We start from the raw sequence: 111,355 nt of genomic DNA, 5'->3' as shown, positions 1-111,355 counted from the left end.
TGGGCACCGGGCGACCTGGGACCACCTGTGCCGGAGGCACCGGTTCGGGCCCGAGGACCGGGACCCCGATCCGGCGCGGCTGGTGGCCGCGCTCGACGAGCTGGAGGAGGCGCGGGCCGTCTGGCTCGCCTACGAGGAGCAGTTCGCCGAGCGCCGCAGGCGCGAGAAGCACGACGGGCTGCGGCGGCCCGGCTGGATCGACGACTGGCACCGGCGCACCTGGGGCGGCAACGGGGTCGCCCGGTGCGACGACCCGTCGCTGCATCCGGGGCTGCCGCTGGCCGAGGCGCTGCGCCGGCTGATCGCGTCGCTGGAGGCGGGGCCCGGGGAGCAGTGCCCGGTGTGCGCGGGTGACGGGATCGTCTGGCGGCCCGATCTGTCGAACGAGCCGTGGTACGGGCCGGTGTGCACGGGCTGCGGTGTGGTGGTGCCGCAGGCGGTGCTGACGCCGGAGGCGCTGGCGGCGGCCAAGCGCGGCCGGCACAAGGTGCTCGCCTCGGTGGCGTGAGCGGTCGGTGGCGTGAGCGGTCGGTGGCGTGAGCGGGAGCCGCTCGTCCGGGAGGGCCGCCATGGGCCCGTTGTCAGTGGCGGGTGCCACCATCGGGACATGATCCAGGTCTGCCTGAACGGGTCGCGGGGCGCCGGCGACGGTGCGTCCGTGCCGCTGTCGCCCGGTGCCATGGCCGAGTCGGCCGCCCGCGCGGTCGCCGCCGGAGCGGCCGAGGTGCACGTCCACCCCAAGACGCCCTGCGGGAGCGACACCTTGTCCCCGCGCGTGGTGGCGGCGGTGCTGGAGGCGATACGCGGCGCGGTGGACGTCCCGGTCGGGGTGACCACCGGCGCGTGGGCCGAGCCGGACCCCCGGCGGCGGGTGGAGCGGGTGCGCGCCTGGACGGTGCTGCCCGATCTCGCCTCGGTGAACTGGCACGAGCCGGGCGCCGAGGAGGTCGCATCCGCACTGCTGGAGCGCGGTGTGGGCGTCGAGGCCGGGGTGTGGTCGGGGACGGACGGGGCGCGGCGGTTCCTGGCGTCGCCCCTGGCGCCCCGGGTGACGCGGGTGCTGGCCGAGGTGACGGACCGCGATCCGGTGACGGCGCCGGAGACGGCCCGCGCCCTGCTGGCCGCGCTGGACGCGGGCGGGGGCGCCGTGGGCGTACCGGTGCTGCTGCACGGCGAGGAGGAGGGCGCCTGGCCGGTGCTGCGGCTGGCGGTGCGGCGGGGGATGGCCACCCGGGTGGGTCTGGAGGACACGCTGCTGCTGCCCGGCGGGCGCCCGGCGCGGTCCAACGCGGCGCTGGTCGCGGCGGCGTGCGCCCTGCGGGACGCTAGCAGGCCGTAAATCGGGTGGGCCACCGGTTTCGGCGGGGGCGACAGTGGGCGGCGACGAGCACCGCACCACGAGGAGAGAGCCCATGTCGACGCTGCGGGTCACCGCCGAGCCGCTGACCGTCCACCCCCATCCGAACGCCGACGCGCTGGAGCTGGCCCAAGTGGGCCTGTATCGCGCGGTGGTGGCCAAGGGGGCTTACCGCACCGGTGACTTCGCGGTGTACATACCCGAGCAGGCGGTGCTGCCGGCCGCGCTGGTGGAGGAGCTGGGGCTGACCGGGCGGCTCGCCGGGAAGGCGTCGGACCGGGTCAAGGCGGTGCGGCTGCGCGGGGAGCTGTCGCAGGGCATCGTGTGCCGGCCGCGCGCGCTGGCGGACGTGGACCTGGCGAGGGCGGCGGCCGAGGGCACCGACTTCGCGGAGGCGCTGGGCATCACCAAGTGGGTGCCGCCGGTGCCGACGACGATGAGCGGCGACGTGGAGCCGGCGCCCGACCTGCTGCCGTGGGTCGACATCGAGAACGTGCGGCGCTACCCGGACCTGTTCGCTCCGGGCGAGCCGGTGGTGCTGACGGAGAAGCTGCACGGCACGGCCTGCCTGATGACGTATGTCGCCGGGGAGGGGCGGGTGCTGGTCTCCTCGAAGGGCTTCGGCTCCAAGGGCCTGGCCCTGGCGGAGGACCCGCGCAATGTGTACTGGCGGGCGGCCCGGGCGTACGACCTGCCCGGGGTCGCGGCCCGGCTGGCCGCCGCGCTGGGCGCGACCCGGGTGGGGCTCTTCGGCGAGGTGTACGGCGCGGGGGTGCAGGACCTGGGCTACGGGGCGAACGCCCGTGGCGGGGAGATCGGCTACGCGCTGTTCGACGTGGCGGCGGAGACCGGCGGGCGGGTGCGCTGGCTGGACCCGGCGGAGGTGCTGGGCGACGCCCTGCCGCTGGCGCCCCGGCTGTACACCGGCCCGTACGACATCACGACCGTGCTGGAGCTGGCCACCGGCCGGGAGACGGTCTCCGGCAAGGAGCTGCACCTGCGGGAGGGGGTGGTGATCCGGCCGGTGACCGAGCGGTACAGCCCCGTGGTGGGCGGCCGGGCGATCGCCAAGGCGGTCAGCCCCGCGTACCTGACCCGGAAGGGCGGCACGGAATTCGAGTGAGCTTTCTTGAGTCGCCTCTTGTCAACTTGGGCCGGTTGGGGTTATAAGAAATACGCGAACGTCAGCACCATCCTTTGAACAGAGGAGGAGGACCGATGATGCTGATGCGGACCGACGCCTTCCGTGAGTTCGACCGGCTCACCGAGCGCCTGCTGGGCACCGGGGCGCACCCGGCAACCATGCCGATGGACGCCTACCGCGAGGGGGACGTCTTCGTCGTACGGCTCGACCTTCCGGGCGTCAGCCCCGAGAGCATCGACCTCGACGTCGAGCGCAATGTCCTGACCGTCCGGGCCGAGCGCCGGACGGACCCGGAGGGCGACGCCGAGATGGTGATCGCCGAGCGGCCGGCCGGCACCTTCAGCCGCCAGCTGTTCCTGGGCGAGACGCTGGACACCGAGCGCATCGACGCCTCGTACGACCTGGGGGTCCTGACCCTGCGGATCCCGGTCGCCGAGCAGGCCAAGCCCCGCAAGATCGCCATCAGCGGCGGCGGCGAGCGCCGGCAGATCAGCGGCTGACCGGCCCCGCCGCGACGCCACCGGCGCGGGCGGGCCGTCCGCCGGCCCGCCCCGCCCCCCGCCCCCCGGCCGCCGGGCCCGGCTCCGGCCCCGCCCGGCGGTCGCCCCCCGCCCATCGATCGACGCCCGGGGAGAACGATGCGCATGCAATGGGACGCGTTCCTCGACGCGGTGCGGGAGCGCGGCGAGTACCCCTCCCGGCGGGAGGCCGACCGGGCCGCCCGTGTGGTCCTCGCCCTGCTGGGCGCGCACCTCGTGGGCACCGAGCGCGCCGAGCTGGCCGCCCGTCTGCCGGAGACCTGCGCCCTGGTCCTGCTGAACCCGCTGCCCGCCGCCGAACCACTGGGGCCCGAGCGGTTCGTGCGGGCCACGGCCGCCTGGATCGAGGGCGCGACGGAGGAGACCGCCACCTGGGACGTCGGCGCGGTCCTCAGCGTGGCGGCCGACCTGGCGGACGAGGACCTGATGCGCCGGATCCTGCTGCAACTGCCGCCGGGGTACGACCTGCTGTTCGGCCGCCCCGGCCTCGCCGAACCGGAGGCATAGGCACCGGACCCCCGAGGGGCCCGGGGCAGACGAGGAGCCCGGGGCCGACGAGGACCCCGGGCCACGGGACTACGACGAGCCCCGGCGCTCCGGGATCAGCCGGGAGCCGGCCATCCGCTCGCCGGCCGCGTCGTCGGGGTTGGACAGCACACAGGTCCGCAGGGACAGGCAGCCGCACCCGATGCAGTCGGTGAGGTGGTCCCGCAGCCGGGCGAGCCGCTCTATCCGCTCGTCCAGCTCGGAGCGCCACGCCTCCGACAGCCGCGCCCAGTCCTCCCGGGTGGGCGTGCGCTCCTCGGGGAGTTCCGCGAGGGCCTCCCGGATGGTGGCGAGCGGGATGCCCACGCGCTGGGCGGCGCGGACGAAGGCGACCCGGCGCAGGGTGTCCCTGGTGTAGCGCCGCTGGTTGCCGCTGGTGCGGCGGGCGCTGATCAGGCCCTTGGACTCGTAGAAGTGCAGGGCCGAGACGGCCGCTCCGCTGCGCGCGGAGAGCTGGCCGACGGTGAGCTCGTGGATCTTCTCCGGAATCTGTGGCACCCCGCGAACCCTACTGGCCCCCGGCCGTGGTCCGTTGACAGGACCACTTCCGCACCAGCATGCTGAGCAAGCGCTTAGACATCGAGAGTCAGGGAGCCGGGCCATGGCAGAACCGAGGATCTACACGTCCGCCGACGAACTGCGCGGCGCGGTCGGCGAGCAACTGGGGCACAGCGACTGGCTGGAGATCGACCAGGAGCGGATCGACCGGTTCGCCGAGGCGACCGGCGACCACCAGTGGATCCATGTGGACCCGGAGCGCGCCGCCGCCGGCCCGTTCGGGACGACCATCGCGCACGGCTATCTGACCCTGTCCCTGCTGCCGCTGTTCGTGCCGCAGATCATGCGGGTCGAGGGCGTGCGGATGGGCGTCAACTACGGGACGAACAAGGTCCGCTTCCCCGCCCCCGTACCGGTCGGGTCCCGGCTGCGCGCCACCGCCGTCCTCGCGGACGTGCAGGAGGCGGGCGGCGGGGTGCAGGTGACGGCCGCGGTGACCGTGGAGCGCGAGGGCGGCGCCAAGCCGGTGTGCGTCGCCGAGTCGGTGTCCCGCTACTACTTCTGAGCCCCGCCGGGCTCCGCGGCACCCACCATCCGCAGGACGAGGTCGGCGTAGAGCGCGCCGACCTCGTCGGGCGTACGGCGCCCGGCCGTGTTGAACCAGCGGGCCACGTCGATGCAGAGCGAGAGCACCGCGAGCGTGGTCCCGGCCACGTCGGGGACGTCGAACTCCCCCGCCGCGACGCCGTCGTTGATGATGCGGCGCACCGCCGCGTCGCTCTCGCGGCGCAGCTCGAAGATCTCCTCGCGGTGCTCCTCGCCCAGCGAGTCCAGTTCGTACTGCACCACGCGCGCGGTGGTGCGCCGCCCGGCGTGCCAGCGGACGAAGGAGCGCACGGCGCAGGCGAGGCGCTCGGCGGCGGTCCCGGGGCCGTCGGCGGCGGCCTGGAGGATCTCCAGCGCCTTCACATGGCCGATGCGGCTGATCCGGTGGAGCAGCTCTTCCTTGGTCTTGTAGTGGATGTAGAGCGCGGCCGGGCTCATCCCGGCCCGGCCCGCGATGTCACGGGTGGTGGTGGCGTGGTAGCCGCGCTCGGCGAAGGCGTCGACGGCCGCGACGAGCAGGCGCCTGGCCGCGTCGGGCGTCACCTCGTCCCACGGCGTGTCCTCGCCGCCGGCCGTGTCCTCCGCCGTGCTCATCGCTCGCCCCTTCCGGTGTCCCGGGGGCCTTCCGCGGCCCCGGGCCCTTCGCCGTGTCCCTGCGCCCCGGGACCGTGCCGGTTCCGGGGCGAACACCATACCCCGACAGTGAGCAAGCGCTTAGAGCTTCTGGAAGGGGTCGTGCTCGGCGAGCAGCTTCTCCAGCCGGGCCTGGTCGACCCGGCTGACGATCTGCCCGGCCTCCTGCCGGTCGCGGACGACCTTGGCCAGGGTGAAGGCGGAGGTGGTCAGGTAGAGCACGGCGATGCCCAGGAAGGCCCGTACCCAGGCGTCGGCGTCCAGGTTCACGATGCCGACGGCGACGGCGCCCAGTGCGACGGCGAAGGAGGCGACGGCCTGGCCGTAGTAGGCGGCGGTGTTCTGCTGCTTGACCGGTGTGTCACTCATGGCCACAGGATCGGCGGGCGCGGCCCCGGCGGCCTCCGCCGGCGTACTCAGGCCGGTACTCAGAAGGCGGAGACGCCCGTGAGTGCCCGGCCGATGATCAGCTTCTGGATCTGGCTGGTGCCCTCGTAGAGGGTCATCACGCGCGCGTCGCGCAGCAGCTTGCCGGCCGGGTACTCGTCGATGTAGCCGTATCCGCCGAAGACCTGGAGCGCGTTCCCGGCGCAGCGGACGGCGGCCTCGGAGGCGAACAGCTTGGCTTGGGAGGCGGCCGTGGCGAAGTCCTGGCCCCGGTCGACGAGGTCGGCGACCCGCCAGGTGAGCAGCCGCGCCGCGTCGACGTCCACGGCGATGTCGCTGATGAGTTCCTGGACGAGCTGGTACGAGGCGATGGGCCGGCCGAACTGCTCGCGCTCGGCCGCGTAGCCCACGGCCGCGTCCAGGGCGGCCCGTGCGATGCCGACGCACCCGGCGGCCACCGACATCCGCCCCTTGGCGAGCGCGGACATGGCGACGGAGAAGCCCTTGCCCTCGGGGCCGAGCAGGGCGGACGCCGGGACGCGGACGTCCTCCAGCACCAGCTCCGCGGTGGCCTGGCCGCGCAGTCCGAGCTTGCCGTGGATGGGGCGGCGGGCCAGGCCGGGGCTGTCGGCGGGGACGAGGAAGGCGGAGACGCCCCGGTGGCCGGGGGTGTCGTTGGTACGGGCGAAGAGCAGCACCACATCGGCCCAGGTGCCGTTGGTGATGAACATCTTGGTGCCGCTGATCCGGTAGTCGCCGCCGTCGCGGACGGCCCGGGTGGTGAGGTTCCCGGCGTCGGAGCCGGTGCCCGGTTCGGTGAGGCCGAAGCAGCCGATGGCCTCGCCGGAGGTCAGCCGGGGCAGCCAGTGCCGTTTCTGCTCCTCGTCGCCCCAGGCGGCGACGGTCTTGGCGACCAGGCCCAGCGAGACGGACACGATGCCGCGCACGGACGAGTCGCCCCGCCCCAGCTCCTCGGTCACCAGGCAGTAGGCCAGGTGGTCGCCGCCGGAGCCGCCGTACTCCTCGGGGACGGTGAGGCCGAGGAAGCCCAGCGCGCCCAGCTTCCGCACGATCGACATGTCGACGCTCTCGGCCCGGTCCCAGTCGGCGGCGTACGGGGCGACCTCGCGCCGGACGAAGTCCTCGGCGAGCCGGCGGACGGCCGTCTGCTCCTCGCTCAGCTCCAGGTTCACCGTGGCCACCCCACTTTAACTATCACTGCTAGTTTCTGGTCCCGGGCCTACTATGTGCCGCATGGCCCGACCGCGCAAGCCCCTGCTCAGCCGAGACCGCATCGTCGCCGCGGCCGGCGCGCTGGTGGACGCGGAGGGCCTGGAGGCCGTCTCGACCCGGCGGCTCGCCGCCGAACTGGGCGTGAGCGGGCCCTCGCTGTACAACCACTTCCGCACCAAGGACGAGATCCTGGAGGCGGTCGCCGACGCGGTGAGCGCCCAGGTCGACCTGTCGATGTTCGCCGAGGACGACGGGCGCGACTGGCGCACGGCGCTGCACGACTGGGCGCTGTCCTACCGGGCGGCCCTCACCGACCACCCGCACATCGTGCCGGTCCTGGCGCGCGGCCCCGGCCGCCGGCCGGCCGGGCTGCGGGTGGCCGACGCGGTCTTCGGCGCGATGGTGCGCGCCGGCTGGCCCCCGGCGCACGCCACCCACATCGGCGCGCTGATGCGGTACTTCGTCACCGGCTCGGCGCTCGGCTCCTTCGCCGGCGGCTTCGTGGCCGACGAGGCGGCGTACGACCCGGCCGACTACCCCCACCTCGGGCAGGCGCACCTGCTGGCGGAGCACCGGGAGCGGGTCGACGAGGGCGCCTTCGAGACCGGCCTGCGGGCGCTGCTCGACGGCCTCGCGGTGCGGTACGAGGCCGTGGCGCGCCGCCCCTCCCCCGGCCCGGCCGCCCCCGCGGGCTCCTAGAACACCACCAGCGCCCGGCCGCCCCGGCCCGCGAGCATGGCGTCGAACGCCGCCGGGATGCCCTCCAGGGAGATGCGCTCGGTGACCAGGGCGCCCGGGTCGAGGCGTCCGGCCCGGATGTGGGCGGCGAGCACCGGCAGGTCGGCGGCCGGGTCGCAGTTGCCGTACACGCAGCCGGAGAGCGTACGGCCCCAGTGGAAGATCTCCAGGGCGTTGAACGTCACCTGCTGGTCCTTGCCGCCGATCCCGACGACCGTGGTGCGCCCGCCGCGCCGGGTGGAGTCCCAGGCGGTACGGATGGAGGCGGCGCGGCCCGCGCACTCGACGGCCACGTCGGCACCGTGCCCACCGGTGAGGGCGCGGACCTCCTTGGCGGTGGTGGCGGAGGCGACGACGTACTCGGTGGCCCCGGCGCCGCGGGCCAGCTCCTCCTTCCCGGGGGACACGTCCACCGCCACGACGGTGCCCGCGCCCGCGAGGCGGGCGGCCTGGAGGGTGGCGAGGCCCACCCCGCCCACGCCCACCACGACGACCGACTCGCCCTCCCGCACCCGCGCGGAGTGGTGGATCGCCCCGTACCCGGTGAGCACCGCGCACCCGAGCAGCGCCGCGTCGGTGAGCGGCACCCCGTCCGGCACGGGCAGGACGCAGCCGGCGGCGACGACGGTCTCCTCGGCGAACGCGGCGACGTTCAGGCCCGGGTGCAGCTCGGTGCCGTCCTCGGTGACGGCGTACACGTTCCCGGCACCGGTGAGGGCGTGGGCGCACAGCCACACCTCGCCGAGGCGGCAGTGGTGGCAGGTGCCGCAGGACGGCGCCCAGTTGAGGACGACGCCGTCCCCGGGGGCGACATGGGTGACGCCCTCGCCCACGGCGAGCACCGTGCCGGCGCCCTCGTGGCCGAGGACGGCCGGGACGGGCACCCTCATGGTGCCGTTGGACAGCGACAGGTCGGAGTGGCAGACCCCGGCGGCGGCGAGGCGGACCCTCACCTGGCCGGGGCCGGGCTCCGGGAGCTCGATGCCGGTGATCTCCAGCGGGGCACCTATGGCGGGCAGGACGGCGGCGCGGACCACGATCGTTGTCTCCCGGGTCTCAGGGTGGGAAGGGGGTCAGAACTGGAGGGACTTGGTCTGGAGGTACTCGGCGAGGCCGTGCGCGCCCAGCTCGCGCCCGACGCCCGACTGCTTGTACCCGCCGAAGGGGGCGAGCGGGTTGAACCGGCCGCCGTTGATGTCGACCTGTCCGGTGTCCATCCGGCGCGCGAAGGCGACGGCGGTCTCGTCGTCGGCCGCCCACACCGCGCCCGCCAGGCCGTAGACGGTGCCGTTGGCGATCCGCAGGGCGTCGTCCTCGTCCTCGTACGCCAGGATGGACACGACCGGGCCGAAGATCTCCTCCTGGGCGACGGTCATGGCGGGGGTCACGTCGGCGAGGACGGTGGGGCTGACGTAGTAGCCGGTGTCCAGGGGCGCTTCGGGGCCGCCGGCGGCGATCCGGGCGCCCTCGGCGACGCCCTGCTCGATGTAGCCGCGCACCCGGTCGCGCTGGGCGGCGTTCACCAGCGGGCCGATGCGGTCGCCGGGCACGTACTTGGCGGCGGCCCGCGCGGCGAGCGCGACGGCCTCGTCGTACTGGTCGCGGTGGACGAGCATCCGGGTCCAGGCGCTGCACGTCTGGCCGGAGTTGGACATCACGTTGGCGACGCCGACGGCGACCGCCTTGCCGAGGTCGGCGCCCGGCAGGATGACGTTGGCGGACTTGCCGCCCAGCTCCAGCGCGACGCGCTTGACCGCCCCGCCGGCGAGGGCGCCGATCCGCCGGCCGACGGCGGTGGAGCCGGTGAAGGAGACCATGTCGACCCCGGGGTGCTCGGCGAGGGCCTGCCCGGCGACCGGGCCGAGGCCCGTCACCAGGTTGAACACCCCGGCGGGCAGCCCCGCTTCGTGCGCGGCCTCCGCGAAGTGCCGGGCGGTCAGCGGGGTGTCCTCGGCCGGCTTGAGGACCACGGTGCACCCGGCGGCCAGGGCGGGGGCCACCTTGGCGACGATCTGGTGCAGCGGGTAGTTCCAGGGGGTGATCGCGCCGACGACGCCGACCGGTTCGAGGAGCACGGTGGAGTTGCCGGCCTTCTCCTCGAAGGCGTACGTGGCGGCCAGTTCGGCGTACGAGCCGGCGACGGCCACCGGCAGGCCGGCGTGCACGGCCAGCGCCGTCTGCGGCGGGGCTCCCAGCTCGGCGGTGACGGTGGCGGCGATCTCCTCCGTGCGGGCCGCGAGGGCGTCGCGCAGGGCGGCGAGCCGGGCGGCCCGCCCGGCGGGCGGGGTGGCGGCCCAGCCGGGGAGGGCCGCGCGGGCGGCCCGGACGGCGGCGTCGACGTCCTCGGCGGTGCCGGCCGGGACGTGCGCGATCACCTGCTCGTCCGCCGGGTTCACCACCGCGATGGTGTCGGTGCCGGCGGCGGGCCGCCAGGCGCCGTCGATGTACATCCCGTCGTGGGCCTTCATCCGCTTCTCCTCCGGGCCGTGGGCCGTGCGTCTGACTGCCACCCAAACTAGCGGTGGTAGTTTTTGGGCGCCAGGGGCTGCGCGACCGACCCCATCACATCAGAGACCGCCCGGGGCGTGTCCGCCGAGGCGGGCCGCCGGCCCGGCACCGGCGGCCCGCCCGGGGGCGTCACACCGCCCGGTGGGTGATCCGGCCGGCCGAGACGGTCAGCCGGACCGGGGCGTCGGCGACCTCGTCGGCCGGCGCGTCCACCGGGTCGACGGCGAACGCCGTGAGGTCCGCCCGCAGGCCCGGCGCGATCCGCCCCGCCACCGCCTGCTCGCCCGCCGCGACCGCCGCATGGGTGGTGCACCCCTCCAGGGCCATCAGCCCGGTCAGGCCCCGCCCGGCCGCCGCCGCGCCGCGCGGGACCCGGGCGGTGGCCAGCACCTGCCGGGCGTCGTAGTGGGCGATCGGCCAGTCGGAGCCCAGCGCCAGATACGCCCCGGCGTCCCGCAGATCGCGGCAGCGCCAGGCCCGTGCCGCCCGCTCCCCGCCCAGCCGCCGGGACCACTCGTCGGTGCCGTCGGCACGGGTGTACGCGGTGTGCGGCGGCTGCATGGAGGCGATGACGCCCAGGTCGGCGAAGCGGGCGAGCTGCTCGGCGGGCACCGTCTCGATGTGCTCGATCCGGTGCGCGAGCCGGCCGCTCTCCCCCAGCGACTCCACGGTGTCCAGGACGTGCCGCACCGCCGCGTCGCCGATGGCGTGGGTGGCGGTGCGCACCCCGGCGGCGTGCAGCCGGCGCACGGCGGTGCTGTACGCGGCGGGGTCCGGCCAGAACGCCTCCGTGCCCGTGCCGTGGCAGTCGGCGTGCTCCAGCCAGGCGGTGCCGCCCTCGACGGTGCCGTCCATGAAGAACTTCACGCCCCCGACGAGCCAGTCGCGGCCGTGCGTCCCCTGGAGGGCGATCAGTTCGTCCAGCGCGGCGTCGTCGGCGCCCGGCATGCACCAGGGGGCGAGCCGCAGCCGCAGCGGGAGGTGGCCCGTCTCCTCCACGGCCGCCAGCAGCGCGGGGACGTCCCCGCCGCCGAGGTCCATCACATGGGCGCCGGTGAGCCCGGTGGCGGCCATCGCGGACAGCAGGGCGACGAGCCGGTCGCGCCGCTCCTCGTACGGGGGCCCCGGCAGCACGGAGGAGACCAGGTCCATCGCCGCGTGCTCGATCAGGTGGCCGGTGGGCCGCCCGGCGGGGTCGCAGACCACCTCGGAGCGCTGGGCGAAGGCGCGCGGCCCGTCGATCCCGGCGGCCCGCAGCGCGGCGCCGTTCACCAGGGCGGAGTGGCCGTCGTACAGCCGGATGAAGACCGGGACGTCCGGTACGGCGTCCTCGATGAGCGCCCGGTCGACGGGCCGGCCGCCGAAGGCGTTGTGGTCGAGGCCGTGCGCGACGATCCAGCCGCCGGTGCGCCCGGCGCCCCGCAGCGCGGCCCGGAGGCCGTCGGTGTCGGTGACGGCGGAGAGGTCGAGCCCGGTCGCCATGTCCAGCCCCCAGACGGGGTGGCTGTGGGAGTCGGTGAGCCCGGGGGTGAGGGCGGCCCCGGCGAGGTCGACCGTCTCGGTGCCGGGGCCGGTCCAGTCGCGGGCGTCGGAGGCGTCGCCGACGGCCTCGATCAGGCCGCCGCGCACGGCGACGGCGGTGGCGTGCGGCCGGGCGGCGTCGAGGGTGCGGACCTTGGCACCGGTGAGGACGAGGTCGGCGGTGGTCACGGGCGTACTCCTTGGGGGGTTCGGTCGGCGGGTTCCTCGGCGAAGCGGGCGTACACCTCGGGCCGGGTGCGGCGCAGCCGGTGCGCCAGCAGCAGGCCGAGGAGGAACACCCCGGGCACGAGGGCGACGAGCACGGTGTTGACGGTGGCCGGCGCGCCGGTGAAGGCGTCGATCCGGGTCATGACGAGTCCGATGGCGGCGGCGAGGAGCACCGCCGCCGTCACCGGGGCGACGAGGGTGCGCAGCACGCCCTCGCCGTGCGGGACGCGGCGGAAGTAGCAGGGGATGGCGATCGCGGCGAGCAGCTGGAGCACCATCAGGCCGATCCCGCCGGGGGTGTTCACCCACAGCAGCAGCTGGGTGTACGGGTCGGCCCCGGCGAGCGCGAAGGCGCCGACGACCACCAGCCCGAGGGCGGTCTGGGCGGCCCCGGCCCGGTGCGGTGAGCCGTGCCGGGGGTGGACCCTGGCGAGGGAGGCGGGCAGGACGCCCTCCTCGGCGAGGGCGAGGCAGTAGCGGTTGATGGCGTTGTGGAAGGCGAGCAGCGAGGCGAGGACGCTGGTGACGATGAGGATGTGCATCAGGTCGGCGGCCCAGGCGCCGACGTAGGTGGTGATGGCGGCGAAGAACAGGCCGCCGGGGTCCTCGCTCGCCGCCCGGACGACCCGCTCGTCGCCGTACGCCTGGATCACGGCCCAGACGGTGAACGCGTAGAACAGGCCGAGGAAGCAGACGGCGGCGTAGGTGGCGCGGGGGACGGTCCGCTCGGGGTCGCGGGCCTCGCGGCGGTAGATGACGGTGGACTCGAAGCCGGTGAAGGCGATGAAGGCGAAGGCGAGGACGACGGAGGTGCCGGGGACGAGGACGTTGGCGGGGGCGAAGGAGGCGAGGGACAGTCCGTCGGCGCCGCCCTCGATCAGCACCCCGCCGGCGAGGAGGACGAGGATGCCGGTCTCGGCGACCAGCAGGACGCCCAGGACCTTGGCGCCGAAGTCGATGGAGCGGTGGCCGCCGTACCAGATCAGGAGCAGGCCGGCGAGGGCGATCGGCAGCCAGGGGATCTCGGTGCCCCACAGGGCGAGCGCGGTGTCGGCCCCGGCGCTGCCGAGGAGTCCGTACACCCCGATCTCCATGCCGTTGTAGCCGACGACGGCGAGGAGCGCCGCGCCGATGCCGGCGGGCTTGCCCAGGCCGCGCGCGATGTACGCGTAGAAGGCGCCGCCGCTGCGGATGTGACGGCTCATGGTGGTGAAACCGACGGCGAAGATGGTGAGCGTGACACCGGCGATGAGGTACGCGACGGGCGCGCCGATGCCGCCCTGGACGATGCCGATGGGGGCGACGCCCGCCATGACGGTGAGCGGGGCGGCGGCGGAGACGACGAAGAAGGCGATGTCGGCGGTGCCGAGGGTGCCGGTGCGCAAAGCGGGCGGGGCGGGTGGCCGCCCGGCCGTGGGCTCGGGCGCCTGGGAGGTCACGGGCATGGGTGTGGGCGGGCCCTTCTGCGTGCGGGGAGCGGGAGACGGGCGGGGCGGACGGGCACCCGGAACGAGGCCGAGAGGCTCCCGGAACGGGAAACCTAAAGGCTTTCGGTTTCGGCAATGTAGCCTCCCGGAGGGCATCCGGGAAGACCTCACGACAGGAGCCGGCACCATGGGACGGCCGCGTACACCCCTGCTGGACCGCGCGCGTATCACCACGACGGCGCTGCGACTGGTCGACGAGCAGGGCGAGTTCAGCGTGCCGCAGGTGGCACGGCGGCTCGGGGTGCAGACCGGTTCGGTGTACCACCACGTGGACGGCCGGGACGGCATCGTGGAGCTGATGCGGGAGCGGATCTGCGAGGCGATCGACTCGGGCACCCTCGACGGGGGGCCCTGGGACGCGGCGATGACCGCCTGGGCCCGCTCCTACCGCGCCGCGTTCGCCGCCCATCCGCGCGTCATCCCGCTGCTGATGACGTCACCGGTGCGGGCGCCGAAGGTGCTGGAGCAGTACGAACGGGCGGTGGGCCTGATGCTGGACGCCGGCTTCGCGGTGGCGGACGTGATGCCGGTGATCACCGGGCTGGAGAACCTGGTGCTGGGCTCGGCCCTGGACCTGGCCGCGCCCGAGACGATGTGGGAGCTGCCCGACGAGCCCGGTGCCACCCCGCACCTGGCCCGCGCCCTCACGGCGGTGGGCCCGGGCCGCGCGGACGCGGCCTTCGAGCTGGCGCTCACGGCCCTGATCGCCCACTGCCGGACGCTGCTGGACCCCGAGGACGGCGGCCCCACGGGCCTCCGGCATACCGGCCGGCCGGGGGCGGGGACATGAGCGGGAACCTGCCCGACGACGTGGCCGACGTGCTGGGGCTGGTCCTCGACGGGGACGACCCGGTTCGCGCCGCTCTGCGCGGGCACGTCCCGTACCTCCGCGTGACGTCCCGCTGCACCTGTGGCTGCGGCTCGGCCTACTTCGCCCTCGACACCGGCGAGGTCGACCGCGCCCCGACCGGCCCCGGCGCGGTCGTGGCCGCCGACGCGCTGCTGTACACCGAGGCCGGCGACTGCCCCGGCGAGGTTCTGGTCGTCGCGCGCGACGGCTGCCTGGCGTGGCTGGAGGTCTGTTCCTGGAGCGACGACATCGAGGTGACGCTGACCGCCGCACGGAGGTGGCTCCGGCCTTCCCCGTAGGCACGGACGGCACGGGCGCTCAGGGCGCCTCCGGGGCGGCGGGCGGTCGGGGGCCGTTCCGTCAGACCGTGCCGAAGAGGATGCCCGCGCCGAGTACCACCAGGGAGGTGAGCGCCGCCCATTTGACGGTGAAGCGGGTGTGGTCGCCGAACTCGACCTTGGCCATGCCGACCAGGACGTACACGGCGGGCACCAGGGGGCTGGACATGTGCAGGGCCTGGCCGGCCAGGGAGGCGCGGGCGATCTCCAGCGGGGAGACGCCGTGCGCGGCGCCGGCCTCGGCGAGGACGGGCAGGACACCGAAGTAGAAGCCGTCGTTGGACATGAAGTACGTCAGCGGCAGGCTCAGCAGGCCGGTGACGAGCGCCATGTGCGGGCCCATCGCGTCGGGGACGGCGCCGACGAGCCAGTCGGCCATGTGCTGGACCATGCCGGTGCCGGTGAGGACACCGGTGAAGACGGCGGCGGCGAAGACCATGCCGGAGACGTTGAGGACATTGTCGGCGTGGGCCGCGATCCGGGCCTTCTGGTCGGGCATGTGGGGGAAGTTGACGGTGAGGGCGAGGGCGGCGCCGATGAGGAAGAGCACCGGGATGGGCAGCACTTCCATGATCATCGAGGCGAGGAGGGCCACGGTGAGGGCCGCGTTGAACCAGTAGAGCCGGGGCCGGAGGGTGGGGCGGTGCGGGTCGAGCCCCTGGAAGCCGCCCGTGGCGGCCGGGGCGTCCTCCCCGCCGGTGCCGGCGCCGCCCGTGGCGGCCGGGCGGTCCGTACCGCCGCCCGCCGTGGCGAGGACCGTCTCGGTGCGGGGCTCCAGCGCCTCGTCCAGGGTGAGGTAGCCGATCCGCTTCCGCTCGCGCCGGCCCAGCAGGTACGCGAGGACGAGGACGAAGAGCAGGCCGGCGCCCAGCGCCGGGATCATCGGCACGAAGATGTCACCGGCGTCCACCTTGAGCGCGGTGGCCGCGCGGGCGGTGGGGCCGCCCCAGGGGAGCGTGTTCATCACGCCGTTGGCGGTGGCGGCGACCCCGGTCATCACGACCAGGCTCATCCCGAGGCGCTTGTAGAGCGGGTACATCGCCGAGACGGTGATCATGAAGGTGGTCGAGCCGTCGCCGTCCAGCGAGACGATCGCGGCGAGGACCGCCGTACCGACCACGACCCGCACCGGATCGGCCTTGCAGAAGCGCAGGATCCCCCGGACGATCGGGTCGAACAGGCCCACGTCGATCATCACGCCGAAGTAGACGATGGCGAACATCAGCATCGCGGCGGTGGGCGCGAGGTTGCCGACGCCCTCCAGGACGTAGTCGCCGAGCCGCGCGCCCTGCCCCACCAGGACGCAGAAGAGCGCGGGGACGAGGACGAGCGCCGCGATCGGCGACATCTTCCTCATCATGATCAGGACCAGGAAGGTCGCGATCATGACGAAGCCGAGGACGGTCAGCATGGAGGACACCTCACGTTCACCCTTGAACTCCACCGGGGGCGGCGGCCCGGACGACGTTAGGTGCCCCGTTCGGCGCCCAGCAAGATGCCGGCCCGTGAGCAATACGAGCAAAACCCCAGCTCAGAGGCGGTCAGGCGGAGGGCTCCGGACCGAGGGCGGTCACCTCGACCGGGAAGCCGTTGAGGACGGCCGTGCCCGACAGCGGGTCGAGCCGGGTGCCGTCGAGGAGCTGGTTGACGTTGACGCCCGGCCGGGCGGAGGCGACCGCCGTGCGCGTACCGGGCCGGTCGTGGCCCCAGCCGTGCGGGAGGCTCACCACGCCCTCGCGGACGGCGTCCGTCACCTCGACGGGCGCCCGCAGCTCACCGCCCTCGGCCGCGACCCGGGCGGTGGCACCGTCGGCGAGGCCCAGCCGGGCGGCGTCGGCCGGGTGGACCTGGAGGGTGCAGGTGTTGGTGCCGCCGCGCAGGGCGGGGAGGTTGTGCATCCAGCTGTTGTTGGACCGGAGGTGACGGCGGCCGACGAGGAGCAGCCGGCCGGCGGGCGCGTCGAGCGCGGCGCGCAGCCGGGGCAGGTCGCCGGCGATCGGTCCGGGCAGCAGCTCGATCCTGCCGCCGGGGGTCTTCAGCACCTGCGGTAGGCGCGGTTCCAGCGGGCCGAGGTCGATGCCGTGGGGGTGCTCCAGGAGCCGGTCGAGGGTGAGGCCGTACGGCCCGAGGCGGAGCATCAGGTCCAGCCGGCGCTCGGCGCCGTCCCGGCCGGTGAGGCTCTTCGCGTACGTCTCGGGGTCCTGGCCGTACGCCGGTGAGTGCGGCTGCGCGGCGGCCTTGGCCAGGGCGTGCCGGACGGCGAGGTCGTCGACGGCGGACGGGTCGGCGCCGGGCGTGCCGGAGGCGGCGAGGATCAGCCGGGCGTGGATCTCGCACTCGTCCATCCGGCCCGGCTCCAGGGGGACCGGCGCGCGGGTGTAGCGGACCTGGTTGCGGACGGCGAAGGCGTTGAACGCGAAGTCGAAGTGGGCGCTCTGGGCGGGCGGGGGCGGGGGCAGGACCACGTCGGCGTGGCGGGTGGTCTCGTTGAGGTAGGGGTCGACGCTCACCATGAGGTCGAGCCCGCCGAGCGCGCGGTCGAGGCGGTCGCCGTCGGGGGCGGAGAGGACCGGGTTGGCGGCGATGGTGATCAGCGCGCGGACGCGGCCCTCGCCGGGGGTGTCGATCTCCTCCGCCAGGGCGGCCAGGGGCAGTTCGCCCTTGGTCTCGGGGTGGCCGGAGACCCGGCTGGTCCAGCGGCCGAGCGCGAAGCCCCGGCCGGGGCCCGCCGGGCGGGGCGCGGGCGCGGTGGCGGCGAGCGGGAACAGGGCGCCGCCGGGCCGGTCGAGGTTGCCGGTCAGGACGTTGAGGACGTCGACCAGCCAGTTGGTGACGGTGCCGTGGGCGACCGTGCTGCCGCCGACGCGCCCGTAGACGGCCGCGGTGGGCGCGGCGGCCAGCTCGCGGGCGAGCGCACGCACGGTGGCGGCGTCCACGTCGCAGGGGCCGGCCACCGCCTCCGGGGTGAACTCCCGCAGCGCGTCCCGTACGTCGGCGACCCCGGCGACCTGTCCGGTGAGCGCCCCGAGGTCGGTGAGGTCCTCGGCGTACAGCACGTGGACGAGGGCGGCGAGCAGCAGCGCGTCGGTGCCGGGGCGGACGGCGACGTGCCGGTCGGCGAGGCGCGCGGTGCGGGTGCGGCGCGGGTCGACCACGGTGAGGGTGCCGCCGCGTGCGCGCAGCGCCCGGAGGCGGCCGGGAAAGTCGGGGGCGGTGCACAGACTGCCGTTGGAGTCCAGCGGGTTGGCGCCGACGATCAGCAGGTGGGCGGTCCGGTCGAGGTCGGGGACCGGGATGGCGAACGGGTCGCCGAAGAGCAGCCCGCTGGAGACGTGCTTGGGCATCTGGTCGACGGTGGACGCGGTGAACAGGCTCCGGGTGCGCAGGGCGCCGAGGAGCAGCGGCGGGTAGAGGGCGCCGGCCATGGTGTGGACGTTGGGGTTGCCGAGGACCACCCCGACGGCGTCGGCGCCGTGCCGGGCGGCGAGCGGCGGCAGGGCGGCGGCGATCCGGCCGAACGCCTCGTCCCAGCCGGCCTCCCGGAGGGTGCCGCCCTCCCGGACCAGCGGGACGCGGAGCCGGTCGGGGTCGGCGTCCAGCTCCCCGAAGGAGGCGCCCTTGGGGCAGATGAATCCGTGGCTGAAGACGTCGTCGCGGTCGCCCCGCGCCCCGGTGACACGGGTGCCGTCGAGGGTGAGGCGCAGCCCGCAGGTGGCTTCGCAGAGCGGGCAGATGCGCAGAGCGGTGGGCATGGCGGCCTCCCGGTGTGGCGGTCCCGGGCGACGATACCGACCGGTACGCATGTCGGCCATGGGCCGGACACGACGGGCCGTACGGGGGCGCCCGGCCGGGGAACCCGGCGGCCGGCGGGCGCGTCCAAGGCCCACCCCGTTGACGTGGGCGCGCTGGAATCCTACGGTCTTCCATAGGATTTCATGGGCGGCAGGTCGAGCGAACGGCAGGAGCGGGCGATGACGAGCGACGGCACCGGACAGGCGCACGAGCGGGCGGGACAGCGGGAGCGCGAGCAGGCGCGCGAGCGGGCGAACAAGACCGCCGAGGCGCTGGCGTACCAGACCTGCTTCGGCAACGAGCACAGCTCGGAGGCCGTGCCCGGGGCCCTGCCGCTCGGCCGCAACTCCCCGCAGCGCGCCCCGCTCGGGCTGTACGCCGAGCAGCTCAGCGGCTCCGCGTTCACCGAGCCGCGCGCCCTCAACCGCCGGTCGTGGCTCTACCGCGTCCGCCCCTCGGCCGCGCACCCGCCCTTCGTCCGCACGGACAACGGCGCCCTGCGCTCCGCGCCGTTCACCGAGACCGTGCCCGACCCCAACCGGCTGCGCTGGGACCCGCTGCCGGAGCCGGCGCCCGGCACCGACTGGCTGGCCGGTCTGTGGACGCTCGGCGGCAACGGCGACACCACCCAGCGCACCGGCATGGCCGTGCACCTCTACCACGCGAACACCGCCATGGACCGGGTGTTCAGCGACGCGGACGGCGAGCTGCTGATCGTCCCCGAGCGGGGCGGGCTGCTGCTCCGCACCGAGCTGGGCCTGCTGGCCGCCCGCCCCGGCGAGGTGGCGCTGATCCCGCGCGGGATCCGCTTCCGCGTGGAGCTGCTGGACGAGACGGCACGCGGGTACGTGTGCGAGAACTACGGCCGCCCCTTCGAGCTGCCCGAGCTCGGCCCGATCGGCGCCAACGGGCTGGCCAACCCCCGGGACTTCCGGGCGCCGGTCGCGGCGTACGAGGACGTGGAGGGCGAGGTGGAGGTGGTCAGCAAGTTCTGCGGGAACCTGTGGACCGCGACGTACGACCACTCCCCGCTCGACGTGGTCGCCTGGCACGGCACGCATGTGCCGTACGTCTACGACCTGCGGACCTTCAACGTGATGGGGACGATCTCCTACGACCACCCCGACCCGTCCATTTTCACGGTGCTCACCTCGCCGTCGGACACCCCGGGGCTCGCGGGCGTCGACTTCGTGGTGTTCGCGCCGCGCTGGCTGGTCGGCGAGGACACCTTCCGCCCGCCGTACTTCCACCGCAATGTGATGAGCGAGTACATGGGCCTGATCGAGGGCGCCTACGACGCCAAGACGGCCGGCGAGGGGGGCTTCGTCCCCGGCGGCGGCTCGCTGCACAACATGATGTCGGCGCACGGCCCCGACCGGGAGACCTTCGACCGGGCGAGCGCGGCGGAGCTGCGGCCCCAGCGCATCGACGACGGCCTGGCCTTCATGTTCGAGACCCGCTGGCCGCTCACGGCCACCGCCGGGGCGGCCGGGGCCGGGCATCTGCAGCGCGGGTACGACGACGTGTGGCAGGGTCTTGAGCGCCACTTCCGGCCGTAGTACGGAGCACTCGTGACCGCCTTCGCCCCCGACTCGCTGGTCCTGAACCGCAAGCTCCCGCTGTGGTACCAGGTCTCGCAGTCCCTGCGCGCCTCCATACTCGGGCGCTCGCCGGACGCCTCGCTGCGCTTGCCCACCGAGGAGCAGCTCGCCGCGCACTACGGCGTCAGCGTGCTGACGATGCGCCAGGCGCTCAAGGAGCTGGAGGCGGAGGGGCTGATCAGCCGGCACCGGCGGCGCGGCACCTTCATCGAGCCGGGCGCCCGCCGCAGCGCCCCGCGCCGGCTGCTGGGGTCGATCGACGCGATCGTGGCCCAGCAGTCCGGCGAGCGGACCACCATCCTCGGCCACGGCGAGGACAAGGTCCCCGGCGACCTCACCGAGCACTTCCCGGGGCTGGACGAGGTGGTGGTGTACCGGCGGCTGCGCCGCGACGGGGAGAGCGGCGAACCCACCAACTGGGCGGAGAACGCGGTCCGTCCGGAGGTGGCCGCCCGGATCGACCTGGCCGACCTGGAACGGTGGCCGATGACCAAGGTGCTGCGGGACGCGGTCGGGGTGCGCATCAGCCGGATCACCGACACCGTGGAGGCCCGGCTCGCCGACCCCGAGACCGCCGAACTGCTCCAGGTCCCGCTGCTCTCGCCGATCCTGCACTACACGGGCGTGACCTACGACGAGGACGGCCGGGTGGTGGACGTGGCACGCATCCGCTACCGGGGCGACCGGTTCTCCTTCACGGTCACCGTGGAGGCCGACTGAGCCCCGCCCGCCCGGCGGCGGGGCGGGGGCACAAGGCCCTACCATGCGGGCCGTGACCGACGACGCACCGCTCCTCGACGACCTGATGCCCTGGTCCGTGGCGCCGCTGCGCACCGGGCGCGACTGGGTGATCGCCCCCGACGCCCGCACCCTGCGGGCCCGCTGGGACGCGCTGGTACGGGCACGGGACGAGGAGCGGGAGGCCCTGTTCCGCCCGACCCGGGCGCGCACCACGGCCAGCGCGGTCGCCGCCCTGCCCGGGCAGCGGACCGGCACCGCCCGGCTGGCACGGGACCCCGGGCCCTGCCCCGAGCCGGTGCGCCTCGCGCACGGGCCGTTCGACGAGCAGTGGCTGCTGCCCGACCACCGGCTGCTGGACGCGGCCCGCCCCGAGCTGTGGCGGGTGGCGGACGGGCGGCAGTGGTTCGCGGTCGAGCAGGGGTACGTCCCCCGGGAGCCGGGCCCCGCGCTGCTGGTGACGGCGGTCCTGCCGGACGGCCGCTCACCGGCGGGCCGGCCGGGCCGGATCCGCCCGCTGTACCGGCGCCCCGGCGGCCGGGAGCCGAACGTGGCGCCGGGGCTCCTGCCGCTGCTGGCGGAGCGGTACGGCACCGGGGTCGCCCCCGAGGACCTGCTGGCCTGGGCGGTGGCCGCCGCCCGCCCCTCCCCCGCCGGGTGCGCCGTCCCGCTGCCCGCCGACCCGGACCTCTGGGCGGCCGGTGTGGCGCTGGGCCACCGTATGGCGGACGTGCAGCTGCGCGGCGCCCGGAGCGGCCGGCGCCCCCGGCTGCCCGGCGGGCGGCGCCCCTATGTGCGTGCGGCGCTCCCGGAGCGCCCGGACCGCCTGGCGTACGACGCGGACGAGGAGGCGCTGCTGGTGGGCGACGGCGGCCGGATCGCGCCCGTGCCGGCGGAGGCGTGGGAGTACCGGGTGGGCGGGGTGCGGATGCTGGAGCTGTGGTTCGGGCGCCGTACCGCCCCGGCCGCGCCCGGCACGCTGGAGGCCATCCGGCCCGGCCGGTGGCCGCAGGAGTGGACGTCCGAGCTGCTGGAGCTGATCACCGTGCTGGCGCTCCAGGCCGGGCTGGAGGCGGAGCGGCCCGACCTGTCCGGCGCGGAGCGGCTCACCCGCGCCGCTCTGCGGGCGGCCGGGGTGCTGCCCGCCCCGGCCGCGGCGCGGCGGCCCGCCTCGGTCCTGGACCGGTCGGAGGAGGGCCCCGAGGGCCAGCTCGCCCTGCTCTGAGCGCCCCGGGGCCCGGCGAGCGGCGGCGCCCGGGGGGTGACAGGAGCGGGGCGCAGGGGGTAGGCACGGCGGCATGAGCACTCAGCCGCTTCCCCTCCCCCTCGACGGCATCACCGTCGTCGCCGTCGAGCAGGCCGTCTCGGCGCCGTTCGCCACCCGGCAGCTCGCCGACCTGGGCGCCCGGGTCGTCAAGGTCGAGCGCCCGGACGGCGGGGACTTCGCCCGGGGGTACGACACCGCGGCCGGCGGTCTGGCCTCGCACTTCGTCTGGTGCAACCGGGGCAAGGAGTCGGTGGCCGTGGACCTGAAGGACCCGCGCGGCCTCGCGCTGGTGCGCCGGCTGGTGGCGGGGGCGGACGTGTTCGTGCAGAACCTGGCGCAGGGGGCGGCGGCCCGGCTGGGCCTGGACGCCCGGACCCTGTGCGCGGAGCACCCCCGGCTGGTCGCGGTGGACATCTCCGGGTACGGGGAGGGCGGCCCGTACGCGCACAAGCGGGCCTACGACATGCTGGTGCAGTGCGAGGCCGGGCTGGTGTCCGTGACCGGCACCCCGGAGCAGCCGGTCAAGGCGGGCATCCCGGCGGCCGACACGGCGGCGGCCATGTACGCCTTCTCGGGGGTGCTGGCCGCCCTGCTGCGGCGGACGGCGACCGGGCTCGGCGGGCCGGTGGAGATCTCCATGCTGGAGTCGCTCGCCGAGTGGATGGGGCACCCGCTGCACCACGGGATGCACGGGGGCGAGGCACCGGCGCGCACCGGGGTCGCGCACGCCGTCATCGCGCCGTACGACGCCTATCCGACGGCCGACGGCGGCCAGGTGATGCTGTCCGTGCAGAACGACCGCGAGTGGCGGCGGCTGGCCGGAGAGGTGCTGGGCCGCCCGGAGCTGGCCGCAGACCCGGCGTTCGCCACCAACACCGCGCGGGTGGCGCACCGGGCGGAGACGGACGCGGTGGTGGCGGGGGCGCTGGCCGCGCTGGACACCGGGGAGGCGGTGCGGCGGCTGGAGGCGGCGGGCATCGCGTGCGCCCGGCTGAACACGGTCGCGGACGTGGCGGCGCATCCGCAGCTGGCGGCACGGGACAGGTGGCGGCGGGTGGAGACCCCGGTGGGGCCGCTGCGGGCCCTGGTGCCCCCGATCGGGCTGCCGGGCGGGCCGCCGGCGCGGATGGGCGCGGTGCCGGCGCTGGGCGCGCACACGGACGCGGTGCTGCGGGAGCTGGGGGTCGCGGAGGAGGAGCGCGCCGCCCTGCGCCGGGACGGGGTGGTGGCCTGAGGGCCGGGGGGCGCGGGCGGAGGGGTGGACGAGCCGTGGGCGGACGGGTGCGTGTGACGCGGCCCACGGCCCATCAGGACCGGTGGAGACGTTCGGTCAGGCGTGGCTGCCGAAGAGCGAGCGGCGCAGGCGGCGCAGCGGGGCGAAGAGCCTGACGCGCGCGCCCTTGCTGGTGCCGGCGTGCCGGACGTCCCTGGTGGTCAACTCCCGCATCAGCAGAGTCGCTTCCACGGTCTCGCGCTGCGGGACGGCCGGACCGCCCAGCACCGCGAGGTGGCGGTCGAGGCGCGTACTGGTCGCGCTGCTCCCGCATGTGATGGCAGGCACTCGGGGCCTGCTGCGCACCGTTATCTGTTCCATGTCACTCCCCACCCGTACGAGGGCACCCGGCCGCTGCACATTAACCCTATCGTCCCCGCATCACACGCGTGTATCCCGCTGGAGCGATTCACCACACATGTACGAAGGTTGACGATTACGCTCCGAAGTCAGGTGGCTGCAGAGCGAGTTGGCCGCGCTCCGCGCGGCCGGTGCCGGTCCTGGCCATCGGCCGGAACCCGAAGAACCGTACCGCGCAAGGTTGCTGGCGGTTCGTCAGGGGTGGCCGGACACCACCGGCCGGGCGCTCGCGGGTGCTCCGAGGCCCGGCCGGGGCGGTCCGGACCGTCACTCAGAGTGCCGACCGGAAGGCCGGAAGGTAGCCACCGGAGTGTCCGGCGGCCGTGGGGTGGTAGGACTCACCGATGTTGAGCCAGTTGACGCTGTGCAACCAGGAGGCTCCCGAGCAGATCTCGTGCCCCGTGAAGGCGGGGGTGACGTCGGCGAAGGTGTAGCCGTGGTCGGCCGCGCGCTTGGCGGTCGCCGCGTTGAGGTGGTCGGCGCCGCTGTTGATGGCCCGGCGCTCGTTCTCGGTCAGACCGGCGAGGCAGCTGCCGCCGATCTTGTAGAAGCGGGGGTAGCCGAGGACGACGACGCGCGCGGAGGGGGCCTTGGCGCGGACAGCGTTGTACACGGAGTCGAGCCGGCCGGGCAGGGTGGTGTCGACGAAGCGCTTCGCCTCGTTGACGCGGGAGACGCAGGTGGCCTCCGACTGGAGGACGCAGGTGGTCATCACGTCGGCGAATCCGGCGTCGTTGCCGCCGACGGTGAGGGAGACGAGGTCGGTGGCGGCGGAGAGCGGACCGAGCTGACCGGATGTCACATCGGCGGTGCGGGCGCCGGAGCAGGCGGTGAACGCGAAGGACGCGGGGGAATTCGCGGCGGCCCAGAGAGCGGGGAAGGCGCGGGGGGTGCGCTTGCAGTTTCCGCTGGAGCTGTCGTAGCTGCCGGCGCCGACTCCGGAGGAGTACGAATCGCCGAGGGCGACGTAGTCGACGGCGGCTGCCGACGTGTCCGCCTGCGCCGCCGTTCCCCCGGTGAGGGTGAGGGCTGCGCCGAGAAGGAGTGAGGTGGTGAATGCCGCGGCTCGGGACAGTTTCATGGAACCTCCCTTTAGCAGGATTTCTGCCTAAAAATTTCGTAGCAGGATGCAGTGTCCATGCCAATAGGCGCCGCATGGCGTAGGGATGACATCCAGCGGAAATGGACGGACCGTCAAGGACGAAATCCCCGATTTCAGGGACAAGTCGCAAACCAAACACCGGAGTTGCGCCACCCGCCCCCCACCCTCCGCCCCCCGGCCGCGGGCGTGTCCCGGCCGCCGCCCGCCCCCGGCCGGGCGCCGCCGCGACGCGCCGCCGTGTGCTCCGTACGGGTGTCACCGGCCCGCCCCGTCACCCACCCCGCCGGGGCGACGCCGACGGGCCGTCACCCGCGGTCCCGGTGCGGGCCGTACACGCGCTTCAGCGCCGTACACGCGCGTAAACACCGTGCACCGGCGGCGGGTGTGGCGGATCATGGGGCGCATGTCCGCCAACCCGCATGAGGCCCTGCCGATCCGGCTCACCGTCGACGACAGCGACTCACCCGCCGACGTCGTCGACGCGCTGTTCCTCGGACGCTTCGCCACGGGCGAGCAGCCGTACGCGCACAGCTCGTCCCTCGACCGCGTCCGGTCCGGCGCGACCCTGCTGCCGCCCGGCGCCGCCGTGCTGCGCTCCGCGCGGGACGACGACCGCAGCGCCACCCTGGCCGAGGGCGAGGGCTGGACGCTGCTGGTGTCCCGCTGGAACCGGGGCGCCGACGTCACCGTCACGGCGGTCGACGAGGAGCTGGCGCGGAAGGTGCTGCACCAGGCGACGGACGGCGCCGAGGACGAGCCCGAGCCGCAGCCGGACAACGTGACCATGGGCTTCTGGTACGTGTCGCCGCGCCGCGGCCCGTACCGCACGACCCGCCGCATCGCCGCCGGGACGTGGGAGGAGGTCCGGCCCAACTACACCGCGCCGGTGGCCCTGGCGATGGACCGGCTGATGAAGGTCACGCCCGACGACATCGCGGGCCGGCTGCTCCTGCTGCACGGCCCGCCCGGCACCGGCAAGACCTCGGCGCTGCGCACCCTCGCGCGGGCGTGGCGCGACTGGTGCCAGGTCGACTGCGTGCTGGACCCGGAGCGGCTCTTCAACGACGTCGGCTATCTGATGGACATCGCGATCGGCGAGGACGAGGCCACCGGCAAGGGCCGGTGGCGGCTGCTGCTCCTGGAGGACTGCGACGAGCTGATCCGCGGCGAGGCCCGGCACACCGCCGGCCAGGCCCTGTCCCGGCTGCTGAACCTGACGGACGGTCTGCTCGGGCAGGGGCGCAACGTCCTGGTAGGCGTCACCACCAACGAGGACCTGGAGCGCCTGCACCCGGCCGTGGTCCGCCCCGGCCGCTGCCTGGCCCGGATCGAGGTCGGTCCGATGACCCGGCCGGAGGCGGTGGCGTGGCTCGGCACCGAGGAGGGCGTCGGCCGGGACGGCTCGACACTGGCGGAGCTGTACGCGCTGCGGCGCGGCACCGGCCCGGCGGCCGTCCCGGACCAGACCCGGGGCCCGGACGCGGGGCTCTACCTCTAGAGCCTGTACGCCCAAGGACCATCCGGTTCAGTCCCCGTACGCGGCGCGCAGCGCGTCCGTCACGGCGGCGCCGGCGTCCGCGCGGCTCAGCCCGAGCCGGCGGGCCTCGGCGGCGTACGCAGCGGCGGCCGCGGCGGCCTGGCGGGCGGCGGCGTCCCCGGCGGCGGCGACGAACGTGCCGGCCCGGCCGCGGGTCTCGACCACCCCGTCCGCCTCCAGCACCCGGTAGGCCTTGGCGACCGTGTTGGCGGCGAGGCCCAGCTCCTCCGCCAGGCCCCGCACGGTCGGCAGCTTGTGGCCGACGGGCAGGTGCCCGGAGCGGGCCTGCTCGGAGATCTGGGCGCGCAGCTGCTCGTACGGGGCGGTGGCGGAGTCCGCGTCGAGGGAGATCTTCAGGGTCACGGGCCGATTGTCCCCCACCGCCACGATATTCGGAGGCGGCCGGGGCCGGGCCGCGCGTAGCGTGCGGCCCCATGACTGTGATCGTGCGGGACTTCCGTCCCGAGGACGCCGAGGCCGTGAGCAGGTCCCGGCAGGCGTGCGTACCGTTCCAGGTGGCGACGCCGCGTTCGGTGCTCTTCGACGTCGAGAACGTCAACCCGGCCGCGAAGTTCCGCCTGCTGGTCGCCGAGAGGGACGGTGAGGTCGTCGGGACGGCCTACGCCGGCATCGCCTACGACAGCAGCGAGCCCGGCCAGTCCTACGCCACCCCGCAGGTCCACCCCGATCACCGGGGACACGGCGTGGGCGGCCTGCTGCTGCGGACCGCCGAGGAGCACCTGGCGGCCGAGGGCGCGACCTCGCTGTACGCCTATGTGAGGGACGAGCCGGGCAGCCTGGGGTTCGCGGGAAAGCGGGGCTACCGGCCCACCCGGTCCTCGCACTTCCAGCGCCTCGACCTGGCGCGCACGGACCTGCCCGAGCTGCCCGGGACGCTCCCGCCCGGCGTCGCACTGCGTACCGCCGCCGACTACGAGGCGGACCCGCGCCCGATGTTCGTCGCCGACGCGGAGGCGACGGCCGACGAACCGAGCGACATCGCCACGGACTTCGACGACTACGAGGACTGGGTCCGCCACACCTGGAACAACCCCCTGCTGGACCGCGGCCTCTCGACGGTCGTGACCGTCGACGGTGAGGTGGCGGCCTACACCGCCGCGTTCACGGACGGCGGGACGCGGTACGTGTCGGGCATGACCGGCACCCTGCGTGCTTACCGGGGGCGGGGCCTGGCGAAGCTGGCCAAGACCGACTCGCTGCGCCGGGCCCGCGCGGCGGGCTGCACCGAGGCGTTCACCAACAACGACGGTGCGAACGGCCCGATGCTGGCGATCAACCAGTGGTTCGGGTACGAGGTCTGCGCGACGGAGGTCCGGCATGTCCGCACGCTCGGTTGAGGTGCGTCTCGTCAAGGCCGGGCGGACGAAGATCGCGTACCCGGCGGACGTCGTGGCCGACGACGGCGTCCGGCTGACGGTCACCGCGCCGTGGGCGGCGGACGGGGTGCGGGACTTCGGGTTCGTCCGCTTCGAGCCGGGCGACGTGTTCACCGAGCACTTCTGGCGCGACCGGTGGTACGCGGTGAAGGAGGTGCGGGGCCCGGGCGGCGCGCTGAAGGGGTGGTACTGCGACGTCACCCGGCCGGCGCGGGTGGAGGGGGACACGGTCGTCGTGGAGGACCTGGACCTCGACCTGTGGGTGCCGGCGGACGGCGCCGAGATCCTGCGGCTGGACGAGGACGAGTTCGCGGCGAGCGGCCTGGCGGAGCGGGACCCGGCCGCCGCGGCGGCGGCACAGGAGGCCCTGGACGCGCTGGAGGCCCTGGCCCGTGCCGGGAGGCTGCCCGGCACGGACACCGGGCCGGTCACCGGCGCGCGGCGCGGCGGCGGGTGAGCGGCCGCCGCAGCAGCGGCCACGCCAGCAGGAGGGCGATCACCGCGTACACGGTCACCGAGAACGGGGTGTTCACCAGCCCGGTGACGCTCCCGTCGCTGATCTGGAGCGCCCGGCGCAGCTGCTGTTCGGCCGCCGGGCCGAGGATGACCCCGATGACGGCGGGCAGCACGGGCAGGCCGTAGCGGCGCATCCCGAAGCCGAGCAGGCCGACCACCAGCAGGACGACCAGGTCGACGGCCTCGCCGCCGACCGCGTACGCGCCGGTGGCGGCGAAGAACAGGATCCCGGCGTAGAGGTACGGGCGCGGGATGCGCAGCAGCCGGGCCCACACCGGTGCGAGCGGCAGGTTGAGCGCGAGCAGCAGCACCATGCCGACGAACAGGGAGGCGATCAGCCCCCACACCAGGGCGGGTTCCCGCTCGAACAGCAGCGGGCCGGGCTGGATGCCGTACTGCTGGAACGCGGCGAGCATCACGGCGGCGACCGCGGTGGTGGGCAGCCCGAGCGTCAGCATCGACACCAGGGTGCCGGCCGCCGAGGCGGACGCGGCGGACTCGGGGCCCGCCACGCCCTCGATGGCGCCGCGGCCGAACTCGTCCTTGTGCCGGGAGAGCCGCTTCTCGGTGACGTACGACAGGAAAGTGGGAATCTCGGCGCCGCCGGCCGGGACGGCGCCGAACGGGAAGCCGATGAGCGGGCCGCGCAGCCAGGGCTTCCACGTCCGCCGCAGGTCGTCCCGGCCGAGCCAGGGGCGGCCGGCGGGAATGGCCTCGCCGCCGCCGCGCCGCAGGTGGGCGGCGACCCAGAGGGCCTCGCCGATGGCGAAGAGACCGACGGCGACGATGACGACGTCGATGCCGTCGGCGAGCTGGAGCGAGCCGAAGGTGAGCCGCTGCTGCCCGGTCGTCCCGTCGAGTCCGACGAGGCCGAGGGTGAGGCCGATGAGCAGCGAGGCGATGCCCCGGAGCCGGGAGGAGCCGAGGACGGAGGTGACGGCGATGAACGCCAGCACCATGAGGGCGAGGTAGTCGGGCGCGCCGATGCCGACGGCGAGCGAGGCGACGGTGGGGGCGAGGGCGACGAGCAGGACGGTGCCGATGAGGCCGCCGGCGAAGTGCCCGCCGGCCGCGGCGGCGAGGGCCTGGGCGCCGCGGCCGGCTCTGGCCATCGGGTTGCCCTCGATGGCGGCGACGACGGCGGCGCTCTCGCCGGGGGTGTTGAGCAGGATGGAGGTGGTGGAGCCGCCGAACATGGCGCCGTAGTAGATGCCGGCGAACATGATGAAGGCGCCGGTGGGTTCGAGGCCGTACGTCACGGGCAGCAGCAGCGCCACCGCCATCGCGGGGCCGATGCCGGGCAGGACGCCGATGGCGGTGCCGAGGAGGACGCCCACGGCGGCCCACATCAGGTTCACCGGGGTCAGGGCGGTGCCGAAGCCGTCGATCAGGGAGTTCAGCGAATCCATCAGAGCACTCCCATCAGCGGGCCGCCGGGCAGCGGGACCCCGAGCAGGCGGTCGAGGACGGTGTAGGTCACCAGGGAGAGGACGGCGGCGATCAGCGGGTCGCGGCCGGGGCGGCGGCTGCCGAGCGCGTACGCGGAGCCCCAGAAGATCAGTGCGCCGGCGGCCGGGAACCCGGCCGGTTCGATGAGCGCGGCGCCGCCGAGGAACACCCCGGCGAGCAGCAGGACGGTGCGCCGGTCGGCGGGTTCGGACAGGTCGACGTCCTCGCCGCCCTCGGCCTCGCCCCGGCCGCCGCGCAGGACGTCGGCGGCGAGGAGGGCGGCGACCACGACCAGGGCGGTGCCGACCAGGAGCGGGACGGTGGCGGGCCCGACGGGGCCGCGCTGTGCGGAGGCGGTGTCCATGGTCGCCGCGTCGGTGAGGACGAGCGCGCCGAGGACGGCGAGCAGCAGGCAGACGCCGAGTTCGGAGTGGTCGCGCAGCCAGGCACGGCGGCCTCCCCCGGTGCCGGGGGTGGGGGCGGGGGCGGGCTCGGTCACAGTCCCAGCTCCTTCAGGACGGAGTCGACACGGGTGTCCTGCTGGTCGAGGAAGGCGCCGAACGCGTCGCCGGCGAGGAACGCGTCGGTCCAGCCGTTCTTCCGCAGCGACTCGCGCCACTGCGGGGAGGCGTGCAGCCGGGTGACCAGGCCGGTGAGCCGGTCGCGTTCGGCGGCGGTGAGGCCGGGCGGGGCGACGATGCCGCGCCAGTTGGTGAAGTCGGTGGCGAGGCCGGACTCACGCAGGGTGGGGGCGTCGAGGCCGGGGACGCGCTGCGGGCCGGTGACGGCGAGGACGCGCAGCTCGCCCGCCTCGATCTGGTCGAGGTACTCGCCGACGCCGGAGACCCCGAAGGCGACCTTGCCGCCGAGGAGCGAGGCGAGGAGTTCGCCGCCGCCGTCGAAGGCCACGTAGTTGACGGTCTTCGGGGCGATCCCGGCGGCCCGGGCCATCAGCATGGGCGCCAGGTGGTCGGGCCCGCCGGGGGACGAGCCGCCGCCGACGGGCAGCCCGGCGGGGTTCTTCCGCCAGGCGGTGAGCAGGTCCTGGAGCGTCCGGTACGGGGAGTCCTTGCCGACGACCACGATGTCCTGCTCCTCGGTGAGCCGGGCGATCGGGGTGGTGTCGGCGAGGGTGGCGGGCGACTCGTTGGTGTGGACGGCTCCGACGACGCCGAGGCCCATGGACATGGCCAGCCTGCCGTTGCCGCGTTCGCCGACGAGCCGGGTGAGGCCCACGGTGCCGCCGGCGCCGGGCAGGTTGAAGACCTCGATGCCGTCGGTGAGCCCCGCGTCCTCGGCGTCCTTGGCGGCGGTGCGGGCCGTGATGTCGTACCCGCCGCCGGGGGTGTTGGGGACCATGAGCCGCAGGCCGGGGATTCGGGTGCCGGTGGCGGCGCCGCCGTCCGGGGAGAGCAGCGGCGGCCCCACCAGCACCAGCAGCGCCGCCCCGAGCAGGGCGAGCGGAGTGCGCATACGCAACGGAGCCTCCTGTCGTGTGAAGTGGCCCACATGTTGCCGCCGCGTGAGGAAGCTGTCTCCCTTCCGCAATCAACGGACGTTGTGGTCGTTGTGGTCGGGTCCTACCGTGTCGCCGGTGACGAAAGTGCTGGTGGTGGACGACGACTTCATGGTCGCCAAGCTGCACGGCCGCTATGTGTCCGCGATGGACGGGTTCACGGTGGTCGGGGTGGCGCACAGCGGTGCCGAGGCGCTGCGCGCGGCGGACGCGCTGCGCCCGGACGTCGTCCTGCTGGACGTCTACCTGCCGGACATGGACGGGATCGGTGTGCTGCGTGAGCTGCGGGCGGGGGGGCACGGCGTGGACGCGCTGTTCATCACGGCGGCCCGGGACGCGGGCACGATCCGCGCGGCGCTGCGGGCGGGCGCCCTGCACTATCTGATCAAGCCGTTCAGCCAGGCGGCGCTGCGCGAACAGCTGCTGCACGTGGCGGCGTTGCGGACGCGGCTGGAGGCGTTGGAGGACGGGGTGGCGGAGGCGCGGCAGGAGGACGTGGACCGGATCTTCGGCACCCGCCCGCCGGGGTCGCGGGAGCTCCCCAAGGGCCTGGCCGGGCCGACCGCCGACCTGGTGGACCGGGTCCTGCGCGACCACCCGTCGGGTCTGTCGGCCGCCGAGTGCGCGCGGGCGGCGGGCTCCTTGTCCCGGGTGAGCGCCCGCCGTTACCTGGAGTACTTCGCGGAGACGGGCCGCGTCGAGGTGACCCTGCGCTACGGCGGTACGGGCCGCCCGGAGCGCCGCTACCGGCTGCGGGGGCGCTGAGGGGCGGCGGCGGACGCGGACGGCCCTCGGCCCCTCCCGGGCGGGAGGGGCCGAGGGCCGTTCACCGGTGGGCGGCTCAGGGGGCGAGGCAGGCGGCGCCCGGGACCTCGGCGGGCACGCCGAGGCCGGCCAGGTCGACGAGTCCGGTGACCTCCTGGACGGCGCAGTCCACGGTGGCGGTGGGGTCGGGGACGGCGGTGGCGGGGGTGGCGAGGGCGCCGAGGAGCACGGCGGTTCCGAAGGACAGGGCGGCGAGTACGCGCGTGGTGTGGTTCATGCCCGGCCAACGATCTTGCGCCGTTCGGGTCACTCCCCGCCTCTTCCTGTGGCTGCGCTCAAGCGTTCCTTAAACGCAGCATAAGGATCGCCGTCCACCCCTCTCACCGGCGGATTTCCGCGTTCCGAGCGGCTAGCTTGCTGATCACCGGGGCCGGTCCGGACCGTCGGCGCCGATGCCGGGGGGCCGCGCCGCCCGTCCGGGTCCCCGGTCCCGCAGCCCCCCACAGCCACCCCCCACACCGCACTTCCGGTCGAAGGAGAACGCCACCATGACTGCTCGCCGTTCGGCAGCCGCCACCGTCGTCCTGGGCGTCGCGCCGCTCGCCCTCGCGGGGCTCGCCGCGTCGCCGGCCGCCGCGCACGGCACGCTCACGGACCCCGTCAGCCGGGTGTCCGCCTGTTACGCCGAGGGGCCGGAGAGCCCGGACTCGGCGGCGTGCAGGGCGGCGGTCGCGGCGAGCGGGCCGCAGGCGTTCTACGACTGGAACGAGGTCAACATCGCCGACGCCGCCGGGAAGCACCGGCAGGTGATACCGGACGGCAAGCTGTGCAGCGCGGGCCGCGACAAGTACCGGGGGCTCGACCTGCCGCGCGGTGACTGGCCGTCGTCCCCGATGACCGCCGGGAAGCACACGTTCCGCTATAAGGCGACCGCCCCGCACAAGGGTTCCTTCGCGCTGTACCTCACCAAGGAGGGGTACGACCCGGCCAAGCCGCTGAAGTGGTCGGACCTGGAGGCGAAGCCGTTCGCCACGGTGACGAACCCCCGCCTGGAGAACGGGGAGTACGTCTTCGACGGCACCGTCCCGGCCAGGTCCGGCCGCCACCTGGTGTACTCGGTCTGGCAGCGCTCCGACTCGCCCGAGGCGTTCTACACCTGCTCCGACGTGGTGTTCGGCAAGGACAACGGCCAGGCGGGCGGCGGCGCGGCGCCCGCGCCCACCGCGTCGGCGCCGTCCGACGCGCAGATCGAGCAGGGCGCCGGCCAGTCGACGGTCGACCACGGCGGGCACGGCGGCGACGAGCACGGCGCGGGCCACGCGCCGGAGCCGTCCGCCCCAGAGAGCGCCCCCGCCACGGAGAGCGCCCCGGCCCCGGCGCCGTCCGCCGAGCAGGCCGGCTCGCTCCAGGCGCAGGGCGCGGGCACCCCGTCGCCGGTCGCCGCCGCGAGCGGGGGCGACCTCGCGGAGACCGGGGGCGGCGCGAGCACCGCGTACCTCGCGGCGGGCGGCGCGGGCGTGCTGGCGCTCGGCGCGGCGGTGCTGTTCGCCACGGCCCGCCGCAGGGCGGCCCGCTGACACCCGGCGCCCGAACGCGCAGGGGCCCGTCCGCGTCTCGCGGACGGGCCCTTTCGCGCGCGTACGCGGCCCCCGGCTCAGCCGATGACCGAGGCGCAGGTGGTCGGTGTCGCCCGCGCCGGGTCGAGGGCGTTGGCGACCTCGTGGAACGCGATGCGGTCGATCAGCCCGATGGCGACGTGCTCGGAGAGGTCCAGCGGGCACAGGTCCTGGAGCAGCACGTTGCGGACGCCCGGCCCGTCGAGGAACTGGGAGCGGTAGGGCGTGACGACCTGGTCGTACCGGGTGGCGATGACGGTGTAGCGGACGCCGGGGACGGTGTCGCCGCCCGCGTTGAGCTTCTGGAGGAAGGGCGAGCCGGCGATCTGGTCGGCGAGGCCCGGGGTCTTCTCGTTCAGCAGGCCGGCCGCGCCGGGGAAGTGGTCCAGCAGCCGGGTGAGGCCGAGCAGGGTGGTGCCGTGGTTGTCGGGGGCGAGGCCGACGAGGGCGTTCACCTTGTCGGCGCCGCCGAGGAACTTGAGGTAGTGGCGGGGCATCATCCCGCCCTGGGAGTGCCCGACGAGGTCGGCCTCGGCCGCGCCGGTGGCGGCGAGGACCGTGTCGACGTACGCGGAGAGCTGTTCGGCGGACTTGGCGACGGGGCCCAGCCCGTGGAAGAAGGGCACGCCGGGCAGTTGGCCGTAGTCGAGGGAGAAGACGCAGTAGCCGCGCGCCACCAGGTACGGGGCGAGGCCGAGCCAGTTGTCGACGGAGTTGCCGAAGGTGCCGTGGACGAGGACGACCGGGCGGGGATGGGCGGCGGACGGCTTGCAGCGGTAGTCGTTCCAGCCGCTGCCGGGCCGGCCCGCCGCCTGCGCGGCGACGGAAGCGGCGGGGGCGGAGGTGGTCGCGGAGGCGGCCGGGGCGGGGGTGAGGGTCGCGGTGACGGCCAGCAGCAGGACCGCGAGGGGTCTGAGGGCACGCCGGAGGTGCGGGGGCAGCATCGAGTGGTCTCCTTGCGGCTCAAGGAATGGGGAGGGGGCGTGGCGGTACGCCCCGTGGGCCCGGAACCACGGAATGCCGTGCTCATGCCAAGCTACGCACGGGTAGCGGCGGCTGGGAAGTTACGTGCCGGTAAAAAGTGCCGCGCCGCCAGGGATTACGCCGCCAGCGACCCCGGTACCACCGCTCCCGGGCCGAACCTCGCGCGCGCCCGGTCCGCCGCCGCCTCCAGCCGCCGCGCCCGGTCGTCGGCCGGGTCCAGGGAGAGCTGGTGGGTGGCCTTCCCGGCGGGCGTCAGGCCCTCGGCGCGCAGCCCGACCGCCCGCACCCGGGCGCGCTGGAGCCCGAGCGCCTCGTGCATCGCGTACGCGGCGGCGGTCAGGGCGGCCGTATGGGCGGTCGGTTCGGGCAGGGTGCGGGTCCGGGTGGTCGCCGAGCGGTCGGCGTACCGCACGGTCAGCGTGAGCGAGCGGCACACCTGCTCCTCGTCCCGCATCCGGGCGCCCAGCTCGCCGGCGAGGGACAGCAGGGCGCGCCGGTGCCGGTCGCGGTCCAGCTCGTCGCGGTCGAAGCCCCGCTCGGCGGCGACCGACCGGGACGCGGCGCCCGGGACGACCGCCGTCCGGTCGATGCCGTGCGCCCGCTCCCACAGCTCGCGGCCCGCCCGCGCGCCGGTGATCCGCTGGAGCACGGCGAGCGGCGCGGCGGCGACCCGGCCGACGGAGTCGAGCCCGTAGGCGCACAGCGTCCGGGCGGTGGCCGGGCCGACCCCGTGCAGCGCGGCGACCGGCCGGTCGCGCAGGAACGCCTCCGGGTCGTCCACGACCAGGGTGGTGCCGGGCGCGGCGGCCCGGGACGCCATGCGGGCGAGCATCGGGTTGGGGCCGGCGCCGATGGCGCAGTCCACCCCGTACAGGGCGAGCGCCCGGACCCGGATCAGGGCGGCCAGCCCGGCGGGGCCGCGCCCGAAGTACCGTACGGCGCCGCGCACGTCGGCGAGCGCGGCGTCGGGCGGGAGCGCCTCGACGACGGGGGTGAACTGCTCCAGCAGCCCGGTCAGTTGCGGGAGGAGCACCTCCTGGCCGGGTGCGGTCCGGAAGCGTATGTGGAGGATCATCCCGCACTCCCCCGGCTCTGGTGCCACAGCTTCTTCGGCGGACCCGCCGTCCCCTCGCCCGCCGGACGCAGGTCGGACCAGGGGTTCATCTCGTAGCCGGTGGGCATCGTGATCGTCCGGCCGCCGCCGGAGGGCGGCTGCGGGGCGGCCGGCGGCGGCTGGGCCAGGCGGGCCGCCACCGCGTCCAGGCCGCCCTCGCGGCGCAGGTCGACCAGCTCCGCGAGGTTCCACGCGGCGGAGGCGACCACGCTGAAGCTGCGCGGGCCGCGCCGCTGCACCACGCCGCGCACCAGCAGCAGCCAGGAGTGGAAGACGGTGTGGGCGCACGCCTCGTGGCTGTCGTCGAAGAAGGCCAGGTCGACCAGGCCGGTGCCGTCGTCGAGGGTGGTGAAGATGACCCGCCTGCCGGACCGCACGGGCGGCGTCTGGGTGGCCGCCTTGGCCCCGGCGACGAGCACGGTCTGGCCGTTGCGGGCGGCCCGCAGCCGCTGGGCGGAGACCACGCCCAGCTCGGCGAGGAAGGCGTGGTGGTCGGTCATCAGGTGGCGGGAGGCGTCCATGGACAGCACGCCCAGCTCGGCGCTGAGCCGTTCGGCGTCGTCGAGGTCGGGCAGGCCGACGGGCGCGGATCTCCGGCCGCCGCCGAGCGGGAGCTGGTCCCCGTACGAGCCGGATCCCCGCTGCATCCGGTGGAGTTCGGCGAGGTGCAGCAGCAGGTCGCGCCGGTTGCCGCCGAACGCGTCGAGCGCGCCGACCTGGGCGAGCCGTTCGGCGACGGGGCGGCTGGGGCGGGCCCGCTCCCAGAAGTCCAGCAGGGAGGCGTACGGCTGCCCGGCCTCGATCCGCGCCGCCTCCGCCTCGCTCATGCCGTGGACGTCGCTGAGCGCCAGCCGCAGCCCCCACGCACCCAGCGAACCGGACACCAGTTCGATCCGGTGGGCGACCGCCGAGCGGTTGACGTCCACCGGCAGCACCGGCACCCCCCGCCGCCGGGCGTCCGCCAGCAACAGCCGCTTGGGGTACATCCCGGGGTCGTGGGTGAGCAACCCGGCGTAGAAGGCGGCCGGGTGATGGGCCTTCAGCCACGCCGACTGGTACGTCGGTACGGCGAAGGCGACCGCGTGCGCCTTGCAGAAGCCGTACGACCCGAAGGCCGCCACGATCTCCCAGGTGCGCGCGACGACCTCCTCCGTGTACCCCCGGGCCCGCGCATGCTGGGCGAACCAGACCTTGATGCGGCCCTGCGACTCGGGGTCGGACAGGCCCCGCCGCACCGCGTCGGCCTCCTCCTTGCCGCAGCCGGTCATGATGTCGACGATCTTGATGATCTGCTCGTGGAAGACGACCACGCCGTACGTCTCGCGCAGCGCGTCCTCCAGGTCGGGGTGCGGATAGCGCACCGGCGCCCGGCCGTGCCGCGCCTCGATGAACGGCCGCACCATGTCGGCCGCGACCGGGCCGGGCCGGAAGAGCGAGATGTCCACGACCAGGTCGTGGAAGGTCGACGGCTGGAGCCGGCCGACCAGGTCGCGCTGGCCGGGCGACTCGATCTGGAAGCAGCCGAGCGTCTCGGCGGACGTGATCAGCCGGTAGGTGTCGGGGTCGCCCGGCCGCACCTGCTCCGGGTCGTCCAGGTCGACGACCTCACCGCTCGCCCGCTCGATCTCGGCGACCGCGTGCGCCATCGCCGACTGCATCCGCACGCCCAGGACGTCGAGCTTGAGCAGCCCCAGCTCCTCCACGTCGTCCTTGTCGAACTGGGACATCGGGAAGCTCTCGCCGCTGGTCGGCACCACGGGGGTGCGCCGGGGCAGCGAGGAGTCCGAGAGCAGCACCCCGCACGGGTGCATGGCGACGCCGCGCGGCAGCGCGTCCAGCGCCTCCACCAGCTCCCACAGCCTGCCGTACCGCTCCCGCTCCCCCGCCAGCTCCCGCAGCTCGGGCAGCTCGTCGAGCGCGGCGCGGGCGTCCCGGGCGCGGATGTGCGGGAACGCCTTGGCGATCCGGTCGATCTCGGCCGGGTCCATGGACAGCGCGGCGCCCACGTCCCGTACGGCGTGGCGGACCCGGTAGGTCTCGGGCATGGCGACCGCGGCCACCCGCTCGGGCCCGAAGCGGCCGAGGACGGCCCGGTAGACCTCCAGGCGGCGGGCGGACTCCACGTCGATGTCGATGTCGGGCAGCACCGGCCGCCGCACCGACAGGAACCGCTCCATCAGCAGGTCCTGTTCGACCGGGTCGGCGTGGGCGATGCCGAGGAGGTGGTTGATCAGCGACCCGGCGCCCGAGCCGCGGGCGGCGACCCGGATGCCCAGGGCGCGGGTGTCGTCCACGACCTGGGCGACGGTGAGGAAGTACGAGGCGAAGCCGAGCCGCTCGACGGTCCGCAGCTCGTCCTCCAGCCGCTCCCAGTAGGCCCGCTTCCGGTCGTGGCCGCGCAGCACCATCCCGGCGGCGCAGCGTGAGCGCAGCACCCGCTCGGCGGTGCGCCGCCCGGCGCCGACCAGGTGCGCCTCGGGGAAGTGGACGGTGCCGATGCCCAGGTCGTCCTCGGGGTCGACCAGGCACCCGGCGGCGGTCTCCTCGGTCATGGCGAGGAGCCGGTGGGCGGTGTCGCGGCGGAGGCCGGCCGCCTCGGCGACCCGCTCGGCGCCGGCCGCCATCGCGGCGGGGTCCTTGAGCCACCGCTCACCGCTGTCGAGGCCCTTGCGGGGGTCGATGGGCACCAGCCGGCGAGCCGCGTCGAGGACGTCGGCGACCGGTCCCTGGCCGGGGTCGGCGTACCGCACGGCGTTGCTGAGCACGGCGCGCACGCCCTGCTCGGCGGCGAGGCCCAGGGTGCGGGCGGCCTGCCGCAGCGAGCCGGGCCCGGTGCCGGAGCGGCCGTGGTGGACGACCTCCAGGCGCAGGGCGTCGCCGTACGCCTCCCGCCAGGGGGCGAGGAGCCGGGCGGCGCGGTCGGGCCGGCCGGCGGCGAGGGCGCGGCCGACCTCGGAGCCGGGCCCGAGGAGCACGGTCACCCCGTCGCCGTGGTTCTCGGCCCACGGCAGCAGCGGGGAGCCCTCCGCGGTGTGCGCGGCGGTGATCAGCCGGCACAGGGTGGCCCAGCCCTCGCGGGAGCGGGCCAGGTAGACCGCGCGGGGCGCGGACTCGTCCACGAAGGCGCCGCCCCGCACGGGGGTGCGGCGGCGCTCGGTGCGCGAGGTCTCCTCCCGTACCGGCCCGCCGGTGGCGAGGTCCACGCCGAAGAGCGGCCGGACGCCCTCCTTGGCGCAGGCCGCGGCGAAGCGGACCGCGCCGGCGACGGTGTCGCGGTCGGTCAGGGCGACGGCGTCCATGCCGCGCTCGGCGGCGCGCGCCGCCAGCCGCTCCGGGTGCGAGGCCCCATAGCGCAGGGAGAACCCCGAAACGGTGTGCAGATGCGTGAAGTCCGGCACCCGCACCTCCTGGATCGATCCGTCTCACCTCCCCCTCTTCCACCATAGACCAGTTTCGAACATCCGTACGACCCGGTGGCCGGCCCCGGCGTCCGTCCGCCATTCGGCCCGCCCCGCCTGCGCGAACCCGGGGCGGCCCGGAGCGTGGGGGCATGAAGCTCGCCGCCGAAGCCAAGAACGCCGTCACCCCCCGGGCCGCGCTGCTGGTCGCCGGCGTGCTCGCGCTCCAGCTCCTGTTCATCGCCTCGTACGTGGGGGCGCTGCACGACCCGCGGCCGAGGGACGTCCCCTTCGGTGTGATGGCCCCCGGCGCGGCGGCGTCCCAGGCGGCGGACCGGCTGGCCGGCCTGCCCGGCGACCCGCTCGACCCCCGGGTGCTCGGCGACCGGGAGGAGGCGCGGCGGCAGATCATGGAGCGGCGGATCGACGGCGCCCTGATCGTCGACCCCCGGGGCACCGAGGACACCCTGCTGGTCGCGTCGGGCGGCGGCACCGCCCTGGCGCGGGCCCTGACCCCGATCGTCACCCAGGCCGAGGCGGCCCAGCGCCGCACGGTGCGCACCGTGGACGTGGCGCCGGCCTCCCCCCAGGACTTCAACGGGCTGTCCTCGTTCTACCTGGTGGTGGGGTGGTGCGTGGGCGGCTACCTGCTCGCCTCGGTGCTGGCGATCAGCGCGGGCTCCCGGCCCGCCAACCCGCAGCGCGCCGTCATCCGGCTCGCGGTCCTGGCGCTCTCGGCGGTCCTCGGCGGCCTCGGTGGCGCGGTGATCGTCGGCCCCGTGCTGGGCGCGCTGCCCGGCTGTGTGGCCGCGCTGTGGGGGCTGGGCACCCTGGTGGTCTTCGCGGTCGGCGCGATCACCCTCGCGCTCCAGGCGCTCACCGGGATCGTCGGCATCGGCCTCGCGGTGCTGCTCATCGTGATCGCGGGCAACCCGAGCGCGGGCGGCGCGTTCCCCGCGCCGATGCTCCCCGACTTCTGGCGGACGATCGGCCCGGCCCTGCCGCCGGGCGCGGGCACCTGGGCGGCCCGTTCGATCGCGTACTTCCGGGGCGAGGCGCTCTCCGGCGCGATGCAGGTCCTCGCCGTGTGGGCGGTCGTGGGCACCGCGGTCACCGTGGTGATGTCGGCGGTACGGCGCAAGGACGCGTGCCCCGAGCCCGAACCCGAACCGGGGCCGGAGCCGGGCCCGGGCGGCACCGCGTCCCTGACGAAGGACCCCCGGACCTGACGGAGGCCCCCGGGCACGGAGCAGGGCCCGCGCACGGAGAAGGGCCGTGTACGGAGAAGGGCCCCGGCCCGCCGGAGTCGCGGCGGCCGGGGCCCTCACCCGTTACTGCTGTTACTGCTGTTACTGCTGCTTACCGCTGTTACCGCTGCACGTCAGCCGATCTGCGCGCCGAGGGTGCTCAGCGCCTCCGTGACCGGCTGGAAGAAGGTCTCACCGCCCGAGGAGCAGTCGCCGCTGCCGCCCGAGGTCAGGCCGACCGCCGCGTCGCCCGAGAAGAGCGAGCCGCCGCTGTCGCCGGGCTCGGCGCAGACGTTCGTCTGGATGAGGCCCTCGACGACCTGCCCGCTGCCGTAGTTCACGGTGGCGTTGAGGCCGGTGACCTCGCCCTCGTGGACCTGGGTGGTCGAGCCGCTGCGGGTGACCTTCATCCCGACGGTCGCGTCGGCCGCCTTGGTGATGGCCTGGCTGCTGCCGTTGTAGAGGTTCACCTCGCTCGGGTGCGCGGTGTCGCCGTTGTACTTCACCAGCGCGAAGTCGTTGCCCGGGAACTGCGAGTCGACCATGGTGCCGATGGCCGCGCCGCCCTGGGAGTCCGACCACTCGCTGTTGGCCTCGCCGCAGTGACCGGCGGTGATGAAGTGCGGCTGGCCGTCCTTCACCACGTTGAAGCCCAGCGAGCAGCGCCCGCCGCCGGAGTGGATGGCGTCACCGCCCGCGATGAACGGCTTGAACTCTCCCGCGGTGCGCTTCAGTTCCGCCTTGGCGCCGAGGCCCTTCACGACCTGGTTGAGCTTCTCCCAGTTCGCGCCCTTGACCGTGCGGTCGGCCGTGACGACCACCTTGTTGCTCACCGGGTCGACCGCCCAGGAGGTGCCCGGGATGGTCGCCTTCGTCTTCAGCGTCTGCCGGGCGCCGGTCAGTTCGGCCAGGGTGTTCTGGACGATTCTCGCCTTGCCGCCCGCCTCGCGGACGGCCTCGGCCGCGGCCTCGTCGACCACGTTGACGACCAGGTTCTTCGCCGAGGCGTCGTAGTACGCCCCGGCCGCGTCGCCGCCCAGCGTCTTGTCGAGCGTCGTGGCGAGGGACTGCGCCGCGGGCGCCGACAGGGTCTTCGCGGTGGAGCCGCCGGGCTCCTCGCTGGCGTTCGCGGTCTGCAGGGTGACACCGGCTCCGAGCAGGGCGACAACGGCTCCGCCGGCGATCGCCGCGCGCCTCTTGGGTATGCGTCGGTGCTTCAAAACGTCGACCTCTCCTGTGGGGGGCCGTGCCCGGCACGTGGGGTACGCGGTCACGGAGGATGGTCAGGCCACCATCGCGATACCGACCGGTAGCACACAAGACCGATTCGGGGACACGCACACGACCTTCACGCCGTGCCCCCGTCGCTCCCACTACTCCCGGTGTCCCCTCCGGTCCACGCACCGGCGACAAAGGGCCCCTGTACAGGCACCCTGATGGGTAGTCATCGACGGACACGGTGAAGGAGGCGGGGGGCTTGCGACGTCGGGTGCGCGCGAGGGACGGCCGGCATCTGATGGTGGAGCGCCTGGGGGACCCGAAGGGCCGTCCGGTCTTCCTGCTGCACGGCACGCCCGGCAGCAGACTGGGGCCGGCCCCGCGCGGCATGGTGCTCTACCAGCGCGGTATGCAGCTGATCGCGTACGACCGCCCCGGCTACGGCGGCTCCGACCGGCTGGCGGGGCGCAGCGTCGCCGACGTGGCCGCGGACGTGGCGGACATCGCGGACGCCCTGGGCCTGGAGCGCTTCGCCGTGGTGGGCCGCTCCGGCGGCGCGCCGCACGCCCTGGCGTGCGCGGCTCTGCTGCCGCACCGGGTGACCCGCACCGCCGCGCTGGTGACCCTGGCGCCGCGGGACGCGGACGGGCTCGACTGGTTCGAGGGCATGGCCGCCTCGAACGTCACCGAGTACACCCACGCCACCCAGAACCCCGACGGGGTCGCCGCCCGCCTCACCCCCCGCGCCGACGCGATCCGCCGGGACCCGGTCCGGCTCCTGGACGACCTGCGCCGCGAACTGACCGCCTCGGACCGCATGGTCGTCGCCGACGCGGGTGTACGGTCCATGCTGCTGCGCAACTACCAGGAGGCGCTGCGGACCTCGGCGTACGGCTGGATCGACGACGCCCTGGCCTTCTGCGGCCCCTGGGGCTTCGACCCGGCGGACATCCCGGGCGAGGTCCTGCTCTGGCACGGCGAGCAGGACGTCTTCTCGCCGGTCGGCCACTCCCGCTGGCTCGCCCGCCGCATCCCGTACGCCACGGCGGTCCTGGAGCCGTCGGCCGCCCACTTCGACGCCCTGCACGCCCTCCCCCGGGTCCTCACCTGGCTGCTGGAGGAACCCGGGGGCGAGTGAGCGCCGGACGTCTCAGACAGCCAGCGGCTCCAAGTCCCGGTGCACCCGGCGTTCGTCGCGGGCCATCCGGGTCAGGGCGTGGTCGTCGCCGAGCTGGCGGGAGAGCTCGTCGCCGGTCTCGGCGCGCAGCTGGGCCGCCTCGTCCTTGCGGCCGAGCGCGCCGAGGGTGACCGCCAGGTTGGATGCGACGCCCAGGACTTCCGGGTGGTGGGCGCCCAGGACCTCGCGCAGCGCGCGCACGGTGCGCTGCTCGATGCCCAGGGTCTCGTCCAGCTCACCGAGGTCGGCCCGGGTGTTGGCGAGGTTCACCGTGCAGAACAGGGCGTGCGGGTGCCGTTCGCCGAGGACCTCCCGCATCGTCCGCAGGGCGTCCCGGAGGGTCTCTTCGGCGCTCTCGGGCGATCCGCAGCCCCACTGGTAGACGCCCAGGTTGTTGAGGGCGGCCAGGGTGTAGGGGTGCCGTTCGCCGGGGACCTCCCGGTACTGGTCGACGACCTCCTGGGCGAGGTCGCGGGCGGCCACCGGCTCCCCGGCCGCGAACAGGTCGGCCGCGAGGTTGAGGTCGCAGGCGAGGGAGTCGGGGTGGGCGTAGGTGTACTTGGCGCGGTAGCGGTTGCGGGTGGCGGTGGTGAGCCGCCGGGCGTCCTCCAGCCGGCCGGCGCGGCGCAGGGAGACGGCGAGGCTCTTGCCGGCGGCGAGGGTGCCGGGGAAGGCCCGGCCCATCGTCTCCTTGTAGGTGGCGTAGGTCCGGGTGAGCAGGGTGACAGAGTCCTCGTACCGGCCGACCTCCCGCAGGTCGCGGGCGAGCGAGGTGGCCGAGGAGAGGGTGTAGGGGTGCTCGGGGCCCAGCACCTCGGTGCGCCGGTCGAAGACCTCCTGGTCGATCTCGCGGGCCCGCGCGTACTGGCCGACCATGCGCAGGTTGAGCGCGAGGTTGTTGGCGGCGGCGAGGGTGCGGGGGTGGGAGTCGTGGAAGATCTGGCCGAATCCCTCGTGCGCCTCGGTGGCCAGCTCCATGGCCCTGCCGTACTGGCCGAGCGCGCCGAGGTCCATGGCGAGGCTGGAGGTGGTCATGTAGGTGTGCGGGTGGGAGCGGCCGAGGACGGCCCGCTGGCGTTCCAGGGTGACCTCGTCGAGGTCGCGGGCCTCCACGTACCGGCCCTGGGAGCGCAGGATGTTGGAGAGGTGGAAGCGGAGGTAGAGGTACTGGAGGTCATCGTTGCCGAGGGTCTCGCGCCAGGCGTCGCGCAGGTCCTCGGCGAGCGCGCCGGCGGTCTGCCAGTCGCCGCGCTTCCAGAGGTAGCGGACGCGGTCGATGAGCAGCCTGCGGGTCTCGGGCTCCTTGCAGTGGCGGGCCTCGGAGGTGCCGAGGTGGGGCCAGATGGTGGCGAACCGGGGCCAGGTCTCGGGGTTGTCGATCGGCTCGTCGTCGTCAGGCCGGGCCCCGGCGAGGATGCGGTGGACGGCGTGCCGGGCCTCGCGCTGCTCCTCCTCGGTGAGCTGGGCGCGGATGACGGCCTGGACGAGCCGGTGGACCTGGATGGAGTTGGACACCTGGTCGACCTTGGCCAGGGCGAAGCGGCCGATCTCCCGGATGACCCGGCCGAGGACCAGCTTCTCCTGGAGCGAGGCGTCGTAGGGCTTGAGCGCCTCGATCATCTCCTTGCTGTAGAGGAGGTTGGCGTGGATGGGCTCGGGGGCGAAGAAGGCGCAGAGCTGGAGCAGCCGCACGGCGGCGGGTGAGCGCTCCTTGAGCCGCTCGATGGAGACGTTCCAGGTCGCGGCGACCGGCTCGGGGTAGCCGGCGGGCTGGTTGAGGGCGAGGGTGCGGGCGGCGGCCTCCTGGAGCTGCTCCAGGTAGGCGGCGACGGGGGTGGCGGTCTCCGCGATCCAGGCGGCGGCCTGTTCGACGGCGAGCGGGAGGTCGCCGACGGCCTCGGCGACCCGGTCGGCGTCCTCGTCGCCGAGGCCCCGGGCGCGGCGCTGGAGATGCTCGACGGACTCCTCGCGGAGGAAGACGTCGACGGGCAGCGCGTCGCCGTACTGGGACCAGGTCTGGTTGCGGGAGGTGACGAGGATGTGCCCGCCGGTGGGGAAGAACCGCTTCAGGGCGTCCGGGTCGTCGGCATTGTCGAAGACGAGGAGCCAGCGGTTGGTCGGTACGCCGCGGCGGAGCAGGTCGACGGCCTCCTGGGAGGCGGCGGCCATGTCGTCGCCGCCCTGGGCGCCGAGGCGGACGGCGAGTTCGGCGAGCCCGGCGATGACGTCGTCGGTCTGCTCGGCGGACATCCACCACACGAGGTCGTAGTCGGCCATGAAGCGGTGGACGTACTCCAGGGCGACCTGGGTCTTGCCGACGCCGCCGAGCCCGTAGAGGGTCTGCGGCTGGGGCAGGACGACGGCCATGCCGCCGCCGAGCTGGTCGCGCATCCGCTCCAGGACGACGGACCGGCCGGTGAAGCCGGGGTTGCGGGGCGGGGCGTTCCAGATCTTGGGCACGGTGCCGGGGAAGCGGGGGCCGGGCGGGACGCCCTCGTTGCGCTTGACCGGGCGGTCGAGGGCGCGCAGCAGCGCGGCGGTGGCGTGCACCTCGTCGAGGCGGAAGAGGTCGACGGGGTTGCGGTCGATGTACGGGGTGGTGAGCCGGACGTCGCCGACGCGCAGCGGCAGCAGGTGACGCCGCCCTCCGGCCGGGTCCTCGGCGGCGGCCCGTTCCCACACCTCGACGGCGCGGGCCGACTTGAGGTAGGCGCTGGAGAGGAGGACGACGGTGCGGGCGGCGTTCTCGGCGGCCCGGACCGCGTCGCCGCCGGTGGTGGCCGGGTCGGCGGAGACGTCGCGGGGCACGACGCGGAAGCCGGCCCGGGTGAGGACGGACTCGATCCAGTCGGCCCACATGCGGTTCTCGGCGACGTACGACAGGAAGAGGTCGGCGGGCAGGGCGGGGCGGCGGCGGGTGAAGGCGTCCCTGATCCGCAGCCGTACCTCCTCGTTGACGGCCGGCATGGCGGTGACGTCGCCGTCGGTGACGACGGCGGTGAGCCGTTCGAAGGCGGAGAGCAGCGAGTTGGCGATGCCCGCGTCGTCGCCGAAGGTGGCGAGGGTCTCCTCGTAGGCGTAGTAGGGGCGGTAGGGGATCTCCACGGCGCCCCAGTAGGCGCTGAGTTCCTCACCGGTCATGCCGCTGGGGAAGCCGTCGAACTTGAGCCGGGCCAGGGCCCGGCCGGCGTCGGCCTTCTCCTTCTCGCCCTCGTCGATGCGCATGGGTACGGGGAAGATGCGGATGCCCCGGCCGCCGTACCGCTCGTCGATCTGGCGGGCGACGGCGGAGGCGCCGTCCATGGACTGGTCGCTGAGGGTGAAGCAGTCGACCAGCGCGTCGGGCAGGTGGACGGTGCAGATGTCGGCGATGTCGCTGAGGCCGGTGCGGCTGTCGATGAGGACGTAGTCGTAGTGGGCCTTCATGTCGTCGCGGAGCGCGTCGAAGAAGTGGCCGCCGCCGAGCCGGTCGTAGAAGTTGTCCCAGTCGAAGGTGGAGACGGTGGCGGAGTATTCGCGGTTCTGCTTGCCGGCGGAGACGAAGTCGAGGGTGCCGCCGTCGGGGAACTCCCAGCCGAGGGTCTCGGGGGTGAGGGAGACGGCGTGCGGCTGGATGCGGGCGTAGTCGCGGTGCCAGTCGTCGGGCCGCTGGACGGGGCTGGTGGCGGCCCAGGCGTACTCGGTGATCAGGTCGATGACGCCGGTGGTGGCGCCGAGGGTGGAGGGGTCGAGGAAGGGGTGGAAGAAGCGGTGCAGGCCGGGGGCCTCCAGGTCCCAGTCGACGGCGAGGACCCGTCTGCCGTTCGCGGCGAGGATCCAGGCCGTGTTCGCCAGGGCCATCGTCCGTCCCGTACCGCCCTTGTACGAGTAGAAGGTGACGATGCGTCCGTCACGACTGGCTGTCATCCAGGTCCTCCGCATCCGGCGCGATCTCGTGCGTCTCGGGTGTGTAGTGCGTGGTGCCCAGTTCGCTGGCCATGGGGCCGCGCAGCCGGGGCCGTTCGGTGTGCCGGCCGCCGGCGGGCGGGTAGACGGCGGCGTGCCGCAGGTACTGCTGGGCGGCGGCCTCGACCACCTGGGGCAGGATCTTGCCGAACGCCTCCATGGTGGGGATGCCGCGGGCGGCGGCGCGGCTCGCGGCGCGGCCCTGGCCCATCTTGATGGGCATGGTCTCCTCCAGCGCCCGGTGGAGTTCGGCGTCCGCGGCGCGGGTCTCCCGGTCCATCAGGTTGCGCGGGACGACGACGCTGACCCAGGGGCGGTGCTCGGCGTCGTAGGCGGCGAGGCGTTCGCGGCGCTCGGCGTCCTTGAGGGCCCAGCGGTCGAGGAGCAGGATCTCGGGGCTGCCGGGGGGCTGTTTGCTGTCGGCGGGTCCGGTGTCGTGGTCGAAGGAGGCGACGGTGGCCTGGTAGTTGAGGGAGCGGACCAGGTCCTCGGTGACATGGGCGAGGGGCCGGGCGGCGTCGGGGTGGTAGGGGTTCCAGTCCTGCGGCATGTCGCCGTAGTAGTCGGGGTCGCGGCCGTCGGGGAGGTCGTGGCGGGTGGCGGCGGCGACGGTGACCTGGAGGGGCCGGGGGCCCCGGCCCGGGGGGCCGAAGGCGCTGGGGACGGTGCGGTAGTCGACGGGCCTGCCGGGGCTGATGCTCGCGGTGTCGGCGACATGGACGATGCGTTTGGCCAGTTCGTAGACGGCCCGTTCGTACTCCTCGGCGAATATCCGGAGTTTGATCAGTCCGTAGAGGCCGTCGGTGACGTAACGGTCGCCGAAGTCACGGTGGTTGAACTGGAGCCGTTCGGCGGGCCCGGGGAGCTGTTCGGGCGGCACGGGGACCCAGAGGGCGGGGACGATGGCGTCGGCGGGCCTGTTGTGTTTGGCGTGGTGGTAGATGGCCCGGGTGGCGAAGGCGTACCACTCCTTGCCGCACATCTCACTGGCGAAATAGCGCGGTGAGAACAGGGGGACGAAGACCCGGCAGGAGGCCAGGACGTCACCCAGCCGTTCCGACCAGCCCTCGCCCGAGCGTATCTCCCGGTCCATGAATCCGGCGGGGGCGCCGGCGGGGAGATCGGTCATGGCCATCACATGACCGCACAGATCGCGGAAGAGCCGTTCGACCCACATGTCGGGGTCGGGGCCACCGGATCCGTAGCGCGGTGTGTGTGCGTAACTCAGAAAGAAATACGGCCGATGGTCCGCCGCTCGCGCTTGCGATGACGCCTGCACCCGACCCCCGTCCCATGTGATCACCCGCATCCGGGATGAGAAAGGATACGAGCTGGTCAATCATTCCGGAGTGGTCTTTGCACGACCCCCATGACGTTCGGTCATTCACCGTTGTTTTTCAGTCATCCCCGGGGCGGGGTGCCGGACCGTTCCCGGGCCTGGCCGAGTTCCTTGCGCACGTCGGCGACCAGCAGCTTTCCGTCGACGGTGAGTTCGGCGGCGTTCTCCAGCAGGTCGAGGGCCCTTTCGGCGTGTTCGGTGTGCCCGTCCTCGTACGCCGCGAGGCCCGCCCGCTCGTAGGCGCCGGCGAGCAGCGCGGAGACCGGGACGGGTGCCTCCTGCCAGGGCGCGCGGTGGCTCCAGGCGCCGTCCAGCGCGTAGAGGTCCGCGACGTCCAGCAGCGCCCGCAGCCGGGCCCGCCGGTGGCCCAGCAGCAGGGCCCGGGCCAGCTCGCGCGGGCCGCCCGCGAGGGGCAGGCCGAGCGCGCCGTAGCCGTGCGGGCCGACGGCCGGTCCGGTGCCGGTGACCGGGGTGAGCGTGGTCAGCCCGGCGGCCCGCGCGGCCTGTCCGGGCGCCGTCTCCCGCAGCAGCGCCCACGCCCGCTCCAGCCGCCCGGTCCAGTCCGCCGCCGCGGCCGGGGTGAGCCGCCCGGCGGCGGGGACGCCGAAGCGGTCCCGCCAGGGGTCGAGGTCGTCCAGGGCGGTGCCGTTCGCGCCGCGCCGCACCGGCCGCCAGCCGGCGCCCTCCTCGCCGGGCCGTCCGGCGCGCAGCTCGGTGGCCCCCGCCCGCAGCAGCAGCCCCTCGCCGGTGGCCCGCACCACGACCTCGGGGCCGGCCACCTCGGCGGTGCCGAGGGTCGGCAGGTGCAGCGGGCCGCCGGGGTGGGCGATCCGGACGGGGACGTCCACCCGGCCGCGTACGGCGGCGGCGGCCACGTACCGGGCGAGCTGCCCGGCGAGGTCCGGCGCCCCGGCGCGTCCCTCGCGCAGGGCGGCCAGGCAGTCGAGGAGCCAGGTGCGGGTGTAGGGGTGGGCGAGGATCGCGTCGAGCCCGCCGGAGCGCTCCTCGACGGTGCCGGCCAGCTCCCAGGCGGCGGCCCACCGCTCGCCGCCGCGGCCGGCGAGTTCGCTGTGCAGCTCGGCGAGGAGGACGCGGGTCAGCTCGTGCTGTTCGGCGGGGAGGGCGGCGGGGTCGGTCACGGCGGGCGCCGCGGTGGCGGCGGCGGTGCGGTCCTCGACGCCGCGGACGAGGGCCTCCAGGTCGGCGCAGTAGACGGACGGGTTGGCGAAGTGGCCGTCGCGGTAGCGGTGGGTGTAGAGGCCGCCGCCGCAGGAGCGGACGACGGGGCAGCGCCGGCAGGTCTCGCCGACCCCGTCGAGGCCGAGCCGGCGCGCCCGGACGCCGGGGTGGGCGGCGACCTCGTCGAGGGCGTGCGTGTAGACGTCGAAGCCGGTGGCGGCGGCGCCCTCGTAGGCGCTCTTGAGGGAGTCGACCTGTTCGAGGGTGCCGTCGGTCTCCACGACGACGAGGTCGGTGGGGGCGAGGCCGAGGGACTCGGTGAGGCTGGGGCCGCCGCTCAGGGTGGACAGCACGGACTCGAAGAGCCGCACGGGCACCGGCCTTCCCTGGTCGTTCCACCGGTCGAAGGCGGCGAGGATCCAGTCGGCGTAGGCGGTGGGCGAGCCGTCGGGGCGCGGCGGGGGCTGCTCCCAGGTGGCGTGCGGGAGGAGGAAGTCGATGCGCGGGGGCGCGAGCGCGAGGAGCGCGTCGTAGACGGTGACGGGGTCGTTGGCCACGTCGATGGTGCACAGCAGGCCGAGGTCGAGGTGGCAGTAGCGCTCCTGGTGGAGGAGCGCGACGGCGCGCAGGACGTGGGGGTGGCTGCTGCGGCCGTCGGCGAAGCGGCGGTGGCGGTCGTTGGCGGCCTTGTCGCCGTCGAGGGAGATGCCCACCTTCACGCCGAACTCGTCGAAGAGGTCGAGGAAGCGGGGGCCGAGCTGGAGGCCGTTGGTGTGGATCCGCAGATCCAGGGCGGTGACCGGGGCGAGGGCGGAGGTCAGCTCCTCGCAGACGCGCCGCAGGCGCGCGGGCCCCGCCAGCAGGGGCTCCCCTCCGTGCAGGATCACTGTCACGGAGGGCAGGGCATGGGTCGTGGCATGCTCGGCCAGTCGCAGAGCTGTCCAGGAGATCGCCTGGTCAGAGATTGCCTTGGGGCGGGTACGCCAGCTCTGATCGGCGTGTTCGTAGATGTAGCAGTGGTCACAGGCGAGGTCGCACCGGCTGTGGACCTTGAGGACGATCTCGCGGAAAGGGACCGGCGGTCCTGTCATTCCGCCAGTTTAGTGCGCGTTCGCCGGTTCAGAGCGCGGAGTTGAAGGTGGGGACGCGCTCGATGCGGTCGCTCACGGACGGCAGGACCCGGCCGAGCTTCTTGGCGGCGGCGGCCCCGCGCACATCGATCTCGGCGAGCGGCACACGCATTTTCTTCGCGCCTGCGAATGTGGCGGAGGTGGAAAAGCTCACGACGGCCGTCCTAGGGGGAGTGGGTCGGTCGGGGATTACCGCACCGTTGCAGTGTCGGCGGCACGACTTTACTCTCATGCGAACCCACGGCAAATCAGCGCAAGGGGTTGAAACAAAAGCGTTGCGCCAGTATTCCCCGACTGGCCCGGAACGAGCTGTTCCATCGAAAGAGTGACCACAAAACCGCAGACGGGGGTGCGCATGACCGTTTCTCAGGGACCGCTGGAGAGCATGGTCTTCCGGAACGCAGACCTGCCCGAACTCTTCCACCGGGCGGACGAGACCGCCATCGCCAGACAGCGGGACGCGGTCCGGGACACCCGCGCCCAGCTGTGGCTTCTGGTCCTGGGGGCCTGCCTGGCCGCCGCGCCGGGCGGCTGGGCCGTCGGCGGCTCCTTCCACCTGGCGGGAGCACTCAGCGCGTTGGCGTACGCCGGCGTGCTCCTGGCCGCCTATCGCGCCTCGAGGCGCCGGGCGACTTCGCAGTGGCAACTGAACCGCTCCGCCGCCGAGTTCATCAAGTCGATGTGCTGGCGGTACGCCGTCCACGGCGCCCCCTTCGACGCCGGATTCCCGGACGCCGACGGGGAGTTCACCACCCGTCTGGAGGAGGGGCTCGGCGAGCTGCGCAAGGTGGGCTGGACGGATCCGCGCGGCACCGCACCCGCCGGAGCCGCGTCGGAACTCATCACTCCGGCCATGCGCCGGCTGCGGGAGAAGCCCTTCCGGGTACGCAAGGAGACGTACGTCCGCGACCGGCTGATCGAGCAGCGGAACTGGTACCACAGGAAGACCGCCCTGTCGCGCCGGGCGACCGCGCTCTGGTCGGCCTCGGTCTCGGTGCTCACCGCCCTGGCCCTGCTGCTGGGCGTGGCGCGGGCCTTCTCGGTCGGCGACTCGGCGGTGCCGGCCGCGCTGCTGTCGGCCGCGGCGGCGGCCTGCGTGGCGTGGAGCGAGATCCGCCGGCACCAGCCGCTGATCGCGGCGCACTCCCTGGTCGAGGAGGACCTGGCGGCGATGCACACCGCGATGGAGACGGTGATCGGCGAGGACCGGTGGGCGGCGGCGGTGTACGAGACCGAGCGCGTCGTCTCGCCCCAGCACACCGACTGGCTGGTCCAGCACCGGCGCTGACCGCGCGGCCGGACGGGGCCGCGGCCGGGCAGGGCTCCGGGCCCGGGTCCGGGTCCGGGTCCGGGTCCGGGCGTCAGGCCCGCTCGACGCCGGTGCGCCAGATGACGGTCACCGGCGTCCCGCGGTCGCGGGCGTACCGGACGATGTCCCCGGTGCCGCCCAGGCCGCGGGCGGGCCGGCCGTCCCAGACGGCCAGCAGCCGGTCGCAGTGGTCGGCGATGTAGGCGCCGGCCGCGTAGTACGCCTCGTCGGTGGAGCGGAGGTAGTCCATCCGCACCTCGCGCGTCGCGCGCTTGCGCAGGCCGTGGAAGCGGGCCAGCTCGTCCGGGTCCGCGAAGCCGTCCTCGTAGTCGCCGCTGGGGATGACGACGGTCAGCTCGGCGCCCCGGTCGAGGGCGATGTCCGCGAAGAGCTGGTCCGCCCCGGCCGCCAGGCTGGACAGCGCCTCCAGCCCGCCCGCGCCGTCCCGGGCGGCCTGCCGGGCGGCGGCGAGGAGCGCGGTGTCCAGGGCGGCGCGGACATGGGCGAGGAGCTGCTCGGGGATGTCCCTGTGGCCGGTGACTCCGATGCGCCTCATCCGCCCCCGCCTCCCGACGCCGCCCCGTGCTCCGCACGCCGTCACATCCTCTCAAACGAGGGCGGGCGCGGGCAGGGCGCGAGCCCCCGGCCGGGTGGTCCGGCCGGGGGCTCGCGGGGGTGCGGCGGGGTCGTGCGACGGATCAGTAGACGCTGACGCGGTACGCGCTCAGCGCCTCCGTGACCGGCTGGAAGAACGTGGTGCCGCCGGAGGAGCAGTTGCCGCTGCCGCCGGAGGTGAGGCCGATGGCGCGGCTGCCGGAGTAGAGCGGGCCGCCGCTGTCGCCGGGCTCGGCGCACACGTTCGTCCGGATCATGCCGTACACCACGTCGCCGCCGCCGTAGTTGACGGTCGCGTTCAGGCCCGTGACGGTCCCGCTGTGGGTGCCGGTGGTGGAGCCCCGGCGGGTGACGGACATGCCGACGGTGGCGTTGGCGGCGCTGGTGATGTCCACCCCGCCGACGGTGCCGGGCTTGGCGATCGAGCTGTTGGAGTAGCGCACGATGCCGTAGTCGTTGTTCGGGAAGCTGGACCCGGTGGTCGGGCCGAGGACGGTGGTCTTGGCCTGGTTGGCGTACCAGGTGCCCGCGCCGTCGGTGCAGTGGCCGGCGGTGAGGAAGAACGTGGTGCCCGCGCTGTCGCGGACGTTGAAGCCGAGCGAGCAGCGCCAGCTGCTGGCGTAGGTGGCGTCGCCGCCGGAGATGAGCTTGGTGAACCTGCCCGGGGTGCGCTCGATCCTGAGGGCGCCGGCGTTGGCCCCGGCGCGGCGCTTGATCTCGGCCAGCTCGGCCGGGGTGACGGTCGAGTCGGCGGTGACGACGAGGGTGCCGGTCGCCGGGTCGGCGTGCCAGGCGGTGCCCGGTACGTCGGCGGCGAGGACGGCCGAGCCGGCGGCGGACAGCTCGGCGGCACTGAACGCGCGGGGTGCGTCGGCGTTCGCGGCGGGGACCGCGAGGGTGGCGGCGGCGGCGAGACCGGTGGCGGCGGCGAGCAGCCGGAGGCGTCTCGCGCCGGCGGTGCGGGGGGTGGTGCGCTTGGTCCTCACTTCGCGTTCCTCCAGGGGGGAATCGGGGGCCCGCCGTGGGGGTGCCGGGCCCGTGAGGCGCGGAGAGGCAGGACGCGCGGGCTCTTGCACGTCGTGTCCCTGACAAGTGCGCCTGCTCCGGGAGTATTGGCGCGGCCGGGCGCCCCCGCAAGGGCCGCCCCGCTCCGCAAGGGGGTCTTTCGGCCGTCCCCGGGTCAGAGGCGCAGGACGGTCCGCTCCCCCGCCGGGACCGGGAACGGAAGCGTGTTGCCGGGCGGCGGGAAGGGGCAGATGAAGTGGTCCGCGAAGGCGCACGGCGGCAGCAGTGCCCGGTTGAAGTCGACCGTCACCCGGCCCCCGGCGTCCGGTGCGGCCGGGCGCAGGAAGCGGAAGCGGTACGAGTCCTTCCCGCTGGTCGCGTCGGCGAAGACGGCCCACAGCGCGCCGTCGCCCTCCTCCGCGACCTGGAGGGTGTGCCGGGCGCCGCCGAGCGTGAAGGCCAGCTCGCCCGAGAGGCCGAGCCCCCGCTCGCGGCCGTCGGCGTTGCCCACCCGCACCCGGCGCTCGGTGCCGTACGGCCGGTACGTCCCCGGCACCGCCCAGCGCTCGTCGTAGGGCGTGGCCGCGATGCCCGCGAAGGCGCGCCGCGCCGGGGCCGCGGGGTCGAAGTCGCGCACCGCCCAGAGCCCTTCGCGCCGCAGCACCACCAGGCGCCGCTCCCCCGCCGCCACCCGGGAGCGCGGGACGGGGGCGTGGTCGGCGGTGAGGCGGACGTCCCCGGTCAGGGGCGCCCCGTCGACCGTGAGCCCGTCGGCCGCGGCGGCGGTCAGGACGACCTGGTCGCCGTCCTCGCGCCAGATGCCCGGGACGGCCGGAATTCGACCGTCCGGGTAGTCGGACAGCCAGTGGGTGGCGGTGAGGGACAGCGGGCCGTGGGGGGCCCGCACGGAGGCGGTGCGCCCCTCGTGCCAGCGCGTCCAGTCCGCGCGGGGATCACTGCTCATGCGGTGACCCTACGGTCCGTCAGCAGCCGTCGCAGGGGCAGCAGCAGTCGCAGCCGCTCGGGTTGCAGTCGCAGTCCCGGCAGCAGCCCTCGCGCTTCTTGCGGGACCAGGGCCCCTCGTACTCCTTGGCGCAGCAGATCTGGCAGGTGCAGAAGAGCCAGGTGAAGGCGGCGCAGCCGGCCAGGAGGCCGCGGGGCCGGGGCCGGGGCGGCTCGCCGCCGCCGGGGCCGCCGCCGAAGCCCGGGGGCGTACCGCCGCCGAAGCCGCCCGCGCCGCCGTAGGGGTTCTGGCCCCCGTACGGGTTCTGACCCCCGTACGGGTTCTGGCCGCCGTACGGGCCCGGGGCGCCGTACGGGCCCGGGGCACCGCCCTGGTGAGGGGTGGCGCCGTACCCCTGGTGCGAGCAGGCCGCCGTGCCGAAGGCCCGGTCCACCGACTGGCGCAGCTCGTGCGCGAGCAGCACGTGCAGCAGCGTGTCGTCCACGAAGTCGGCGTCCCGCAGCGCCAGCCGTATCCCGTGCAGGGCGTCGTCGGCGAGCCGCCGCGCCTCCGCCAGGGAGGTGCCGGTGGCGGTGAGCGGGTTCCAGGCGCCGGCCGCGGCGTCCGCCTCGCGGTCCTCCACCGCGTCCAGCAGGTGGGCGAGGCGGCCGAAGAGGCGCCCCGCCTCGGCGAGGGGCGCCGCGTTGCCCGGCCGGCCGGCCAGGACGGCGGTGTGGGCGAAGGCCGCGGCGGTGGCCGTCTCGGTCGGCTCGGTCACGGTGAGCAGGGGCGTGCCCGGACCGGCCAGCGTCTCGATGCCGGTCTGCCGGTCCACCGCGTCGACCAGGACGGCCGTGTCGAAGCCCAGCTCCCGCCCGGCCCTGGCGCCCGCCCGGTCCCAGCCGGCCGCCACCCGGCGCGCGGCGGCGGCCATCGGACGGCGCGCCAGCAGCCCGTCGCGGTCGGCGACATGGTCCCGTACCTTCGCGGAGGCCAGCACCAGCGAGACGGCGGCGGCGAGCCGCGCCCCCTCGCCGCGGGCGACCGGCGCGGTCCGCATGGCGCGCAGCGGGCAGGGCCCCGCGGTGCGCCGTTCCCCGCCGGAGCGCTCGGTCTGAGCCTCCGTCAGAACGGAGATGATGAGGCCGTCGTAGTTGGTGGCGATCCGGGCGAACTGCCCGTGGTCGGCCCGAAGTGCCAGGCAGAGGCCGCACAGATGGGCCATCCACTCGGTCTTGAGTCCGTCGCTGAGCCGGTGCGTGCAGGGCCTGACGATCCCGAACATGGTGCTCCCCCGTGAGTTGTGCGAAGTGCGCGGCGGGCATCGTACCGAGCCGGATCGTTCACCCGTACGTCCGCACGCTCACCCGTACGGCCCGAATTTCTCCTATGAGTCACGCAGGGGCCTTCTCAGGGCCCGCGCGGCCGGGGAACCTTGACGAATCGCCACATCCTCTGCACCAGTACCGTCACGAATCGCTCGCGCGGCGACTGTCCACTTGGCGCGCGATCCGCATGATGGACGACCATAGGGATAGCGGAACCACAAGTGACCGCGTTGAAAGGAGGCGTCCATGGGATCGGTGCGCAAGGCGAGTGCATGGCTCGGTCTCGTCGAGGACAACGACGAGCGCTACTACGACGACGAGTACGCCGAGGGTGACCGCACCGGCGACGCCTGGGTGACCGACCCGCGGGTGCGGGTCGTCTCCGAGGCCGCCCAGGAGGAGGGGCGCCGTATCGCCACCGTGTCGCCGGACGGCTTCCGGGACGCCCGCGGCATCGGCGAGCTCTTCCGGGACGGCGTCCCGGTCATCATGAACCTCACGTCCATGGAGCCCGCCGACGCCAAGCGCGTGGTCGACTTCGCGGCCGGCCTGACCTTCGGGCTGCGCGGCTCGATCGAGCGGGTGGCGACCCGGGTCTTCCTGCTGACGCCCGCGGACACCCGGATCGTCAACGGCGAGCCCGGGACCCACACCCAGGACGGCTTCTTCAACCAGAGCTAGCGGGCGAGGCCGCTCACCGGAAGGCGTCGAGGCCGGTGAGCGCCTTGCCCAGGACCAGCTGGTGCATCTCCACGGTGCCCTCGTAGGTGAGCACCGACTCCAGGTTGGTGGCGTGCCGCATGACGGGGTACTCCAGCGAGATCCCGTTGGCGCCGAGGATGGTGCGCGAGGTGCGGCAGATCTCGATCGCCTCCCGTACGTTGTTCAGCTTGCCGAAGCTGACCTGCTCGGGGCGGAGCCTCCCGGCGTCGAGCCGCCGCCCGAGGTGGTGGGCGAGCAGGATGCCCTTGTGCAGCTCCAGCGCCATGTCGGCGAGCTTGGCCTGGGTGAGCTGGAAGCCGCCGATGGGCCGGCCGAACTGCTCGCGCGTCCTCGCGTACTCCAGCGCGGCCTCGAACGAGGCGCGCGCGGCGCCCATCGCGCCCCAGACGATGCCGTACCGGGCGTGGCTCAGGCAGCTGAGCGGCCCCTTCAGCCCGGTGACGCCCGGCAGCACGGCGTCGGCCGGGAGCCGTACGTCGTCCAGGACCAGCTCGCTGGTGACGCTGGCGCGCAGCGACCACTTGTGCCGGATCTCGGGGGCGGAGAAGCCGGGCGTGTCCGTGGGGACGACGAAGCCCCGGACGCCCTCGTCGGTCCGCGCCCAGACGACGGCGACCCCGGCGACCGAGCCGTTGGTGATCCACATCTTGCGGCCGTTGAGCACCCAGTCGGTGCCGTCCTTCTTGGCGTGGGTGCGCATGGCGGCCGGGTCGGAGCCGGCGTCGGGCTCGGTGAGGCCGAAGCAGCCGATGGTCTCGCCCGCCGCCATGGAGGGCAGCCAGTGCCGCTTCTGCTCCTCGGAGCCGTAGCGGTGGATGGCGTACATGGCGAGGGAGCCCTGGACGGAGACCAGGGAGCGGATGCCGGAGTCGGCCGCCTCCAGCTCCAGGCAGGCCAGTCCGTACTGGACGGCGGTCGCGCCCGCGCAGCCGTAGCCCTCCAGCGACATGCCGAGCGCGCCGAGGGAGCCGAGTTCGCGGGCCAGTTCCCGCACGCCGGGCAGTTCGCCCCGCTCGTACCACTCGGCGATGTGCGGCAGGACCCGGTCGGCCGCCCAGCCGCGGACGGTGTCGCGGATGGCGAGGTCCTCGGGGCCGAGCAGGTCGTCGATGCCGAGCGGGTCGCCGGCGTCGAAGGGCGGGGGCGTGGCGGGTGCGGGCATGCGGGACCTCCGGGCGGCCGCCGCGGCGGGCGGCGGTGTCAGTCACGGTCGGGGCGACGTTACGTCGGGGCTCCGGCGCGCGTCCAGACCGGGCGGTCGGTACCCCGCCGGCTCAGCGCCCGGACCGGCCCGACCTGACCGGTTCGGCCGGCTCGCGGCGGGCGGGCACCTGGGCGGCCCGTCCGGTCCCGGTGGCGCGCTCCGCCTCCGGCCGGGGACCGGGGGCGCGGGCGCCGGGGTCGCACCCGTCCGCCGCGGTGTCCGGGCGGCACTCCATCACGCGCGGCAGCCGCAGCGCCATCAGCGCGCCGAGCAGCAGCAGTGCGGCGCTGACCACGAGCGTGACGTGCAGCCCCCCGACGAAGGCGTGCCGGGCCGCCGACCGCAGCGCCTCGCCCGCCGGGCCGCCGAGGCGCGCCGCGACCTGGTACGCCTCGCCCAGCGAGTTGGCGGCGTCCGCGCCGTCCGCGGCGGACACGCCCGGCACCCGGGCGAGACCGGGTGCGTAGGCGGCGTTCATGACGCTGCCGAGCAGCGCGATGCCCATGCCGGCGCCGAGCTGGTAGGACGTCTCGCCGATCGCGGCGGCGCCGCCCGCGCTGTGCGCCGGGGCCTCGCTGAGCATCGACTCGTACGCCCCGAAGAGCGTGGTCTGGAGGCCGAAGCCGAGTAGGACGAAGCCCGTGGTGAGCAGCAGCGGCCGGTCGTGGTGGCCCATGGAGACCAGGAGCAGCACGGACGCGGCGGTGAGGACGAAGCCCCAGCCGACCATCCGGCGCGGGCCGACGCGCCGCAGGGTGGCGGAGCCGGTGGCACCGGCGGCCATGGCGGCGAAGGTCAGCGGCAGCAGCCGCAGTCCAGTCTCCAGCGGGGTGAGGCCCAGGACGAGCTGGAGGTACTGGACGGCGATCAGCTCCAGGCCGACCAGCGCCAGCATGGCGAGGACGATGCAGCCCACGGAGGTGGTGAAGGCGGCCCGGGCGAACAGCCGCATGTCGACCAGCGGGTGCGCGCGGCGCTTCTGCCGCCGTACGAAGAGGATCAGCAGGGCCGCGCCGGCCAGCAGGGGCAGCGCGGTCTCGGCGCTCAGCGGGGCGCCGCCGGAGCCGGCCCGTTTGACGCCGAGGACCACGCCGAGCACACCGGCCGCCGCCATGAGCGCGCCGAGCACGTCCCAGGGGCCGTCGCCGCTGCCCCGGGACTCGGGCAGCAGCCAGCGGCCGAGCGGCAGGATCAGCGCCATCAGCGGGATGTTGATCAGGAAGACCGAGCCCCACCAGAAGTGCTCGACCAGGAAGCCGCCGAGGACGGGGCCGGTGGCGGCGCCGACGGCCGCGACGGCGGTCCAGATGCCGATGGCGGTGGCCCGCTCGCGCCGGTCGGGGAAGACGGCACGGAGGATCGACAGGGTGGCGGGCATGATCATCGCGCCGCCGACCCCGAGCAGGGCGCGGGCCGCGATGAGCACGGCGGGGGTGTCGGCGAAGGCCGCCACCGCGGAGGCCACACCGAACAGTCCGTAGCCGGCCAGCAGCACTCTCCGCCGGCCCACCCGGTCGCCCAGCGTGCCGAAGAGGATCAGCAGCGAGGCGCACACGAGGGGGTAGGCGTCGACGATCCACAGCAGCGAGGTGGCGCTCGGGCGGAGGTCCTCGGTGACCGCGGGGACGGCGACGTGGAGGACGGTGGCGTCGAGGGCGACCAGCAGCAGGCTGACGCAGAGGACGACGAGGACGACCCAGCGGTTCGCACCGCCGCCGGGGGCACGAAGGCGTGCTCCGGCCGTGGTCGTCACGGACATGTACGTACCTCCCACAGACCACGGATGGTTCTCTCGCACTCGGTGGGCACCGGCCGGAGGGGGACGTCTTCCGGGGGCCCGGCATCGACGGGCGAGTGAGTCGCCAGCGTACGCGAGACCGGGGCGCGGGTGCGTGGCCCAGCTCTCACGGGGCACACGCGCCCCTGTGGCGTACGCCACTCCGGCGCGCCCGCCGGGGCGGCTCCGGCGCACGTACTGACGGAGGGCGGCCCGTGGCGGGCGGAGGTGAATTCCGGTGCGCGGTCGCTCCCGGCCGCTTTTCCCGGCGGCCGTGCGCGTGTTCGTTCCGGGCCCTGTGGGATTCGGGCCCCAGGCCCCCCGAGGTTTATGGATAAGCACCGAATAAGCGCCCCGCTGAGACACACTCCACATCACATGGTCATCACGAAGAGAGCGGATGGGCGTGGGCCGTCACTCACTCCCTGTAACGTCGATTGGGTGCGTACCGACATCTTTGCCCGTCTGGACCGGGAGCCGGAACCGCCGAAGATTGAGATCCCGCGGATGAGCCGCACCCGTCTCGCCCTCTTCGGCGGGACGTCGGCGTTCTACGTCGCCATCGTGGTGGCCGTGCTCGTCTCGTCGTGGCTGGTGACCCTCGACTGGAAGGTCATGCTGTTCCGGCCCTATCAGCAGTGGCCGGAGCTGCACGCGACGCTGGACTACTTCGTGGTGCTGGGCCAGCGCGGCCCGACGGCCGTGATGGTGGCGGCCTGGCTCGGCTGGCGCTCCTGGCGGCAGCACACGCTCCGGCCGCTGCTCGTGCTGGGCGCCGCGCTCCTGCTGCTGAACGTCACCGTGGGCGCGGTCAAACTCGGTCTGGGCCGGCTCGGCCCCCACTACGCGACGCAGATCGGCTCGGCCGAGATGTTCGCGGGCGGCGATATATTCCCTTCCGGCCACACCGCCAACGCCGTGGTGACCTGGGGCATCCTCGCCTATCTGGCGACCACCCCGCGCGCCAGACGCTATCTGTCGGCCCTCTCGGCCGTGGTCGCCCTCGGGGTGGGCCTGACGACCGTCTACCTGGGCACGCACTGGCTGACCGATGTGCTGCTGGGCTGGGCGGCGGGCCTGCTGATCCTCCTGGGGCTCCCCTGGTGCGAGCCGCTGATCGGCCGCGCCGAGGCGCTGATCTTCGCGGTGCGCGAGCGGCTGCGTGCGGGCCGCCGCAGCGGGACGTCGGTGCCCGTCGCGGCGGGCGGCCCCCGTCCGGCGATGTACCGGCAGCGGCCCCTGGGCGCGGACGACGAGCCGGTGCGCGAGCCGGTCGCCCCGGCGGGCCCCGCCGGCCGCCCGGCCGCGGCCCGCTCCACGCTCACCCAGTCGCGGCCGCACACCGTGGTGCGGTCGGAGCGGACGCCGGTCACCCCGGCGGGCAGCCGCAGGCCGCCGCGGTCGCGGCCGGTGACGGGCGGGTAGGGACCGCGCGGGAGACGTGGGGTGGGGCCCCGGCCGGGAAGGCCGGGGCCCCACGCGCGTCCGGGGGCCGGGGCCGGGAAGGGCCCGGGGGTTCAGCCGGCCCAGCAGCGGGTGACGGTGCCGCCGTCGACCTCGAAGTTGAGGCGGCCGGCCAGGTACTCCAGCGTGATGATCGAGCCCGGGGGCAGGGAGCGCACCGTGGTCCAGCCCCGCGCGCGGGCCTGTCGCTCCGCGTCGTCGGCGGTGAGGCCGAGGTACGCCTCGGTGCTGTCGTCGGGCTGCTGGGGGGAGGTCGGAATCGGTGCCATGCGATCCACCGTAGGGCGGTACGGGGAGTGACGGAAGGCGGGCAGGGCACATCGCCGCACCATCCTCACGTACCTCGCCGGTCACGCTTGTGTCACAGGATCACGACATGTGTTCCGGGTGGCGCTCTTCGCGCGAAGGCATCCCGGAAGGGGCCGATCCGCCCTCCGGAGAGGACCGGGAAGCCCCTTCCGGGCGCCCCGCAGGAAATGCGCCGGCTCCTCTTCTCGCACCGCCGTGCGGGCGAATTCGCACACCGGGGGAAAACGCTTCGGCATATCGTCACGAGAATTCACCCGGCGGGGCGGTTCACGACTCCCCCGCACAATTCCCGCCGGCCGCCGCCGCGCCCGTCCCGCCCCCGCCGGAGCGGGCGGACCGGTCCAGCGCCCGGGAGAACCGGTCCCGGATCGCCGCGAGGTGGCCGGTCAGCTCCGCGGGCTCGACCACCTCGAACTCCAGCCCCATCATCGCCACGTGCACGGCCAGCACGTCCAGGCTCGTGCCCCCGGTGCGCAGCAGGCACGCCGACTCGCCGTCCGGCTCCAGGACGCCGTCCAGCGGGCCGACCACGGCCGCGGCCTCGGCGGCCGGGACGTGCAGCCGGATCACGGCGCGCGCCGCGTAGACCCTGCTGGACACGCCCTCGGAGACGTACGCCGCGAGGTCCTCGGCGGGGGGTGTACGGGGCGGGAAGCGCGGCCCGTGCGGGGGCCGGGGCTCGATCCGGTCCGCCCGGAAGGTCCGCCAGGCGTCGCGGTCGACGTCCCAGGCGACCAGGTACCAGCGGCGCTCGGTGCACACCAGGCGGTGCGGCTCGACCGTGCGGCGGGTGGTCGCGCCGGAGTGGTCGCGGTACGCGAAGCGCAGCCGCTCGCTGTCCCGGCAGGCCGCCGCCAGCTCGGTGAGCACCGACGGGTCGACCGGCGACCGGGGCGCGCGCAGCATCGGCACGGTGAAGGTGTTCAGCGCGCTGACGCGGCGCCGCAGCCGGTCGGGCAGGACCTGCTCCAGCTTGGCCAGGGCGCCGACCGACGTCTCGCCCACGCCCTCGATGCCGCTGCCGGCGGCGGTGCGCAGCCCGACGGCGACCGCGACGGCCTCGTCGTCGTCCAGCAGCAGCGGCGGGAGCGCGGCGCCCGCGCCGAGCTGGTAGCCGCCGCCGGTGCCGGGGCTGGCGTTGACCGGGTAGCCCAGCTCGCGGAGCCGGTCGACGTCGCGCCGCACGGTGCGCGGGGTGACGCCGAGCCGCTGCGCGAGGTCGGCGCCGGACCACTCCCGGTGCGCCTGGAGCAGGGACAGCAGCCGCAGAAGTCGTGCCGAGGTCTCCAACATGGACGAGAGTCTGCCAGCGGTCGCGGACAGGTTCCGTCCGCGATCGTCCCGCAACCGTCCCCGGCTGCCGGGGTGTTACGGGGTGATCCGCACGGGCGCGGTGCGGGCAGGCCCGGACGGCCCGGCCGGGCCGTCCGTCACGGCTTGCCCTTCCGGAGCAGGTCGGCGGCGCGGTAGCGGGCGGAGTAGGCGGCGTCCAGCACGGCGCCCCGGGCGCGGTGCAGCCCGTCGCGGAGCCGTCCGCGCGAGCGGCCGTTGGCGCCCCGGGCGACCAGCTCGGTGAAGAGCGCCTCGTGCCGCTCGGCGATCCGGACCGGGTCGAAGCGCTCGGAGGACACCAGGGCCGCCCGGGCGGTGCGGCGGCGCAGCTCGTCGTCCTCGATGAGGGAGAGCAGCGCCCCGGCGACGGCGTCCGGGTCGCCGACGGGGACGAGCCGCCCGTCGACGCCGTCCTCGATGATCTCGCGCGGCCCGTGCGGGCAGTCGGTGGAGACGACCGGCAGTCCGCAGCGCATCGCCTCGACGATGGTCATGCCGAAGGACTCCAGGCGGGAGGTGACGGCGGCGATGGAGCCCTTGACCCACTCCGGCTCCATGGGGTTGGCGGTGCCCATGAGGAAGACGTGGTCGCGCAGCCCGCGCGCCTCGATGAGGGCCAGCAGGGCGTCGCGCTCGTTGCCGGTGGCGTCCCCGGAGCCGTAGATCCGCAGCCGCCAGTCGGGGCGGGCGGCGACCACCTTGGCGAACGCCTCGACGAGCACGTCGTAGCGCTTGACCTTGGTGAGCCGGCCGGCCGCGACGACCCACTTGGCGGTCCCGTCGGCGGGGGCCACGGCGGGCGCGGGCACGCTGTTGGGCACGGAGTCGATCCGGACGCCGGGCAGCTTGAGCCGGGTGCGGTACGAGCGGGCGTCGGCCTCGGTGACGGTGGTGACCGCGTCGAGCAGGGTGTAGCGGTGGCCGATCTCGCGGCGCAGCCGGTAGCCGTGGCTGTCCAGCGTGAGGTGTTCCTGGCCGACGCGCACCGGGCCGCGGCGGGCCTGGCGGGCGATGTGGACGTTGAGCCCCGGGCGGGTGCCGACGATGACATCGGCCTGAAGGGTCCTCAGGTGGGCGGCGATGCGGTCGTCGGTGAGCCGGCTGTACTGCTTCCAGCGGCCGTCGCCGCGCGGGAAGACCTTGGCGGGCCGGGTGTAGTCGGGGTGGGTGCCGTCGTAGGTGGGGCTGTTCTTGCGGAGGTCGACCAGGTGCTTCATGGTCACGCCGGCGGGGGCGCCGAGGGTGGGTTCCTCGCGGTGGCGGAAGACGGACACGATCTCGACGTCGTGGCGCTCCGCGAGGACGCGGGCGAGGTTGAACGTCGTACGGATGGTGCCGCCGATGCCGTACGCGTTGTGCAGCAGGAAAGAGATTCGCATCGCGTCGCCGCATCCCCCTGGTCCGGGCGGCCCGCCACCGGCCGTGGCCGGTCCGGGCAGTCGTGGTCCGGTTGGTCGTGGTCGGACCGGGTCGGGTCCGTGTGCTCGTCAAAGGGCGACTGTACTTGGTCTTCCCCGCCGTCCGCGCGTCAGGGCCGGTAGGGCAGCTGGGGCACGGTGGCGCAGTTGTCCTTCATGTCGCCGCCCTGGGTGACCCAGCCCCGGCCGTCCTGCCAGCGGGCCACGGACAGGCAGGTGCGCCGGGTCTCGGGCGGCTTCGGCAGGCGCTCGAAGCGGACGGGCAGGAGCAGGTCCCGGGCGGTGTAGGGCTCGCTGCGGTTGAGGTACTTCTCCAGGCACGCGCGCGTGGGGCCGGTCTTCGCGCAGGACGTGGCGGCGTCGGTGAACCACATGGCGGCGGCCCAGCCCTCCAGCGCCCACTGGGAGAGCGGCTCGCCCTTGCGGTGCGCGGCCATCGCGGCCCGGAACTCGGCGACCGCGGGGTGGCCCGCCTCGTCGTGGTTGCGGCTGGCGCCGGTGGCCCACAGGGCGTTGCGGCAGCGCGGGGAGTCCCGGTAGTCGCGGGGGACGTCCTGGTTCCAGTTCTGCACGTTGGTGACCTTGGCGGTGACGGTGGTGCCGACGGCGTCCATGGCGGCGCACAGCTGGGCGTTGCCATGGGTGTCGAGGGCGTCGAAGACGACGTCGACGTCCTGTTCGCGCAGGTCGGCGGCGACGGCCCGGTAGTTGGGGAGGGCGAAGTCGACCTGTTCGGTGACGACCCGGTAGCCCTCCCGCTTCAGCCCGTCGGCGACCAGCCGGGCGTAGGCGGCGGACGCGGCCTGGTTGTAGGAGACGACGGCGGCGGTGCGGGCGCCGTGCTCGCGCTTGAACCAGCGGTAGACCTCGGTGCCTCCGGTGAGGACGCCGTCCCAGCCGGGGGCGCCACCGGTGCGCGGGGCGGAGCTGCCGTAGATGCCGTAGAGGTGGGGGTGGGTGTCGTACGCGGGGCCGAGCGGCTGCCCGCCGATGTCGGGGACGCCGGCGCGGGAGACCCGGGCGGCGCCCGCGTAGTCGAGGGCGGTGGTGGCGACGAGGGCGAGGACGCGCCGCTCGTCGACCAGTTCGTGCACGCACTCGTTGTTGCCGATGCCGCTGCCCCCGTCGTCGCAGGTGAAGACCTCGACCTTGCGGCCGTCGATGCCGCCGCGGGCGTTGAGCGCGGCGAAGTACGCCAGGGCCCCGTCGCGCGGGCCGGTGAGGGCGCCGCCGCCGACGGGGCTGGTGGCTCCGGAGATGATGCCGACCCGGAGGGGCTCCCCGCCCCCGGGCGTCGCCGGGGCGGAGGGCCGGGGGCCGAAGTCGCGCTCGGGGAGCCGGCTGCCGCAGGCGGCGCTCAGCACCAGGAGCGCCGCCGCCAGGAGGACCTCAGCAGCCCGGTACGGGGGACGCATCGGGGCTGAGCTCGACGAGCGCGCACAGCGTCTTGACGGACACCTTCCAGGTGTCCTGCTGGTACACGGCGGTGCCCTGGGAGTCCGGGAGGGCCGGGGTGCCCGCGACGAGCAGGTCGTAGGTGACGGTGGCCTGCGTGGGCGAGGTGAAGGTCACGTTCTTGACCTGCACGGACGTCTGCGCGGCCTGGGGGGTGCCGGAGAGCGCCTGGAGCACCGGCCGCATCCGGTCGCCGTTCTCCAGGACGGCGACCTTCTGGTCGGCGGGTGTGGCGGGGGCGAAGAACGCCGTCCAGTTCTTCTCGATCTCCTGCCGTGCGGCGGCCGGGTCGTCGGGCTGCCCCTGCCCCTGGGTCGGCGACGCGGTGGGGCTGGGGGAGGTCCGGGGCTCGCTGCCGTTGCCGTCGCCGCATCCCGCCGCGACGGGGACGAGGACCAGGACCGCCGCCGCGGCCAGCGCCGCGGCGCGGGGGCGGGTGCGGGGAGGGATGTGGACCATCTGGCTCACCACCGGGTTCCGGGGTCTGTGCCTTCTTGGGCCTTCTTGGGCATAGTGCAAGGAATCGCCATACATCGCCAGCCGGAGGGTGCGGGATGCCGACGTCGCGGGTGCTGTGGTGGGGCGGGGTCGCGGCCGCCGCCGTCGGTGCGGTGCTGTGCGTGCTGGGCTGGTACGGGGTGTCCGGCGAGCGGTTCGCCGAGCGGCAGGTCCCCTACCTGGCGTCCTGCACCCTGCCGGGCGCCGCGCTGCTGGTCGCGGGGGCGGTGCTGCTGGCCGCCGCGCCGGGGCGCCGCCCACCCGCCGCGGCACCCGGGGCCGATGGGCCCTCCGGCCCCGACGCGCCGGGGGCCCATGGGGCGGGGGCCGGCGGGGCGGCGGACCGGCCCTCGTCCGGGGCTCCCCCGGTCCGGGTGCCGGGCGGCACCCTGGCGCACCGCCCGGACTGCCCGCTGGTGGAGGGCCGGGCGGACGCGGTGCCGGCGGGTGACGCGGCGCTGGACCCGTGCCCGGTGTGCGAGCCCGGGAGCTGACGCCCGGGTGTCCTCGCTGACGTACCAACTCGTCCTGGCCGGGCTGGCGGTGGGCAGCGCGGCGGCCCTGACCGGGATCGGGCTCGTGGTCACCCACCGGGCGACGGGGGTGCTGAACCTGGCGCACGGCGCGGTGGCCATGGTGTGCGCCTATGTGCTGCGCGAGCTGGTGGTGGAGTGGGGCTGGCCGCTGCCGGTGGCGGCGTGCGTGACGCTGCTGCTGGTGGCGCCGGGCATCGGGCTGGTGCTGGACCGGGCGGTGTTCCGGCCGGCGGCGGTGCTCGACCTGGACCCGGCGCGGACGCTGGTGGCGTCGATCGGGGTGTTCGTGCTGCTCGTCGGCGGCGCGGCGCTGGTGTGGGGCGAGGGGGCGCGGGCGGACGCGCCGGTGCTGCTGGGCGACGACCCGTGGGTGCAGCTGTCCGTGGTGCTGGTGGTGGCCGGCGCGGTGGGGGCGGCCACCCGGTGGACGCCGCTGGGGCGGGAGCTGCGGGCGGTGGTGGACAACCGGGAGCTGGCGGTGCTCGGCGGGATCGACGCCGACCGGGTCTCGGCGGCGGGGTGGGCCTTCGGCTCGTTCACGGCCGGGCTGACGGGCGTGCTGCTGGCGCCGTATGTCCGCCTCGACCCGTACGGGCTGCCGCTGCTGGTGCTGGAGGTCATCGCGGTGGCGGTGGCCGCGCGGATGCGCAGCCTGCCGGTGGCGGTGCTGGTGGCGCTGGCCGTCGGGGTGGCCCAGGCGCAGCTCACCCGCTTCCACCCGGAGGGCTGGGCGGGCCCGCTGGTCCAGGCGGTGGCGACGAACTTGTTCGTGGTCGCGCTGCTGGTCGCCGCGCTGGTCGTGCCGGGTGCCGGCGCGCGGGACGCGCTGCCCCGCACCCCGCCGGCGGGCACCCGTGTCGCACCGGGCGCGTGGGTGGCGGCCGGGGTGCTGTACCTGCTGCCGCTGGGCTTCGCCGGGGGCGACCTCCAGACGGCGGTACGGGTGCCCGCGCTGGCGCTGGTGCTGCTGTCGCTGGTGGTGGTCACCGGCCGGGGCGGGCAGATCTCGCTGGGCCAGGCGGCGTACGCGGGGCTGGGTGCCCTGTTCACCGCGCTGCTGGCGGCGGGCCGCTTCCCGGGGCTGCCCCGGCTGCCCGAGGCGGCCGCGCTCCTGGTGGCCGTGGTGCTGGTGGCGCCGCTCGGGCTGCTGACGGGCTGGCCGGCGATCCGGCGGCGCGGCCTGGCGCTGGCGCTGGTGACGCTGGCGGTGGGCGTGGCGGTGAGCCGGTTCGTCTTCGACCAGCCGTACGCGACGGCGGGCCTGTCGCCGGCGCGCCCCGCCGGGCTGGAGCCGGACCACGCCTACTACGCGGTGGAGCTGGCCGTCCTGGCCGCCGCCCTGCTGCTGGTGGCCGCCCTGCGCCGGGGCCGCACCGGCAGGGCGCTGGCCGCGCTGCGGGACCACGAGGCGGGCGCGGAGGCGGCGGGCGTGCCGGTCCCGGCGCTGAAGGTGCTGGCGTTCGTGGCGGGCGCGGCCCTCGCGGCGCTGGGCGGGGGGCTGCTCGGCATGGGGGTGCGGGCCTTCGACCCGGCGGCGTACGACCCGGTGCGCGGGCTGCTGTGGTTCGCGGCCGTCCTGGTGCTGGGCGCGGACAGCCTGCTGTCGCCCCTGGTGGCCGCCGCGCTCCTGGTGGGGCTGGACGCGGGCGCCCACGGCGGGGCGGCGGCCGCGGTGATCGGCCTGCTGGCCGCCTTCACCGCGCGCGTGCCGCCCCTGGCGTCGCTCCTGCCCGCCCCGGCGGGCGCCACGTCCGGGTGGCTGCGGCACCGCCCACGCGCGCGGGGTGCGGGCGGTGCGGCGGGTGAGGCGGGTACGCCGGGTACGCCAGGTGCGAAGGGTGCGCCGAACGCGGCGGGTGAGACGCGCGCGGCGGACGCGCCGGAGACGGCGGACGCGCCGAGTACGGCGGACACAACGGACGCGCCAAGCGCGGGCCGCGCCGCCCCGGTGCCCGCCCACGGCGCGGCCCCGGCCCGTCCGGTGTCCCCTCCCCCGGTGCTGGAGGCCCACGGCCTGACGCTGCGCCTGGCCGGCTCCACCGTCCTGGACGGCGTCGGCCTGCGGGTGCCGCCCGGCCGGGTCACCGCCCTGGTGGGGCCCAACGGGGCCGGGAAGAGCAGCCTGTTCCACTGCCTGGCCGGCACCGTCCGCCCCGGCGCCGGCCGGGTCACCCTGGGCGGCGCCGACATCACGGCCCGGCCCGCGCACGCCCGCGCCCGGCTCGGCGTCGCCCGCACCTTCCAGGAGCTGGCGGTGTTCCCGTCGCTGACCGTGGAGGAGAACGTCCGGGTGGGCGCCGAGCACGGCCCGGGGCGCCACGACCCGGTCGCCGTCGAGCGGGCCCTGCGGCTCCTCGGCCTGACCGGCTCCCGCCACCTGCCCGCCGCGGCGCTGCCGACCGGGGTGCTGCGCCGTGTCGAGGTCGCCCGCGCCCTGGCCGGGCGGCCGCACACGCTGCTGCTGGACGAGCCGGCCGCCGGGCTGGACGCGGCCGAGACCGCCGCGCTGGCCCGCCTGCTGAAGGCGCTCGCCGCGGACGGGACGGCCGTGCTGGTGGTGGAGCACGACCTCGACCTGGTCGCGGACGTCGCGCACACGGTGCACGTCATGGAGGCGGGGCGGATCGTGTCATGAGCGTCGAGATCGCGCTGCGCGCCGCCCGGGTCCGCTACGGCCCGCTGGAGGCGCTGCACGGCGTGGACCTCCCGGTGCCCGCCGGCACCGTGACGGTGCTCCTGGGCCGCAACGGCTCGGGGCGTACGACGGTGCTGCGCGCCCTGGCCGGCACGGTGCCGCTGAGCGCCGGGCGGGTCCTGTGGCGGGGCGAGGACGTGACCCGGCTGCGGGCGCACCGGCGGGCGCGGCGCGGGCTGTGCTTCGTCCCGGACCGGCGCGCCCTGTACGCCACGCTGACGGTCGCCGAGAACCTGGCGCTGGCCGCCCGCGACCGGGACGTGTCCGCCGCGCTGGACGCCTACCCGGAGCTGCGCCCGCTGCTGGGCCGCCCGGCCGGCACGCTCTCGGGCGGGGAGCGGCGGATGCTCGCGGTGTCCCGGGCGCTGCTGACGCCCGCGCGTGTCGTCCTCGTGGACGAGCCGGCGCTCGGCATGTCGCCCGCCGTGGCCGCCCGCACCCACCGGCTGCTGGCCGGGCTGGGCGCGCGGGGCGCGGCGGTGGTGGTGGCGGGGCAGCGCCCGCCGGCCGGGCTCCCCGCCGGGACGCTGGCGCACGTGCTGCGGCGCGGCACGGTGGCGTTCGGCGGGGAGCTGGCCGAGTTCACGCCCGGCTGAGCGGCGGGGTGGCGGCCTTCGGGGCGGGCTTGAGGCCCGGCAGGGTGAGGATCATGCCGGGCCGGATGCGGTCGGGGTTCGCGCCCACGGTCTTCCGGTTGGCCTGGTACAGCGCCTTCCAGCCGCCCGGCACGGTGAACCGGCGGGCCACGGAGGTCAGCGTGTCGCGGGGCTGGACGGTGTGGGCGCGCCCGGACAGGCCGTACTTCTTGGAGCAGACCGGCCAGGCGGACCAGCCGTGCCAGCGCAGCACGTCCTCGGCGACGGTGATCTGCTGGCGCCGGGTCGCCAGGTCGGCGCGCTTGGCGTGGGCGAGGCCGCCGTACGCCTCCCAGGTGGACTGGCGGAACTGCAGCCCGCCGTAGAAGCCGTTCCCGGTGTTGAGGTTCCAGCGGTTGCCGCTCTCGCACTCGGCGACGCAGCCCCAGGGCCACTGGTCGCCGGAGCAGGTGGCGGCGGACACGGGCTGGACGCGGGGCCCGGGAGCGGGCGGGGGCGGATGGGAGCCGGGGGCGGCCGGGGAGGCGACGGCGCCCGTCGTCCCGCACAGGAGCATCAGCACGCCGGGCACGAGGGCCGGCCACGAGCGGATCTTCGGCATCGGGCCACGTTAGGCGGCGCCCGCCCGCTCCTCGGGGCCGCCGCGCGGGGCGGGCGGCGGGCCCCACCCGGTCGGCCGACGCGCCGGGACGCCGGCCGACCCGTGACTCCGGACGCATATCACCCGTTGAACCCTTCATGAGACGAGCCGGGATCCGCCCGGCATCGCACGTGAGTCCGAGGAGCCCCCCGTGCCCCGCATGCTCGACGTCAGCGAGGACGTACGCGCCGAGATCGGCGACGAGGAAGCCGACCGGCTGCTCGCCGGCGAGAACGCCCCGGGCAGCTACGACTGCACCTCCTGCCGCACCCCGGGCGACTCCGAGCAGGAGCGCACCAGCACCGTCCTGTTCGTGGGCGAGGAGACCGCCGTCCTGGCCTTCGCCCACGCCACCTGCATCCCCTCCCAGGTGGTGAAGGTCGCCGAGGAGCAGCTCCAGGGCGCGGTGCGCTCCATCACCGGCGCGGAGGGGCAGCCGGCGGCCCCCATGGCCCCGGTGCCCGCGGGCGACCAGGCCGTGCTGGGGGTCACCAGCGGTCTCGTGCTGATCGACAACGAGCTGCACCCGGCGCTGGTGGTGGAGCCGACGGCGCCCATCGCCCGGCCCGGCGCGGTGGGCGGCGGTGACGAGTTCCTGCCGCTGCTGATCGAGCAGGGCTTCCTGCCGGTGTCGGACGTGGCCCGGCGGCCGGCCCCGGTGGCGGGCTGGTCGGTGCTGCTCGCCATGGGCCAGCTGCACGCGATCCTCCAGCCGGGCACGGCCGGGGGCACCCCGGTGGCCTGGTGGCAGGCCCACCAGCCGCTCCAGGTGACCGAGGGCTGGCGGGCGGCGGCGAACAAGTCGCACACGGTGCTGGTCTTCGCCGCCCCGGTCGGCTCCATCGGCCAGCAGCCGCGCGAGGACCTGCTGCGGGACGCGCTGGAGAAGGCGGCGGCCAACGGCCGGCTGGTGGCCGCGTCGATGCCGCTGGCCGGTACCTGATGCACGCCCGGGGCCCGGAGGGCCGGTCCGGCGAGGGTCCGGCCGCGCGCCCGGCCGGGCGGCCCGCGCCCGTACCGCCGGCGGCGTCCCCGGCGGCCCCGGCCGCGCCGGGGTCCTCCGGGCCGCGACCGGCGATTTCCGGCCGGGGCCCGCATCCCGGGGGCGGTGAGGTCGTTGGCTCCTACGTGCACGCATACGAGCCTTCCCGCCAGCCCTACCAGCAGATTCCCGGCATGCGTTCGACCCAGGACGCCCCGTCGGCCCCGTCCGCCACGCCGATCTACGACGCGCTGTACTCGGAGTACCTGAGGTCGTTCCGGACCCTGCCGGGCGACCGCAGCGGCGAGGAGGACCTCGACTTCCGGGCGTTCGGCTCGTTCGGGCCGGGCGCCGCCGGGCTGTACCAGGCGCAGCACGGCGGTGGCTATCCGTCCGGGTGGCAGCCGGTCGGCCTGCGGCGGCACGCCGGCGGGCAGCACCATGTGCCGGCGGCGCTGCCACCGGCCCCCCGCAGGGGGCTGTGACCCCGGAGCCCCGGGGCGTACGGCGGCGGGGCCGGAGCGATTCCTTCGCTCCGGCCCCGCCGTCGTACGCCGTGTCCTACTTCTTGCGGCCGCGCTTCTCGCGCACCCGGACCGAGATGTGGATCGGGGTGCCCTCGAAGCCGAACTCCTCGCGCAGCCGGCGCTCCACGAAGCGGCGGTAGCCGTGCTCCAGGAAGCCCGAGGCGAAGAGCACGAACCGCGGCGGCTTGGTGCCCGCCTGCGTACCGAAGAGGATGCGCGGCTGCTTGCCGCCCCGGATGGGGTGCGGGTGGGCGGCGACCAGCTCGCCGAGGAAGGCGTTCAGCCGCCCGGTGGGGACGCGGGTCTCCCAGCCGGCCAGCGCGGTCTCGATGGCCGGGACCAGCTTGTCCATGTGGCGGCCGGTGTGGGCGGAGACATTGACGCGCGGGGCCCAGGAGACCTGCTGCATCTCGGTCTCGATCTCACGCTCCAGGTAGTAGCGGCGCTCCTCGTCCAGCTCGTCCCACTTGTTGTACGCGATGACGAGCGCGCGGCCCGCCTCGACGGCCATGGTGATGATCCGCTGGTCCTGCACCGAGATGGACTCGGTGGTGTCGATCAGGACGACGGCGACCTCGGCCTTCTCCACGGCGGCGGCGGTGCGCAGCGAGGCGTAGTAGTCGGCGCCCTCCTGGAGGTGGACCTTCTTGCGGATGCCGGCGGTGTCGACGAACTTCCAGGTGGTGCCGCCCAGTTCGATCAGCTCGTCGACCGGGTCGCGGGTGGTGCCGGCCAGCTCGTTGACGACGACGCGCTCCTCGCCGGCGACCTTGTTGAGCAGGGACGACTTGCCGACGTTGGGGCGGCCGATGAGCGCGATGCGGCGGGGGCCGCCGAGGGCGGCGCCGAAGGTCTGCTCGGGGGCCTCGGGCAGCGCCTTGAGCACCTCGTCCAGGAGGTCGCCGGTGCCGCGGCCGTGCAGGGCGGAGACCGGGAAGGGCTCGCCGAGGCCGAGCGACCAGAGCATGGAGGCGTCGGCCTCGCCGGAGGGGCCGTCGACCTTGTTGGCGGCGAGGACGACGGGCTTGCCGGCCCGGCGCAGCAGCTTGACGACGGCCTCGTCGGTGTCGGTGGCTCCGACGGTGGCGTCCACGACGAAGACGACCGCGTCGGCGGCCTCGATGGCGTACTCGGCCTGGGCGGCGACGGAGGCGTCGATGCCGAGGACGTCCTGCTCCCAGCCGCCGGTGTCGACGACCTTGAAGCGGCGGCCGGCCCACTCCGCCTCGTAGGTCACCCGGTCGCGGGTGACGCCGGGCTTGTCCTCGACGACGGCCTCGCGGCGGCCGATGATCCGGTTCACCAGGGTCGACTTGCCGACGTTCGGCCGGCCGACGACGGCGAGGACGGGGAGCGGGCCGTGCCCGGCCTCCTCGATCGCGCCTTCGACCTCTTCCAGGTCGAAGCCCTCTTCCGCGGCGAGCTCCATGAACTCCGTGTACTCGGTGTCGCCGAGTGCCCCGTGGTCGTGCTGGTCGTTCATGAAGTCCGTTCCTCGTTCATCATCGTCATCGGCGGGTCAGGTGATCCGCTGCTCAGGACTCAAGTCTCGCTCAGCGCCCGGTGAGGCGCCTGGCGTTTTCCAGGTGGGCGGTCAGCCGTTCCTGGATGCGTACGGTGGCGTCGTCCAGCGCCGTGCGGGTGCGGCGGCCGGAGCCGTCGCCGGCCTCGAAGGCGTCGCCGAAGACGACGTCGACCCGGCTGCGCAGCCGGGGCAGCGCCCTGATCACCCGGCCGCCGCGGTCGGTGCTGCCGAGGACGGCGACCGGGACGATCGGGGCGCCGCTGCGTACCGCGAAGTAGGCGAGGCCCGACCGCAGCGAGGCGAAGTCGCCGGTGCCCCGGGTGCCCTCGGGGAAGATCCCCAGAACCCCGCCGGAGGACAGCACCTCCAGGGCGCCGGTGATGGCGGTGCGGTCGGGTGCGCCGCGGTCCACCTTGAGCTGGCCGATGGCCTCCAGGAAGGGGCCGAGGGGTCCCTTGAAGGCTTCCTTCTTGATCAGGAAGTGCACCGGCCGGGGCGCGGTGCCCATGAGCATGGGGCCGTCGAGGTTGTGCGCGTGGTTGACGGCGAAGATGACGGGGCCCGAGGCCGGGACCCGCCAGGCGCCGAGGACGCGGGGTCTCCACAGCCCGTACATCAGGCCGATGCCGATGCCCCGGCCGACGGCGGCGCCCTGGGGGGAGGCTGGGGTCACCGGGAGGTCCGCTTCTCCTCGACGAGGGTGACGACGCACTCGACGACCTGCTGGAGGGTGAGGTCGGTGGTGTCGACCTCGACGGCGTCGCCGGCCTTGGCGAGCGGGGAGGTCTTGCGGCTGGAGTCGGCGGCGTCCCGCCTGACCAGCGCCTCGCGGGTGGTGTGGAGGTCGGCGCCCTTCAGCTCGCCGGAGCGGCGGGCGGCGCGGGCCTCGGGGGACGCGGTGAGGAAGATCTTGAGGTCGGCGTCGGGCAGGACGGTGGTGCCGATGTCGCGGCCCTCGACCACGATGCCCTTCTCGGCGCCGGCGGCGATGGTCCGCTGGAGCTCGGTGATCAGGGCCCGGACCTCGGGGACGGCGCTGACGGCGCTGACCTTGGAGGTGACGTCCTGGGTGCGGATGGGGCCGGAGGCGTCCACCCCGTCGACGGTGATCGTCGGGTGGGCGGGGTCCGTGCCGGAGACGATGACCGGCTTCCCGGCGGCGGAGGCGACGGCGTCGGCGTCCTCGACGTCCACCCCGTTGCTGATCATCCACCAGGTGATCGCCCGGTACTGCGCGCCGGTGTCCAGGTAGCTGAGACCCAGCTCGGCGGCGACCGCCCTGGAGGTGCTCGACTTGCCCGTGCCGGAGGGCCCGTCGATGGCGACGATCACGGATTCCACGGTGTCGGACACCTTCCTGGTACGCGGGAGGGGGCCGGCCGGTTGCCAAGGTGCCCCGCACCAGGTTACCGACTGCCGCCCCCGCCCCTCGCACCCGTTCGGCGCAGCCCCCGCCGCCCGGGCCCCGGGACGGCATGGGCCCGCCCGCCCGGGGCTACTGGCGCAGGGCCCAGCCCCGCTCGCGGAGGGCCGCCGCCAGGACGGGGGCCGACGCGGGCTCGACCATCAGCTGGATCAGACCCGCCTGCTGGCCGGTGGCGTGCTCGATGCGGACGTCCTCGACGTTGACGCCCGCCCGGCCCGCGTCCGCGAAGATACGGGCCAGCTCGCCGGGCTGGTCGCTCAGCAGGACGGCGACCGTCTCGTAGGCGACCGGGCCGCCGCCGTGCTTGCCGGGCACCCGGGCGCGCCCGGCGTTGCCGCGCCGCAGGACGTCCTCGACCCCGGTGGCGCCGTCGAGCCGCTTGTCCTCGTCGGCGGACTGGAGGGACCGCAGGGCCCGTACCGTCTCGTCCAGGTCGGCGGCGACCCCGGCGAGGACGTCGGCGACCGGGCCGGGGTTGGCCGACAGGATCTCCACCCACATCCGGGGGTCGGAGGCCGCGATGCGGGTGACGTCGCGGATGCCCTGGCCGCAGAGCCGTACCGCCGTCTCGTCCGCGTCGGCCAGCCGGGCCGCCACCATCGACGACACCAGCTGCGGGGTGTGCGAGACCAGCGCGACCGCCCGGTCGTGGGCGTCGGCGTCCATCACCACCGGGACCGCCCGGCACAGCGCGACCAGCTCCAGGGCGAGGTTGAGCACCTCGGTGTCGGTGTCCCGGGTGGGCGTCAGCACCCAGGGGCGGCCCTCGAAGAGGTCGGCCGTCGCGGCCAGCGGGCCGGAGCGCTCCTTGCCGGACATCGGGTGGCTGCCGACGTACGCGGAGAGGTCCAGGCCCAGGGCCTCCAGCTCCCGTCGGGGGCCGCCCTTGACGCTGGCCACGTCGAGGTAGCCGCGGGCGATGCCGCCGCGCATGGCGTCGGCGAGGGTGGCGGCGACGTACGCGGGCGGTACGGCGACGATCGCCAGGTCCACCGGGCCCTCGGGCGGCTCCTCGGTGCCCGCGCCGCGCGCGGCGGCGGTGCGGACCCGGGTGGGGTCGTGGTCGGCCAGGTGCACGGTGATGCCCCGCGCGGCCAGGGCGAGGGCGGCCGAGGTGCCGATCAGGCCGGTTCCGATGACGACGGCGGTTCTCACGGGGCGATGTCCTTGCGGAGGGCGGCGGCGCCGGGTGGACGTGCGCGACACCGGACACGGGCAGGTCGGTCCTCAGCCTAGTCAGCCCCGCGGCCGGCGCCCGGCCCGTCCGGCATGCGGTCCGCCCGGCATGCGGTCCGGTCGGCGTGCGGTCCGGCCTGCGAGAGTGGGCGCATGCTGCTCCATGTCACCTCGGCCGCCGACTGGGCGGCCGGCGCCCCCGGCGCGTACCGCCCGCCCTCCCTCGCCGCCGAGGGGTTCGTGCACTGCTCGCCCGACGAGGAGACGGCGCTGGCGATCGCCGCCGCCCACTACCGGGACGTGCCGGGGCCGCTGCTGCTGCTCACCCTGGACGAGGCGCTGCTGACCGCCGAGGTGCGCCGGGAGGAGTCGGGCGGGCGGCTGTTCCCGCATGTGTACGGGCCGGTCGACCGGGCCGCGGTGACCCGGGCGCGGGAGATCCGCCGGGACGCGTCCGGCCGCGTCACCGGGCTCGCTCCCTGGGTGTAACGGTCCGCGCGGCTCCTTCGCCCCGGGGGCGCGCGGCGCCAGGATGCCGCGCATGAACGCTGCCCCCACCCCGCGCCGTACCGTCCTGGCCGCCGCCGCGTCCGCCACCGCCGCCCTGGCCGCGGGCTGCGGCGACGGCGGGACCGACGCCCCGGCCGCCACCGCGAGCCCCGCGCCCACCGACTCCGCTTCCGCCTCCGCGCCGGCCACCGGCTCCGCCCCGGCCTCGCCACCGGCCGGCGGCGAGCTGGCCCGTACCGCCGACATCCCGGCCGGCGGCGGGAGGATCTTCAAGGAGCGGAAGGTCGTGGTGACCCAGCCGGAGGAGGGGCAGTTCAAGGCGTTCTCCGCCGTCTGCACCCACCAGGCGTGCCTGCTCAGCACGGTGGAGGACGGCACCGTCAACTGCCCCTGCCACGGCAGCCGGTTCCGGATCACCGACGGGTCCGTGGCGCGCGGCCCCGCGACCCGGCCGCTGCCCGCCGAGCAGATCACCGTGGAGGGGGACACGATCCGGCTGGCGTAGGGTCGCCGCATGCCGACCCCCGAGAGCGCCGGCCACCTGGCCCTGGTGCGCGACCACACGATCTACTCCTGTGTCATGGGGTCGCGCGCCTTCGGGCTGGCCACCGAGGACAGCGACACCGACCGGCGGGGCGTGTTCGTCGCGCCGACCGCGCTCCAGTGGCGCTTCGACAAGCCGCCCACACATGTGGAGGGCCCGGCCGAGGAGCAGTTCAGCTGGGAGCTGGAACGCTTCTGCGAACTTGCGCTGCGCGCCAACCCGAGCGTCCTGGAGTGCCTGCACTCCCCGCTGGTGGAGCGGGCCGACGCCACCGGCCGCGAACTGCTCGCCCTGCGCCCGGCGTTCCTTTCCCGCCAGGTGCACCAGACCTTCGTGCGGTACGCGGCGGGGCAGCGGCGCAAGCTGGACGCGGACGTCCGGCTGCACGGCGCTCCCCGCTGGAAGCACGCCATGCACCTGCTGCGGCTGCTGATGAGCTGCCGGGACCTGCTGCGCACCGGTGAACTGGTGCTGGACGTGGGCGGGGAGCGGGAGCGGCTGCTGGCGGTGCGGCGGGGCGAGGTGCCGTGGCCGTCGGTGGAGGCGTGGATGGCCCGCCTCGCCGGTGAGGCGGACGAGGCGGGCGCCCGGTCCCCTCTGCCGCCCGGTCCGGACCGGCGGGCGGTGGAGGACTTCCTGTTCCGGGTGCGCCGGGAGTCAGCGCTCCAGGCGGGTCCGTACGACGAGGTCGTGCAGGGCCTCGTGGGTGGCCGGGGCGGGGGCGTCGGGTAGGGCGGACGCCGCCTGGGCCTCGCCCAGGACGGTGTGCAGCGCCTCGACGTCGGCCCGCACCCGCTCGCGGTCCACGCCGGTGGCCGGCCCGTGCTCGGCGTCCGCCTTGGCGGCGATGAGTCCGGCGACGTACTCCGGTGCCGGGACCGCCCCGATGAGGGTGGGCAGATGGGCCACCACCTCGCCGGTGCGCATCAGGTGGATGCCGGTGAGCAGCACGCGGAAGGTGTAGAGCAGCGGCTTGAGTTCGCCGCTCTTCTCGAACAGCCGCCACTGGGTGGTGGCGAAACCGCGGTAGTGGTGGGCGTGGTGGGTGGTGAGGACGCCCGGCGCGAGGGCGGTCAGTTCGGCGTGCGCGGGGGTGGTGTGGGCCACCAGCGGCGACAGGAGCTGTTCCAGGACGTAGCCGTTGCGCCGGAGCATCAGCCGGACGAACTTCCGCAGGTCGTGGGTGACCAGGTCCATCTCGAAGCCGTCCCGCTCCCAGGTCCGGGAGCGGGTCTCCTCGGGCTCGCGCAGCCCGACCAGCGCGTCCACCGGCAGCAGGTGCGCCCCGCGGACGTCCACGTCCGAGTCGCGGGACGGGAAGCCGTAGAGATGGGCGCCGGAGACGGTGGCGAACAGCAGCGGGTCGGGCTGTTCGGCGACGACGGAGGCGAGGTCGGGGAGCTCCACGAGATCGGTCATGGGTCAAGCGTCCCAGAGCGCCCCCAGGGTGAGCAGCTCGCTGCCGTGCTCGATCCGGTCGGCCCACGGCCGGGGCCAGGCCCCGGCGCCCAGGTGGGCCCCGGCGAAGGCGCCGGCGAGGCAGGCGAGGGAGTCGGAGTCGCCCTTGGTGCAGGCGGCCCGGCGCAGCGCGGTGAGGGGCTCCGCGGGGAAGAGCAGGAAGCACAGCAGGGCGGTGGTGAGGGCCTCTTCGGCGATCCAGCCCTCGCCGGTGAGCAGGCAGGGGTCGGTCTCCGGGTCGGCGGTGCGGAGCGCGGTGTCGAGGGTGGTCAGCGCTTCGGCGCACTCGTCCCAGCCGCGCCGTATGAACGCCTGGGGCGTGGTGTCGTGGGAGCGGGTCCACAGGTCGCCGAGCCACTGCTGGTGGTAGCGGGAGCAGTTGTCGTACGCGTACGACCGGAGCCGGCCGACCAGCCCGAGCGGTTCGGCGCCGCGGGAGAGCAGGTGCACGGCGTGGGCGGTGAGGTCGGAGGCGGCGAGCGCGGTGGGGTGGCCGTGGGTGAGGGCGGCCTGGAGCTGGGCGGCGCCGGCGCGCTGCTCCTGGCTGAGGCCGGGGACGAGCCCGATGGGGGCGACGCGCATATTGGCGCCGCAGCCCTTGGAGCCGATCCGGCTGGCGTCCTGCCAGGGCAGGTCGCGGTCCCGGTCGAGCCGTTCGCAGGCGTCCAGGCAGGTGCGGCCGGGCGCCCGGTTGTTGTCGGGCGAGTGGTACCAGGCGGTGAACTCGTCGCGCAGCGGGGGGACGAGGGCCCCCGGGGTGAGGGGGCCGCGGGCGAGGGCGGTGCGGACGGCGCGGGCGACGGCGAGGGTCATCTGGGTGTCGTCGGTGACGAACGCGGGCATGGGCAGGGGCATCTCCCGCCAGGGCCCGCTCTTGGCGAGGATGGCCGGTACGTCGTGGAACTCGGTCGGGAAGCCCAGCGCGTCGCCGAGGGCGAGGCCGATGAGCGAGCCGGTGGCCGCCTGCTTGGTGAGGGTCCTGGTGGTGGTCATGTCTGCCGTCCTTCCGGTCGCAGCAGCGGCGGGTGCAGGGCCGTGGCCCCGCCCGCCCGGTACAGAGCGGCCGGTTTCCCCCGTCCGCCGGTGAGGCGCGGCGGCCCTTCCACGGCCTGGACGAAGCCGGGTGTGGTGAGGACCTTGCGCCGGAAGTTGGGGCGGTCGAGCTCGACGCCCCAGACCGTCTCGTACACCTGCCGCAGCTCGCCGATGGTGAACTCGGGCGGGCAGAAGGCGGTGGCGAGGCAGGTGTACTCCAGCTTGGCGCCGACCCGTTCGTGGGCGTCGGCGAGGATCGTGTCGTGGTCGAAGGCGAGGGGCCCGTGGGAGCCGTGGGGCAGCCACTGGGCGTGGGCCGCGTCGCCGCCGCCGCGCGGGTCGGGCGGGTCGGGCACGAGGGCGGCGTACGCGACGGAGACGACCCGCATCCGGGGGTCGCGGTCGGGGTCGCTGTAGGTGGCGAGCTGCTCCAGGTGCAGGTGGGCGACGGTGTCGCCGGAGAGCCCGGTCTCCTCGGCCAGCTCCCGGCGGGCGGCCTGTCCGGCGGACTCGCGGGGCAGGACGAAGCCGCCGGGCAGGGCCCAGCAGTCCCGGTAGGGCTCCTGACCCCGCCGGACGAGCAGGACGTGGAGCCGTTCCTCGCGGACGGTGAAGACGGCGAGGTCGACGGTGACGGCGAAGGGCTCGAAGGCGTGCGGGTCGTACCCGTCGGGGCGCCGGCCGGTCATGCCGGCCGCCCGGTGGTGCGGGTCTTCCCCGCTCCCGCCGTACGGGCGCCGGAGCCCGGGCCACCCCCGTGGGTCCGGGTCCGCCGGCCGCGCGGGGCGGGAGCGGGGAAGACGATCGTGTCGGCGCGGTGCACGCCCACCCCCTTTTAAAGTCACTCTGACTATAAAGGCGGACGGCGGTGTCCCACAAGCACGGAAGGCCCGCGGGTACGGGAAAGGCCCGCGACCGTGTGCGGGTCGCGGGCCTCTCGCCGAAGGCACGGGCTGCTAGAGCCCGACCTCCTTCATCAGCATGCCGACCTCGGTGTTGGTCAGGCGGCGCAGCCAGCCCGACTTCTGGTCGCCGAGCTGGATCGGGCCGAACGCGGTCCGCACCAGCTTCTCGACCGGGAAGCCCGCCTCGGCGAGCATCCGGCGCACGATGTGCTTGCGGCCCTCGTGCAGCTGCACCTCGACCAGGTAGTTCTTGCCGGTCTGCTCCACCACCCGGAAGTGGTCGGCGCGGGCGTAGCCGTCCTCCAGCTGGATGCCCTCCTTGAGCAGCTTGCCCACCTCGCGCGGGAGCGGGCCCGTGATGGCGGCCAGGTAGGTCTTCTTCACGCCGTACTTGGGGTGGGTGAGGCGGTGGGCCAGCTCACCGTGGTTGGTGAGCAGGATGATGCCCTCGGTCTCGGTGTCGAGCCGCCCCACGTGGAAGAGGCGGGTCTCCCGGTTGGTGACGTAGTCGCCGAGGCACTGGCGACCGTCCGGGTCCTCCATGGTGGAGACGACACCGGCCGGCTTGTTCAGCGCGAAGAAGAGGTACGACTGGGTCGCCACGGTCAGGCCGTCGACCTTGATCTCGTCCTTCTCCGGGTCGACGCGCGTGCCCTGCTCGATGACGATCTGCCCGTTGACCTCGACCCGGCCCGCGTCGATCAGCTCCTCGCAGGCCCGCCGCGAGCCCATGCCGGCCCGGGCGAGCACCTTCTGGAGCCGCTCGCCCTCCTGCTCGCCGAACGTCTTGGGCGTCTTGATCTCCGGCTTGTTCGCGTACCGCTCGCGGTTGCGCTCCTCGATCCGCGCGTCCAGCTCGCGCGGGCGGCCCGGGGCCGTCCGGCCGCCGCCGCGCTGGGGCGACTGGCGGGGTCCGCCCTTGGCGCCGCCGCGCGCCGCCGCGCCGCGCCCACGCCGGGGGCCGCCCTCGCCGGGCGCGCCCACGTCGTAGCTCCGCTCCTCGGGGCGGGGGCGGCGCGGGTTGCTCCCGCCCTTGGGGCCCTGGCGGTCGTCGCGGCTGTTACCGGCACCCCGGTAGTTGCCCCGGCCGCCGCTGCTGCCGCGGCCGCCGCTGTTGCCACCACGGCTCCCGCCGTTGTTTCCGCTGCTGTTCCTGCCGCTGCTGCTTCGCATCACATGTCCGTCTTGTCGTCTGCGTCCTCGGAATCCGGAGCGTCCGGATCGAACGACGGAACCCCTTCCTGCGACTCGGCCTCGATGGCGTCCGCCTCGGGGAGGAAGGGCGCGAGCTCGGGCAGCTCGTCCAGGCCGCGAAGGCCCATCCGCTCCAGGAAGTAGTTCGTCGTCCTGTACAGGATCGCACCTGTTTCGGGTTCCGTGCCCGCCTCCTCGACCAGACCCCGCTGGAGGAGGGTGCGCATGACCCCGTCGCAGTTCACCCCGCGCACCGCCGACACCCGCGACCGGCTGACCGGCTGGCGGTACGCGACGACCGCGAGGGTCTCCAGCGCGGCCTGGGTGAGCCGGGCCTGCTGGCCGTCCAGGACGAAGCTCTCGACGGCCTCCGCGTAGGCGGGCCGGGTGTAGTACCGCCAGCCGCCGGCGACCAGCCGCAGCTCGAAGCCCCGGCCCTGCGCCTCGTACTCGCCGGCCAGCTCGCGCAGCGCGCCGGCGACCTCGTGGCGGGGCCGGTCCAGCACCTTGGCCAGGTGCTCCTCGGTGGCCGGCTCGTCGACGACCATGAGGACGGCCTCCAGGGCCGGCTTCAGCTCCATCACGTCTCCTCCCGGCCGCTCTCGCGGTCGAACTCGTCCGTCACGGCGACCTCGTCCGTGCCGGTCCACCGCACGGTCAGCTCTCCGAGCGCCTCGTCCTGGTCGAGCGCCACGGCCCGCTCCCGGTACAGCTCCAGCAGGGCCAGGAAGCGGGCCACGACCGTCAGGGTGTCGGGGGCGTCCCCGGCCAGGTCGCGGAAGCTCGCCTCGCCGCTCTCGCGCAGCCGGGCCACCACCACCGCGGCCTGCTCGCGGACGCTGACCAGCGGGGCGTGGATGTGCTCCACGTACACCTGCGGCTTCGCCCTGGGCTGCATGGCCTTGACCGCCAGCTTCGCGAACCCCTCCGCGCCGATGCTGATCACCACGTCGGGCAGCAGCTCGGCGTGGTGCGGTTCGAGGCCGACGGTACGCGGGTGGCGCCGGCCCTCGCGGTCCAGGCGCTCGCTGAAGATGTCGGCGACCTGCTTGTACGCCCGGTACTGCAGCAGCCGGGCGAAGAGCAGGTCGCGGGCCTCCAGCAGGGCGAGGTCGGCCTCGTCCTCCACCTCGGCGGCGGGCAGCAGCCGAGCGGCCTTGAGGTCCAGCAGGGTGGCGGCGACGACCAGGAACTCGGTGGTCTGGTCGAGGTCCCAGTCGGGCCCCATCGCCCGGATGTGGGCCATGAACTCGTCGGTGACCTTGGAGAGGGCGACCTCGGTGACGTCCAGCTTGTGCTTGGCGATGAGCTGGAGCAGCAGGTCGAAGGGGCCCTCGAAGTTCGCCAGCCGGACGGTGAACCGCCCGTCGCCCGCACCGGCGGGCTCGCCCGGCGCGGAAGATGTGACAGGCCCGGCCACCGGCGGGGCGGGGTCGCCGGGCTCGGGCGCCTCGGAGGCGGAAGCCTCGGACTCGGGAGCCTCGCCCTCCGGGGCGTACGGGTCCGGCGCCTCAGGCCCGGGGTCGTACGGGTCCGGCGCCTCGGGCCCGGGCGGGGCGGCGGGGGGCGCCTCCGGGGCGGGGCCCTCCGGGCCGCGGGCGCCGGGGCCGCGGCCCAGGGAGCGGCGGCGGGGGGCGGGGGCGTCGGTCGGGGGCATCCGGTTCCTGGGGGGCGGGGCGAGTACGGGCGGGCGGCCCGCGCAGGCTACCGTCAGCGCCCGCGCAGGCGCCGCACGAGGATGCTCGCGTCGCCCCGCGACTCCAGGTCGGCCAGCACCACGGCGACCGCCTCGCGGACGATGCGCCCGCGGTCCACGGCCAGGCCGTGCTCGCCGCGCAGGACCAGGCGCGCGTGCTCCAGGTCCATCAGCTCCTCGGCGGAGACGTACACGGTGATCTTCTCGTCGTGCCGTTCACGCCCGCTGGGCCGCCGGTTGGCGGCGCGCCCCCGGCGCCGGGCCCCGGCCGGGGCGGCCGGCTTGGCGGACGCGGGTGCGGGCGCCGGGTCCTCGGCCGCCCGGCTGCGGGGCTCCGCCGCGTCCGCCCCGGCCGCCGCGTGCTCCTCGGGCGCCGGGGCCGGCGCGGGAGCGGCGGGTGCCGCCGCCGGGTCGCTCTCACCGGCCGGGGCGGGGACCCGCGGCTCGCCGTTCTGCCTGCGCGGGGTGGACGACTGGAGCGCCATCCCCCCGGTCGTACGGAACAACTCGTCGGCACCGGGCAGACTCACTCGGCGTGACACCGGGCGAGCACCTCCCTGGCGAGCTGGCGGTAGGCGGCCGCACCGACCGAGTTCGAGGCGTACGTGGTGATCGGCTCACCGGCGACGGTGGTCTCCGGGAAGCGCACGGTCCGGCCGATCACGGTGTGGTACACGTGGTCGTCGAAGGCCTCGACGACCCGCGCGAGCACCTCGCGGCTGTGCACCGTGCGCGAGTCGTACATCGTGGCGAGGATGCCGTCGAGTTCGAGTTCCGGGTTGAGCCGCTCCTGGACCTTCTCGATGGTCTCGGTCAGCAGCGCCACCCCGCGCAGGGCGAAGAACTCGCACTCCAGCGGCACTATCACCTTGTGAGCGGCCGTCAGCGCGTTGACGGTCAGCAGACCGAGCGAGGGCTGACAGTCGATCACGATGTAGTCGTAGTCGTTCAGCAGCGGCTTGAGCGCCCGCTGCAGGGTGGACTCGCGCGCGACCTCGCTCACCAACTGCACTTCGGCGGCTGACAAATCGATATTGCTGGGGAGCAGGTCCATGTTGGGCACGGCGGTCTTGAGGAGGACCTCGTCGGCCGACATGCCCCGCTCCATGAGCAGGTTGTAGACGGTGAGGTCGAGCTCCATCGGGTTCACGCCGAGGCCGACCGAGAGGGCGCCCTGGGGGTCGAAGTCGACGAGCAGGACCCGGCGTCCGTACTCCGCCAGCGCCGCGCCCAGGTTGATGGTCGACGTCGTCTTGCCCACGCCGCCCTTCTGGTTGCACATCGCGATGATCTTCGCGGGCCCGTGGTCGGTCAGGGGTCCGGGGATCGGGAAGTACGGCAGGGGCCGTCCGGTGGGGCCGATGCGCTCGCGGCGCTGGCGGGCCGCGTCGGGCGCGAGCGTGGCCGCGTACTCCGGATCGGGCTCGTACTCGGCGTCGGGGTCGTAGAAGTGCCCCTCGGGGACTTCCTCGTAGGCGGCGAAGTGGGTGGACTCTCGGCCACTCTCGTTGCCGGCCGTGGCGTTCACGTGTTGGCCGTCCATCATCTTCATCGTGTGGGTTGTCGTCATGTCCTGGCGGCCGGCCGCGGGGGTCCGGACGGCGACCGCGCCGGCATCGCCGACCGTTCCCGGTTGAGCACCCCCGGGAGTAAATGTCGACTCATTCACAAGTCGTCTTACCTCCTTGGGAGTGGCCGGGGAACTTATCGATAGGTCAGCGTGGCACCATGCCGACGGTTGGCGACTCTATGGCGTGTCACCGCTCCGCAGCAACACAATCGCCCGGACGCGAGCCGATGTGTCGGCAAAGAAACACACCTCTGTCAAGGGCGCACGGCCACCGATCGTGACGTTTCCCGGGTGCGCGAAACGGTTAAAGGGTTACGTTCGGCGCGACTTGAGCGAGGGTCAGGAGTGGCCGGACACACGTCCGGCCGGACCTCGTCGTGCAAGGTCCGGCCGGATGTGTGAGGTTGACGGCAGCCGTTGACGGCGCCCGGGGCGCGTCCGGCGTCAGCCGATGAGCGAGGCGAGCTCCACGTGCTCCAGGCCGTGGGCCTCGGCGACCTCCCGGTAGACGACCTTGCCGTCATGGGTGTTGAGGCCCTTGGCGAGCGCCGGGTCGCGGCGGAGCGCCTCGGCCCAGCCGTTGTTGGCCAGCGACACGATGTAGGGCAGCGTGGCGTTGGTCAGCGCGTACGTGGAGGTGTTGGGCACCGCGCCGGGCATGTTGGCGACGCAGTAGAAGACCGAGTTGTGGACCGGGAAGGTCGGCTCGGCGTGGGTGGTGGGGCGGGAGTCCTCGAAGCAGCCGCCCTGGTCGATCGCGATGTCGACAAGGACACTTCCGGGCTTCATCCGGGAGACCAGCTCGTTGGTGACCAGCTTCGGGGCCTTGGCGCCCGGGATGAGCACCGCGCCGATGACGAGGTCGGCGTCGAGGACGGCCTTCTCCAGCTCGAAGGAGTTGGACATGACGGCCTTGACCTTGGTGCCGAAGATCTTGTCGGCCTCGCGGAGCTTGTTGATGTCGCGGTCGAGGAGGGTCACCTCGAAGCCCATGCCGACGGCGATCTGGGTGGCGTTCCAGCCGGAGACGCCGCCGCCGATGACGACGGCCTTGGCGGGGATCACACCGGGGACGCCACCGGGCAGCACGCCCCGGCCGCCGGCGGCGGCCATCAGGTGGTAGGCGCCGACCTGCGGGGCCAGCCGGCCCGCGACCTCGGACATCGGGGCGAGCAGCGGCAGGGCGCGGTTGGCCGTCTCGACCGTCTCGTACGCGATGGCGGTGGTGCGGGACGCGATCAGGGCGTCGGTGCACTCCCGGGAGGCGGCGAGGTGCAGGTAGGTGAAGAGGGTCTGGTCCTTGCGGAGGCGGTGGTACTCCTCCGCGATCGGCTCCTTGACCTTCAGCAGCAGGTCCGCGGTGGCCCAGACCTCGTCGGCGGTGGGCAGGATCTGCGCACCGGCGGCGACGTACTCGGCGTCCGTGATCGAGGAGCCGACACCGGCGTTCTGCTCGATGAAGACCTGGTGGCCGTTACGCACCAGCTCGAGCACACCGGCGGGGGTGATGGCCACCCGGAACTCGTTGTTCTTGACCTCGCGGGGGATGCCGACCTTCATCGTCGATCACGGTCCTTGGCTTTGGGGGTAAGGGGGGCAATGCAATACATACCCGGATGCACTGGACGCACCGGGGCACACCGCGGTTAATCGCGGCGCACCCAGTCTATTGAAGGGACTGCCGTTGTCTAGCCTTGCAAAGCATTAATCTTTGGCTGAAGCACTACGGATTTCGCAGGCCGATCGGGAAGATCCCTCAGGAAAGTTCCCCGTCCCGAGCAGCCGGTCCGCCGCCGCGCGGTGCAACCGGGCCGCCGCCGGGTCGCCGAGCCGGTCCAGGGTGTCGGCCAGCCGGAGCTGGAGCGCGGCGAGAAGCCGCACGTCGTCGGCGCGGCGGGCCCACTCGACGGCCTCCTCGCAGGTGCGCAGGCACTCCTGCGGGCGCCCCGCGTACTCCTGCACCCGGGCCGCCTCGCTCAACGCCCGGGCGTGCCCGGCGAGATCGCCGAGACGTCGGTATCCGGCCGCCGCCGCCCTCCAGTTCCGCAGCGCCTCCCCGTACCGGCCCTCGTAGGTGTGCACCGCGCCGAGCCGTCCGTACAGCCGCGCCTGGTCGGCCCGCTCGTCCCGGGCGAGCCGCTGCGACAGCGCCCGCCCGTACCAGTCGGCGGCCCGCTGCCAGTCCCCCAGCTGCTGGTGGGCGCCGCCTACGGATTCCATCGCGCGGCTGATCGCGTAGGGGTCGTTCGCGAGCCGTCCGGCGTCCAGCGCGGCCCGGTAGCGGACCAGCGCGTCGGCCGTGCGGCCGGTGCGGGCGTCCAGGTCGGCGAGGTTCAGCAGGGCGGCGGCCCGCTCGCGGTGCAGACCGCGCCGCTCCGCCACGTCCAGCACCAGCCGGTGCAGCCCGTACAGCTCGGGCGCCGCCTCCTCGGTGCCCCGGTGCGCGGCGAGCGCCCGGACCAGCGCGGCGACCAGGCGGCGGGCCAGGGTGTCGAGGTCTCCGTCGTCGACGGCGACCCGCGCGGCGGCCAGCAGCGCCGGCTGCCGGGTGCGCAGCCAGGCGGCCGCCGCCTCCGGCCCGCCGAAGCGGAGCGCCCGGGGCAGCCCGGCGAGCCTGCGCCGCGCCGGCGACCCCTCGGGTTCGGTGACCGCCCGGCACGACTGGAGGAGCCGTACGGTCCGCTCCAGCATCCGCGCCCGGGCGAGCTGGACCTCGGCGGGCCGGTCCTCGGACCGGAGCAGCTCGGCCAGCAGGGGCGCGAGGCAGCCGGGCACCTCGTACTGCTCGTCCTCGGCCTCGTGGACCAGCCCGAGGGCGGCGAAGCCCTCCAGCGAGGAGCGGGCGGCGGAGACCGAGCAGCCGGCCAGCGCGGAGGCCGTGTGGGCGTCGGCGATGCCGTCGGGGGCGAGGGCCAGCAGCCGCAGCAGCCGGGCCCCGTTCGCCGGCAGCGCCTCGTAGGCCAGCCGGAAGGCGCGGGCCAGCGGCCGGTCGGCCTCCGGGCGGTCGGGCTCCTCGGGCAGGGCCCGCAGCCGCTTGGTGAGGTCGGCGACGGAGGACATCGGGCGGGCGGCGAGCCAGCCGCCGGCCAGCACCAGGGCGGCGGGCTGGCCGCCGCACAGCTCGGTGAGGGTCTCGGCGGCCTGCGGGTCCACGGTGATCCGCACCGAGCCGGTGAAGCCCTCCAGCAGTTCGATGGCGGACTTGGCGTCCATGCCGCCGATCGTGCAGGGCCGGACGTCGGGGATGCCGGTGAGCGGCCCGGTGGCGACGGCCACCACCAGGCAGGCGGGGTTGTCGGGGAGCAGCGCGCCGACCTGCTCGGCGCTCGCGGCGTCGTCCAGCAGGAGCAGGGCGCGGCGCTCGGCGAAGGTGTCGCGCAGCAGCTGGGTCAGCTCGTCCTCGCCCGCCCCGGCGGGCGCGGGCACCCCGACGCGGTCCAGCAGCCCGCGGGCCACCCGCTCGACCGGGACGGGCGCGCCGCCGGGCTCGGTGAGGCGGGCGCGCAGCACGCCGTCGCGGTAGCCGCGGGCGAGGTCGGCGACCAGCTCCCCGGCGAGCGCGGTACGGCCGCTGCCGGGCCGGCCGGCGATGAGCAGGACGCGGGCGCGCGGGGAGGGGCGCCCGGCGAGGGTGTCGAGCCCGGCGCGGGCGATGTCGGCGCGCAGCTCCTTGAGCTCGCGCACCCGCCCGTGGAACCCGCGGCGTCCGGGCCGCGCACCGGACCGGTCCCCGCCGCCCGTGCCGCCGATGTCCACCGCCTGATCCGTCACGGGCCACGCTCCCGTCCGCCTGCGCATGTGCTGGTCCCGCCGGGTCCCCAGCGGGCGATCCGAGCGTAGTTCAGCCGCGGTGCCCCGACCGGCGGAGCACGGCGGACGAGTCCCTCAATCGGATCAGCCGATCGTCACACCGGCGGTGCGCCGCATACCCGTCCGGAGCACCCGGAACACCCCGTGCCGCGGCGCCCGGGCGCTGCGGCACCGGGCCCGGTGAGCCGGAGCGCCGGGCCCCCGGCTACAGGGCCCGGTCACCGGGTCGGCTACGCCTCGAACGGGCGGGCCGGCCAGGGGGCCTCGGCGGGCCGGAGGGCGTCCAGGCCGTCACCCGCACGGGCGGCCAGCACCGACAGGACGCCCACGACCAGGCAGGTGTTGTGCAGCTCGCCCGCCAGCACGCCCCGCGCCAGCTCGTCCAGCGGCACCCGGGCCAGCTCCATGTCGGCCTCCTCCTCGGCGACCTCGAAGCGCTCCCCGTCCGCCGCCGACAGGCCGCGCGCCAGGAAGACCCGTACGGCCTCGTCGCAGCCGCCCGGCGTGGTGTACACGTCCGTGAGCACGTGCCACGTCTCCGCCTTGACGTGCGCCTCCTCGTACAGCTCGCGCACCGCCGCGCTCAGCGGGTTCTCGCCGGGGACGTCCAGCAGCCCGGCCGGGATCTCCCAGAGCTTGTGCCGCACCGGGTGCCGGTACTGACGCAGCACGAGGACCCGGTCGTCGTCGTCCAGGGCGAGGACCGCGACCGACCCGGGGTGCACCTGGTAGTCGCGGCGCACGACCGTCCCGTCCGGCATGACCACGTCGTCGGTGCGGACACTCGTCTTGTTGCCCCGGAACGGCACGGTGGTCGCGGTGACCCGCCACTCCTCGGGCGTGTCCTTGATGGTCATGAAAGACGTCCTCCCTGGTGCACGACGAACCGGGGCACGTGCCCCGGACAGGCGCGTACCCCGGTCAACCGTATCGCTAGCGGATCACTCGCCGGTCTTCCGCCCGGCCTGCTGCCGCTCCACGGCGGCCTTCACCAGACCGGCGAAGAGCGGGTGCGGGCGGGTCGGGCGGGAGCGCAGCTCCGGGTGCGCCTGGGTCGCGACCAGGTAGGGGTGCACCTCGCGCGGGTACTCGACGTACTCGACCAGCTTGTTGTCCGGGGAGGTGCCGGAGAAGACGATGCCCGCCTTCTTCTCCAGCTCGGCGCGGTAGGCGTTGTTGACCTCGTAGCGGTGGCGGTGGCGCTCGTCGACGTACGGCTGGTCGCCGTAGACCTCGCGGACGATGGAGCCCTCGGCGAGCTTCGCCGGGTACAGGCCCAGGCGCATCGTTCCGCCCAGGTCGCCGGCGCCCTCCACGTACGCCAGCTGCTCCTCCATCGTGGAGATGACGGGGTGCGAGGTGGCGGGGTCGAACTCGGTGGAGTTGGCGTCGGAGATGCCCGCCAGGTTCCGCGCGGCCTCGACCACGATGCACTGCAGGCCCAGGCACAGGCCGAGCAGCGGGACGCCGTTCTCCCGGGCGTACTGGATGGCGCCGACCTTGCCGTTGACGCCGCGCTCGCCGAAGCCGCCGGGGATGACGATCGCGTCGACGTCACCGAGCTGCTTGGCGGCGCCCGCCTGGGTCTTGCAGTCGTCGGAGGTGACCCACTTGACCGTGACCCGGGCCCGGTTGGCGAAGCCGCCGGCGCGCATGGCCTCGGTCACCGACAGGTAGGCGTCGGGCAGGTCGATGTACTTGCCGACGAGCGCGACGGTGACCTCGTGGTCGGGGTTGTGCACCCGGTCCAGCAGGTCGTCCCACGTCGTCCAGTCGACGTCCCGGAAGGGCAGGTCCAGCTTGCGGACCACATAGGCGTCCAGGCCCTCGGTGTGCAGCACCTTCGGGATGTCGTAGATCGACTTGGCGTCGATGGCGGCGACCACGGCCGCCTCGTCGACGTCGCACATCAGCGAGATCTTGCGCTTGATGGCGGTCGGCACGTCGCGGTCGGCGCGCAGCACGATGGCGTCCGGCTGGATACCGATGTTGCGCAGGGCCGCCACGCTGTGCTGGGTCGGCTTGGTCTTCAGCTCGCCGGACGGGCCGATGTACGGCAGCAGCGAGATGTGGACGACGAAGACGTTGTCCCGGCCGACCTCGTGGCGGACCTGGCGGACGGTCTCCAGGAACGGCAGCGACTCGATGTCGCCGACCGTGCCGCCGACCTCGGTGATCACCACGTCGACGTCGTCGGTCGCCATGCGGCGGATCCGGGACTTGATCTCGTTGGTGATGTGCGGGATGACCTGCACGGTGTCGCCGAGGTACTCGCCGCGGCGCTCCTTGGCGATGACCTGGCTGTAGACCTGGCCGGTGGTGACGTTCGCCGAGCCGTCGAGGTCGACGTCGAGGAAGCGCTCGTAGTGGCCGATGTCCAGGTCGGTCTCGGCGCCGTCGTTGGTGACGAACACCTCGCCGTGCTGGAAGGGGTTCATCGTGCCCGGGTCGACGTTCAGGTACGGGTCGAGCTTCTGCATCGTGACCCGGAGGCCGCGGGCCTTGAGGAGCGCACCCAGGCTGGAGGCGGTCAGGCCCTTGCCGAGGGAGGACGCGACACCCCCGGTGACGAAGATGTGCTTGGTCGTCGTGGATTTGGGCGGCATGGCCAAGAGGGGGCTCCCGTGGTCGCGTTCTGGAAGTGCGTACCGGCGACCCGTCCGGAGATTCCGGGGGTGCCGTCGCTGCGGTTCGGGGGCCGCCGATTCTTGGTGCGGCGCCCACCGGTCCACGGGCTACCAGGGTATCAGCGACCCGGGACCACTGCTTCCGGTCACACGCGGATCCGGCCGCCGCGGGCGCCCCGCACCGGGCCCCGGAGGCACGGTCCGCACACGCCCGGACACGGGCGGCGCACACGGCGGCGGGTGGTTTCACCGAAGGAGAGGAGGGTCACTCGTTCTGCTCAACAGCTCTACCAGGACGATCACACAGAGGGCCGGGGCGCGTCGTATCCTGCCAGGACATCCGCCGCCGAGCAGGCCCCGCGCAACGGCACCACCCCCGCCCGTCAGCGGGACCGCCGTGCTCGTCGGCGACTCCTGACCTGACCCCAGTAAGCGCCCCACGGGGGCGAACGTTGCCGTTCGACTGGAGATTGCACGTGGCCGGGCGCATCGAGGACTACGCACTCATCGGAGACATGCAGACCGCCGCCCTGGTCTGCCGGGACGGCACGGCCGACTGGCTGTGCCTGCCCCGCTTCGATTCGCACGCCGTCTTCGCAGGACTCCTCGGGACCGAGGAGCACGGTTTCTGGCGGATCGGCCCGGCGCACGCCGAGGACGCCGAGCCGCCCACCGCCGACCGGCGCCGGTACGTCGGTGACTCGCTGATCCTGGAGTCCGAGTGGGACTCCCCGGGGCGGGGCACCGTCCGCGTGACCGACTTCATGCCGCCGCGTGACGGCGCCCCGCAGCTGGTGCGGATCGTGGAGGGCGTCCGGGGCCGGGTGCGGATGCGCTCCGCGCTGCGGATGCGGTTCTCGTACGGGCGCGTGGTGCCGTGGGTGCACCAGGTCGACGGCCGTACGGTCGCCGTCGCCGGACCCGACTCGATCTGGCTCGACACGCCCGCCGAGACCCACGGCGAGGACCTCACCACGTACTCCGACTTCACGGTCGCGGCGGGCGAGAAGATCGCCTTCACCATCAGCTGGCAGCCCTCGCACCACCCGCAGCCGCCGGTGGCCGACCCGGAGGGCGCGCTGGAGGCCACCACCGAGTTCTGGCACGAGTGGGTGGACCACTGCACCTACCGGGGCCCCTACCGCGAGGCCGTGATCCGCTCGCTGATCACCCTCAAGGCGCTCACCTACGCCCCCACGGGCGGCATCGTGGCCGCGCCCACCACCTCGCTGCCCGAGGACATCGGCGGCGTGCGCAACTGGGACTACCGCTACACCTGGCTGCGGGACGCCGCGATCACCCTCTCCTCGCTGCTGCGCACCGGCTACCGCGAGGAGGCCCGCGCCTGGCGGGAGTGGCTGCTGCGCGCGGTCGCCGGCGACCCCGAGAACCTCCAGATCATGTACGGCATCGCGGGCGAGCGGGAGCTGGGCGAGGCGGAGCTCGACTGGCTGCCGGGGTACGAGAACTCCGCCCCCGTCCGGGTCGGCAACGGCGCGGCGCACCAGCTCCAGCTCGATGTGTACGGCGAGGTCACCGAGGCCCTGCACCTGGCCCACATGACCGGCCTGGCGCGCAACGACTACGCCTCGCTGCTCCAGCTGAAGCTGATCCGGTACCTGGAGGACCACTGGGACCAGCCGGACGAGGGCATCTGGGAGGTCCGCGGGCCGCGCCGCCACTTCACGCACTCCAAGGTGATGGCGTGGGTCGCGGTGGACCGCACGATCAAGCTGATCGAGTCCGGGGACGCGGACGGCCCGCTGGAGCGGTGGCGGGAGCTGCGGGACACGATCCACCGGGACGTGTGCGAGAAGGGCTACGACCCGGAGCGCAACACCTTCACCCAGTCGTACGGCTCGAAGGAGCTGGACGCCTCGCTGCTGCTGATCCCGCAGATGGGCTTCCTGCCGCCGGACGACAAGCGGGTGATCGGCACCATCGAGGCGATCCAGCGGGAGCTGTCCACCGAGGACGGCTTCATCCTGCGCTACCCCACGGAGGGCGCGGACGAGGGCGTCGACGGCCTGCCCGGCGACGAGGGCGCCTTCCTGGCCTGCTCGTTCTGGATGGCGGACGACCTGGCGATGATCGGGCGGGTGGACGAGGCGCGCAAGCTCTTCGAGAAGCTGCTGGCCCTCCGTAACGACCTGGGGCTGCTGGCGGAGGAATGGGACCCCCGCCGCCAGCGCCAGGTGGGCAACTTCCCCCAGGCGTTCAGCCACGTGCCGCTGATCGACACGGCCCTGCGCCTCACCGCCTCGGGCGCGTACGGCGCCTGACGCGCGCCGCTCACGAGCGCCGTGTCGCGGTGAGTACCTCGCGGGCGGCGCGGGCGCCTTCGGCCGCGCCGCCCTCCATGAAGCCCTGGAAGTCGGCGCTGGTGTGCTCGCCGGCGAAGTGGAGGGTGCCGCGCGGGCCTTGCGGGGTGCCCTCGTAGCCCGCGTACCGGTGGACGTAGCCGACGGGCCAGTAGGAGTAGGCGCCCAGCGCGTAGGGGTCGCGGTGCCAGGCGGAGAGCTGGGCGCGGCCGTTCCAGGCGCGGGAGGTGCCGGGGAAGAAGGCGTCGATGCCGCGCAGCCGGCGGGCGGCCAGCTCCCGGACGTACGGGTCGGACTCGGTGGCGAACGGCTCGGCGGGGCGCAGCCGGGCGGCGAGCGAACCGCCGTTGTACTGGATGAGGACGCCGCCCCGGCCGGGCCGCAGCTTGGTGGTGTCCCAGGTCTGCTGGACGTCGGTGTCGGTGAAGGCGTCGCCCGCGGTGACGCCGGGCCAGGGGCCGGTGCCGCGCCAGGGGCGGGTGGAGCACTCCAGGTTGAGCTTGGTGCAGTGGCCCATGCGCGCGTCGCGCAGCAGCCGGCGCATGCGCGGGTCGAGGCCGGCGCGGCCGAGGTCGAGCCGCTGGAGGACGGGCACCGGCAGGCACAGCACGGTGTGGTCGGCGGTGACGGTGCGGGTGGCGCCGTCCTCGGTGAACGTCAGCGTCTGGCCGCCGCCCGCCTCCGCCCGTACGGCGGTGAGCTCCCAGCCGCTGCGGAGCGTGCCGGGCGGCAGCGCCCCGGCGACGGCCCGGGGCAGCCGGTCGTTGCCGCCCGCGATGTGGAAGCGCTCGTCGGACTCGCCCCACACGCTGAAGCCCCGGCCCTCCGGCTGGTAGCCCATGAGCAGGACGAGGGCGAGCGCGGACTGCTCGGTGGTGTCCGCGCCGTACTCCACGTTGTACGCGACGTCGAGGAACCGCCCGAAGGGCGAGCCGTGGCCGCCGGGGACGCGGGTCTCGATCCACTCGTACAGTGACATGGTGTCGAGGGCGACGGCCCCCGGGGTGTGCCGGTCCCAGGTGACGTCCCCGGCCGCCCTCAGGTCGCGGCGGAGCGCCCGGCGGACGGCGGCGAAGTCCTCGTCGGCCCGGTCGCGGGGGTAGTAGCCGCCGCCGAACCACAGCACCTCCCGGGCGCCCTCCGGTCCCCCGCCGGCGAAGTCCTCGACGGCCAGGCCGAACCGGCGGCACAGGGCCAGGACCGTCTCGTGGCCGGTGTCGATCAGCTCGCCGCCGATCTCGGAGGTACGGCCGTGCGTCCAGTGGCCGCGCTGGGTCCACATCCGTCCGCCGACGCGGTCCGGGTTGGCCTCGTAGAGCGTGCAGCGCAGGCCCGCGTCGGCGAGGGTGAGGGCGGCGGTCAGGCCGGCGATGCCCGCGCCGACGACGGCGACCCGCGGGCCGCTCCTGTCCGGCGCGGCCGGGCCTGGGCCGGTGGCGGCGTGCGCCCGGGCGGGCGTGGCCGCCAGCGCGGTGCCGGCGCCCACCGCGGCGCCCACGGCGGCGGCGCGGCGCAGGAGTTCGCGGCGGGTGGCGCCGCGTACCTCGGCGACGGGCATGCCCAGCCGGTCGGCGGCGGCGCGGTGGGCGGCGATGTCGCGCAGGGCGCGCATCAGGGGCGTACGGGACACGGGCGGGCTCCTCGGTGTGTGGTCGGCGGCCGGGTGGCGGGCCGCTCCGCGCGTCCGGCCGCCGTGCGGGGCGCCGTGCCGGGGGCGGGATCGTCTGCCACGGCGGGACACCCTTCCCCGGAGTGAGGTACGCCACAATCGGCAGGGGGTCACGCAAATGGCCCTCCGGCGCGACGAGTTGTCGCCCGTTACGGGCCTCCGGAGCCGTCCGGAGATGTCCGGGCGACACGGACGCGGGTAGCGTCCGGCCGTATGACCTCCATGAACGATCAGGGCGGGATCACCGTGCAGCGGGCGCTGGAGCTGCCCGGTCTGCGCGGCGGCCTGCCGGAAGTGGTCGCCGGGGCCGACAGGCTGCACCGGACGGTGCGCTGGGTGCACGCCGGTGAGGTGCCGAACATCGCCTCGCTGCTCAAGGGCGGTGAACTGCTGCTCACCACCGGTCTGGGGCTCGGGACGCGGCCGGCCGAGCAGCGGGCGTTCGTCCACCGGCTCGCCGAGCGCGGGATCGCGGCGCTCGTGGTGGAGCTGGGCCCGCGCTTCACCCGGCTGCCCGCGACCATCGTGGAGGCGGCGCGGTCGGCGGGCCTGCCGCTGGTGCAGCTCCACCGGGAGGTCGCGTTCGTCTCGGTGACCGAGGAGGTCCACACCGAGATCGTCAACGGGCACTACACGCTGCTGCGGCAGGCCGAGGACGTGCACCGGCGCTGCACGGAGGCGGTGCTGGGCGGCGGCGGGGTGCCGCAGGTGCTGGGCATCCTGGCCGGTTTCGCGGCCAACCCCGTCTTCCTGGAGACCGCGGAGGGGCAGCTGCTGTACGCCGCGGGCGGGGGCGAGGGGCCCGCCGATCCGCTCCAGGTGTGGGAGGGGATGCGCGGCCAGCGGGCGGCCCGGGAGGCGGGCCCGCCGGCCGGGGCGGTGCTGGTGGACGTGCCGGGCGGCGGTACGGCCGCGGGCGCGGTGCGCGCCCGGCTGGTGCTGCTGGCCGTGTCCGGGACCCTGCTGCCGGTGCACCGGATGGCCGCGGAGCGGGCGGCGGGGATCCTCGCGGTGGTGCTGATGCAGGCGCGGCAGGAGGAGGAGCTGGCCGCGCGGGGGCGGGGCGACTTCCTGACCGACCTCGCGGAGGGCCGCGTATCGGCGGACGACGCCCCCGGGCAGGCGCGGGTGCTGGGCTTCCGGCCCGGTGACGGCCCGCTGCTGCCGGTGGTGATGAAGCTCGGCTCGGACGTGCTGCCGTCCGGCGACTGGTCGCTGCTGGCCCGCGCCGTGCTGGAGGAGCTGTCCGCCGTGGGGGTGCCGGTGCTGGTGGGCGTGCGTCCCGTCGAGAGCCGGGTGCCGGTGCTGCTGGGGCTGCGGAGCGAGTCGGAGCGTACGGCGGTCGCCGACCGGGTGGCCGCGGCACTGCGCGCGGGGGTGGCCCGGGCGGGCCTGGAGCGGCCCTCGGGCGGACACCCGCCGGTCGTCGTGGTGGGCGTGGCGGGCGGCTGGGCGGCGGCGTCGGCGGGGCTGCGGCACGCCGCGGAGACGGCGTCGGCGGCGCGTGGTCTGCCCGAGCGGCCCTGGTACGACGCGCGGCGCCTGGACATCGACCTGCTGCTGTGGCGGCTGAGCACCCTCGGCGAGGGCGCCGCGCTCGCGGCGTTCGTGGACCGGGCGATCGGCCCGCTGCGCGACCACGACCGCACCTCGCGCCCCGCGCTGCTCCCGACGCTGGAGACGTACCTGGCGCACGCGGGCCGCAAGGCGGAGACGGCGCGCGAACTGCACCTCAACCGCCAGACCCTCTACAACCGGCTGGCCCGGATCGGGGAGCTGCTCGGCACGGACCTGGACGACCCCCAGACGGTGCTGGCCCTGTCACTGGCGCTGCGCGCCCGCCGCCACGCCCCGTAGGGGGCAGGTCGGGGTCGGGTGCGGAGGCTCTGGGGCGGGGCGGGGCGAGGCGTCCCGGTTCGTGGGGCGGAGGCTCAGGCGGTGCCGCCGCCCGCGCACAGTTCGTCGTAGACGCTCAGCACCTGCGCGACCGTCTCGTCCTCGGTCGGCCAGGTCGCCGCCTGGGCCCGGCCCGCCGCCGCAAGCGCGGTGCGGCGCGCCGGGTCGGCCAGCAGGGCGGTCACCTCGGCGGCCAGCGCGGGCGCGTCCCCGTACGGGACCAGCACCGCCGCGTCGCCGACCAGTTCCGGGACGCCGCCCACGGCCGTGGCGACCAGCGGGACGCCGAGCCGCAGCGCCTCCTGGGCGAGCGGGGCGCGGGCCTCCCAGCGGCTGGCCAGCACGGCCACGTCCGCCGCCGCGAGCAGGGCGGTGACGTCACCGCGCCGGCCCAGCAGCCGTACCGGCAGCCCTTCCGCGTCGATCCGCCGCTGGAGGGCGCCCCGGCCGCGCCCCTCCCCCGCGACGGCGACCAGCGGTACCGGGTCGTGGCGCAGCCACAGCCGCGACGCGTCCAGCAGCGTGCCGTACCCCTGGTGCGGCTCCAGCGCGCCGACGGCCATCAGCAAGGGCCGGTCCATGACGCCCAGTTCGGCGCGCGCCTTGCCCGCCCGCGCCTCGGTGACCCCGCCGCCGGGCGGGGCGGGGAAGGAGACGGGCCCGAGCCGCGCGTCGCGGGCGCCCCGCCGCCGGGCGCGGTCGACCAGCTCGGAGGACGTACCGAGGACGACGGCCGCCGCCCGTACGGTCTTCCGCTCCAGGAGCCGGACCAGGCCGCCCTTGGCCCCCTCCGTGGGGGCGCGGGTGTGCCAGGTGACGACGAGCGGCGCGCCCTGCGGCCCGAGCGCCAGCCCGGCGCGCAGCGAGGCGTTCAGCCCATGGGCGTGCACCACGTCCGCGCCGGCGCACGCCTGGCGCAGGGCGTTCACGGCGACCGGGTCGCTGCGGCGCGGTACGGGGACGAAGTGCGCCCCGGTGCCCAGGAAGTCGTAGTCGCGGTCGAGTCCCGAAGGGGCGCACACGGTCACCCGCACGCCCCTCGCCACGAGCCCGGCGGCCAGTGATCTGACATGAGCGCTGCTGCCCGCGCTGCCGCCGCCCAGCACCTGGACCGTATGCAGCTGTGTCACGCGCCCAAGGATGCCAGTCCGTACGGACGTTCCGGCGCCGTCCGGGCGAACCGGCCGTGTCGTACGGCGCGATCCCGCGCCTGCGTTCACTCACACGAGTGAACGGGGCCTCGGCCGGGAGACCCGGCGAGACGGCCGACCGTGCCGGGGCGGGCCGCCGCCGCGAGGAGCACGGCCGCGTGCGCCACCAGTCCCGCCCGCCCGCTCGACGCGGCGATCCCCGTGCCCAGCACCGCGCCCAGCGCATGGGCGCCCATGTCACCGAGCATGGTCCGCTCCCCCAGGTCGTCCGCCGCCACGGCCGCCGCCGCGCCCGCCGAGACGGCGGCCAGGTGCCCGCGCGGCAGGCCGAACGCGAGCGTGGCGAGGACCGCGCGACCGGGCCGTACGTCCACGAGGTTGACCGCGTGGGCGCTCCCGGCGATCACCACGCCCGCGAGCACCTTGTCGGCGGCCCGCTCCCTGAGCAGCGCGCCCGCCGCGAGCCCGGCGGCGCCGATCCCGAACAGCTTGACCGCCCCGCTGGTCACCTCACCGTGCCTCAGCGCCCCCAGGTGCGCCCGGAATCCGCGCCGGTGGTCGCCCCTGGTGTCGTCGTACGCCCCGCACAGGGCCGCGGCCAGCCCGGCCAGCACGGCGGGGCCCCGGCCCGGGCCGCGTACCGCCGACGCCCCCAGCAGCACGCCCGCGGTGACGGCGGGCCCGGCGTACAGGTCGACGGCGCGCCCCGCGAAGTTGGTCCGCTCCCACCGCGCGCCACGACGGCGCCGCCGCAACCCCGCGTACCCCGCACGGGCGACCGCGGCGGCGACCGCGCATCCGCTCATCCTCCGGACAACGTTCATCCGGACAGCCTACGAGCCGCCACCGACAGGGCGTCAGGCGTCCGCCCTGGCCGTGGCCAGCAGCTCCTCCGCGTGCGCCCGGGCCGTCTCGGAGTCCTCCTGGCCGGCCAGCATGCGCGACAGCTCACGCACCCGGTCCTCGCCCTCCAGGACCGTGACGCCGGACCGCGTCACCGACCCGTCGTTGGTCTTCTCCACCAGCAGCTGCCGGTCGGCGAACGCCGCGACCTGCGGCAGGTGGGTGACCACCACGACCTGCGCCGACCGGGCGAGCTTGGCGAGCCGCCGGCCGATCTCCACGGCCGCCTTGCCGCCCACGCCCGCGTCGACCTCGTCGAAGAGGTACGTCGGCACCGGGTCCGTACCGGCGAAGACCACCTCCACGGCGAGCATCACCCGCGACAGCTCACCGCCCGAGGCGCCCTTGGCGATCGGCCGGGGCGGAGCGCCCGGGTGCGGGGCGAGCAGCAGCTCCACCTCGTCGGCGCCGTGCGGCCCGTAGGCGACCGTGCGCCCGCCGACCTCGACACCCGCCGGGTCCTCCGTCTGCCGGATGTCGAACGACACGCGCGCGTGGGGCATGGCGAGGGACGCCAGCTCGGCGGTGACGGCGTCCGCGAACCGGGCCGCGGCCTCCGTCCGCGCGTCCGTCAGCGCCTGGGCGAGGCCGGACAGTTCGGCGCGCAGGGCGTCGCGTTCGGCCGTCAGCTCGCCGATCCGCTCGTCGTCGCCGTCCAGCTCGGTGAGCCGCGCGGCGCCCTCCTCCGCCCAGGCCAGGACGGCGGCGACATCGGTGCCGTACTTGCGGGTGAGGGCCGTCAGCGCGGCCCGGCGCTCCTCGACGGCCGCGAGGCGCCGGGGGTCGGCGTCCAGGTGGTCCGCGTATCCGGCGAGTTCGCCCGCCACGTCGGCCAGCAGGATCGAGATCTCGCCCATCCGGTCGGCGAGCGCGGCGAGCGCCGGGTCGTGCGCCCGTACGGCCTCCAGGGCCCGCTGGGCGCCCGCCACCAGGGTCGTCGCGTCCAGGACCTCGGGGTCCTCGGGGTCGCCCGTCAGGGCGCCGTGGGCGAGCGCGGCGGCCGACGCCAGGGCCTCGGCGTGGCCCAGGCGCTCCGCCTCGGCGGCCAGTTCGGCGTCCTCGCCCGCGCGCGGCTCGACCGCCTCGATCTCGGCCAGTCCGAAGCGCAGCAGGTCGGCCTCCTGCGCCCGCTCGCGCGCCCGCGTGGTCAGCTCGTCGAGCCGGGTCGTGACGGCGCGCAGCCGCCGGTACGCCTCGCCGTACCGGGCGAGCGGCCCGGCGACGGCCTCGCCGGCGTACCGGTCGAGGGCGCCGCGCTGCCGGGCGGGCTTGAGGAGGCCCTGCTGGTCGGTCTGGCCGTGCACGGCGACCAGCTCGTCGGCCAGTTCGGCGAGGACGCCGACCGGCACGGAGCGCCCGCCCAGATGCGCCCGGGAGCGGCCCTCCGCCGAGATGGTGCGGCTGATGAGCAGCGCGCCCTCGTCGAGTTCGGCGCCCGCCTCCTCGGCCCGGACCGCCGCGGCGGCGCCGGCGGGGACGGTGATCCGGCCCTCGACGACGGCCGAGGGCGAGCCGATCCGCACCAGGGCGGGGTCGGCGCGTCCGCCCAGCAGCAGCCCGAGGCTGGTCACGACCATGGTTTTGCCCGCGCCGGTCTCGCCGGTCACCGCGGTGAACCCGGGTGACAGCTCGACCACCGCGTCGTCGATGACTCCGAGCGACCGTATCCGCATCTCCTCCAACACGGGGAAGACCTTACGAGGTCCGGGGGCCGCCGTGCGACGGCCCCCGCCCCGCGTCGCCGAAGCCGCAGGTCGGGGCGGGGCGCGGCGGCCCGCTGTCACCCGCCGGAGTGGGGGGCGGCCCGGGTGGGGCAGGCCCCCGGACGATACGGGTGCCGGCCGGATGGCGCAGGGGGCGTCACGGACAGCACGATGATCACTATGCGTATCGCGTCCGGACCGGGCATCGATCCCGGGCTCCCTGTCCCTGCCCTGCTTCTCTCCCCCGCCCCCGTCCCTCTTGCGCGCCCCGGCTCCGCACCTCGTGCCCGCCCCGGCCCCGCACTTCTTGCGCGCCCCGGCCCGGGCCTCTGCCCCGGCCCCGGGTCAGCGCGGGGCGCCCCGCCAGCCGGAGACCGGCAGGGCGAACTTGGCCACCAGCCGGTCGGTGAACGACGCGTGGTGCAGCCGCGCCAGCCGTACGGGCACGGCCCCCCGGCGGACCTCCACCCGTGCGCCCGCGGGCAGTTCGATGGTGCGGCGCCCGTCGCACCAGAGCACGCCGTCCGGGGTGTGCGGCTCCACCTCCACGGCCAGCACCGAGTCCGGCGTGGTGACCAGCGGCTTGGCGAAGAGCGCGTGCGCCCCGATCGGCACCATCAGCAGCGCCTCCACCTCCGGCCAGACCACCGGTCCGCCCGCCGAGAAGGCGTAGGCGGTCGAGCCGGTCGGCGTCGCGCAGATCACCCCGTCGCAGCCGAAGCCGGTCACCGGCCGGCCGTCGATCGCCAGGACGACCTCCAGCATGCGTTCCGGCGACACCTTCTGCACGGCGGCCTCGTTGAGCGCCCAGTCGCTGTGCAGCACGTCCCCGTTGTCGTGCACGGTGACGTCCAGGGTCATGCGCTCCTCGACCTCGTAGGCGCGGGTCACGACCCGGTCCACGACCTTGTCGAGGTCGTCGCGCTCGGCCTCCGCGAGGAAGCCCACCCGGCCGAGGTTCACCCCGAGCATCGGTACCCCGGAGGCCCGGGCGAACTCGGCGCCGCGCAGCAGCGTCCCGTCGCCGCCCAGCACGATCAGCAGCTCGCAGCCGTCCAGGACGTCGGGCGACGCCTCGGGCACGGTCTGGACCGTGGGCGGCAGCGGCAGATCGGCCGCCTCGGCCGCCAGCACCCGCACACCGAGCCCGCTGCGCAGCAGCCCGAGCACGACCAGCTCGGCGCTGCGGACCGCCGCCGGGCGGCCGGTGTGCGCCAACAGGAAGACGGTGCGCGGCGCCGCGCCGCCGGCCGCGTCCTCCGCGTCCACCCCGTCCGCCGAAAGCTCTGTCGATGAAGTCGTCGATGAAGTCAACGAGGTCCCTCCGCCACGGCGCGTTCCACGTCCGCCGGATCCAGGGCGGGCGCGCCCGCCCGCAGCCACAGAAAGTACTCGACGTTCCCGGACGGGCCGGGCAGTGGACTGGCCGTCACGCCCAGCACCCCGAGGCCCAGCTCGCCGGCCCGCCGCGCCACGGTGCGCACCGCGTCGGCGCGCAGCTCCGGGCTGCGGACGACCCCGCCGCTGCCGAGGCGCTCCCTGCCCACCTCGAACTGCGGCTTCACCATCATGACCAGATCGGCGCCGGGCGCGCAGACCCCCACCAGGGCCGGCAGCACCAGCCCCAGCGGGATGAACGAAAGGTCCCCCACCACCAGGTCCACCGGCTCTCCGTCGATCACGTCGAGCGTCAGCTCACGCACATTCGTACGGTCCTTGACGGTGACGCGTTCATCGCTCTGGAGCGACCAGGCGAGCTGGCCGTAGCCGACGTCCACGGCCACCACGTGCGCCGCCCCGGCGCGCAGCAGGACATCGGTGAAGCCGCCCGTGGACGCTCCCGCGTCCAGCGCCCGCCGCCCCTCGACCTTCAGCCCCAGGGGCACGAAGGCCGCCAGGGCGCCGGCCAGCTTGTGGCCGCCGCGCGAGACGTAGTCGGGGTCGGAGTCGTCCTGCGCCACCACGATCGCGGCGGCGGTCTCGACCTGGGTGGCGGCCTTGGTGGCGGTGGTGCCGCCGACGGTGACCCGCCCCGCCGCGATCAGCTGCCCGGCGTGCTCACGCGAGCGGGCGAGCTTCCTGCGGACCAGCTCGGCGTCGAGACGGCGGCGTGCGACTCCTGCCACGTTCGGTTCAGCTCCTGTGTTCGTACGGGGGTGACGGCTGGGGGCGCGCGTCGAGCGCGGCCAGCGCCTCCCGCAGCCCCCGGTGTACATCCTCGTACACCTCGGGGTGCCCGTCGGCAGGCAGGTGGTCGGCGTCGGCCAGCCGCTCCAGGCCGGCGTCCACCCCGGGGTGCCCGGTGGGCACGCGCTCGACCCCCAGGGGCGCGGGCCCGGCCGGCGCGTCCGCCTCCGTGTGTGCCGGGTCGTGCGCCCCGGCGGGCGTCTCCTCGACGGCCTCCGGCGGCTCGGGCATCACGTCGCTCATGCCCCGACGCTACCGCGAAGGGCTGCGGTACGGTCGGTCTCGATGGCCACGATCGAGGAGTGCCGCAGCGCACTGGACAAGCTCGCCGGCAGCCTGCCGCACGCGAACGGCGCCGTGCGGGGTGCCGCCGCGCTCGATCGCACGCTCAGCTGCCACATCACCGATCTCGACGTCACCTTCACCGGCCGTCTCACCGACGGCCGCATCGAGGTGCTCGACCGGGTGGACGGGCCGCCTCCGGAGCGGGCCGAGATCCGGCTGGCGATGACCGGTGACGACCTGGTCGCCATGGTGGACGGCGATCTGCACTTCGCCCGGGCGTGGGGCTCCGGCCGGGTCCGGCTGGAGGCGGGCTTCCGCGACCTGCTGCGCCTGCGGTCACTGCTCTAGCGCGCGGCCGCCCGGGCCCTGCGGGCGGCCGGGATCACCAGCGGCGTGCCGGTCTCCGGGTCCTCGATCACCTGGCAACGCAGCCCGAAGACCCGCTCGACCAGCTCGGCGGTGACCACCTCGGACGGCGGCCCCTCGGCGACGACGGCCCCGTCCCGTACGGCGACGAGGTGGGTGGCGTACCGGGCCGCGTGGTTGAGGTCGTGCAGGACGGCGACCAGCGTGCGTCCCTGCGTCTCGTGCAGCTCCGCGCACAGGTCGAGCACGTCGATCTGGTGCTGGATGTCGAGGTAGGTCGTCGGCTCGTCGAGCAGCAGCAGCGGTGTCTGCTGGGCGAGCGCCATGGCGATCCACACGCGCTGGCGCTGGCCGCCCGACAGCTCGTCCACGTACCGGTCGCCCAGCTCGCCCACGCCCGTCGCGTCCATCGACTCCTGGACGATCCGCTCGTCCTCCGGCGACCACTGGCGCAGCAGCCCCTGGTGCGGGTAGCGGCCCCGGGCGACCAGGTCGGCGACGGTGATGCCGTCCGGCGCGATGGACGACTGGGGCAGCAGGCCCAGGGTCCGGGCGACCTTCTTGGCGGGGAGGGAGTGGATGGACTGCCCGTCCAGCAGCACCCGTCCCTCGCTGGGCCTGAGCATCCGGGACAGGGCACGCAGCAGGGTCGACTTGCCGCAGGCGTTGGGGCCGACGATCACGGTGAAGGAGTTGTCGGGTATCTCGACCGACAGGTCCCGGGCGATGATCCGCTGCTCGTAGGCGAGGGTGACCGCCTCCGCGCTCAGACGCTGCTGCTGCATGGACGTGCTCCCGGCGTTCTTCTCGCTGTGTTCGGCGTGTTCGGGGTGTTCGGGGTGTTCGGGGTGTTCGGGGTGTTCGGGGTGCTGGACGTGTTCTGCGGGTACGGCTCGTTCCGCGGGTACGGCGTGGGTGGAGCGGGCGCGGGTCATATCCGGCCCGCCCGGCGTTCGGTGACCAGCAGCCACAGCAGGTACGCCCCGCCGACCACACCGGTCACCACGCCCACGGGCAGTTCCCGCTCGCCGAAGGCGTTGGTGGCGGTCCAGTCGGCGACCAGCAGCAGCGCGGAACCCATCAGCGCCGAGGCGGCCAGGTTGGGGCCGGGCGCGCGGGTCAGCCGGCAGGCGAGCTGCGGCGCGCTCAGCGAGACGAAGGCGATGGGCCCCGCGGATGCCGTGGCCACGGACACCAGCAGGACGGCCGCCGCCATGAGCACCACCCGCGTCCGTTCGACCTTCACCCCCAGGGCGTACGCCGCGTCGTCGCCCATCTCCAGCATCCGCAGCGACCGCCCGTACGCCAGGACCAGCGGCGCCAGCACGGCGCAGACGGCGAGCAGCGGCCAGAACTGGGCCCAGTCCCGCCCGTCGAGGGTGCCGGTCATCCACAGCACGGCCCGGGTGGCGTCGACCAGGTTGGCCTTGGTGATGAGGTAGTGGATGACGGCGGTCAGCATGGCGGCGGCGCCGATGCCGACGAGGACGAGCCGGAAGCCGTGCACGCCGCGCTTCCAGGCGAGCAGGTAGATCAGGACACCGGTCACCACACCGCCCACCACGGCACCGCCCGCCACGGCCGTCGCGCTGCCGCCGAAGAGCACGATCACGCTGAGCGCGCCGACGGTGGCGCCCTGCCCGAAGCCGATGACGTCCGGGCTGCCCAGCGGATTGCGGGAGACGGACTGGAACACCGCGCCGCCCAGCCCGAGGGACGCGCCGACGAGGACCGCCACCAGCACCCGCGGCAGCCGCAGGTCCTGGACGACGAACTCCTGCGCCATGGTGCCGTCGCCGAGGAGCGTGGCGACGACGTCGGCGGGCGCGATCGGGAAGTCCCCGCTGCCGATGAGGACGACCCCGGCCGCCAGGGTCACCACGGTGAGCAGGACCACCATGACGGCCGCGCGGGGCTCGTAGCGCACGGACAGTCCGCCGGCGGTGCGCAGCGCCCGCGGGGCACGAGCGGCACGGGTGGCACGAGCGGCACGAGCGCCACGGGCGGCCCTCGCGCCAGGAGAGGACTGGGCGGACTCGGCGGACTCCGGGAGCCGCGTGGTCTTCGTGGTGCGCGTGCTCACAGCGTGGCCATCCTCTTGCGGCGTACGAGGTGGATGAAGACGGGCCCGCCGACGAGCGCCGTCACGATGCCGACCTGGAGTTCCGCGGGCCGGACCACCACCCGCCCCAGCACGTCGGACCCGAGCAGCAGCACGGGCGACAGCACCGCCGCGTACGGCAGGATCCACCGCATGTCGGGGCCGGTCAGCGCGCGCACCAGGTACGGCACCATCAGCCCGATGAAGACGATCGGCCCGCAGGCGGCGGTCGCGGCGCCGCACATCAGGGTCACCGAGATCATGCCGAGCACCCGGGTCCGGTTGAGGTGGGCGCCCAGCGCGCGGGCGGTGTCGTCGCCCATCTCCATGGCGTTCAGCGGCCGGGCGACCAGCAGCGCCAGGACCACGCCCGCCGCGACGAACGGCGCCACCGCGCGGATCGTCGCCATGTCGGCGTTGGCCAGCGACCCGACGGTCCAGAACCGCAGCCGGTCGAGGGCCGCCGAGTCCAGGAGCTGGACGGCGTTGACGTACCCGTACAGCGCGGCCGTCGCCGCCGTCCCCGCCAGCGCCAGCCGTACGGGCGTGGCGCTGCGGCTGCCGCCCAGCGCGTAGACCACGACGGACACGACGGCGGCGCCCAGGAAGGCGAACCACACGTAGCCGGTCAGACCGGTCACCCCGAAGAAGCTGATCGCGGTGACGACGGAGGCCGCCGCTCCGGCGTTCACGCCCAGCAGCCCCGGCTCGGCCAGGGGGTTGCGGGTGAGCGCCTGCATCACCGCGCCGGACAGCCCCAGGGCGGTGCCGACCATGATCCCCAGCAGGGTTCTCGGCAGGCGAAGGTCCTGGATCAGGACGTCGTTGCCGGTGCCGGAGTAGTGGAACAGGCCGTGCCACACATCGCCGAGCGGGACCGGTTTGGCCCCGACCATGATGCTCGCGACACAGACGAGCAGCAGCACGGCGACGGCGACGAGCAGCCCGGCCGCCCGCGTCGAGCGGCGGCGCACGGGAGGCACGGCCACGGTCGCGGGATCCGCGCTCTGCTTGGGGGGACGGTCGACCAACACCCGGTTAGGTTAGCCTCCGCTTCCCTGCCCACGGCCGGCCGGGTCCCTGGGGTCCGGACGGGACCGGGATCTCACCCAGGGCCGCCGCTCACCACCCCAGCCGCGCCAGCGCCTTCCCCGCCTCCAGACCGCACGAACCATCACCCGCGTACGTCCACGCCGCCGCGCACAGCGCCCGCAGCCCGTCCACCACCGCCGGCCCCTCGCCGTCCAGGGCCAGGGCATCACCGCGCACGGCGGCCGTCCAGCCACCGCAGGCGAAACCGTCCGCCGCCGAGCCCGTGACCTCCGGCTGCCCGGTCAGCAGCCCCCGCAGGTCGGCGTCCACATACGTCGGCCGGTGCTCCGGCACGGCGGCCAGCAGCTGCGCCGCGTCCGTCACCCCGGTCAGCACCAGCAGCGAGTCCACCTCCCCGTGGAACGCGCCCTCGATGTCGGTGTCCAGCCGGTCCCCCACCACCAGCGGCCGCTCCGCACCGGTCCGCAGGATCGTCTCGCGGTGCATCGGCGGCAGCGGCTTGCCCGCCACCTGCGGCTCGGCGCCGGTCGCGATGCGCACGACCTCCACCGCCGCGCCGTTCCCCGGCGCGATGCCCCGCCCGCTGGGGATCGTCAGATCGGTGTTGGAGGCGTACCACGGCACCCCGCGCGCCACCGCGTACGACGCCTCGGCGAACCGGCTCCACGGCAGCTCCGGCCCCCCGTACCCCTGCACCACCGCCGCCGGGTCGTCGTCGGCCGACTCCACCGGCTCCAGCCCGCGCTCCCGCAGCGCGACCCGCAGGCCCTCACCACCGATCACCAGCACCCGCGCGCCCGGCGGCACCTGCTCGGCGACCAGCCGGGCCACCGCCTGCGCCGAGGTGATCACATCGGTCGCAGCCGCCGGAACCCCCAGCTCCGTCAGATGGGCGGCCACCGCGTCCGGCGTCCGCAGCGCGTTGTTCGTCACGTACGCCAGGTGCATCCCGCCGTCCCGGGCCGACCCCAGCGCCTCCACCGCGTGCGCGATCGCCGCCCCGCCCGCGTACACCACACCGTCCAGGTCCAGCAGCGCCGTGTCGTACGCCTCGCTCAACGCACGCGCGCTGCCGCTCGGCCGGGTCCTGACCCGCTGTCCCATCTCCCGCTCCTCGTCCGAAAGCAATTGCCCCCGATCATCGCTCATGCCCGCGATCCACATACGATGCAGGGATGAACACCACAGGTTCTGCGGCCAACGGCGGTCTGCACCTGACACCTTTCCGTGGGCTGCGCTATGTCCCCGAACGGGTCGGGAGCCTTGCCGCGGTGACCTCTCCCCCGTACGACGTGGTCGTACGGCCCGACGGTGTGCACTATCTGCAGTCGGCCGACCCGCACAACATCGTCCGGCTGATCCTCCCCGAGGCGGCCACCGCCGAGGATCGCCACCGCCAGGCCGCCGACACCCTCCGCGCCTGGCTCGCCGAGGGCGTCCTCGCGGCCGACGACATACCCGCGCTGTACGTGTACGAGCAGCGCAGGGGCGACACGCTCCAGCGCGGCCTGATCGGGGCCCTGGAACTCAGCAGCCCCGCCGAGGGTGTAGTGCTGCCCCACGAGGACGTCATCCCGCACGTCGTCGAGGACCGCGCGTCCCTGATGCGCACCACCGCCGCCAACCTCGACCCCCTGCTCCTCACCTACCGGGGCAACGGCACCGCGAACGGCGCGACCGCCGTCATCGAGCGCACCGTCCTGCGCGCGCCGCTCCTGTCGACGACCACCGAGGACGGCATGGGCCACCGCCTGTGGTCCGTCACCGACCCGGCCGCGCTCGCGGAGGTCTCCGAGGACCTCGGCCGGCACCAGGCCCTGATCGCGGACGGGCACCACCGCTGGGCCACCTACCTGCGGCTGCGTGAGGAGCACCCCGCGCCCGGCCCCTGGCACTACGGCTTGGTCCTCCTGATCGACACGGCCCGCTACCCGCTCGAGGTCCGGGCCATCCACCGGCTGCTCAACCAGCTCCCGGTGGACGCCGCGCTCGCCGCGCTCGGCGACGGCTTCCGCGTCCGCCCGGTCGACGGCCCCCTCCCCGAGGCGCTCGCGGCCCTGGACGCCGCTGCCCGGGAGGGCAACGCCTTCCTCCTCGCCGGCGACGGGCGCTTCCACCTGGCCGACCGTCCCGACCCGGCCCTCCTCGCCCGTACGGTGCCGGCCGACCGCCCGGCGGCCTGGCGCGCCCTCGACGCGACCGTTCTGCACGCCACGCTCATCGACCACCTGTGGCGGGTCCCGGACACACCCGAGGCGATCAGTTACATCCACGACGCCCAAGCCGCCATCGCCCAGGCCGAACGCCGGGGCGGTACGGCCGTCCTGATGCACCCCGTGCGCGAGGACGTCGTCCGCGACCTCGCCCGCCAGGGCGTCACCATGCCGCGCAAGTCGACCTCCTTCGGCCCCAAGCCCGCGACCGGCCTGGTCCTGCGGAGCCTGGACGTCGGCTGACACCCGGCGACGGCAGGCATACAAACAGACATAAAAAAAGGGGCGGCACCCCGAAGGATGCCGCCCCTTTCCGCTGCGCGGTGACCGGTCAGTCGCGGTCGCGCGAGGCGTCGTCCGCCCCGGCGTCCCCGGCATCCCCGGCGTCTTCGGTCTCGTCGTCCTCGACGGCCGCGTCGACGAACTCGACCCCGTCCATCTCCGCGAGCCGGTCGGAGGCGTCGGTCGAACCGTCCTTGTCCGCCTCCAGCGCCTTGGCGAACCACTCACGCGCCTCGCCCTCGCGCCCCGCCTCCAGCAGCGCGTCGGCGTATGCGTACCGAAGCCGCGCGGTCCACGGCTGTACGGAGTTGGACGCCAGCTCCGGGCTCTGCAGCGTCACGATCGCGGCGTCCAGCTGCCCCATGTCGCGCCGGGCCCCGGCGGCGACCAGACGCATCTCGACCTGGCCGGACTTGTCGAGCTTCTGCACCTCGGGCTCACCGGCCATGGCCATCGCCCGCTCCGGCCGGCCCAGGCCGCGCTCGCAGTCGGCCATCACGGGCCACAGCTCCACGCTGCCGGTCATCCGCCGGGCCGCCCGGAACTCGGCCAGCGCCTCGGCGTACTTCTGATTCGCGTACGCGGCGAAGCCGGCGGCCTCCCGCACCGCCGCCACCCGCGAGGCGAGCCGCAGGGCGATGCGCGAGTAGGCGTACGCCTTCTCCGGGTCCTCGTCGATGAGCTTGGCGACCATCACCAGGTTCCTGGCGACGTCCTCGGCGAGCGTCTTCGGCAGGCTCATCAGCTCCTGCCGCACGTCCTTGTCGATCTCGTCGCCGGTCACGTCCTCCGGGATGGGCAGCCGCTTGATGGGCTCCCGGTCGCGGTCACGCCGGTCACGGTCGTCCCGCCCCCGGAACCCGCCCCGGTCGTCCCGTCCCCGGAAGCCGCCCCGGTCCCGGTCGTCACGGCGAGGCCCACGAGGCCGCTCGTCCCGGCCGCGCCGGAAGCCACCCCGGTCGTCACGCCGGTCATCGCGGCGGGGCGCACGGTCGTCACGGGGGAACCCGCCACGGTTGTCCCGGCGGTCATCACGACGGAACCCGCCGCGGTCGTCGCGCGGGAACTCGCGGCGGTCGTCACGCCGATCATCCCGGCGGTCATCGCGGCGGAACCCACCACGGTCATCACGCGGAGACTCACGGCGGTCGTCGCGGCGGGGTGCGCGGTCGTCGCGCGGGAATCCGCCGCGGTCGTCCCGGCGGTCATCACGACGGAACCCACCACGGTCGTCGCGCGGGAACTCGCGCCGATCGTCACGACGGTCATCGCGGCGGTCGTCACGGCGGAAGCCACCGCGATCGTCACGCCGGTCATCCCGGCGGTCGTCACGCCGGTCGTCGCGACGGAAGCCACCGCCACCGCCGGCCGGACGTCCACCGCGGTCGTCCCGGTCCCGGCGGAAGCCACCGCCACCGCCACCGCCACGGTTGTCGTCACGGCGGAACCCACCACCGGTGGGACGCCCACCGCGATCGTCACGCCGGAAGCCGCCACGGTCACCCCCGCGGTCGTCGCGGCGGGGTGCGCGGTCGTCGCGCGGGAATCCGCCGCGGTCGTCCCGGCGGTCGTCGCGGCGGAACCCGCCACGGTCATCACGCGGGAACTCACGCCGATCGTCACGGCGGTCATCGCGGCGGTCGTCACGGCGGAAGCCACCGCGATCGTCGCGCCGGTCGTCGCGGCGGTCGTCACGCCGGTCGTCGCGACGGAAGCCACCGCCACCGCCGGCCGGACGCCCACCGCGGTCGTCCCGGTCCCGGCGGAAGCCACCGCCGCCGCCACCGCCACGGTTGTCATCACGACGCGGGCCCCGGAAGCCGCCCCGCTCACCACCGTCCCGGCGACGCGGCTCGCGCTCCGGACGATCGTCGGAGGAGTTGGTGGACATGGGTGACGCTCCTGTCTTCGGGTACCGCAGTCATTCTCGCGCAGCCGGCAGCCGGACGCGCTCCGAGAAAATTCGAGCAAAACAAAAAGGACCCTTGGCCCCAGCATGAACGCTGGGACCAAGGGTCCTTGAAAGATTGTTCGGCGGCGTCCTACTCTCCCACAGGGTCCCCCCTGCAGTACCATCGGCGCTGAAAGGCTTAGCTTCCGGGTTCGGAATGTAACCGGGC

The 111,355-nt window shown here is 74.8% G+C and carries 100 protein-coding genes and 1 rRNA gene (1 of these 101 cut by a window edge); 35 read left to right on the top strand and 66 right to left on the bottom strand.

The window, feature by feature from the left end:
* The 5 genes from ACF08D_RS26170 to ACF08D_RS26150 form a co-directional block, all read left to right on the top strand.
* On the top strand, positions 1-508 hold the 3' portion of the coding sequence (locus tag ACF08D_RS26170; protein ID WP_392225802.1) for a hypothetical protein. It extends 104 nt beyond the left edge of the window; only the last 508 of its 612 coding nucleotides appear in the window; the start codon falls outside the window, past its left edge; it ends in the stop codon at positions 506-508.
* Between the two features lie 99 nt (positions 509-607).
* Positions 608-1,339, top strand: coding sequence for a 3-keto-5-aminohexanoate cleavage protein (locus tag ACF08D_RS26165; protein ID WP_392225800.1), 732 nt, complete (start codon positions 608-610; stop codon positions 1,337-1,339).
* Positions 1,340-1,412: 73 nt separating this feature from the next.
* A complete protein-coding gene (locus tag ACF08D_RS26160) occupies positions 1,413-2,480 on the top strand; it encodes an RNA ligase (ATP) (RefSeq protein WP_392225798.1) in 1,068 nt (355 codons plus the stop codon).
* 98 nt (positions 2,481-2,578) lie between these two features.
* Positions 2,579-3,001, top strand: coding sequence for an Hsp20/alpha crystallin family protein (locus tag ACF08D_RS26155; protein ID WP_392226354.1), 423 nt, complete (start codon positions 2,579-2,581; stop codon positions 2,999-3,001).
* Between the two features lie 138 nt (positions 3,002-3,139).
* Positions 3,140-3,547 (top strand): DUF2267 domain-containing protein, encoded by a 408-nt coding sequence (locus ACF08D_RS26150; RefSeq protein ID WP_392225797.1) that lies wholly within the window; start codon positions 3,140-3,142, stop codon positions 3,545-3,547.
* 69 nt (positions 3,548-3,616) lie between these two features.
* Here the strand turns inward: ACF08D_RS26150 and soxR are convergent, their stop codons facing one another.
* Positions 3,617-4,084, bottom strand: coding sequence for a redox-sensitive transcriptional activator SoxR (gene soxR / locus ACF08D_RS26145; protein WP_392225795.1), 468 nt, complete (start codon positions 4,082-4,084; stop codon positions 3,617-3,619).
* Positions 4,085-4,187: 103 nt separating this feature from the next.
* Between soxR and ACF08D_RS26140 the strand changes: the two genes are divergently transcribed.
* On the top strand, positions 4,188-4,649 hold the full coding sequence (locus ACF08D_RS26140) for a MaoC family dehydratase (protein WP_392225793.1): 462 nt from the start codon (positions 4,188-4,190) through the stop codon (positions 4,647-4,649).
* Here ACF08D_RS26140 and ACF08D_RS26135 read toward each other — a convergent pair.
* From ACF08D_RS26135 to ACF08D_RS26125, 3 genes are all read right to left on the bottom strand, one after another.
* A complete protein-coding gene (locus ACF08D_RS26135) occupies positions 4,640-5,284 on the bottom strand; it encodes a TetR/AcrR family transcriptional regulator (RefSeq protein WP_392225791.1) in 645 nt (214 codons plus the stop codon). The two genes, ACF08D_RS26140 and ACF08D_RS26135, sit on opposite strands and share 10 nt — an antisense overlap.
* 120 nt (positions 5,285-5,404) lie before the next feature.
* On the bottom strand, positions 5,405-5,692 hold the full coding sequence (locus ACF08D_RS26130; RefSeq protein WP_392225789.1) for a YiaA/YiaB family inner membrane protein: 288 nt from the start codon (positions 5,690-5,692) through the stop codon (positions 5,405-5,407).
* Positions 5,693-5,751: 59 nt separating this feature from the next.
* Positions 5,752-6,903, bottom strand: coding sequence for an acyl-CoA dehydrogenase family protein (locus ACF08D_RS26125; protein WP_392226352.1), 1,152 nt, complete (start codon positions 6,901-6,903; stop codon positions 5,752-5,754).
* A 61-nt stretch (positions 6,904-6,964) separates the two neighbouring features.
* Between ACF08D_RS26125 and ACF08D_RS26120 the strand changes: the two genes are divergently transcribed.
* Positions 6,965-7,642: a TetR/AcrR family transcriptional regulator gene (locus tag ACF08D_RS26120; protein WP_392225788.1), complete on the top strand. Its 678-nt coding sequence runs from the start codon at positions 6,965-6,967 to the stop codon at positions 7,640-7,642.
* On the opposite strand, the gene ACF08D_RS26115 is transcribed toward ACF08D_RS26120, so the two are convergent.
* The 4 genes from ACF08D_RS26115 to ACF08D_RS26100 form a co-directional block, all read right to left on the bottom strand.
* Positions 7,639-8,718, bottom strand: coding sequence for a zinc-binding dehydrogenase (locus ACF08D_RS26115; protein ID WP_392225786.1), 1,080 nt, complete (start codon positions 8,716-8,718; stop codon positions 7,639-7,641). The genes ACF08D_RS26120 and ACF08D_RS26115 overlap by 4 nt on opposite strands.
* Before the next feature lie 36 nt (positions 8,719-8,754).
* Positions 8,755-10,149: an aldehyde dehydrogenase family protein gene (locus ACF08D_RS26110; protein WP_392225784.1), complete on the bottom strand. Its 1,395-nt coding sequence runs from the start codon at positions 10,147-10,149 to the stop codon at positions 8,755-8,757.
* A gap of 169 nt (positions 10,150-10,318) precedes the next feature.
* Positions 10,319-11,899 carry an amidohydrolase gene (locus ACF08D_RS26105; protein WP_392225782.1) on the bottom strand — a complete coding sequence of 527 codons (1,581 nt, stop codon included), beginning with the start codon at positions 11,897-11,899 and terminating at the stop codon, positions 10,319-10,321.
* The gene (locus ACF08D_RS26100) at positions 11,896-13,383 is read right to left on the bottom strand and encodes an APC family permease (RefSeq protein ID WP_392225780.1); all 1,488 of its coding nucleotides are present in this window, start codon (positions 13,381-13,383) and stop codon (positions 11,896-11,898) included. Before ACF08D_RS26100 ends, ACF08D_RS26105 begins: the two co-directional genes overlap by 4 nt.
* 169 nt (positions 13,384-13,552) lie before the next feature.
* On the opposite strand from ACF08D_RS26100, the gene ACF08D_RS26095 reads away from it, so the two are divergent.
* Together ACF08D_RS26095 and ACF08D_RS26090 are read left to right on the top strand one after the other, a co-directional pair.
* On the top strand, positions 13,553-14,215 hold the full coding sequence (locus ACF08D_RS26095) for a TetR/AcrR family transcriptional regulator (protein ID WP_392225779.1): 663 nt from the start codon (positions 13,553-13,555) through the stop codon (positions 14,213-14,215).
* The gene (locus ACF08D_RS26090; protein WP_392225777.1) at positions 14,212-14,574 is read left to right on the top strand and encodes a hypothetical protein; all 363 of its coding nucleotides are present in this window, start codon (positions 14,212-14,214) and stop codon (positions 14,572-14,574) included. Before ACF08D_RS26095 ends, ACF08D_RS26090 begins: the two co-directional genes overlap by 4 nt.
* A gap of 61 nt (positions 14,575-14,635) precedes the next feature.
* On the opposite strand, the gene ACF08D_RS26085 is transcribed toward ACF08D_RS26090, so the two are convergent.
* Together ACF08D_RS26085 and ACF08D_RS26080 are read right to left on the bottom strand one after the other, a co-directional pair.
* On the bottom strand, positions 14,636-16,024 hold the full coding sequence (locus ACF08D_RS26085) for a CitMHS family transporter (protein WP_392225775.1): 1,389 nt from the start codon (positions 16,022-16,024) through the stop codon (positions 14,636-14,638).
* A 130-nt stretch (positions 16,025-16,154) separates the two neighbouring features.
* Positions 16,155-18,365 carry a molybdopterin oxidoreductase family protein gene (locus ACF08D_RS26080; RefSeq protein ID WP_392225773.1) on the bottom strand — a complete coding sequence of 737 codons (2,211 nt, stop codon included), beginning with the start codon at positions 18,363-18,365 and terminating at the stop codon, positions 16,155-16,157.
* Between the two features lie 219 nt (positions 18,366-18,584).
* Here ACF08D_RS26080 and hmgA point away from each other — a divergent pair, with 219 nt between their 5' ends.
* The 4 genes from hmgA (at position 18,585) to ACF08D_RS26060 (ending at position 23,245) form a co-directional block, all read left to right on the top strand.
* Positions 18,585-19,964: a homogentisate 1,2-dioxygenase gene (hmgA, locus tag ACF08D_RS26075; RefSeq protein WP_392225772.1), complete on the top strand. Its 1,380-nt coding sequence runs from the start codon at positions 18,585-18,587 to the stop codon at positions 19,962-19,964.
* A 12-nt stretch (positions 19,965-19,976) separates the two neighbouring features.
* Positions 19,977-20,726 carry a GntR family transcriptional regulator gene (locus ACF08D_RS26070; protein ID WP_392225770.1) on the top strand — a complete coding sequence of 250 codons (750 nt, stop codon included), beginning with the start codon at positions 19,977-19,979 and terminating at the stop codon, positions 20,724-20,726.
* A gap of 43 nt (positions 20,727-20,769) precedes the next feature.
* Complete coding sequence (locus ACF08D_RS26065) at positions 20,770-21,969, top strand: type ISP restriction/modification enzyme (protein ID WP_392225768.1); 1,200 nt, start codon at positions 20,770-20,772, stop codon at positions 21,967-21,969.
* 73 nt (positions 21,970-22,042) lie between these two features.
* On the top strand, positions 22,043-23,245 hold the full coding sequence (locus tag ACF08D_RS26060; protein WP_392225766.1) for a CaiB/BaiF CoA transferase family protein: 1,203 nt from the start codon (positions 22,043-22,045) through the stop codon (positions 23,243-23,245).
* 96 nt (positions 23,246-23,341) lie between these two features.
* On the opposite strand, the gene ACF08D_RS26055 is transcribed toward ACF08D_RS26060, so the two are convergent.
* Complete coding sequence (locus ACF08D_RS26055; protein ID WP_392225765.1) at positions 23,342-23,605, bottom strand: hypothetical protein; 264 nt, start codon at positions 23,603-23,605, stop codon at positions 23,342-23,344.
* A gap of 310 nt (positions 23,606-23,915) precedes the next feature.
* On the bottom strand, positions 23,916-24,725 hold the full coding sequence (locus tag ACF08D_RS26050) for an SGNH/GDSL hydrolase family protein (RefSeq protein WP_392225763.1): 810 nt from the start codon (positions 24,723-24,725) through the stop codon (positions 23,916-23,918).
* A 424-nt stretch (positions 24,726-25,149) separates the two neighbouring features.
* On the opposite strand from ACF08D_RS26050, the gene ACF08D_RS26045 reads away from it, so the two are divergent.
* On the top strand, positions 25,150-26,244 hold the full coding sequence (locus tag ACF08D_RS26045; protein WP_392225761.1) for a DUF5925 domain-containing protein: 1,095 nt from the start codon (positions 25,150-25,152) through the stop codon (positions 26,242-26,244).
* A gap of 27 nt (positions 26,245-26,271) precedes the next feature.
* On the opposite strand, the gene ACF08D_RS26040 is transcribed toward ACF08D_RS26045, so the two are convergent.
* Entirely contained in the window at positions 26,272-26,646 is a 375-nt protein-coding gene (locus ACF08D_RS26040; RefSeq protein WP_392225759.1) for a GntR family transcriptional regulator, read from the bottom strand.
* A 71-nt stretch (positions 26,647-26,717) separates the two neighbouring features.
* On the opposite strand from ACF08D_RS26040, the gene ACF08D_RS26035 reads away from it, so the two are divergent.
* Both ACF08D_RS26035 and ACF08D_RS26030 read left to right on the top strand, forming a co-directional pair.
* Complete coding sequence (locus tag ACF08D_RS26035; protein ID WP_392225757.1) at positions 26,718-27,641, top strand: GNAT family N-acetyltransferase; 924 nt, start codon at positions 26,718-26,720, stop codon at positions 27,639-27,641.
* Positions 27,622-28,137: a DUF402 domain-containing protein gene (locus ACF08D_RS26030; RefSeq protein ID WP_392225755.1), complete on the top strand. Its 516-nt coding sequence runs from the start codon at positions 27,622-27,624 to the stop codon at positions 28,135-28,137. The genes ACF08D_RS26035 and ACF08D_RS26030 overlap by 20 nt, the downstream gene beginning before the upstream one ends.
* On the opposite strand, the gene ACF08D_RS26025 is transcribed toward ACF08D_RS26030, so the two are convergent.
* The 3 genes from ACF08D_RS26025 to ACF08D_RS26015 are packed head-to-tail and all read right to left on the bottom strand — an operon-like array spanning position 28,109 to position 31,124.
* Positions 28,109-29,605 carry a tripartite tricarboxylate transporter permease gene (locus ACF08D_RS26025; protein ID WP_392225753.1) on the bottom strand — a complete coding sequence of 499 codons (1,497 nt, stop codon included), beginning with the start codon at positions 29,603-29,605 and terminating at the stop codon, positions 28,109-28,111. The genes ACF08D_RS26030 and ACF08D_RS26025 overlap by 29 nt on opposite strands.
* Positions 29,605-30,144, bottom strand: coding sequence for a tripartite tricarboxylate transporter TctB family protein (locus ACF08D_RS26020; RefSeq protein WP_392225751.1), 540 nt, complete (start codon positions 30,142-30,144; stop codon positions 29,605-29,607). Before ACF08D_RS26020 ends, ACF08D_RS26025 begins: the two co-directional genes overlap by 1 nt.
* Positions 30,141-31,124 carry a Bug family tripartite tricarboxylate transporter substrate binding protein gene (locus ACF08D_RS26015; protein ID WP_392225749.1) on the bottom strand — a complete coding sequence of 328 codons (984 nt, stop codon included), beginning with the start codon at positions 31,122-31,124 and terminating at the stop codon, positions 30,141-30,143. Before ACF08D_RS26015 ends, ACF08D_RS26020 begins: the two co-directional genes overlap by 4 nt.
* Before the next feature lie 115 nt (positions 31,125-31,239).
* On the opposite strand from ACF08D_RS26015, the gene ACF08D_RS26010 reads away from it, so the two are divergent.
* Positions 31,240-31,926 carry a response regulator gene (locus ACF08D_RS26010; RefSeq protein ID WP_392225747.1) on the top strand — a complete coding sequence of 229 codons (687 nt, stop codon included), beginning with the start codon at positions 31,240-31,242 and terminating at the stop codon, positions 31,924-31,926.
* Positions 31,927-32,002: 76 nt separating this feature from the next.
* On the opposite strand, the gene ACF08D_RS26005 is transcribed toward ACF08D_RS26010, so the two are convergent.
* Positions 32,003-32,203 carry a hypothetical protein gene (locus ACF08D_RS26005; protein ID WP_392225745.1) on the bottom strand — a complete coding sequence of 67 codons (201 nt, stop codon included), beginning with the start codon at positions 32,201-32,203 and terminating at the stop codon, positions 32,003-32,005.
* Between the two features lie 271 nt (positions 32,204-32,474).
* On the opposite strand from ACF08D_RS26005, the gene ACF08D_RS26000 reads away from it, so the two are divergent.
* Positions 32,475-33,503 (top strand): lytic polysaccharide monooxygenase, encoded by a 1,029-nt coding sequence (locus tag ACF08D_RS26000; protein WP_392225744.1) that lies wholly within the window; start codon positions 32,475-32,477, stop codon positions 33,501-33,503.
* A gap of 77 nt (positions 33,504-33,580) precedes the next feature.
* On the opposite strand, the gene ACF08D_RS25995 is transcribed toward ACF08D_RS26000, so the two are convergent.
* From ACF08D_RS25995 to ACF08D_RS25985, 3 genes are all read right to left on the bottom strand, one after another.
* Complete coding sequence (locus tag ACF08D_RS25995) at positions 33,581-34,486, bottom strand: esterase/lipase family protein (RefSeq protein WP_392225742.1); 906 nt, start codon at positions 34,484-34,486, stop codon at positions 33,581-33,583.
* A 155-nt stretch (positions 34,487-34,641) separates the two neighbouring features.
* Positions 34,642-35,601 (bottom strand): hypothetical protein, encoded by a 960-nt coding sequence (locus ACF08D_RS25990; protein WP_392225740.1) that lies wholly within the window; start codon positions 35,599-35,601, stop codon positions 34,642-34,644.
* Positions 35,598-39,038 carry a DNA polymerase III subunit alpha gene (locus ACF08D_RS25985; RefSeq protein ID WP_392225738.1) on the bottom strand — a complete coding sequence of 1,147 codons (3,441 nt, stop codon included), beginning with the start codon at positions 39,036-39,038 and terminating at the stop codon, positions 35,598-35,600. Before ACF08D_RS25985 ends, ACF08D_RS25990 begins: the two co-directional genes overlap by 4 nt.
* Before the next feature lie 152 nt (positions 39,039-39,190).
* Here ACF08D_RS25985 and ACF08D_RS25980 point away from each other — a divergent pair, with 152 nt between their 5' ends.
* Complete coding sequence (locus ACF08D_RS25980) at positions 39,191-40,267, top strand: DUF3533 domain-containing protein (protein ID WP_392225737.1); 1,077 nt, start codon at positions 39,191-39,193, stop codon at positions 40,265-40,267.
* 152 nt (positions 40,268-40,419) lie between these two features.
* Here the strand turns inward: ACF08D_RS25980 and ACF08D_RS25975 are convergent, their stop codons facing one another.
* Positions 40,420-41,505 (bottom strand): S1 family peptidase, encoded by a 1,086-nt coding sequence (locus ACF08D_RS25975; protein WP_392225736.1) that lies wholly within the window; start codon positions 41,503-41,505, stop codon positions 40,420-40,422.
* Between the two features lie 257 nt (positions 41,506-41,762).
* Between ACF08D_RS25975 and ACF08D_RS25970 the strand changes: the two genes are divergently transcribed.
* Positions 41,763-42,641, top strand: coding sequence for an alpha/beta fold hydrolase (locus ACF08D_RS25970; RefSeq protein WP_392225734.1), 879 nt, complete (start codon positions 41,763-41,765; stop codon positions 42,639-42,641).
* A 12-nt stretch (positions 42,642-42,653) separates the two neighbouring features.
* On the opposite strand, the gene fxsT is transcribed toward ACF08D_RS25970, so the two are convergent.
* From fxsT to fxsA, 4 genes are all read right to left on the bottom strand, one after another.
* Positions 42,654-46,586 carry an FxSxx-COOH system tetratricopeptide repeat protein gene (gene fxsT / locus ACF08D_RS25965; protein ID WP_392225732.1) on the bottom strand — a complete coding sequence of 1,311 codons (3,933 nt, stop codon included), beginning with the start codon at positions 46,584-46,586 and terminating at the stop codon, positions 42,654-42,656.
* A complete protein-coding gene (locus ACF08D_RS25960) occupies positions 46,570-47,934 on the bottom strand; it encodes a TIR-like protein FxsC (RefSeq protein WP_392225730.1) in 1,365 nt (454 codons plus the stop codon). The genes fxsT and ACF08D_RS25960 overlap by 17 nt, the downstream gene beginning before the upstream one ends.
* 92 nt (positions 47,935-48,026) lie before the next feature.
* Entirely contained in the window at positions 48,027-50,234 is a 2,208-nt protein-coding gene (gene fxsBH, locus ACF08D_RS25955; RefSeq protein WP_392225728.1) for a radical SAM/SPASM protein FxsBH, inactivated beta-hydroxylase extension form, read from the bottom strand.
* Between the two features lie 28 nt (positions 50,235-50,262).
* A complete protein-coding gene (fxsA, locus tag ACF08D_RS25950; RefSeq protein ID WP_392225726.1) occupies positions 50,263-50,379 on the bottom strand; it encodes an FxSxx-COOH cyclophane-containing RiPP peptide in 117 nt (38 codons plus the stop codon).
* A gap of 279 nt (positions 50,380-50,658) precedes the next feature.
* Here fxsA and ACF08D_RS25945 point away from each other — a divergent pair, with 279 nt between their 5' ends.
* Positions 50,659-51,561 (top strand): DUF4231 domain-containing protein, encoded by a 903-nt coding sequence (locus ACF08D_RS25945; RefSeq protein ID WP_392226351.1) that lies wholly within the window; start codon positions 50,659-50,661, stop codon positions 51,559-51,561.
* Between the two features lie 73 nt (positions 51,562-51,634).
* Here the strand turns inward: ACF08D_RS25945 and ACF08D_RS25940 are convergent, their stop codons facing one another.
* The 4 genes from ACF08D_RS25940 to ACF08D_RS25925 all read right to left on the bottom strand — a co-directional run bounded on the left by ACF08D_RS25940 (position 51,635) and on the right by ACF08D_RS25925 (position 55,430).
* Entirely contained in the window at positions 51,635-52,138 is a 504-nt protein-coding gene (locus tag ACF08D_RS25940) for a hypothetical protein (RefSeq protein WP_392225724.1), read from the bottom strand.
* 142 nt (positions 52,139-52,280) lie between these two features.
* Positions 52,281-53,183, bottom strand: a complete 903-nt coding sequence (locus ACF08D_RS25935) for a S1 family peptidase (protein WP_392225722.1) — start codon at positions 53,181-53,183, stop codon at positions 52,281-52,283.
* A 194-nt stretch (positions 53,184-53,377) separates the two neighbouring features.
* On the bottom strand, positions 53,378-54,166 hold the full coding sequence (locus tag ACF08D_RS25930; protein ID WP_392225720.1) for a DUF1684 domain-containing protein: 789 nt from the start codon (positions 54,164-54,166) through the stop codon (positions 53,378-53,380).
* Positions 54,167-54,185: 19 nt separating this feature from the next.
* On the bottom strand, positions 54,186-55,430 hold the full coding sequence (locus ACF08D_RS25925) for a DUF5685 family protein (RefSeq protein WP_392225718.1): 1,245 nt from the start codon (positions 55,428-55,430) through the stop codon (positions 54,186-54,188).
* A gap of 289 nt (positions 55,431-55,719) precedes the next feature.
* Here ACF08D_RS25925 and ACF08D_RS25920 point away from each other — a divergent pair, with 289 nt between their 5' ends.
* On the top strand, positions 55,720-56,154 hold the full coding sequence (locus tag ACF08D_RS25920; RefSeq protein ID WP_392225716.1) for a cell division protein SepF: 435 nt from the start codon (positions 55,720-55,722) through the stop codon (positions 56,152-56,154).
* Positions 56,155-56,167: 13 nt separating this feature from the next.
* Here ACF08D_RS25920 and ACF08D_RS25915 read toward each other — a convergent pair whose 3' ends face one another.
* Complete coding sequence (locus ACF08D_RS25915) at positions 56,168-57,358, bottom strand: acyl-CoA dehydrogenase family protein (RefSeq protein WP_392225714.1); 1,191 nt, start codon at positions 57,356-57,358, stop codon at positions 56,168-56,170.
* A 112-nt stretch (positions 57,359-57,470) separates the two neighbouring features.
* Entirely contained in the window at positions 57,471-59,159 is a 1,689-nt protein-coding gene (locus ACF08D_RS25910; protein ID WP_392225712.1) for an MFS transporter, read from the bottom strand.
* A gap of 459 nt (positions 59,160-59,618) precedes the next feature.
* Here ACF08D_RS25910 and ACF08D_RS25905 point away from each other — a divergent pair, with 459 nt between their 5' ends.
* Entirely contained in the window at positions 59,619-60,602 is a 984-nt protein-coding gene (locus tag ACF08D_RS25905) for a phosphatase PAP2 family protein (RefSeq protein WP_392225710.1), read from the top strand.
* Positions 60,603-60,694: 92 nt separating this feature from the next.
* Here the strand turns inward: ACF08D_RS25905 and ACF08D_RS25900 are convergent, their stop codons facing one another.
* The 5 genes from ACF08D_RS25900 to ACF08D_RS25880 all read right to left on the bottom strand — a co-directional run bounded on the left by ACF08D_RS25900 (position 60,695) and on the right by ACF08D_RS25880 (position 65,614).
* Positions 60,695-60,910, bottom strand: a complete 216-nt coding sequence (locus ACF08D_RS25900; RefSeq protein ID WP_392225708.1) for an I78 family peptidase inhibitor — start codon at positions 60,908-60,910, stop codon at positions 60,695-60,697.
* 307 nt (positions 60,911-61,217) lie between these two features.
* The gene (locus ACF08D_RS25895; protein WP_392225706.1) at positions 61,218-62,243 is read right to left on the bottom strand and encodes a helix-turn-helix transcriptional regulator; all 1,026 of its coding nucleotides are present in this window, start codon (positions 62,241-62,243) and stop codon (positions 61,218-61,220) included.
* Between the two features lie 137 nt (positions 62,244-62,380).
* Entirely contained in the window at positions 62,381-63,661 is a 1,281-nt protein-coding gene (locus tag ACF08D_RS25890) for a glycosyltransferase family 4 protein (RefSeq protein ID WP_392225704.1), read from the bottom strand.
* Positions 63,662-63,810: 149 nt separating this feature from the next.
* Complete coding sequence (locus ACF08D_RS25885; RefSeq protein ID WP_392225702.1) at positions 63,811-65,115, bottom strand: ABC transporter substrate-binding protein; 1,305 nt, start codon at positions 65,113-65,115, stop codon at positions 63,811-63,813.
* Positions 65,090-65,614, bottom strand: a complete 525-nt coding sequence (locus tag ACF08D_RS25880; RefSeq protein WP_392226349.1) for a hypothetical protein — start codon at positions 65,612-65,614, stop codon at positions 65,090-65,092. Before ACF08D_RS25880 ends, ACF08D_RS25885 begins: the two co-directional genes overlap by 26 nt.
* A gap of 95 nt (positions 65,615-65,709) precedes the next feature.
* Between ACF08D_RS25880 and ACF08D_RS25875 the strand changes: the two genes are divergently transcribed.
* The 3 genes from ACF08D_RS25875 to ACF08D_RS25865 are packed head-to-tail and all read left to right on the top strand — an operon-like array spanning position 65,710 to position 69,480.
* A complete protein-coding gene (locus ACF08D_RS25875; protein WP_392225701.1) occupies positions 65,710-66,147 on the top strand; it encodes a hypothetical protein in 438 nt (145 codons plus the stop codon).
* A 7-nt stretch (positions 66,148-66,154) separates the two neighbouring features.
* A complete protein-coding gene (locus tag ACF08D_RS25870; protein ID WP_392225699.1) occupies positions 66,155-68,824 on the top strand; it encodes an ATP-binding cassette domain-containing protein in 2,670 nt (889 codons plus the stop codon).
* Positions 68,821-69,480, top strand: coding sequence for an ATP-binding cassette domain-containing protein (locus tag ACF08D_RS25865; RefSeq protein ID WP_392225697.1), 660 nt, complete (start codon positions 68,821-68,823; stop codon positions 69,478-69,480). Before ACF08D_RS25870 ends, ACF08D_RS25865 begins: the two co-directional genes overlap by 4 nt.
* On the opposite strand, the gene ACF08D_RS25860 is transcribed toward ACF08D_RS25865, so the two are convergent.
* Positions 69,467-70,081 (bottom strand): transglycosylase family protein, encoded by a 615-nt coding sequence (locus tag ACF08D_RS25860; RefSeq protein WP_392225695.1) that lies wholly within the window; start codon positions 70,079-70,081, stop codon positions 69,467-69,469. The two genes, ACF08D_RS25865 and ACF08D_RS25860, sit on opposite strands and share 14 nt — an antisense overlap.
* 190 nt (positions 70,082-70,271) lie before the next feature.
* Between ACF08D_RS25860 and ACF08D_RS25855 the strand changes: the two genes are divergently transcribed.
* Positions 70,272-71,063, top strand: a complete 792-nt coding sequence (locus ACF08D_RS25855) for a hypothetical protein (protein WP_392225693.1) — start codon at positions 70,272-70,274, stop codon at positions 71,061-71,063.
* Between the two features lie 233 nt (positions 71,064-71,296).
* Entirely contained in the window at positions 71,297-71,587 is a 291-nt protein-coding gene (locus tag ACF08D_RS25850; RefSeq protein ID WP_392225691.1) for a hypothetical protein, read from the top strand.
* Positions 71,588-71,663: 76 nt separating this feature from the next.
* On the opposite strand, the gene der is transcribed toward ACF08D_RS25850, so the two are convergent.
* The 4 genes from der to ACF08D_RS25830 all read right to left on the bottom strand — a co-directional run bounded on the left by der (position 71,664) and on the right by ACF08D_RS25830 (position 75,735).
* Positions 71,664-73,112: a ribosome biogenesis GTPase Der gene (der, locus tag ACF08D_RS25845; RefSeq protein WP_392225689.1), complete on the bottom strand. Its 1,449-nt coding sequence runs from the start codon at positions 73,110-73,112 to the stop codon at positions 71,664-71,666.
* Positions 73,113-73,182: 70 nt separating this feature from the next.
* The gene (locus tag ACF08D_RS25840; RefSeq protein ID WP_392225687.1) at positions 73,183-73,866 is read right to left on the bottom strand and encodes a lysophospholipid acyltransferase family protein; all 684 of its coding nucleotides are present in this window, start codon (positions 73,864-73,866) and stop codon (positions 73,183-73,185) included.
* Entirely contained in the window at positions 73,824-74,507 is a 684-nt protein-coding gene (gene cmk, locus ACF08D_RS25835; RefSeq protein ID WP_392225685.1) for a (d)CMP kinase, read from the bottom strand. Before cmk ends, ACF08D_RS25840 begins: the two co-directional genes overlap by 43 nt.
* Before the next feature lie 142 nt (positions 74,508-74,649).
* Entirely contained in the window at positions 74,650-75,735 is a 1,086-nt protein-coding gene (locus tag ACF08D_RS25830; RefSeq protein WP_392225683.1) for a prephenate dehydrogenase, read from the bottom strand.
* Positions 75,736-75,909: 174 nt separating this feature from the next.
* On the opposite strand from ACF08D_RS25830, the gene ACF08D_RS25825 reads away from it, so the two are divergent.
* From ACF08D_RS25825 to ACF08D_RS25815, 3 genes are read left to right on the top strand one after another with little or no spacing between them, the layout of a single operon-like run.
* Positions 75,910-76,245 carry a DUF952 domain-containing protein gene (locus ACF08D_RS25825; RefSeq protein ID WP_392225681.1) on the top strand — a complete coding sequence of 112 codons (336 nt, stop codon included), beginning with the start codon at positions 75,910-75,912 and terminating at the stop codon, positions 76,243-76,245.
* A gap of 52 nt (positions 76,246-76,297) precedes the next feature.
* Positions 76,298-76,771, top strand: coding sequence for a Rieske (2Fe-2S) protein (locus ACF08D_RS25820; protein ID WP_392225679.1), 474 nt, complete (start codon positions 76,298-76,300; stop codon positions 76,769-76,771).
* A gap of 9 nt (positions 76,772-76,780) precedes the next feature.
* Entirely contained in the window at positions 76,781-77,542 is a 762-nt protein-coding gene (locus ACF08D_RS25815; protein ID WP_392225678.1) for a DNA polymerase beta superfamily protein, read from the top strand.
* Here ACF08D_RS25815 and ACF08D_RS25810 read toward each other — a convergent pair.
* From ACF08D_RS25810 to ACF08D_RS25755, 12 genes are all read right to left on the bottom strand, one after another.
* A complete protein-coding gene (locus ACF08D_RS25810; RefSeq protein ID WP_392225676.1) occupies positions 77,468-78,229 on the bottom strand; it encodes a DNA polymerase beta superfamily protein in 762 nt (253 codons plus the stop codon). The genes ACF08D_RS25815 and ACF08D_RS25810 overlap by 75 nt on opposite strands.
* Before the next feature lie 3 nt (positions 78,230-78,232).
* Positions 78,233-79,261, bottom strand: coding sequence for an ADP-ribosylglycohydrolase family protein (locus tag ACF08D_RS25805; RefSeq protein WP_392225675.1), 1,029 nt, complete (start codon positions 79,259-79,261; stop codon positions 78,233-78,235).
* Entirely contained in the window at positions 79,258-79,992 is a 735-nt protein-coding gene (locus ACF08D_RS25800) for an NUDIX domain-containing protein (protein ID WP_392225674.1), read from the bottom strand. The genes ACF08D_RS25805 and ACF08D_RS25800 overlap by 4 nt, the downstream gene beginning before the upstream one ends.
* Before the next feature lie 267 nt (positions 79,993-80,259).
* Positions 80,260-81,381 (bottom strand): pseudouridine synthase, encoded by a 1,122-nt coding sequence (locus ACF08D_RS25795; protein WP_392225672.1) that lies wholly within the window; start codon positions 81,379-81,381, stop codon positions 80,260-80,262.
* On the bottom strand, positions 81,381-81,983 hold the full coding sequence (scpB, locus tag ACF08D_RS25790; protein WP_392225670.1) for an SMC-Scp complex subunit ScpB: 603 nt from the start codon (positions 81,981-81,983) through the stop codon (positions 81,381-81,383). Before scpB ends, ACF08D_RS25795 begins: the two co-directional genes overlap by 1 nt.
* Complete coding sequence (locus tag ACF08D_RS25785) at positions 81,983-83,059, bottom strand: segregation/condensation protein A (RefSeq protein WP_392225668.1); 1,077 nt, start codon at positions 83,057-83,059, stop codon at positions 81,983-81,985. The genes scpB and ACF08D_RS25785 overlap by 1 nt, the downstream gene beginning before the upstream one ends.
* A gap of 53 nt (positions 83,060-83,112) precedes the next feature.
* A complete protein-coding gene (locus ACF08D_RS25780) occupies positions 83,113-83,628 on the bottom strand; it encodes a hypothetical protein (protein ID WP_392226347.1) in 516 nt (171 codons plus the stop codon).
* On the bottom strand, positions 83,625-84,650 hold the full coding sequence (locus tag ACF08D_RS25775) for a ParA family protein (RefSeq protein WP_392226345.1): 1,026 nt from the start codon (positions 84,648-84,650) through the stop codon (positions 83,625-83,627). The genes ACF08D_RS25780 and ACF08D_RS25775 overlap by 4 nt, the downstream gene beginning before the upstream one ends.
* A 462-nt stretch (positions 84,651-85,112) precedes the next feature.
* On the bottom strand, positions 85,113-86,228 hold the full coding sequence (gene ald, locus ACF08D_RS25770) for an alanine dehydrogenase (RefSeq protein WP_392225666.1): 1,116 nt from the start codon (positions 86,226-86,228) through the stop codon (positions 85,113-85,115).
* 144 nt (positions 86,229-86,372) lie between these two features.
* Positions 86,373-88,439 carry an AAA family ATPase gene (locus ACF08D_RS25765; RefSeq protein ID WP_392225665.1) on the bottom strand — a complete coding sequence of 689 codons (2,067 nt, stop codon included), beginning with the start codon at positions 88,437-88,439 and terminating at the stop codon, positions 86,373-86,375.
* Between the two features lie 269 nt (positions 88,440-88,708).
* Entirely contained in the window at positions 88,709-89,335 is a 627-nt protein-coding gene (locus tag ACF08D_RS25760; RefSeq protein WP_392225663.1) for an NUDIX domain-containing protein, read from the bottom strand.
* An 84-nt stretch (positions 89,336-89,419) separates the two neighbouring features.
* Positions 89,420-91,084, bottom strand: coding sequence for a CTP synthase (locus ACF08D_RS25755; RefSeq protein ID WP_392225661.1), 1,665 nt, complete (start codon positions 91,082-91,084; stop codon positions 89,420-89,422).
* Positions 91,085-91,581: 497 nt separating this feature from the next.
* Between ACF08D_RS25755 and ACF08D_RS25750 the strand changes: the two genes are divergently transcribed.
* A complete protein-coding gene (locus tag ACF08D_RS25750; protein WP_392225659.1) occupies positions 91,582-93,387 on the top strand; it encodes a glycoside hydrolase family 15 protein in 1,806 nt (601 codons plus the stop codon).
* Between the two features lie 10 nt (positions 93,388-93,397).
* On the opposite strand, the gene ACF08D_RS25745 is transcribed toward ACF08D_RS25750, so the two are convergent.
* A complete protein-coding gene (locus ACF08D_RS25745) occupies positions 93,398-95,056 on the bottom strand; it encodes a flavin monoamine oxidase family protein (protein WP_392225658.1) in 1,659 nt (552 codons plus the stop codon).
* A 261-nt stretch (positions 95,057-95,317) separates the two neighbouring features.
* Between ACF08D_RS25745 and ACF08D_RS25740 the strand changes: the two genes are divergently transcribed.
* A complete protein-coding gene (locus ACF08D_RS25740) occupies positions 95,318-96,952 on the top strand; it encodes a PucR family transcriptional regulator (RefSeq protein ID WP_392226343.1) in 1,635 nt (544 codons plus the stop codon).
* Positions 96,953-97,026: 74 nt separating this feature from the next.
* Here the strand turns inward: ACF08D_RS25740 and ACF08D_RS25735 are convergent, their stop codons facing one another.
* The 6 genes from ACF08D_RS25735 to ACF08D_RS25710 form a co-directional block, all read right to left on the bottom strand.
* Positions 97,027-98,121, bottom strand: coding sequence for a glycosyltransferase family 4 protein (locus ACF08D_RS25735; RefSeq protein WP_392225656.1), 1,095 nt, complete (start codon positions 98,119-98,121; stop codon positions 97,027-97,029).
* An 86-nt stretch (positions 98,122-98,207) separates the two neighbouring features.
* On the bottom strand, positions 98,208-98,966 hold the full coding sequence (locus tag ACF08D_RS25730) for a hypothetical protein (RefSeq protein WP_392225654.1): 759 nt from the start codon (positions 98,964-98,966) through the stop codon (positions 98,208-98,210).
* Between the two features lie 33 nt (positions 98,967-98,999).
* Positions 99,000-100,718 carry a DNA repair protein RecN gene (gene recN / locus ACF08D_RS25725; protein WP_392226341.1) on the bottom strand — a complete coding sequence of 573 codons (1,719 nt, stop codon included), beginning with the start codon at positions 100,716-100,718 and terminating at the stop codon, positions 99,000-99,002.
* Positions 100,719-101,093: 375 nt separating this feature from the next.
* Positions 101,094-102,017, bottom strand: coding sequence for an NAD kinase (locus tag ACF08D_RS25720; protein ID WP_392225652.1), 924 nt, complete (start codon positions 102,015-102,017; stop codon positions 101,094-101,096).
* Between the two features lie 41 nt (positions 102,018-102,058).
* Entirely contained in the window at positions 102,059-102,874 is an 816-nt protein-coding gene (locus ACF08D_RS25715) for a TlyA family RNA methyltransferase (protein ID WP_392225650.1), read from the bottom strand.
* Between the two features lie 7 nt (positions 102,875-102,881).
* Positions 102,882-103,178 carry a hypothetical protein gene (locus tag ACF08D_RS25710; protein ID WP_392225648.1) on the bottom strand — a complete coding sequence of 99 codons (297 nt, stop codon included), beginning with the start codon at positions 103,176-103,178 and terminating at the stop codon, positions 102,882-102,884.
* A 42-nt stretch (positions 103,179-103,220) separates the two neighbouring features.
* On the opposite strand from ACF08D_RS25710, the gene ACF08D_RS25705 reads away from it, so the two are divergent.
* Positions 103,221-103,568 (top strand): sterol-binding protein, encoded by a 348-nt coding sequence (locus ACF08D_RS25705; RefSeq protein WP_392225646.1) that lies wholly within the window; start codon positions 103,221-103,223, stop codon positions 103,566-103,568.
* On the opposite strand, the gene ACF08D_RS25700 is transcribed toward ACF08D_RS25705, so the two are convergent.
* The 4 genes from ACF08D_RS25700 to ACF08D_RS25685 all read right to left on the bottom strand — a co-directional run bounded on the left by ACF08D_RS25700 (position 103,565) and on the right by ACF08D_RS25685 (position 107,844).
* On the bottom strand, positions 103,565-104,371 hold the full coding sequence (locus ACF08D_RS25700) for an ABC transporter ATP-binding protein (RefSeq protein WP_392225644.1): 807 nt from the start codon (positions 104,369-104,371) through the stop codon (positions 103,565-103,567). The genes ACF08D_RS25705 and ACF08D_RS25700 overlap by 4 nt on opposite strands.
* A 146-nt stretch (positions 104,372-104,517) precedes the next feature.
* Positions 104,518-105,537 (bottom strand): FecCD family ABC transporter permease, encoded by a 1,020-nt coding sequence (locus tag ACF08D_RS25695; RefSeq protein WP_392226340.1) that lies wholly within the window; start codon positions 105,535-105,537, stop codon positions 104,518-104,520.
* Positions 105,538-105,665: 128 nt separating this feature from the next.
* Complete coding sequence (locus ACF08D_RS25690; RefSeq protein WP_392226339.1) at positions 105,666-106,676, bottom strand: FecCD family ABC transporter permease; 1,011 nt, start codon at positions 106,674-106,676, stop codon at positions 105,666-105,668.
* Positions 106,677-106,809: 133 nt separating this feature from the next.
* On the bottom strand, positions 106,810-107,844 hold the full coding sequence (locus tag ACF08D_RS25685; protein WP_392226337.1) for an HAD-IIA family hydrolase: 1,035 nt from the start codon (positions 107,842-107,844) through the stop codon (positions 106,810-106,812).
* 71 nt (positions 107,845-107,915) lie between these two features.
* On the opposite strand from ACF08D_RS25685, the gene ACF08D_RS25680 reads away from it, so the two are divergent.
* Complete coding sequence (locus ACF08D_RS25680; RefSeq protein WP_392225642.1) at positions 107,916-109,196, top strand: DUF1015 family protein; 1,281 nt, start codon at positions 107,916-107,918, stop codon at positions 109,194-109,196.
* An 88-nt stretch (positions 109,197-109,284) separates the two neighbouring features.
* Here the strand turns inward: ACF08D_RS25680 and ACF08D_RS25675 are convergent, their stop codons facing one another.
* Together ACF08D_RS25675 and rrf are read right to left on the bottom strand one after the other, a co-directional pair.
* Complete coding sequence (locus tag ACF08D_RS25675) at positions 109,285-109,992, bottom strand: hypothetical protein (protein ID WP_392226335.1); 708 nt, start codon at positions 109,990-109,992, stop codon at positions 109,285-109,287.
* A 1,272-nt stretch (positions 109,993-111,264) separates the two neighbouring features.
* Positions 111,265-111,355, bottom strand: a 5S ribosomal RNA gene (rrf, locus tag ACF08D_RS25670); the annotation flags it as partial.

Origin of the sequence: Streptomyces sp. NPDC015131 (assembly GCF_043079975.1) — a bacterium.
Classification (GTDB): domain Bacteria; phylum Actinomycetota; class Actinomycetes; order Streptomycetales; family Streptomycetaceae; genus Streptomyces.
This window is presented reverse-complemented; position numbering and strand designations above follow the sequence as displayed.

What these genes read in the sequence shown, in the direction of transcription:
- ACF08D_RS26140 (WP_392225793.1), top strand. Translation starts at nt 4,188, where the DNA reads ATGGCAGAACCGAGGATCTACACGTCCGCCGACGAACTGCGCGGCGCG.
- ACF08D_RS25895 (WP_392225706.1), bottom strand. Translation starts at nt 62,243, where the DNA reads ATGTTGGAGACCTCGGCACGACTTCTGCGGCTGCTGTCCCTGCTCCAG.
- ACF08D_RS26095 (WP_392225779.1), top strand. Translation starts at nt 13,553, where the DNA reads ATGGGACGGCCGCGTACACCCCTGCTGGACCGCGCGCGTATCACCACG.
- ACF08D_RS25920 (WP_392225716.1), top strand. Translation starts at nt 55,720, where the DNA reads ATGGGATCGGTGCGCAAGGCGAGTGCATGGCTCGGTCTCGTCGAGGAC.
- ACF08D_RS26060 (WP_392225766.1), top strand. Translation starts at nt 22,043, where the DNA reads ATGAGCACTCAGCCGCTTCCCCTCCCCCTCGACGGCATCACCGTCGTC.
- ACF08D_RS25705 (WP_392225646.1), top strand. Translation starts at nt 103,221, where the DNA reads ATGGCCACGATCGAGGAGTGCCGCAGCGCACTGGACAAGCTCGCCGGC.
- ACF08D_RS26150 (WP_392225797.1), top strand. Translation starts at nt 3,140, where the DNA reads ATGCGCATGCAATGGGACGCGTTCCTCGACGCGGTGCGGGAGCGCGGC.
- ACF08D_RS25680 (WP_392225642.1), top strand. Translation starts at nt 107,916, where the DNA reads ATGAACACCACAGGTTCTGCGGCCAACGGCGGTCTGCACCTGACACCT.
- ACF08D_RS25825 (WP_392225681.1), top strand. Translation starts at nt 75,910, where the DNA reads ATGCTGCTCCATGTCACCTCGGCCGCCGACTGGGCGGCCGGCGCCCCC.
- ACF08D_RS25960 (WP_392225730.1), bottom strand. Translation starts at nt 47,934, where the DNA reads ATGCGGGTGATCACATGGGACGGGGGTCGGGTGCAGGCGTCATCGCAA.
- ACF08D_RS26050 (WP_392225763.1), bottom strand. Translation starts at nt 24,725, where the DNA reads ATGAAACTGTCCCGAGCCGCGGCATTCACCACCTCACTCCTTCTCGGC.
- ACF08D_RS25925 (WP_392225718.1), bottom strand. Translation starts at nt 55,430, where the DNA reads ATGTTCGGGATCGTCAGGCCCTGCACGCACCGGCTCAGCGACGGACTC.
- ACF08D_RS26120 (WP_392225788.1), top strand. Translation starts at nt 6,965, where the DNA reads ATGGCCCGACCGCGCAAGCCCCTGCTCAGCCGAGACCGCATCGTCGCC.
- ACF08D_RS25850 (WP_392225691.1), top strand. Translation starts at nt 71,297, where the DNA reads ATGCGTTCGACCCAGGACGCCCCGTCGGCCCCGTCCGCCACGCCGATC.
- recN (WP_392226341.1), bottom strand. Translation starts at nt 100,718, where the DNA reads ATGCGGATACGGTCGCTCGGAGTCATCGACGACGCGGTGGTCGAGCTG.
- ACF08D_RS26005 (WP_392225745.1), bottom strand. Translation starts at nt 32,203, where the DNA reads ATGAACCACACCACGCGCGTACTCGCCGCCCTGTCCTTCGGAACCGCC.
- ACF08D_RS26065 (WP_392225768.1), top strand. Translation starts at nt 20,770, where the DNA reads ATGCGGGCCGTGACCGACGACGCACCGCTCCTCGACGACCTGATGCCC.
- der (WP_392225689.1), bottom strand. Translation starts at nt 73,112, where the DNA reads ATGAACGACCAGCACGACCACGGGGCACTCGGCGACACCGAGTACACG.
- ACF08D_RS25815 (WP_392225678.1), top strand. Translation starts at nt 76,781, where the DNA reads ATGCCGACCCCCGAGAGCGCCGGCCACCTGGCCCTGGTGCGCGACCAC.
- ACF08D_RS25865 (WP_392225697.1), top strand. Translation starts at nt 68,821, where the DNA reads ATGAGCGTCGAGATCGCGCTGCGCGCCGCCCGGGTCCGCTACGGCCCG.
- ACF08D_RS25730 (WP_392225654.1), bottom strand. Translation starts at nt 98,966, where the DNA reads ATGAACGTTGTCCGGAGGATGAGCGGATGCGCGGTCGCCGCCGCGGTC.
- ACF08D_RS25775 (WP_392226345.1), bottom strand. Translation starts at nt 84,650, where the DNA reads ATGAAGATGATGGACGGCCAACACGTGAACGCCACGGCCGGCAACGAG.
- ACF08D_RS26035 (WP_392225757.1), top strand. Translation starts at nt 26,718, where the DNA reads ATGACTGTGATCGTGCGGGACTTCCGTCCCGAGGACGCCGAGGCCGTG.
- ACF08D_RS25995 (WP_392225742.1), bottom strand. Translation starts at nt 34,486, where the DNA reads ATGCTGCCCCCGCACCTCCGGCGTGCCCTCAGACCCCTCGCGGTCCTG.
- ACF08D_RS25755 (WP_392225661.1), bottom strand. Translation starts at nt 91,084, where the DNA reads ATGCCGCCCAAATCCACGACGACCAAGCACATCTTCGTCACCGGGGGT.
- ACF08D_RS26100 (WP_392225780.1), bottom strand. Translation starts at nt 13,383, where the DNA reads ATGCCCGTGACCTCCCAGGCGCCCGAGCCCACGGCCGGGCGGCCACCC.
- ACF08D_RS26160 (WP_392225798.1), top strand. Translation starts at nt 1,413, where the DNA reads ATGTCGACGCTGCGGGTCACCGCCGAGCCGCTGACCGTCCACCCCCAT.
- ACF08D_RS25990 (WP_392225740.1), bottom strand. Translation starts at nt 35,601, where the DNA reads ATGATCCTCCACATACGCTTCCGGACCGCACCCGGCCAGGAGGTGCTC.
- ACF08D_RS25700 (WP_392225644.1), bottom strand. Translation starts at nt 104,371, where the DNA reads ATGCAGCAGCAGCGTCTGAGCGCGGAGGCGGTCACCCTCGCCTACGAG.
- ACF08D_RS25795 (WP_392225672.1), bottom strand. Translation starts at nt 81,381, where the DNA reads ATGCGAAGCAGCAGCGGCAGGAACAGCAGCGGAAACAACGGCGGGAGC.
- ACF08D_RS25740 (WP_392226343.1), top strand. Translation starts at nt 95,318, where the DNA reads ATGAACGATCAGGGCGGGATCACCGTGCAGCGGGCGCTGGAGCTGCCC.
- ACF08D_RS26165 (WP_392225800.1), top strand. Translation starts at nt 608, where the DNA reads ATGATCCAGGTCTGCCTGAACGGGTCGCGGGGCGCCGGCGACGGTGCG.
- ACF08D_RS26085 (WP_392225775.1), bottom strand. Translation starts at nt 16,024, where the DNA reads ATGCTGACCGTCCTCGGCTTCGTCATGATCGCGACCTTCCTGGTCCTG.
- ACF08D_RS25945 (WP_392226351.1), top strand. Translation starts at nt 50,659, where the DNA reads ATGGTCTTCCGGAACGCAGACCTGCCCGAACTCTTCCACCGGGCGGAC.
- ACF08D_RS26055 (WP_392225765.1), bottom strand. Translation starts at nt 23,605, where the DNA reads ATGGAACAGATAACGGTGCGCAGCAGGCCCCGAGTGCCTGCCATCACA.
- ACF08D_RS25930 (WP_392225720.1), bottom strand. Translation starts at nt 54,166, where the DNA reads ATGAGCAGTGATCCCCGCGCGGACTGGACGCGCTGGCACGAGGGGCGC.
- ACF08D_RS26080 (WP_392225773.1), bottom strand. Translation starts at nt 18,365, where the DNA reads ATGCCCACCGCTCTGCGCATCTGCCCGCTCTGCGAAGCCACCTGCGGG.
- ACF08D_RS26110 (WP_392225784.1), bottom strand. Translation starts at nt 10,149, where the DNA reads ATGAAGGCCCACGACGGGATGTACATCGACGGCGCCTGGCGGCCCGCC.
- fxsBH (WP_392225728.1), bottom strand. Translation starts at nt 50,234, where the DNA reads ATGACAGGACCGCCGGTCCCTTTCCGCGAGATCGTCCTCAAGGTCCAC.
- ACF08D_RS25980 (WP_392225737.1), top strand. Translation starts at nt 39,191, where the DNA reads ATGAAGCTCGCCGCCGAAGCCAAGAACGCCGTCACCCCCCGGGCCGCG.
- ACF08D_RS25810 (WP_392225676.1), bottom strand. Translation starts at nt 78,229, where the DNA reads ATGACCGATCTCGTGGAGCTCCCCGACCTCGCCTCCGTCGTCGCCGAA.
- ACF08D_RS25875 (WP_392225701.1), top strand. Translation starts at nt 65,710, where the DNA reads ATGCCGACGTCGCGGGTGCTGTGGTGGGGCGGGGTCGCGGCCGCCGCC.
- ACF08D_RS25900 (WP_392225708.1), bottom strand. Translation starts at nt 60,910, where the DNA reads ATGGCACCGATTCCGACCTCCCCCCAGCAGCCCGACGACAGCACCGAG.
- ACF08D_RS25760 (WP_392225663.1), bottom strand. Translation starts at nt 89,335, where the DNA reads ATGACCATCAAGGACACGCCCGAGGAGTGGCGGGTCACCGCGACCACC.
- ACF08D_RS26155 (WP_392226354.1), top strand. Translation starts at nt 2,579, where the DNA reads ATGCTGATGCGGACCGACGCCTTCCGTGAGTTCGACCGGCTCACCGAG.
- ACF08D_RS25800 (WP_392225674.1), bottom strand. Translation starts at nt 79,992, where the DNA reads ATGACCGGCCGGCGCCCCGACGGGTACGACCCGCACGCCTTCGAGCCC.
- ACF08D_RS25805 (WP_392225675.1), bottom strand. Translation starts at nt 79,261, where the DNA reads ATGACCACCACCAGGACCCTCACCAAGCAGGCGGCCACCGGCTCGCTC.
- ACF08D_RS26030 (WP_392225755.1), top strand. Translation starts at nt 27,622, where the DNA reads ATGTCCGCACGCTCGGTTGAGGTGCGTCTCGTCAAGGCCGGGCGGACG.
- ACF08D_RS25890 (WP_392225704.1), bottom strand. Translation starts at nt 63,661, where the DNA reads ATGCGAATCTCTTTCCTGCTGCACAACGCGTACGGCATCGGCGGCACC.
- hmgA (WP_392225772.1), top strand. Translation starts at nt 18,585, where the DNA reads ATGACGAGCGACGGCACCGGACAGGCGCACGAGCGGGCGGGACAGCGG.
- ACF08D_RS25820 (WP_392225679.1), top strand. Translation starts at nt 76,298, where the DNA reads ATGAACGCTGCCCCCACCCCGCGCCGTACCGTCCTGGCCGCCGCCGCG.
- fxsT (WP_392225732.1), bottom strand. Translation starts at nt 46,586, where the DNA reads ATGACAGCCAGTCGTGACGGACGCATCGTCACCTTCTACTCGTACAAG.
- ald (WP_392225666.1), bottom strand. Translation starts at nt 86,228, where the DNA reads ATGAAGGTCGGCATCCCCCGCGAGGTCAAGAACAACGAGTTCCGGGTG.
- ACF08D_RS25885 (WP_392225702.1), bottom strand. Translation starts at nt 65,115, where the DNA reads ATGCGTCCCCCGTACCGGGCTGCTGAGGTCCTCCTGGCGGCGGCGCTC.
- ACF08D_RS25910 (WP_392225712.1), bottom strand. Translation starts at nt 59,159, where the DNA reads ATGTCCGTGACGACCACGGCCGGAGCACGCCTTCGTGCCCCCGGCGGC.
- scpB (WP_392225670.1), bottom strand. Translation starts at nt 81,983, where the DNA reads ATGGAGCTGAAGCCGGCCCTGGAGGCCGTCCTCATGGTCGTCGACGAG.
- ACF08D_RS25940 (WP_392225724.1), bottom strand. Translation starts at nt 52,138, where the DNA reads ATGAGGCGCATCGGAGTCACCGGCCACAGGGACATCCCCGAGCAGCTC.
- ACF08D_RS25710 (WP_392225648.1), bottom strand. Translation starts at nt 103,178, where the DNA reads ATGAGCGACGTGATGCCCGAGCCGCCGGAGGCCGTCGAGGAGACGCCC.
- ACF08D_RS26000 (WP_392225744.1), top strand. Translation starts at nt 32,475, where the DNA reads ATGACTGCTCGCCGTTCGGCAGCCGCCACCGTCGTCCTGGGCGTCGCG.
- ACF08D_RS25915 (WP_392225714.1), bottom strand. Translation starts at nt 57,358, where the DNA reads ATGCCCGCACCCGCCACGCCCCCGCCCTTCGACGCCGGCGACCCGCTC.
- ACF08D_RS25785 (WP_392225668.1), bottom strand. Translation starts at nt 83,059, where the DNA reads ATGCCCCCGACCGACGCCCCCGCCCCCCGCCGCCGCTCCCTGGGCCGC.
- ACF08D_RS26135 (WP_392225791.1), bottom strand. Translation starts at nt 5,284, where the DNA reads ATGAGCACGGCGGAGGACACGGCCGGCGGCGAGGACACGCCGTGGGAC.
- ACF08D_RS26130 (WP_392225789.1), bottom strand. Translation starts at nt 5,692, where the DNA reads ATGAGTGACACACCGGTCAAGCAGCAGAACACCGCCGCCTACTACGGC.
- ACF08D_RS26025 (WP_392225753.1), bottom strand. Translation starts at nt 29,605, where the DNA reads ATGGATTCGCTGAACTCCCTGATCGACGGCTTCGGCACCGCCCTGACC.
- ACF08D_RS26045 (WP_392225761.1), top strand. Translation starts at nt 25,150, where the DNA reads ATGTCCGCCAACCCGCATGAGGCCCTGCCGATCCGGCTCACCGTCGAC.
- ACF08D_RS25880 (WP_392226349.1), bottom strand. Translation starts at nt 65,614, where the DNA reads ATGGTCCACATCCCTCCCCGCACCCGCCCCCGCGCCGCGGCGCTGGCC.
- ACF08D_RS26090 (WP_392225777.1), top strand. Translation starts at nt 14,212, where the DNA reads ATGAGCGGGAACCTGCCCGACGACGTGGCCGACGTGCTGGGGCTGGTC.
- ACF08D_RS25860 (WP_392225695.1), bottom strand. Translation starts at nt 70,081, where the DNA reads ATGCCGAAGATCCGCTCGTGGCCGGCCCTCGTGCCCGGCGTGCTGATG.
- ACF08D_RS25685 (WP_392226337.1), bottom strand. Translation starts at nt 107,844, where the DNA reads ATGGGACAGCGGGTCAGGACCCGGCCGAGCGGCAGCGCGCGTGCGTTG.